The organism is Nocardia thraciensis, assembly GCF_054782435.1.
The window spans coordinates 173015-288357 of record NZ_BAAGSM010000039.1 but is presented as its reverse complement, the minus strand read 5'-3'; the positions used below and the strand labels follow the sequence as shown (position 1 = coordinate 288357).

Here is a 115343-nt window from a genome sequence, read left to right as displayed (position 1 = left end):
CCGGCTGCACGATTTCGAGCGCACCATGGCGGTGAACTACTTCGGCGCGGTCCGGATGACGCTGGCGCTGCTGCCGCAGATGCGCGAGCGCAAGTTCGGCCACATCGTCAACATCTCCAGCGCGGGCGTGCAGGTCGCCACCCCCCGCTTCGCCGCCTACCTGGCCTCCAAGGCCGCGCTGGACAAGTTCGCCGAGGTGACCGCGGCCGAAATGCTCGCCGACAACGTCACTTTCACCACCATCCACATGCCGCTGGTGCGCACGCCGATGATCGCGCCGAGCGGTAAACAGGGCCCGTCGGAGTCGCCCGAGTGGGCCGCGGCAACCGTCGTGCGGGCGCTCACCGAGCGGCCCAAGCGCATCGATGTGCCGATCGGCACGCTCGCCGAATACGGCACCCTGTTCACCCCGCGCCTGAAGGACCGCATCCTGCATCGCTACTACCGCGCGCTGCCGGATTCCGCCGCCGCCAAGGGCGAGGCTCCGCAGGAAGACGCCGCCGACTCGGAAACCCTTGTCCCCCAACATGAACCCCGCCGCAATCCCACGGCCGCGGGCCGGGTGACCCGCACCGCCCTGCGCCGGGCCGCCCGCCTGGTCCCCGGCACCTATTGGTGAGCGAGGCCGCGCTGGGTAGGCCACCGCGACAGACGGAACCACGGCAGCGGCGACATGGGCGCCGAGAGCGGTTCGCCGTGCGGCACGAATGGCAACTCACGCGACTCTGCGGCTCGAGTTACGAGTGGCGCTGCGGCGTGTTGCAAACAGTGTGTTGAGCAGCACATTCCGGGTGCCGCGACGCAGCGGGGTCGCCCCTCATGTCGCGTCAGGGTTGAAGGCTTGTCGCATGACGAACGGGCGGATCGGCGACGACCGCGGTGGCGGGTTTGGGTGCGGCGCCGCAGCTGGCCTGGCGGGGAGCGTGGGCGACGGTGTGGGCCGTCACCTGCCAGCGACGGCCGTCGCGGTGGGCGACCAGGGCGGCTCCGGCGAAGGTGGCCGGGTCGCCGATCGACGCATCGCTCGCCTCGGCCGACACCACGGTGAGGTCGTCCGCCGCGGCCGGGACCCGTTCGCGCACCGCGATTTCCGCGACCTGCTCGACCGGCGAATAGCAGCTGCGCCCGCGGAACCCGTCCAGCGATACCGCGTTCCGGTCGGCGGCGGCCACCGCCGCGACGGCGCCGTCGCCGTCCACCCGGCCGTAGGTCAGCCCGGTGGGCAGCAGGACCACCGCGGGAGCGAACCGGTGGCCGCCGGTGTGCGAGCACTCCCAGACCCGATCCGGATGGGCCGCGGCCAGCCGGGCCGCGATCGGGCGGCCGAGCCGCGCGCAGCACAGGTCTCGCTTGCCGTGCGCGCACACCAGCACCGGATCGTCCACCGGCACACCGATTCCCGGCGCCGGGCCGTTCAGCAGATGCAGGTCCAGATCCAGCAGCTGCTTCAGATCGGTGATCTCGAGCCGTTCGCACCAGGATCCCCGCGGCCGGGTACTGGCGATGAGAACCGTTCGCGTGCCGGTGGATTCGTATCGTCCCGGCCGCCGGATCAGGGTCGGCCGCACCCGGGCGGCCTTGGCGTGGGCGGCCAGTCCGGCGGTGACCTCGGCGCCCAGCACCTCGTCGCCGATCACGTCGCGCCCCCACGCCCCGGGGTGTTCCACGCACAACCACGCGGTGACGTGAGTCGCGCTGCCCGGCAGCGGGATATCGGCCGCTGCCGCAGCCGAACACGACAGGCCCTCGAACGCCGTCATCAGAACCGTTGCCCCGCAGCCAACTTGCCGATGATCTGCTCCAGCCGCCGCGCCCGCGTCTCCGGCCGCACGGCATTGCCGAGGTGATAGCCGATGGCGGCCCGGGACTGGGTGTCGAGGGTTTCGAAGAAGGCGGCGGCCTCCGGGTCGGCCGCCAGCGCGTCGACGAAATCCTGTGGCAGCCTGCGCCCGTAGGCGTTGGCCCAGCGACCGTCGAGCTTGGCCCGCTCGATCTCCGCGTGACCGGCCGGATGCATCAGGCCCTGTGCGATCAGCTCCTCGACCAGGCCGATATTGCGCTGCGACCACGGGCTGCGGCGGCGACGCGGGGTGAAGCCCACCATCCAGTAGTCGTCGTCGAGCGAACGGGCCTGACCATCGATCCAGCCGAAACACAGTGCCTGGCGCAGCGCGCCCGCATGGTCGAGCGAAACCACCCCCGAGCCCCGTTTCGCGAACTTCAGCCAGACGCCGTCGACGGCGGCGTGGTTGGCCTCCAGCCATTCGCGAAACGACTGCTCATCGGGGAAGAACAGCGTCGGACGATCCAGAGTGGACATCGTTTTACTGTAGAAGCACCGGGCGTGTCAGTGGCCGAGGAACGGTAGCGTCGCCTCGGCGAACTGGCGATAGCGGTCGCGGTGGATGCTGTGGCCGCAGTCGAAGGCACAGACCGTGCAGCCGGGGACCGCGGCGCGGAACATCTCCAGCTTCTCCGGGTCGACCATGCCGCCCGGGCCGCCGCGCAACATCAAGGTGGGCGCCGTGATCTCCGGCAGCCGATCCCACCACTCCGGATTCGGCTTGCGGAACTGCTCCAGCGCGAGCCGGGTCATCGACCGGTCGAATGCCAGCACGGCCTGCGGGCGCCGGATCAGGCTGCTGGTGGCATGCCACAGCTCGGGCAGGGTCGGCAGGCGGCGGGTGAGGGTGACCTGCTCGTCACCGGAGCGCAGCGGCAGCGGCTGCTCCTCGATCACCAAGCGCCGCACCAGCTCCGGGCGCTCGATCGCCACGCACGACACCGCGTACCCGCCGAGGGAATGGCCGACCATGTCCACGGCGGTCAGCTCGAGCCGATCGCACAGACGCAACACGTCCGCGCCGAACTCGTCGAACCGGTAGGAGGCGGTGTGCGCGCTGCGGCCGTGGCCGCGCAGATCCGGGATGATCACCCGCCGCCCCAGCCGCACCAGGCGGCGGGCGAACCGGTCCCAGGTGTGCCCGTCCCCGCCCATACCGTGCACCAGCAGGACGGGGACATCGGACAGCGGGTGCGTGGCGGCCGACGAGCCGGAGTCGCGATAGGCGATCGACACGCCGTCCAGCGGCACCCGGGTAACGATCGACTCCACGATCTGCCAGCGTACGGGTTCCGCGTGCACGCCGCCGCGGGTTGTGCGCGGCACCATAGGTGAGCTGGGGCTGTGCCCCTCAGCCCGCGGAGACGAGGGCGGCGATATCCTCGATGCGCACGATCTCCCCGCGCGCTCCCCAGTTGCCCTCCGGAACCTCGTTGATGTGCACCCACGCGGTGGCGGCCTCGGTGAATCGGGCCGGATCCGCGTCGGCGTCCGCGAGCACCCGGGTGACTCGCCGCACGATGTCGCGGCGCTTGTCGTCGTTCATCGAACCGGCCGGAACTCCCACCCGCACCACGTATTTCGGCTTCTCCCCCGCGGGCAGCTGCCGCCCGCCCACGAACCAGGCGTCGATCTCGTTGACCACCAGCCACGAGATCGACCTGGCCGCCTCGGTGTCCGGCGCGCCCTCCGCGAGCATCACCTCCGACACCAATCGGCTCCCGATCTGCTCGCGGCGCTCCTGGTCGAGCGAGCCCTTGGGAACGAACAACTCCACGAACGGCATTTGTCAGTCCTTTCATTGAACTCTTTCGTCGACAACGGTACGCCCAGCGAGTTCAATGAATCAACCCTCTAGACTGAGGGCATGCAACGGACCAGCTTCGCGGAGATGCACTGCTCGATCGGGCAGTCCCTGGAACGCGTCGGGGAGTGGTGGACGCCGCTGCTCGTGCGGGACATCTACCTCGGCCTGCACCGGTTCGACGACATCGCCGAGAACTTGGGCATCTCGCGCAACCTGCTCGCCCGGCGGTTCGAGACGCTGATCGCCGACGGCATCGTGGAACGCCGGGCGTATCAGGAGCGGCCGCCGCGGCACGAGTACCACCTCACCGAGGCCGGTCTCGAGCTCGTACCGGTGCTGATGGCGCTGATGGCCTGGGGCGACAAGTGGGCGACCCCGCCGGGCGGGCCGCCCGTGCGGCTGGTGCACCGGGAGTGCGGGGCGGAGTTCACACCGCAGGTCTGCTGTTCGGAGTGCGGGAAACCGGCGACGGCGACGAATACGACCGCCCTGGCCGGGCCGGGCGCCGCCTACGGGCCCGGCACCCGGGTCCTGGCCCGCCGCAGTGGCCTGGGCCCCGCGAACAGCGAGTCCTGAACCGGCAGAAAGGTATGCACAGGGGCCCCGAGTTCCGGCCACCGAGCCTTGGGCGTCCGTAGGAGGCGTTCGTTCACGCAGGCAGTCGAAAATATTTGGCCGAGGGCCGGCGCGGCGCGCGATACTGCCGCCCATGCCGACCTTCGCGGATTTCGACCGACGCAACTATCGCACCGTCGACGTCGCCACGGGCTACGACGGATGGGCGCCCACCTACGAGCAGACCGTCATGGACGAGATGGACCTCGCGCTGCTGAACCGGCTGCGACGACCAGACTGGGGCCGGGTGCGCCGCGCCGCCGATCTGGGGTGCGGCACCGGGCGCACCGGCGCGTGGCTGCGCGAGCAGGGCGTGGCGCACATCGACGGCGTCGACCTGAGCGAGGGCATGCTGGCGCGTGCCCGCGAGCGCGGAGCGCACGCCACGCTCACCCAGGGCGATGTGCGGGAAACCGGATTAGCCAGCGGCGCATACGATCTGGTGATCTCTTCTTTGATCGACGAACACCTGCCGGACCTGGTGCCGTTCTATGCCGAGGCGCGGCGGCTGGCCGCGCCCGGCGGCACCTTCGTCCTGGTCAGCTACCACCCGCAGTTCATGATGGCGACCGGCATGCCGACCCACTACACGCCCGAATCCGGTGAGCCGCTGGCGATCAGCACCCACCTGCACCTGTTCAGCGAGCACGTGACCGCCGCGGTGGCGGCGGGCTGGCAGCTCGCCGAATCCGCCGAGGCCTTGATCGACGACGCCTGGCTCGCCGCGAAGCCCAAGTGGGAACACCTGCGCGGCTACCCCTTCACCATGGCCTGGGTCTGGACCCTCCCCCGGTAGCCCCATGGTTACTCGTAGAGGCCCTCGACGTGCCAGGTCTGGTTGTGGCCGAGTAGGAGCAGGACATTGACGTCGGCGTCCAGGAGGACCTGGGCGCGGACCCTGCGGTCGCCGCCGGTCCACCAGCGCTCGTCGAGCAGCCAGGGGCCCGCCCAGCCGGTGACATCCCAGTGTTTGCCGCCCCAGCGCAGCCTGTCCGGATCGGCGGTGAACAGACCGCGGTCGGTGATCCAGACCGGGGTGCCGTCGGCGGTCTCCAGCATCACCTCGGGGTGGTTGACCAGCACGACGGCGGGCGCGGGCGCGGGCAGTCGCCCGGGCCAGGGCAGCGCCGGATCGGCGACGGGGACCTGCTCGTCGCCGAGCGCGATCAGGGTGACGCGCTCGACCGGGCCGCGCCCGCCGCTGAGCACCCCGATCCGCACCGCCTCCCCGCCCAGCAGCCCCTGCACCCGCACCAGGGCCCGCCGGGCCCGCTCCTCCCCCTCACCGACCCCGCCCCACAGCCCGAGTTGCAGGGCGCCCGCCCCCGCCACCTCCACCGGTTCCAATCGCAGCAGCGTGATGGGCGCCGTGGGGGCCGCGCCGCGGTGTGTGAGCCAGCCGTCGAGCTGCCAGCGCACCCGGTCCGCCGTACCCTCCGGCGTGAGCGGTTCGGCGCAGCGCCAGATTCTCGAAAGTCGTTCACCGGCAGCGGTTTCCGCTGTCACCGACAGGCGCGTGCAGGACACCGAGGCGGCGGACAGTCGCGCGTGCAGCCGGGTGGCCAGCAGACGGCCCGCGAAGGCGGCCGCGTCGACGCGGTCGATCGGCGGATCGCAGCGGTACTCCACCGTCAGGTCCGGGTCGGGCGGGCGCGCGGACGGCAACCGCTCGGGTTCGGCCCGGGCGCAGCGGTGTGCGCGAATCGCGTCGGCGCCGAAGCGGGAGGCGACCTCGACGGGGGTCAGCGCGGCGAAGTCGCCGATCCGACGTAATCCCAAGCGGTGCAGCAGATCCACCAGATCGGCACGCTCCGGCGCCGCCAGGCTGGGCTCGACGGCGAGTTCACCCACCGGCAGCGGCGCCAGGAACCGTGCACCGGATCCGGGCGGCACGAGGGCGGCCCGGCGGGCGGCGAGCACCGCCGTCGACAGTTCGTCGGCGATGCCGATCCGACACTCCACCCCGACCGCGGCGACCGCGTCGACGAGCCGCTCGGCCGCCGCCTCCTCGGACCCGAAGAACCGGGCGGCGCCGCGCGCGGCCAGCACCAGCAGCCCGGGCCGCAGCACCTCCACACCGGGCACCGTCGCGTCCACGGCCGCCACCACCGGTTCGAACAGCCTGCCATCGCGGTCCGGATCCGACTGCGCCACAAACAGGCCCGGGCATCGCGCCTGTGCCTCCCGCCGCCCGAGCCCGCGCTGCACGCCCGCGGCCCGCGCCACGGCCGAACACGCCACCACCCGATTGGCATGCACCACCACCACCGGCCGCGTGGGCGGGACATCGGCCATCGCGGCCGCCGCGGCGGCGGGCCAGTCCGGGCACCACAGCGCCAGCACCCGCGAGTCCCGCGCCTTCAACCGCATCGGGCGGCGCCGTTCACGAGGCGGCCTCGCGCACGGTCTCCAGCCGCCGCGGCCGACTCTCCTGCGCCGCAATCCATTCGACGCGGCCGTCCCGGGAACTCAGCTCGAGACGACCCGTGCGGGGCGGGGCCGAGCGCCCGCGCACGCGGACGTCCAGGCGCAGGGTGCGCAGGCGGCCACAGCCGCGACCCAGGCCGTCGTACCCCGCGATGCGGGTGTCGATGCGCAGCGTGGACCCGCTCCAGGCGCCACCGGTCACCACGAGCGTGGATCCCTTGCTGCGGGCGCGCGCGGCGAGCACGCTAGTGCGACCGGGCGGCACCGACAGACCACCCAGGCCCAGAACCACCAGATCCAGACCATCGAGCAACACCGCGGCGATCTCTACCGGATCCGGCCCGGGATCGGGCACCACGGCCAGCCTCCCCAGCTGAGCGCCCATCTCGGCCGCGGCGAGCAGGCCGAGCCGGGGCAGGCCGACCACCGCGGCGTGCCCGCCACCGCCGGTCACCGCGGCCAGCAAACCGGTCAGCAGCGAACCCGAGCCCGCATACTCGACCACCGAACCCTTCGCCAGACCACCCTCCGGAAGCAGCTCCACCAGCGGCGACGGCACCGGCAGCGACTCCCGGCGCAGTGACGGCCGCGGCACCGCGCCCGCACCGCGCGCCGGAACGGCCGCCATCCGCCGACGCAGATCCGCCAGCCGCTCGGACCTCGCTTCTCCAGCCGCATCCATCCTCGACCACCTATCTCCCACCGAGTGGACTCCACCGTCCGGCCGCGGCACCCGCACGAGCGACCCCACCGGCCGATGCGATACCGAAACCCGCCGCCTCAGCACCGATACAGCTATCGATACGACTCGAATATACGTTCGACGCACCTTCAGTAGAACCCCGGCCCCCTGCCACGTCAAGCGGCGCTCGCGCGAATCCCGGAGTTCCGAAGCAGGCCAGTCAGGACGGTTTTCCGCTATCCTCGCGCCGTGACCGAACGCGCCCGTCCTTTCGTCGGCCCCGACTATCTGGTCGCCGGCCGCTACCGCCTGCAATCGAAGCTGGGCGGCGGCGGCATGGGCGCCGTGTGGTTGGCACACGACCGGCTGCTCGACCGCGATGTCGCCATCAAACAGGTGCTCTCCACGGCCGGACTCAGCGAGGAGGAGGCCGCCGCGGTTCGCAACCGGATCGTCCACGAGGGCCGGGTCGCCGCGAAGCTGTCGCACGAGCACGCCGTCGCCGTCTACGACGTGGTGCTCGAGGCGGGCGAGCCGTGGCTGGTGATGGAATACCTACCCTCGCGCAGCGTCGCCAAGGCCCTCGCGCTGGCCGACACCCTGTCGCCGATCGAGGTGGCGCAGATCGGCGCACAGGTCGCCGACGCGCTGGCCGCCGCGCACAGCGCCGGAATCACCCACCGCGATATCAAGCCGGGCAATATTCTCGTCGCCGACCGCGGCGCCGAGGTGGGCAAGGTGAAGCTCAGCGACTTCGGCATCTCGAGCGGCACCGGAGACCCGCACGACGAGCTGGACGACGCGATCACCGGGACCCCGGCCTACCTGCCGCCGGAGGTTGCGCGCGGCGCGCGGCCGACCGAGGCCAGCGATGTATTCTCCCTCGGCGCAACGCTGTACACCGCGATCGAGGGCCAGCCGCCGTACGGCTTCGCCGACGACAGCGACGTGATCGTCGAGCGCGCCGCGATGGCGCAGATCATCCCGCCCAGCCGCAGCGGCACGCTCACCGCGGCGCTGCTGCACATGATGGAGCCCGCACCACAGCGCCGCCCGACCATGGCCGAGGCACGCGACGAAATCCTCACCGCCGCTTTCGGTCCCGGCACCGGGCCCTACATTCTCGGTGCCCCCGTCCGCACCGAGGACGGCACCATCCCGGCGTGGGCGGCCCGCAACTCGGCCGCGGGACTGCGCAGCCCGCACTCCACCCCGCTGCCGCGCCCGCCCCGCGCCACCGTGCCGAGTGCCCCTGCGCCGCAACAGAAGCTGGGGCTCAACGTCTCCGATCTGGGCCCGAACGCGGCCCCGCTGGCCATCGCGGTGGGCCTGTTGATCGGCCTGCTGATCCTGATCGTGATCCTCGTAGCCGCGCTGTAGTCAGTCGATCCGGCGGCGGTGGGCCCAGCGGGTCAAGGCGTTTCGGTTGGACTGCTGGGTCTTGCGGAGCACGTTGGAGGCGTGGGTTTCCACGGTTTTCACGGAGATGAACAGGGTTTCAGCGATTTCGCGGTAGGTATAGCCGCGGGCCAGCAGGCGCAGCACCTCGAGTTCGCGCGGGGTCAGCGAGTCCAGTTCGGGGTCGAGCGGCGGCTCGGGGGCGGGCGAACGGCCGGTGAACGAATCGAGCACGAAGCCCGCGAGACGGGGGCTGAACACCGCGTCGCCGCCCGCGACGCGGCGGATGCCGTCGGCCAGTTCGGATCCGGAGATGGTCTTGGTGACGTATCCGCGGGCACCGGCGCGGATCACGGCGATCACGTCCTCGGCGGCGTCGGACACGCTCAGCGCCAGGCACACCGGGCCCTGGTCCTCGATGCCCTGCAGCACCGCCACCCCGCCGCCGTCGGGCATGTGCACGTCCAGCAGCACCACGTCCGGTCCGGCCGTCTTGATTGCGGCGATGGCCTCGGACACGGTGCCCGCCTCTCCGACCACGTCCATATCGGATTCGCGGCTCAATTCCGCCCGCACGCCGGACCGGAACACGGCGTGGTCGTCGACCAGAAAGACCCGGATACTCACTGCTCTCCTCACCTCGGGCACCACCGACGGGCGACACCGCCCATCCATCGGTACCACACCGTAGACCGGTCCGCCGCGAACCAGGTCATACGATGCCTCGAGTGCATATTCGAGTGGTTTCCTACGATCCCGACTGGCCGCGGCAGGCCCGCGCCGCGATCACCGAACTGAATACGGCGCTGCCCGGCCTCTTCCGCGAGATCGAGCACATGGGCAGCACCTCGGTTCCCGATCTTCCCGCCAAGCCGATCATCGATCTGATGGCCTCGGTGAGCGATCTCGACGCCGTCGTCTCCCGCGAGCACACGCTGGCCGCCCTCGGCTACCTCCGCGAGGACAACGGCATGAGCAACCGCCTGTTCTATCCGCGCACCGGCGCTTCCGGACAGCGCACCCACCACCTGCACGTGGTGCGCGCCGAGGTCTGGAACGACCAGAACGAACGCATTCTGCGCGACTTCCTGCGCACCCATCCCGGCGCGGCCGCTGATTACGCCGCGCTGAAACAGAAACTCGCCGCCGAACTCTCCGACCCGTTCGAATACACCCGCCACAAGACCGACCTGATCCAGCAACTCGTCGACACGGCCCGCACGGACCTCGGCCTCCCCCTCGTCCCCGTCTGGGAGGAGTGAGCCCGAGCGGCCTATCCGCCCGGGTGTGCGCTCTGGCGTGGTCGTTCCGGGGCGACCGGGTCCCGGACCACCGAATCGTCCGCAGCCACCGCCTCCTTGACGCTGCCCTGACCCTCGGAATCGTTGCGGGGCAAGATGATCCGGACCTCGGTGCCGCGGCCGGCGGTGGACAGAATCTCCACGCTGCCGCCGCGACGCTCGATGCGGGCGCGGATGGATTTGGCCAGGCCCTGGCGGTCGGCGGGGACATCCGCGGGGTCGAAGCCGGAGCCGCGGTCGCGGACGAAGACGCTCACCTGATGGGGCTCCACCTCGGCGAACAGGTCGATGGTCGGAACGCCGGCGTGCTTGGCGGCGTTCACCAGCGCCTCCCGGGTGGCGCCGAGCAGGGCCGTGAAATGCTCTCGGGGCAGGCCGAATCCGGTCTCGCCCGGATCCATCGACACATCGCCGACGGTCACCGGCGGCACCTTCACCCCGTACTGGTCCTCCACCTCGCCCGCGATGGTGCGCAGCGCGGCGGCCAGGCTGGACTGCGCCGGAACGGTATCCTCGAACAGCCATTTGCGCAGCTCGCGCTCCTGGCCGCGGGCCAGCCGCAGCACCTCCTGCGGGTCGCCCGCCTGCCGCTGGATCAGGGCCAGCGTCTGCAGCACCGAATCGTGCAGGTGTGAGGCGATCTCCTCACGCTCCTCGTTGCGGATGCGCGCGGCGCGCTCGGCGTTCAGCGCGCGCACCATGCGCAGCCACAGCGGCACCGTCAGCAGCCCGACGCCGATCAGCGTCACCGCGACCGCGATGAGCGCGGAGCCCAGGGAGCTAAGGTTGATCCGGCCCAGCACCACCACGCCGAGCCCGACCACGATCAGCGTGGCTCCGGCCAGGATGCGCGTCCAGGTGAGCACGCTCGGCCGCGCGGGCAGGCCGAGCATCGATCGCGGACCCTCCGCGTCGAACTCCCGCCACACCAGCGCCGCGCCGACCGCGACCACGATGATCGGCCCCACCACCCGGGCGGCGGTGCCGCTGAACACCCACGACATCGAGACCGCCAGCGCCAGCCCGAGCAGGATCAGGCCGACCGCCTGCCGCCGCTCCGAGACCGACGGCGGCGGGGCGTCACCGCCCGACGACGTGAAGATCCACAGCATCGCGTAGGCCGCGATGCCCGCGCCCATGAGCGCGGACAGCAGGACGAACGCCAGCCGCACCTTGAAGACGTCGACCCCGAGATGGTCGGCGATACCACCGGCGACCCCGCCGACGACCCGCCCGCCGGAGCGCCGCTGCAGCCGCGGATAGGGCGGCGCCGGGCGAATTCCGCGCGCATCGAACGCGGGCGTGGACGGGTACATGTCTTCGATACTGGCACGGGGCACCGGCGGCGACCATCGGGAAACACCCCCATTCACGGCTCAGGGGCGGCGCACCGACCGGCCGCGCCGGAGTTCAGGACGCTTTTCAGGGTGAACCCGGATGCGGTCCGGGCGCGCCGGTCGCCACCATGGAACCCATGACCAGAGCGAGCGGCTGGGCCGGCGGGACCGGCCGGACGGGTTTCAGCGAACAACTCCATCATCTGTGGCGAACCCGCCCCGTGCGGCTGCCGCGGCAGGGTCCGATCGCCGGCGTGGCCGCCGGTTTCGGGCATCGCTACAACGTGGACCCGGTGCTGGTGCGGGTCGCATTCGTGGTGTCGTCGCTCTTCGGCGGCGCGGGCATCGTGCTGTATCTGGCCGCATGGCTGCTGCTGCCCGCGGCCGGGGACCAGGTCTCGGCCACCGAGGGCCTGTTCGGCAAGGGCCACGGCTCGCAGTCGCCGACCAAGACGGTGGTGCTGATCGTGGCGCTGGCGATCGCCGTCACCACCATGGGCCCGGTCGGCGTCGGCCTCGGCGGCTCCGGTCTGATCAGCTTCGCGCTCATGCTGGCAGGCTGGTGGCTGCTGTATCTACGCCAGACCGAGCCGCCCGCCGAAGGCTCCGACCCGCTGCTCGCCGACGGCGGCATCGCCTCGACCGGCTACCCGGGCACCATGTTCCCCGGCGGATCCCCCTGGGCCGGTCCCATGTACGGCCCCTACACCACCCTCCCCGACCACTACGAGCCGGACCCGAGAAAAGACGCTGCCGCGCCGGGTATGAGCGGCAGTACAACCACACCGGGTATGAGCGGCAGTACCGTCGCGCCGGGTGTCCCGGGTGATACAGCCACCGATGTGATTCCACGCGACGGCGATACTGCGGTGCTGCGAACCGACACGCCCACCGACACCATGAATACCGGTGCCACCCAAGAGAACCCAACGGACGACACCGCCCCGCGCGACAGAGACACCGCCGTACTGCGAACCGACACACCCACCAACACCATGAATACCGGTGCCACCCAAGAGAACCCAACGGACGACACCGCCCCGCGCGACAGAGACACCGCCGTACTGCGGGCGGATGCGGCTACCGAAACGGTGGGCTCCGGTGCGGCCCGGGGGAACTCGGGGGGCGATACCGTTGCGGGTTCGCGGGACTCCGCTGACGGGTTCGCGGCTCCGACCGGCAATGGCGAAGCGGCGCAATCGGGCGGGGGGCGAACCGTCGAATACCCGCGGCCCGCGGCCGATCCGTTCCGACCCGGTCCTACCCCGCCCGGCTGGGATCCGCTCGGCGTGGCCCCGATGGCCTGGGATCTGCCCGATCCGACCCCGCACCGCCCCGTCGCCGTGCAGGCGCCGCCGCCGAAACGTCCCCGCTCGCGGCTCACGCCGGTGGTGATCGGCATGGCCCTGCTGGCCGCGGCCGCCGCCGGCGCCGTGGCCGCCGCGGGCGTGGACTGGATGACCCCGGGCCGCATCGGCGCGGTGGCACTGGCGGTGGTGGGCCTCGGCCTGCTCGTCGGGGCCTTCCTGCGCCGCGGCTACGGCCTCATGGTGGTGCTGGCTCCGCTCGCCGGGTTCGTGATCCTGGCATCGATGGTCGGCCCGGTCGAATTCGACCGCGGCGCAATGGGAGACCACGTCTGGACCCCGACCACGGTGGCCGCCCTGGAGCCGGACTATCGGGTGAACATGGGCTCGGGAACCCTGGACCTGCGCACACTCGCGCTGACCGAGAACAGGACCGTGAACGTGTCCGTGCGCATGGGCGACTTCCGAGTGCTGATACCGGACTCCATGCGGCTGCAGGCGAATTGCACGTCCAATCTGGGCGATGTGCAGTGCCCCGAGGGACTCACCGGACCCGCCGACGGCCCGGTGCTCACCCTCGATGTCGATGTCAACGCCGGAGATGCGGAGGTGAAACGTGGCTGACAATTCGGAAACCCGTCGAGGACCGTCCTTCTCGCTACTACTGGCGGGGCTGCTGGCGCTGCTCGTGAGCGTGTGGGCCTTTATCGGCCCGTCCTCGTGGCCCGCGCACAGCATCATCCCGATCGGCTGGATCGTGGTGGCCGCCGCGATCGTGGTGGGCATCGCCCTGGTGGTCTCGCCACGCAACAGGAAACACTGAATTCGCCACCAGCAGTAGGGGCTTGGATCCGAGTGGATCCAAGCCCCTACTGCCGCAACCGGAGTCAGCGCATCCGGGTGAAGCTGCGATAGTGATCGCCGGTATACCAGGCCGATCCGTCACTTCCGGTGACAATCCGCTCCGCATCGCGAGATTGCCCCGGCTGCTTGGGATTGACGTCCCACTCCTTGTAACCGATCGGTGCGCCGCCACCGTCCGCGGCGGGCAGCTGTCCCTCGCGATTGCTCCAGGTGCCGCCGCCCTTGGTGCCGGGAGCGTTGGCCGCATCGGGCCACTCCCCCGCGTCGATGAGCTGCAACGTCCGCCACGCCCGATCCGGAACGGAGTCGGCGACCAGCCGAATCTCGGCCGCGCCCACCACCGTCGACGCCTCGGCCGCTCCGGGCGCGCTCTCGACGCCCGGCGTCGACATCACGGCCAGAGCCGCCAGCACCGCCATGCCGAGCGCGGCCAGCCCCGCAAACGGCCTGGTCCACAGCCCTTTCGAGCGATCGGATTCCTTCGCCATCGGCTACCTCCCCATCACGTGCCGAGCCGTACGGCCCGGCGACTCACCCGAGCACCGAGCGCCACAGTGACACGAAACCCTGAACCGCCGCGACACGACACCCCACGGCAGCCTTGCAACCGAATGAAATCTGTTGCCCGGCCCCTACTCCCACTCGATGGTGCCCGGCGGCTTGCTGGTCACATCCAGCACGACCCGGTTGATCTCCGCCACCTCGTTGGTGATCCGCGTCGAGATCCGCTCCAGCACCTCGTACGGCAATCGGGTCCAGTCGGCGGTCATGGCGTCCTCGCTGGTCACCGGACGCAGCACGATCGGATGCCCGTAGGTGCGTCCGTCACCCTGCACACCGACGCTGCGCACATCGGCCAGCAGCACCACCGGGCACTGCCAGATCTGCTTGTCCAGCCCGGCCGCGGTCAGCTCCTCCCGGGCGATGGCGTCGGCCTGGCGCAGCGTGTCGAGTCGGTCGCGGGTGACCTCGCCGACGATGCGGATGGCCAGGCCGGGACCCGGGAACGGCTGGCGCGCAACGATTTCCTCCGGCAGCCCGAGTTCGCGGCCGACGGCGCGTACCTCGTCCTTGAACAGCAGCCGCAGCGGCTCGACGAGTTCGAACTCCAGATCCTCGGGCAGGCCGCCGACATTGTGGTGGCTCTTGATGTTCGCGGTGCCGGTGCCGCCGCCGGACTCCACCACATCGGGGTACAGCGTGCCCTGCACCAGGTATTCGACGGCGGGAGCGGACCCGGTCCCGGCCTCGGCCGAGGTCTCCTCGACGATCCGCGCCACCGCGTCCTCGAAGGAACGGATGAACTCTCGACCGATGATCTTCCGCTTGTCCTCCGGATCGGTGACGCCCTTCAGCTCACCGAGGAATTTGTCCACGGCGTCGACGGTCATCAGCTTCGCTCCGGTCGCGGCGACGAAATCGCGCTGCACCTGCTCGCGCTCCCCTGCCCGCAGCAGCCCGTGGTCGACGAACACGCAGGTCAGCCGGTCACCGATGGCACGCTGCACCAGCGCGCCCGCGACCGCCGAATCCACACCGCCCGACAGCGCGCAGATGGCATGCCCGTCGCCGATCTGCTCGCGCACCCGCGTCACCAGCAGGTCGACGATATTGGCCGAGGTCCACGAGCCGGGAATGCCCGCGATCTCGTGCAGGAACCGGCTCAGCACCTGCTGGCCGTGCGGGGAATGCAACACCTCCGGGTGGTACTGCACGCCCGCCAGCCGCCGGGCGCGATCCTCGAACGCCGCCACGGGGGCGCCCGCGGTGGTCCCGGTGACCTCGAAGCCCTGCGGCGCGTCGGTGACCGCGTCGCCGTGGCTCATCCACACCGGCTGGATGGTGGGCAGACCGCCGTGCAGCACGCCGCCGTCGATGTTCAGCTCGGTGCGCCCGTATTCACGGGTGCCGGTGTGCGCGACGGTGCCGCCGAGCGCCTGCGCCATCGCCTGGAAGCCGTAGCAGATGCCGAATACGGGCACGTTCAGATCGAACAGCCGCGCATCCAGCTGCGGCGCCCCCTCGGCGTACACGCTGGACGGGCCGCCGGACAGGATGACCGCCAGCGGCTCGCGCGCGGCGATCTCCTCGACGGTCATGGTGTGCGGAACCACCTCGGAGTAGACGCTGGATTCGCGCACGCGCCGCGCGATCAGCTGCGCGTACTGCGCCCCGAAGTCGACGACGAGGACTGGTCGCTGGGTTTCTGCCACGCGCACAGTTTAGTGAGCGGGTCGCCGCCGCCTGTGCCCGGGCGAACCGGCCGCCGCGGGCCCACGCTTCCCAGCACCGGAAAGCCCCGCTCCCACATCGTGGGGGTACCGCTGGTACCGCGTGTCCGGAAATCAGCCGCCCCATGAATCCCGCTGCGCCACAACGTCGCTGCCCGGCGAATCGACAGCACCTCGACTTCGCACGAAGATCACCGAGCGCGCCGGATCGGCGACCGCAACCCGCCCGTGCGCCGGGTCCGATCCAGCTATCCTCGTGCTCGTGCCATTCGCCCGTGCGATCGATGCCGAGATCCATTACGAGGACAGTGGCGGCGACGGCCCGGTGGTACTCCTCGGGCACGAATTCTTCATGGACCGAACGATGTTCGCGTCGCAGGTTGCCGCGCTGGCCCCGGAGTTCCGCATCGTCGCGTGGGATGCGCGCGGGCACGGCCACACCCGCGACAAGGGGCTACCGTTCACCTACTGGACCGCCGCCCGCGACGCCCTCACCGTGCTGGACCAGCTGGGCATCGAGCGGGCCGTCGTCGGCGGCACCTCGCAGGGCGGCTTCAGCGCCATGCGGACCGCCCTGCTGGCCCCCGAACGGGTGGCGGCGCTGATCCTCATCTCCACCGAGGCGCACGGTCCGACACCGCAGGAACTGGAGACCTCCCGCCGATTCCTGGACCGGTGGCACGAGCCCGGCGTCCGGCGGGCCCTGGCCGACCATCTCGCGCAGTGGCTGATCGGCGACGACCCCTGGTACCGCGCGGTGTGGACCAAGCGCTGGCTGGCACGCGACCCGCAAGCCACCGAACTGGCCGCGGGCTGCCTGCTCGGCCGCGATTCGATCCTGGAGCGACTACCCGAGATCACCTGCCCCGCACTGGTGATCCACCCCATGCGCGCCGGCGTCCCCCGCGCCCACGCCGCGGACCTGGCCCGCGGCCTGGCGAAGTCGCGCTACCTGGAGATCGAGGGCGCCCGCCAAGCAGTGAACATGACGCATTCGGTCCAGGTGAACACCGCCATCCGCGGCTTCCTCCGCGACACGGTTGCAACCCGCACCGCTTGAGGCGCTCTAGCGCACGGTCAGGCCGACCCGCTGGAACTCCTTGAGTTCGCAGTAGCCCGCCTTGGCCATCGAGCGGCGCAGGCCGCCAACGAGATTCACCGAGCCCCACGGGTCGCTGGACGGACCGTAGAGCACCTGCTGCAGCGTGGGCCGCTCGTCCTCGTCGGCGAACTTCAGCAGCGCGCCGCGCGGCACCGACGGGTGCGCGGCCGCCGACGGCCAGTACCAGCCGCGGCCGGGCGCCTCCTGCGCCAGCGCCAGCGGCACGCCCAGCATGGCCGCGTCGGCACCGCAGGCGATGGCCTTGGCCAGCTGCCCGGACGACACGATGTCGCCGTCCGCGATGACATGCACATAGCGGCCGCCGGTCTCGTCGAGGTAGTCGCGGCGGGCGGCGGCGGCGTCGGCGATCGCGGTCGCCAGCGGCACACCGATGCCGAGCACCTCACCCGTGGTGGTGGCGCCCGGGGTGGAACCGTAGCCGACGATCACACCGGCGGCGCCGGTGCGCATCAGGTGCAGCGCGGTGCGATGATCGCTGACCCCGCCCGCCACCACGGGCACGTCGAGTTCGGCGATGAAGGTCTTGAGATTCAGCGGCTCGCCGTCGGGAGCGACGGTCCCGGAGGCGGCAGCCTGCGTAACCACGGAGGGCCCCGCGGACGACGCGTTGACACTGCCGCCCACGTGCTCGGCGGAGATGATGGTGCCGTGCACGACCAGCAGGTCGATCCCGGCCTGCACCAGCGCGGGGGTGAGCACGCGGGCATTCTGCGGGCTCACCCGCACCGCGACCGTCACGCCCGCGGCCCGCACCTGCGCCACCGCGGCGGCCAGCAGGTCCGGCTGCATCGGTGCGGCGTGCAGCTGCTGCAGCAGCGCCACCGCCGCCTCGGTGCCCTCCTTCTCCGACACCTCGAGCAGCTGATCGATCCGCGCGGCCACATCCGCGTGCCGCGCCCACAGGCCCTCGCCGTTGATCACGCCGAGCCCGCCCAGGCGCCCGAGCTCGATGGCGAATTCCGGGGACACCAGCGCATCGGTGGGATGCGCCACCAGCGGGATGTCGAATCGGTAGGCGTCCAGCTGCCAGGCCAGCGACACCTGCTTCGACGAGCGGGTGCGCCGCGACGGAACGATGTCGACATCGTCCAGTTCGTAGGTACGCCGGGCGGTCCGGCCCATGCCGATCTCGACCATGTCGCGCACTGGTTGTTCTCCTTCATATGTGTGGTGCCATGCCCCGGGCACGGCACAGCACGGTGCCCTGACCAGTATTCCCCCGGGCGGACGGTCCCATACTCCCAGCTCCCGTAACAAGCCACAGCTTCGGGGGGAGAGGGGCTGGATTTTTGGCCTCCGCTTCGCTCCGGCGGGTTTTCGGCGCCCGGTGTCTCGAGTTTCGAGGGCCGCTGCTTGCTCCTTCGTCGCATGCGCAGCGGCCCTCGAAACTCGAGACGCGCCGAAAACCTCCCAGGTGTTGTTGCTTGGCTCTCGCTTCGCGGCCGGGTTGGGAGGGTGGCGGGTCAGCAAGATACAGAGACGCGCTGCCCGGGGTTGCTCCCGCTCGGCTCGCTCCTGCGTCGCATTGCCCGGGAGCGTATGTGGGGACCTCGGGACGAGGGCGGCAGGGGTCAGCCTTTGCCGCGGCCCGTGTAGTTCGGGGCCTCGACGGTCATGGTGATGTCGTGGGGGTGGCTTTCCTTCAGGCCCGCCGCGGTGATCTGGACGAACTGGGCGCGCTGCAGGTCGGCGATGGACTGGGCGCCGGTGTAGCCCATGGCGGCGCGGAGGCCGCCGACGAGTTGGTGGATCACCTGGTTGACGGGGCCGCGGAAGGGGACGCGGCCCTCGATGCCCTCGGGGACCAGTTTGTCCTCGGCCAGCACGTCGTCCTGGAAGTAGCGGTCCTTGGAGTAGGACTTGGCCTGGCCGCGGCCCTGCATGGCGCCCAGCGAACCCATGCCGCGGTAGCTCTTGAACTGCTTGCCGCCCACCAGGATCAGCTCGCCGGGGGACTCCGCGGTACCGGCCAGCAGCGAGCCCAGCATGACGGTCGACGCGCCCGCCGCGATGGCCTTGGCGACATCACCGGAGAACTGGATGCCGCCGTCGGCGATCACCGGCACACCCGCCGGATTGCAGAAGGCGACGGCCTCGAGGATCGCGGTGATCTGCGGCGCGCCCACCCCGGCGACCACGCGGGTGGTGCAGATGGAGCCGGGCCCGACGCCCACCTTGACCGCGTCGACACCGGCATCCACCAGTGCGGCCGCGCCCTCGCGGGTGGCGACATTGCCGCCGACCACCTGGATGCTGTCGCCGACCTCGTTCTTCAGCTTGGAGACCATCTGCAGCACCTGCACCTGGTGGCCGTGCGCGGTGTCGACGACCAGCACGTCCACCCCGGCATCGCGCAGGGTCATCGCGCGCGACCAGGAATCCTCGCCGACGCCGACCGCCGCACCGACGAGCAGCCGACCGTCGCGGTCCTTGGTGGCGTTGGGGTACTGGTCGGTCTTGACGAAGTCCTTGACGGTGATGAGCCCGCGCAGCCGGCCGTTGCCGTCCACGATCGGCAGCTTCTCCACCTTGTGCCGACGCAGCAGGCCCAGCGCGGCCTCGGCGGTCACGCCCTCCTGCGCGGTGATCAGCGGCGCCTTGGTCATCACCTCTTCGACCCGGCGGTCCTGGTCGACCTCGAAACGCATGTCGCGGTTGGTGATGATGCCCACCAGCTCGCCCGTCTCGTCCACCACCGGCAGGCCGGAGATGCGGTAGCGCGCGCACATGGCGTCGACCTCGGCGAGCGTATCGCTGGGGCGGCAGGTCACCGGATTGGTCACCATGCCCGCCTCGGACCGCTTGACCGTCTCCACCGCCGCCGCCTGGTCGACGGCGGCGAGATTGCGATGCAGCACACCCATGCCGCCGGAGCGGGCCATCGCGATCGCCATGCGGGCCTCGGTGACGGTATCCATCGCCGAACTCACCAGCGGGGTACGCAAGGTGATCTCACGGGTCAACCGGCTGGAGGTCTCCACCGAACTGGGGATCAGATCCGAAGCGGCCGGCAGCAACAGCACGTCGTCGAACGTGAGGCCGAGCATGGCGATCTTGTTCGGATCGTCACCACCCGTATGTGAGCGGACGGCGCGTTCGCCCATCACGGGACTACTCATCGGATCGACCCCTCCTGGACCTCGAAAGCAACGAACCGGGGAACCACCCGGACCGCGAACATCTGGCGGAATGGCGGAGCCGAAGATCGATACCCGGCACCTGTTCCGTCCATGGTATCGACCGCGCAAATCGAACGGCCACGCGACTCGGCGCAGTTGTCTCCGCCACACCGTTCGAATGCGACACGCCGACAACCTCGAGCAACTGCGATACATGACGCGATAGCGGTCGACGCACCACCGTGGGTTGCGAAAAACCGAGTCATACAGGCAACGTAGGCCGGAGACATCCGCGGTGGCGGCATCGGACACGGCCAAAACTTCATCCCAGCGCTGGCGCAGGCACCCCTGTTCTGCGTACCGTGGGATTGTGCGTGACCATCTACCACCTGGCCTGCCGCCGGATCCGTTCGCCGGAGACCCCTCCGACCCGTCGGCCGCGCTCGATGCCATCGAGCCGGGGGAGCCGCTGGATCCTCACGAGCGGCTAGCGGTCGAAGAGGATCTCGCCGACCTCGCGGTCTACGAGGCGCTACTGGCGCACCGCGGCATCCGCGGGCTCGTGGTCAGCTGTGAGGACTGTCGGCAGGATCATTACCACGATTGGGATATGTTGCGCGCCAACCTGCTTCAACTGCTGGTCGACGGCACGGTGCGCCCGCACGAGCCCGCGTACGACCCGACCCCGGAAGCCTACGTCACGTGGGACTACTGCCGCGGGTATGCGGACGCGTCGATGAACGAGGCGCTGCACGGCGACGGGTTCGAGGGCTTCGAGGCCTGATCCCGGCATGCGGGCGACAGCCCGATCCCGCGTGCAGAAAGAACAAACCGACCGCCGGTCGGCGATCGGTTGATGTGTTGTGCGTTCACGCCCGCACGGCCGAAGTACCCGAATCCGCTACCGGATACCGCCGGGCACCGAACCTCCCGGCACGATGCCGATACTCGGCGACCCGATGCTGGGCGATCCGGCCGATGGCTGCGTCGGGCGGAAGGTGGGTTGATCCGGCAGGGTGTGCTGCGTCGGAATCTCCGGGATCGACACCCCCGTCGAGCCGATGGTGCTCGGCCCGGCGGGGGGTTCGTTGGTCGGCGGGTCCTGCGTCTGCGGCAGGGTGGTCGGCCGTCCGGTGGTCGGCAGCGAGGGCGTCGTGGGCAGGGTGGTGCCCGGCTTGGTGCCGCCCGGCCCGCCCGGTTCCGTCTCGCGTGGGTCGACGGGAGCCATGCGCGGATCCACGGTCGTGCTGGGCTTGGTCGCGCCGCTGGTCGGCCACCCGGTGGTGGGGACCTCCGTGGTCGGGGTCGGCCGTCCGGTCGACTTCGGCGGAGTGGGCGGCGTCAGAGACGCGGCGATATCCGGGGCAACCGTATTCAGCTGCGCCCACAGCTCGTTCCAGCGCCGATCCAGCTCGTTCTTGCGCTGGTCGTCGCTCACCTGGGTGGCGGTGTTGCTCGCGCTCGCCAGCAGCGCCTTCGCCTGTTCCGGGCGGCCCTGCTCCATGAGGGTCGCCGCCTTGGTCATATCGTCCTCGGCACGCTGGGCGATGGTGGTCTGCGCCTGCTGGCTGAACACCACCTCCTTGACCCGCCACAGCGGATCGCCGGGCTGCGCGCTGTAGGAGAACGCCGTCATACCGCCCATGATCAGGGCGAGTGCGGCGGCCGCACCCATGATGGGACGGATCAGCCGCAAATGGCTTCGCCGATTGACGTTAACCCTCGCCTGCCGCGCACCGATCTCTTGATTGACCGACGCGACAACAGCATCCAGGTCCGGCCCGGCCGGCAACGGTTCGTCGACGATCTCCGCCCGCCAGTTCGCGAGCAAGGTCGCGAGCTGATATTCCTCGGCGCTGTCCGTCGTTACTGCCCCGTCACCGGCGATGGCGTCGATCAGAGCATCGTCGCGGCGTACCGCGGCGATGTCGACCGGCCCCGTATCACCGGATGCCTCGGCGTAGGGATCGCTGCTGTGCGATCCAAGCCGCGCCTTCCAGTCGCCCCGACCGCGCTCGCCATCCCTAGCCATACATTTCACCTGCCCTCGCCACTTGTGACTTCAGTTTCGCGAGCGCCCGGTGCTGGGCTACCCGTATAGCTCCCGCCGTACTGCCCACGGCGACAGCAGTTTCTTCTGCTGACAGACCCATGACCAAACGCAGGATCAGGATCTCTCGATGCTTCTCCGGAAGCGTCGCCAGCAAACTGTTCATCTGCCGGGTCGTTTCGGAATCGAGAGCGCGCTGCTCCGGCCCCTGATCGGTGGATATGACATCTGGTACTTCGGCCATCGCATCCGCCTTGTTACGGGCGGCATTACGATGGGCGTCGGCGACCTTGTGCGAAGCGATTCCGTACACGAAAGCCATGAACGGCCGACCCTGATCCTGATAACGAGGCAGGGCCGTCATCACAGCCAGACAGACCTCCTGCGCAACGTCGTCCGCGGAGAGCTGCCCACGCTCCGCGGATCCGATCCGCGCACGGCAGTAGCGAACTACCAACGGGCGGATGATCTCCAGTACCTGGGCTAAAGCCGAACGATCGCCCTGCCCTGCGGCAGCGACGGCGGCGTCCAACTCCTCGCCCGTGTTCGTCATCGTCAGAGATATTCCTGGCGTTACAAGTGGCACGGTCGGTTCGTGACCAGTGCTTCCGCCGGTCGGCGGAACGCGTCCAACAATAGCGGCTTCCCTTTGTGGGCCGGGCAACACGGGGATCAGCGGTTGCCCGCAAGCCCCGCAACTACCGCAGCAGACCGCCCCGACCAGCAAGGTCCTTCGCGCACGCCCTCGCCTCGGCCGCCGCTCGCTCGGCCTCGGGCCCCGCGGCGACCCCCGAACGAAGCATCGCGCAGGCCCACCGCAGCGGCAGCAACTCGTACTCGCGGCACTGCGCGGACACCGTCGCGGCCAGTTCGCGCGATCGGTCGAGATCTCCGGCGGCCGCGGCCGCCGCGGCGACCAGTAGACGGGACTTGACCCGGTGTCGGACCGAGGGGCCGTCCTCGGCGATCGCCAGCGCGGTCTCGGCGTGCCGCAGCGCCGGCTCGGCGATCACGTCCGATCCCGGAGCGGCGAGCGCGGTCTCGGCCGCCACCCAGTGCCAGCGCAGCAGCGGGCGCTGCCCCTCGGAACGGGCGGGCAGATATGCCCGGCAACGTCCCAGCAGCCGAGCGGCTAGATTCGGCCGGGCGGTCCCCAGCGCATCGGCGGCCAGCCCGGTCAACCCGTCGCAAATGGCCTCCGCACGCATCGGATCGGCCGCCGCGTGCGGGTCCGGCAGCAGCAGTGCCACCGCCCGGCCGTCCGCGACGGCGGCCCGCGCATGCCACCCGAGCTGGCGCAGCAGCGAGGCCTCGGTGCTCACGGCCAGCGCGCGCAGTACCGGATCGCGACCGCCGCGGTGGGTGCGCCGCAGTTCGGCGCGGGCGGCGGCATAGCGGCCCTGGCCACCCAGGACGAGTGCGCGCAACCAGGATTCGGGGGCGGTGGCGGCGGCGGGCAATTCGGCAGCGGCGATCCCGGGGCGGGCGCCGAAGGCGGCCTCGGCGAACACTGTCGCGCGCACGGACGGCCATCGTGCGGACACCGCGGAAAACTGTTCCACCGGCGCACCCTATCCGGCCGCGTACCGCCCCGATCGCGCCGCCGCAACGAACCGCGAGCAACCGTTCAGCATGAAGAAAGCCACGCAAGTGTTTCCATCTCGTAAAACCGGGGCCGCTATCGCCCAGCACGTATGTCCGGAATTCGTATGCTTTTCGGATAATTAACCTGGACGCCTCGGCACAGCCATCCGGGTTCGTGAACATTCATCGAAACCGTGTTACCCGTCACATACCACAGACTCGACCCGCAATGAGCGGGACACCCTCATTCATCGATAAGATGTCTATGACCAGCTCGTTTATGAGATATCACAGCTTTCACCGGGACACCGTCAACTCAGCCAACCGATCAGTATCGCTATCGGTGCGCCGGATGTAAATAGCAGGAAGGTTAAATCTGAGATCCGCCGGTATTGAAATCGGCGGCGGACAAACTATTGACTGGATTTCGCCGCGCGTCCTAACGTACGTCATCGCCGTCGTCGGCGCCGTGCGAAATCGCGGCGACCACGAACTGCGATCGCCGGGCCTCCGGCGACACGGTCCGAGCCCGATCTCGGCGAGGTCTCATCCGGCCCGCCGCGCCCGGGTCCGGACAGTCCGCTGCTGACAAGCACCGCTCGACAACGCCGACGAGCTCGCACCACTAGGAGTTCACCATGCCCATGCCCACTCACCTCCCCGGTCCGAACGCCGACATCTGGGATTGGCAGATGCGCGGTTCGTGCCGTGGCGTGGACTCCGCCGTCTTCTTTCACCCCGATGGTGAACGCGGCCGCGCCCGCGCGCAGCGCGAACTGCGCGCCAAGGAGATCTGCCGCACCTGCCCGGTCCTCATGCAGTGCCGCAGCCACGCGCTGAAGGTCAGCGAGCCGTACGGGATCTGGGGCGGGATGTCGGAGACCGAGCGCGAGATGCACGCGCGGCGCAACCGCCGCCGCGTCGCCGTCTGAACCGGCCCGACCGGCGTCGACGGGCGCACTCCGAAATTCCTCCCATCCGGATCGCGCGGTGCGCCGAATGCCTAGCAAACACCCGGCCACTGAGCTACCGGCCGGTGAACACCGACACAGGCGCGCAGGCCCGTCCGGTCACCGCCGATCAGCCTGCCGCGAGATGGCCAGAAGCCTTGCCACCTGCGGTCCCGGTGTACACGGTCCGGTCCGATGGAGGCGTTCTGTTCGGGCACAGCGTTTCGCAGATTTCTCGGCGTGTCACGGCGTGTCTCGCCAAGACTTCCCCGGCGTGTCGAGGAATGTCCGAAACCCGCTGAGCCGCAGCCGGTTTGCCGACACCCCACCCGAGAGGAGGTCATAGCGGCACGCTACGGTAGTGGCCGATGACACAGAATGGAGCGTTGTGACAACGCGGCCGCCGGCCGCAGAGGGCGACTCGTTCCAACAGGCAGTCGGGGACGGGGACGAGCGGGTGGAGACACCCCGCACAGACTCTGCGGTGACGGCACGCGTAGCCGAAAGTATCGAACTAGCCGCGCTTCTCGTGCGCTGTGGGCGATCGGATCAGCAGGCATTCGCCGAGCTGTACGACCGAACGTGCGCCCGGGTCTTCGGGCTGGTGCTGCGCGTTCTACACGACCCCGGCTACGCGGAGGAGACGACCCAGGAGGTCTACCTCCAAATCTGGCGCACCGCGGCCAACTTCGACGCCGCCAAGGGTTCGGCGGTCACCTGGCTGATGACGCTCGCCCACCGCCGGGCGGTCGACCGCGTCCGTGCCGAGCAGGCGCACGCCCAGCGCGAGGTCGCTTATGGCGCAAGCGCTCTCGGTAACGAATTCGACGAGGTCACCGAAGAAGTAGGACGAAGACTCGAACAGCAAGCGGTACTGGAGGGTCTGGCCACGCTGACGCAGACGCAGCGGGAAGCCATCTCGCTCGCCTACTTCGGCGGCCGCACCTATGCGGAAGTGGCTGAGTATCTCGGCATAGGGTTACCGACCGTCAAGTCTCGTATCCGCGATGGGTTGACAAGACTGAAGAAGAGTTTGGGAGTGACGTGAGATGAACGAAAGCCAGATCGATCTCGCGCATGCGGTCGCGCTCGGATCGATCGGCGACGAGGACCAGCGCGCGGTGCAACAGCTACTCGACTCGGGTGACGATCGGCTGCGCGCGGACTTCAACAGGGAAGTGCAGCTAACCAGAGAAGCTCTCACCGTGTTCTCCTCGGCGTCGGCCGAACCGCCGCCCGCCTCACTCCGTGATCGACTGCTGGCCGCCATCGCCGAGGACCAGGCTCCCGCGGCGGCCGCCCGCCACCCCCATCGAGTCACCCGCAACCACGACGGGACCGACTCCACCGCCCACCTCTGAACCTGCTCCGAAATACGAACGGGCCGTTCACATCCGAGATGTGAACGGCCCGCTTTTTGTTCGTGCGCTCAGTGCGAGTGGCCGTGGTGGTCGTGCTCGTCCTCCTCGGCGGGCTTGTCGACCACGGCGCTCTCGGTGGTGAGCACCATGCGCGCGACCGAGGCGGCGTTCAGCACCGCCGAACGGGTCACCTTGACCGGATCCACGACACCGTCGGTCACCAGGTCGCCGTAGGTGAGGGTGGCGGCGTTGAAGCCGTCCTTGCCCTCGGAGACCTTGCTGACCACGACGGCGCCGTCGACGCCGGCGTTGCTGGCGATCCAGTACAGCGGCGCCTGCAGCGCCTTGCGCACCACCTCGACGCCGATGGCCTGGTCGCCCGACAGCGAGTCGCGCAGCTCGACCAGCTTGGCCGCCGCCTGCACCAGCGCGGAGCCACCGCCGGGCACGATGCCCTCCTCGATGGCCGCCTTGGCCGCGTTCACCGCATCCTCGACGCGGTACTTGCGCTCCTTCAGCGCGGTCTCCGTGGCCGCGCCGACGCGGATCACCGCGACGCCGCCGGACAGCTTCGCCAGCCGCTCCTCCAGCTTCTCGCGATCCCAGTCGGAATCGGTAGCCTCGATCTCGGCCCGCAGCTGGGCGACGCGCGCATCGATGGCGTCCTGGGTGCCCGCACCGTCGACGATCGTGGTGTCGTCCTTGGAGACGACCACGCGCCGCGCCTTGCCCAGCAGGTCCAGCCCGGCCTCGCGCAGGTTGATGCCCAGATCCGGGTTGATCACGGTGCCACCGGTGACGGTGGCCAGATCGTCCAGGAAGGCCTTGCGGCGGTCGCCGAAGAACGGCGCCTTGACCGCGACGACCTTGAGCGTCTTGCGGATCGCGTTGACGACCAGGGTGGACAGCGCCTCGCCCTCGACGTCCTCGGCGATGATCACGACCGGCTTACCCGATTCGGCGATCTTCTCCAGCAGCGGCAGCAGGTCCGGCAGCGAGGAGATCTTCTCCCGGTGCAGCAGGATGAGGGCATCCTCGTACACCGCCTCCTGCTTGTCGTGGTCGGTGACGAAGTAGCCCGACAGGTAACCCTTGTCGAACTGCACGCCCTCGGTGACCACGAGGTCGGTGCTCACCAGGGAGGATTCCTCCACCGTGACCACGCCGTCCTTGCCGACGGTGGTCAGCGCCTTGCCAACCATCTCGCCGATCTCCTCGTCGCGCGAGGACACGGTGGCGACCTGTGCGATCGCCGACTCGCTGGAGACCGGCTCGGCGGCCGCCAGCAGGGCCTCGGAGACCGCGTCGGCGGCCTTGCTGATGCCCGCGCCCAGTGCGATCGGGTTGGCGCCCGCGGCGATATTCTTCAGGCCGCCCTTGACCAGTGCCTGGGCCAGCACGGTGGCGGTGGTCGTGCCGTCGCCCGCGACGTCGTTGGTCTTGGTGGCGACGCTCTTGACCAGCTGCGCGCCCAGGTTCTCGAAGGGGTCCTCGAGGTCGATGTCGCGGGCGATGGTCACGCCGTCGTTGGTCACCGTCGGACCACCGAAAGCCTTGGCCAGCACCACGTGCCGACCGCGCGGGCCCAGCGTGACCTTCACGGCGTCGGCAAGCTTGTCGACGCCGCGTTCCATCGCCCGGCGAGCCTTCTCGTCGAACTCGATCTGCTTTGCCATAAGTCCTTTTCCTTGGATTCCAGGCGGAAAACGACATTGCCCCGGCCCCGCTCAGGGGAACCGGGGCTCTGTCGTCTACAACTCGTTCCCGGCCTGCGCCGGGGGCGCGGTCACTTGTCGACGACCGCCAGCAGGTCGCGCGCCGAGAGGATCAGGTACTCCTCGCCGTTGTACTTGATCTCGGTGCCGCCGTACTTCGAGTAGATGACGACGTCGCCTTCCTTGACGTCCAGCGGAATGCGCTTCTCGCCCTCGTCATCCCACCGGCCGGGGCCGACGGCGACGACGGTGCCCTCCTGGGGCTTTTCCTTCGCCGTGTCGGGGATGACCAGGCCGGAGGCGGTCGTCGTCTCGGCCTCGTTGGCCTGGACGAGGATCTTGTCCTCGAGCGGCTTGATGTTCACGCTCGCCACGTTGAGCCCTCCACTTTCAGGGGATTCGTCGCGTCCGGGGCGGTTCCCCGGACTCACGGTTTCGGTCATGGTGTCGACCCTGTGCATAGCCCCGTCGTCGCGGGTGCCGGGACCCCTGCTCAGCAGTCGTAGCTGGCACCTGAGCAACATCCGCGGTGCCACCTAGCACTCTATACACGTGAGTGCCAGCGCTCAAGGCTGGGTAGTGCCGAACCCTGTTGTCGACGCGACGTTTGCAACACGCCCAAAGGCGTGGCAATTCATCTTCGAAATCTGTAACGTTCGGATAACGGATTGTGACAGTATGGACGACGGCTCCGTGATGTCGTCCTGCCCGACCCACACCGTGCCGGTAGCGCTCTGTCACGTGATCCGCCGAGCTCGACACAACCGCTTCACCCCACCCGCGCGAAGACCATCGCGCACGCCTGAGACGAGAGCAAGACCGCAAGTGATCGTAGGCCGGCCCGACACCCGAACGGATGAGGGCCCGGCCGGATGCACTGCTCGGGTCGGACGCCATCCATGCCGACGCCCGTGCTGTCCGTTCGAGATGGTCGGCGACACCGTGACCATCCGCTCGAAGGGAGGTGAACATGCGAACATCCCTCGGCATCTCCGCCGGGAACGAAGTGGTGTGCTCGGCGCTGGTCGCCACCGCTCCGAACGGCGCTCAAAGCTTCGACTATCGGGTCGTGTCGGCGGACGCCGCACATTCCGATCTCGGTGATCTGGTGGCGTCATCGATAGAACTGATGACGACCCAGATGCCCACCCGCGACGTCGTGCACCCCGTCGGCGCGCACACCGCCGGGCTCCCGGCCCCGCACCCCGAGACCGCCGCCGGGCCGCCGGGGGCGATCGCGGTCGCCTACCGCGATCGGGAACAGGCCGTCGCGATCCGATCGGCGATCGGCCGCCAGCGCCGCGACGTCCAGCTCATCCCCGAAAGCACCGCCGCCCTCACGTATCTGCGCCACACCGGCCTGCTCGACCGGTACGAGACGGTCTCGATCGTCGACCTGGGCGCCTCGGGCATGACCGTCACCGTGGCGGACCTGGCCGACGACACCACGCTGCGCTCCGAGCGCACCACCGCCCTCAGCGGCACCGCCGTCGACGAACTCATCTACCACCACCTGCTGGACTGCCATTTCGCCCGCCGCGGCACCCGCCCCAATCGCGGCATGCTGATCAACCGCAGCCGGGCGGCCAAGGAACATCTGTCCATCGCCCCGGCCGTCACCATCGACCATGTCGCGGGCCAGCCGCTGAAGCTGACCCGCGCCGACTTCGAGGAGCTGATCGCGGACCTGGTGCGCGAGGCCGCGGTGTTCGCCGCCGCGGTGTTCGCCCGCGCACCGAAGCTGCCCGAGGCGGTCGCCGTGATCGGCGGCGGCGCGAACATCCCCACCGTCGTCGCCGGTCTGGACGAACTACTCGACATTCCGGTGCTCACCGTGCCCGAGCCCGAGGCCGCGACGGCGAAAGGCGCCGCGCTGGTCGCGGATTCGGCACAGCCGTCCGCCTTCCCGGTGATCAGCCTGGGCTCCGACGCCTCCACCGGCACCTTCACCAAACTGATCGGCACGCTGGCCGGTGCGGTCGTGGTGGTGGGCCTGGTGGTCGGCTACGGCATCAAGGAACTGGTCCCGGCCGACGGGCACGACGTCAGCCCCGTGGGCACCAGCGATACCGCGCAGCTCACCACCCCGGCGACGCCGACTCCCACGCCGAGCGGCTCCACCACCACCGCCGGACAGACCCAGCCGGGCCAGACTCAGCCGGGGCGACAGCCCGCCGGTAGCTCCGCCCCGTCCTCGCCCTCGGAATCCGGCCAGCTGCCGACCAGCACCGCCAACCAGACCACCGCCACCACAACGGCGCCGCCGCTGCGCCCGGACCCGAACCTGCCGCAGATTCCGCTCCCCGACCTGCCGCGCCTGTTCGGCCCCCTGATGGGCACCACCACGCCCGAAACCACCGCCCCCCGCAATGCGTCTCCCACCCCCAGCCCTTCCCCCAACCGCCCCGTACTGCCGAAGGCGAACTCGGGTTCCGCGGGCATGGCGCCCGTACAACCAGCCGACTGACCACCTCTCCACCCGCAGTCCGGTGAGGTGGGTTAGCGGAGTTGGCTGGTGGAGACCGGGAGGGCCGGGTCGGTGGCTACGGTCAGGGTGGAGGGCTTGGCGCCGCCGGCGATCACGTGGGCGCCGAGAGCCGCGATCATGACGCCGTTGTCGGTGCACAGCCGGGGCTTGGGCACGCGCAGCGTGAGACCGGCCGCGGCGCAGCGGTCCTCGGCCATCGAGCGGATGCGGGAATTCGCGGTGGCGCCGCCGCCGAGCACCAGCGTGTCCACGCCGACGTCCTGGGCGGCGCGCACGGCCTTGCTGGTGAGCACGTCGGCGACGGACTCCTGGAACGATGCCGCGATATCCGGGATCGGCAGCTCGGTACCCGCGCGCTGGGCGGCCTCGACATAGCGGGCGACCGCGGTCTTCAGGCCCGAGAACGAAAAGTCGTAGCGCGCGTCACGCGGACCGGTCATACCGCGGGGGAACAGGATGGCGGTCGGATCACCGTGCGCCGCCGCGGCATCCAGCGCCGGGCCGCCCGGGAAGCCCAGGCCCAGCAGGCGCGCCACCTTGTCGAAGGCCTCCCCCGCCGCGTCGTCGACCGTGCTGCCCAGTTCCACGATCGGTTCGGCCAGATCCGTGACATGCAGCAGATGCGTGTGGCCGCCGGACACCAGCAGCGCCACGCACGGTGGCATCGGGCCGTGTTCGAGGGTGTCCACGGCGACATGGCCACCGAGGTGGTTCAGCGCGTAGAACGGGATATCCCAGGCCGCCGCATAGGCTTTCGCCGCCGCCACCCCCACCAGCAGCGCCCCGGCCAGGCCGGGGCCGATGGTCACGGCGAGCGCGTCGGGACGGGTCACACCGGCGGTCGACAGCGCCCGCCGCATCGCGGGCACCACCGCCTCCAGGTGCGCGCGCGAGGCGATCTCCGGGACCACGCCGCCGAAGCGGGCGTGCTGATCGACGCTGGAGGCGACCTCATCGGCGAGCAGCTCGCAGCGGCCCTTGCCCTCCGGGCCGTCGGGATGCCACCGGACGATGCCGATTCCGGTTTCGTCACACGAACTTTCGATGCCCATGACGATCATGACAGGACCTCTGAACTGTGCGAGGCGCCCGGGTGCGGATATCCGGTCACCGCCGGACGGCGCATGGTGAACGCGTCGGCCCCGCTGGGCTGGTAGTAGCTCTTCCGCAGGCCGATGATGTGGAAGCCGTGCTTCTCGTAGAGCGCGATCGCGGGCGCGTTGTCCGTCCGCACCTCGAGAAATACCGGACCGCCGCGCTTTCCGGCCTCGGCCAGCAGCGCGCGCAGCAGCAGCGTCCCGATGCCACCGCGGTGCAGGGTCGGATCGACTCCGATGGTGTGGATCTCGGCCTCGGGGTGGGTGGCGGGGCCCAGCAGCGCGATCCCGGCGTAGCCGACCATGCGCCCGGATTCCTCGCGGGCCACCAGATACCGGTTGTGCGCACCCGCGAGTTCGGACTCGAACGCCACCTCCGGCCACGGGTCGTCCTCGGGGAACAGCAGTTTCTCCAGTTCGGCACAGCGGGCGATATCGGCCGGTCCCATCGGTTCGATCTCGATGGCCGGCAATTCGGGCGTGCTCACGACACCGCCTGATAGCTGCGTTCGACGGCGTCGGGGCGCCGCAGATAGAGCGGAACCAGCGGTTCGGCCGTCGCGCCGGACAGCACCTCGGCGGCCGCACAGCGCACCAGCCCGGCTGGAGACGGCGTCTCGACCGGCAGCACCGGAAGATCGAAGAAGTCGACGTGCGAGGCGGATCCGGCGATCACGGTGGATTCGCGCGCGTCCAGATCGGCGGGCTTGCACACGCCCGGACCGGCCACCCGGCCGACCACCCGCGCCCCGGACCCGACGGCGGCGGGCCCGGCGAACTCCGCGTCCGGCACGGCGCGATAGCGGGCCCAGTACACCTCGCGGCGGCGGGCATCGGTGACGACCAGCAGTTCGGATTCGGCGGCCGTGGCGATCGTCTGCCCGCTGCCGCCGGTGATCTCGTGCCAGGCGTCGGCGGCGATCGCGTCCAGGCTGCAGACGCCGTACACCGGCAACCCCAGGGCGTCGCCGAAGGCCGCGGCGGTGGCCATCCCGACCCGCAGCCCGGTGAACGGCCCGGGACCCACCCCGGCGACCACCGCGTCGAGATCGGCCCTGGAACGTCCCGCGGCGTCGAGGCATTCGAGGATCTGCGGAGTCAGCACCTCGTTGTGGGCGCGCGCGTCCACGGTGACCCGGGCGGCGAGGGTGTGGATCCGCGGCGCCGTCTCCCGATCGGGCCGCTGCCGATCGTGCCCGGAGGCGGCCTGCTCCAGCTCCACCAGCCCGGCTGTAACGGCGGGCGTCGCGGTGTCGACGGTAAGGACAAGCATGATTGGGTCAACGATACCGGTTGGTCACCTTCCGGACGGCACCCATACCACCGTCTCAGGACGAGCCGATCCACTCCCAGCTGGCGGTGCGGGTCTCGGATTCAGGTTCGCGGCGCAGCAGTACGCGCAGGTGGCGGTCGGCGAGATGTTCGACGACACCGAGGCCCCATTCGACCACCACCACCGCATCGTCGAGGTCGGTGTCGAGATCCAGAGCGTCCAGCTCGTCGAGGTCGCCGCCGAGCCGGTAGGCGTCGACATGCACCATCCCCACCGCGCCCGGACGGGATCCGGCACGATGCTGGCGGGCGATGATGAAAGTCGGTGAGCTGACCCGGCCTTCGACGCCGAGCCCGGCCGCGATGCCGCGGGTGAGCGCGGTCTTACCGGCGCCCAGTGGACCGTCGAGCACCACCAGATCGCCGGGACGCAGCTCCGCGGCCAGCTCGCGGCCGAGCGCCTCGGTGTCCTCGACCGTCGGCAGCGTGCGCTGCTCACCCATGCGTCACCGCCGTCCCGGAGGCCTGGCTCGGCCGGATCGCGTGCCGGTCACCCACGGGCGGCCTCCCGGCCGTTGCGTTTCCCGGCTCCGAGCAGGCCGCCGCGCAACATCAGCCGGTCCAGGGCGGCGTTCACCAGCTCCGGATATTGCAGATGCACCATGTGCGCGGCATCGGTGACGCGGACCAGATCCGCGTCGGGCAGTTGCCGCGCCAGCGCCCGCGAGTTGCGGAACGGGATCACCCGGTCGTGCGCGCCGCCCACCACCAGCGCGGGCAGCGGGGCGAGCGTCGGCAGCGCGGCCGATTCGTCGTGCAGCTCCAGGGCTTTCAGGAATTTCACGATCGTCTCGATCGGGGTCTGGTCGATCATCGAGGTGGTGGCGCGCGACAGCGTGGGGCTCACGTCGCCGTGGAACGAGCTCACGTGCAGGATCGGGGCGATCACGTGGCGCGCGGTGACCCGCCCGGCCTGCACCAGCGCGGGCGAGGCATGCACCGCGACCCGGAAGCCGTCGATCGCGGGATGGCGCAGCAGCTGCGTGACACCGGCGGCGGTGACCTCGGCGGCCGCGGTCGACAGCAGCGCCACGGCCCGCACCCGCTCGGCGAACAGCCGCGGGAACTGCGCGGCCGCGGCCAGAATCGCCATGCCGCCCATGGAATGTCCGACCAGCAGCATCGGTCCGCTCGGTACGCGCCGGGTGATCACCGCCGCCAGGTCGCGGCCCAACTGCGGCACGGTGCAGCTGTCGGTAGTGGGCGTGCCGGAGCGGCCGTGCCCACGCAGGTCGAAGAACACCATGCGAACCCTTGGGCCCCACAGTTTTTCGAGATCGCGACGCTGAAAGTGGAACGACTCCATGCTGTTGCAGAAACCGTGCACGTAAACCACCGTGGCGGGGGCGTCTTCGGGACCGCACTCGCGCACGGCCAACTCCACGCCGTCGTCGGCGGCCACCGTAGCGGCCCGGTCCCGGTCCAACAGCGTGAAGTCCTCGTCCTGCAGTTCGTCCCGCCGGGCGGGCCAGCGCACCGAGGCGCCGACCCGGCGCAGCGCGTGCACCCCGGCCAGGGCGCCGATCGCTCCGCCGGTCGCGATGCCGCCGCGCCACGCGGTCAACCGAAACCGGTGCGGCCGTTCGGATTTCATCAGGCACCCCCTCGCTGTGCGATATCGCCCAGATAGCGTCGCACGACCCGGCCGCGAGGGGAACAAACGATCTCGTAATGGATGGTGCCCAGCAGGTCTGCCCACCGCTGCGGATGCAACGCGCCCGGGCCGAACAGCACCGCGCTGTCGCCCTCACACACACCGGCCGCGTTGTCGCCGAGATCCACCACCAGCTGATCCATGCACACCCGGCCGACATTGGGGTACAGCGCGTCGCCGATGCCCACCGCGATGCGTCCGCCCAGCGGCCGGAACACGCCGTCGGCGTACCCGGCGGGGATCAGCGCGACCGTGGTGGCGTGCGGGGCGATCCATTCGTGGCCGTAGGAGACACCCTCGCCCGCGGCGACATGTTTCACCAGCGCCACCCGCGCGCGGAAGGTCATGGCCGGGCGCAGGCCGAAATCGGAGATCTCCGGAATCGGGGACAGCCCGTAGGCGGCGATGCCGGGGCGCACCATGTCGAATGCCAGGTCCGGGCGGGTCAGCGTCGCCGCCGAATTGGCCAGGTGCACCAGTTCGGGCTGCATGCCGTGGTCCTTGGCGGCGGCGATGGCCTCCAGGAAGCGGTCACGCTGGACGTCGATGGCCGGATGCTGCGGTTCGTCGGCGCGGGCGAGATGGGAGAAGATCGCCCGCAGGCGCATCACCCGTTCCTCGACCAGGCCCCGCAGCAGCGTGAGGACCTGCGGGTATTCGGTGTCGGAGACGCCGTTGCGGTTGAGGCCGGTATCGACCTTGAGCGAGACGGTCGCGGTGCTGCCCGTCGCGCGGGCGGCCCGTTCGACGGCGCGGAGGTGCGCCACCGACGACACCCCGATCTCGATGTCGGCGGCGATGGCCGCGGCATAATCGGCGTCGGAGGTGTTGAGCCAGCTCAGGATCGGAGCGGTGATCCCGCCGGAGCGCAGGTGCAGCGCCTCGGCGATCGTGGTGACGCCGAGTTCGGCGGCCCCCGCCGCCAGCGCCGCCTGCCCCACCCGCACCGCGCCGTGGTTGTACCCGTCGGCCTTGACGACCACCATCACCGCGGCGTCCCCGGCATGCCCGGCCAGCACCCGCACGTTGTGCGCGATCGCGTCCAGATCTACGACGGTCTCCACCTGCGGGTCGGCACTACTCACGATCCCGATCCTGCCACTCCCGCGAATCGGCGCGGCAGCGGCTACCCGCCCGGAAATCGACCCTCGCTCGGAGTGCGCTCCAGGTCGTCAGCGTGGTCGCGCGGGCGTCCGCACAGATCATCGAGCAGAGGGAACGACCGCGCGCGATCTCGCCACCCTCGACGATCTCGTGGCGAAGTATCCTTCCTGCCGGTGCGGCTCGACGTCACCGACCGGGCGGGCGATTTCGCCGCCGTCGAACAGGCCGCACGGTAGTTCGGGCGGCTCGACATCGTCGTCGACAACGCCGGGTACGGGCAGTTCGGGAGTGCCCGGGATATCCGCTCGGTGTCTCGTCAGGACGGACCGGCGAGGGCGCGGAGGGTTTGGATGGCGGGGCGGATGTGGTGGAGGACGGGGCTGGCGGAGACCGGGGCTCCGGCGGTGGCGTGGGCGTGGGCGGCGAGGTTGGCGGCGAGGGCGTGCACGCGGGACGCGGCGGCGGCCGCCCAGGACGGGTCGCGGCCCGCGGCGAGCAGGGCGCCGAGGATGCCGGACAGCACGTCGCCCGAGCCCGCGGTCGCGGCCCAGGAGCCGCCCGCCTCATTGACCAGCACCGCCCGACCCGGACCGGCGACCAGCGTGGCCCGGCCCTTCAGCAGCACGGTGACCTGCCAGTCCTCGGCCAGCGCGCGCACGGCGGCGACGCGGTCCGGGCCTGGTTCGCGGCCGGTGAGACGGGCGAACTCGCCCGCGTGCGGAGTGAGCACCGTGGGCGCGCGGCGGCCGGTGACCAGCGCGGGCTCCGCCGCCAGCAGGGTCAGCCCGTCGGCGTCCACCACCACGGGCAGGTCGGTGGCGAGGATCTCCGAAAGCCGTTCGCGGGCAGCGCCTCCGGTACCGGCGCCCGGACCGAACACCCAGGCCTGCACCCGGCCGGTCTCCGAAACACTCTGGGCCGCAATGACCTCGGGAAAATGCGCGAGGACGTCCGCGAATCCGGTACCGGCGTATCGGACCATGCCGGAGGTCGCGGCCACCGCTCCCCCGGTACAGAGCACGGCCGCACCGGGGTAAGCCGCACTGCCAGCGCAGATTCCGGTGACACCCTGGGTGTACTTGTCGTCCGAGGGACCCGGCACCGGCCAGTCGGCGCCGATCGAGACCGGTTCCAGTGCGGCCAGATTCGGCTCCGGAAGCTCCAAACCGATAGGCACCAGCTCGATTCGGCCGCACCGGGGCGCGGCCAGCGCGTGCACCGGCTTGTACGCGCCGAAAGACACCGTGACATCGGCGTGAACCGCCGGGCCGTCGACGGCGCCCGTATTCGGGTCGACTCCGCTGGGCAGATCCGCCGAGATAATCGGAACGTCCACGGACGCGACCAGTTCGGCCGCGGCGGGACGCAGCGCGCCGCGACCCGAGATCCCCACGATGCCGTCGATCACCAGATCCGGCGACCCCAGGTCGTCGCGGAAACGGCCGCCCGTACGCCGCAGGACCGCAAGGCCTTCCGCGTGCGCCCGCTCGGGTGACAACAGCACCGCCGACACCGCGACCCCTCGCCGCCGCAGCATCGATCCGGCCCACAGCGCATCGCCGCCGTTGTCGCCGGACCCGACCAGTAGGGTGACCGACCGACCGGCGATCCCCCCGGTCCGCTCGCGCAGCTCCGCGGCGACGACATCGGCGAGCCCGCGGGCGGCCCGTCGCATCGGCACACCGTCGGCGACCCGCTCGAACAGCTCGGCCTCCGCCGACCGGACCTCGTCGACCGTGAAGTAACCGCGCGCCGCCGGTGGGGTCATCTCCGCCTCCTGCCCGCCGCCGCGGTCGTGCGCGGGGCTCGGTACCTTCGCGAACCGCAACGACAGCAGGGTACGCCGGGCAGTGGAAGCAACGCTCGGAACAGTGCGTCTCTACCGGCAGCGCACAGGTGTGTCGGGGGCACCGGCCGGAGCCGAACCTCGTGGTGCGCTACAGCGTGGTATCACCATCGCGTTCGCCACGGGAGGTACCGATGCCCGTACGTAGCCGTCAGTCCGCGCACGGCCGGAACGAACGCGGACGTGCGCCTACTACGCTTGCTCGCATGTCGACTGGTTCATCGGGCATTTCGCCCGCGCGCATCCTGTTCACGGCGGCCGCGGCGGGAGTCCTGATGGTCGCCGGATGCGGATCGGACGACGAGAGCACGCAGCCGTCGACGCCCGCGACCACCTCCGCGCCCGTGACCACCGGCGCCCCGCAGCCCACGACGTCCACGGTCAGCGTCGACAATATGAAGTTCTCACCGTCCGCGCTCACCATTCGCGCCGGGGACACGGTGACGTGGAAGTTCTCCGATTCGGCGCCGCACGGCGTACAGGGCATCGGCGACGCCGCCCTCGGCATCAACAGCCCGATCCTCACCGAGGGCGAGTGGAGCCACACCTTCACCTCCCCCGGCACCTACCGCTACCTGTGCCCCCTCCACCCCGAAATGCGCGGCACCATCACCGTCCAATAGCCCACCTTCCCGCACCCCGCGCCTGCTCCCGCACCCCCTCCAGCAGCTGCAAGGCGTGCGGGAACCTGCACGGGGTGCGCGAACGGCGCTCCCCTGCGCACCGAGGCCGGCCGTGCTCAGTTCAGGGCGTTCCGAAGGCGGTCGCCCAATTGGGCGATGGTCTTGGCGTCCCCCGGGGTGCCTGGTTGCCAGGGCAACACGAGTCGGTCCTTGGTCTTGTCGACATAACGCGGCACGACGTGAAGATGGAGTGGAATACCGTTTGCCACGCGTCGGCGCCGCAGCAATTGAGCAAGTTCACCCCGTCGGCACCGAATTCCTCGACAGCGATCTCGGCGATCCGCTGGGCGGTCAGTGTGACGGCGGCCAAGTCCTCGGCTGAGATATCGAGAAGATCTCTGCTGTGCCGCTTGGGAACCACCAGCAGGTGACCATCCGAAGCCGGATGGATATCCATGAACGCGTAGGTCGTGTCGTCTTCGGCCACCTTCACGCCGGGGACGTCGCCCGCCACGATGCCGCAGAACAGACACTGATCGCTCATGGTCATCGAGGCTAACGGCAGCACCGATGAGCGGCCACCGAATTGACCATCGTTGCGGCACATGGCAGTTCGGGGCGAGCCTGCCAACTCGGCCGGAGTTGACACGCCCACCACGTCGGGTTCAGGCCGGGCGGTATTCGCGGGTGCGGGCGTCGGTGGCGGGGGCGGTGTTGAGGGCTTGGACCGCGGCGACCAGCGGCGCCAACTCGGGGTCGGCGGCGGCTTGGCCCAGCGCTCCCGCCAGGGCCTCGTCGTAGGCGGGGCGGGCCTGATCCAGTAGCTCGAGGCCCGACGGGGTGACATCGGTGTAGATGCCACGACGGTCGTCGGGGCACAGGTAGCGCCGCAGCAGGCCGCGGTCCTCGAGGCGGGTGACCAGGCGGGTGGCCGCGCTCTGACTCAGCGCCACCGAGTCGGCGACCTGATTCATCCGCAGGTGCCCGTTTGGCCCGTCGTGCTGACGGCTCAGCACCACCAGCACCGAATATTCGCGGACGCTCAGATCGTGCGCCTGCAGCGCGCGTTCGAGATGCGCCGCGATCCGGTCGTGCAAGACCGACAGCGCGCACCAGCCGTCGGCCAGACCGGTCAGTGCGGGATCCGCTGTCATAAGTTCCTCCTGGGTACGCGGGGCGATGCCACCAGGATACTCACCTTGCGCAATAGCCAGCGCTTGCAATTAGTCAGCGTGTGCAATTATTGTGTACGCTCGTAATGCTCGTACGCAAGACTCCGTGGAGGCTGCTTCCATGCCGCTCGCACTGCTCGCCCTGACGCTCGGGGCATTTGCCATCGGTACCACCGAATTCATCGTGGTCGGCCTGCTCCCGGGCATCGCCGACAGCTATTCCGTATCCATCCCGACCGCGGGCTGGCTGGTCACCGGGTACGCCTTCGGCGTGCTGGCCGGTGCGCCGCTCATGACCGGGCTCGGCACCCGGGTCTCCCGCAAGCGCATGCTGCTGATCAGCCTGCTGCTGCTCATCGGCGGCAATCTACTGTCCGCGATGGCACCGACCTTCGGCCTGATGCTGACCGGCCGGATCGTCGCCTCGCTGGCGCACGGCGCGTTCTTCGGCATCGGGGCGGTCGTGGCCGGGACCCTGGTGCGGCCGGACCGCCGGGCGGGCGCGATCGCGCTCATGTTCACCGGGCTGACCGTCGCCACCGTGGTGGGCGTGCCGCTGAGCACCCTGCTCGGCGAACAGGTCAGCTGGCGGCTGGCGTTCACACTGGTGGTGGTGGTCGGCGCGCTCGCCTTCGCGGGTGTCCTCGCGCTGGTACCCGATCAGCCCGCGCCCCGCGACGCCCGGTTGCGCAACGAACTGGCGGTGCTCACCAATCCCCAGGTGCTGCTCGCCATGGCGATGACCGTGCTCGGCTTCGGCGGCGTGTTCGCGGCGATCACCTATCTCGCGCCGATGATGATCGAGGTCACCGGGTTCGCGGAGAGTTCCGTCACGTGGATCATGGCCCTGTTCGGGCTGGGGTTCCTCATCGGCAATCTGGTCGGCGGGCGCTACGCCGACCGGCACCTGATGCCGATGCTGTACACCACGCTCGGTGCGCTGGCGGTCGTGCTGGGGCTGTTCACCCTCACGGCACACGACAAGGTCGCCGCCGCGATCACCGTCGTGCTGATCGGCGCGCTCGGCTTCGCCACCGTGCCGCCGCTGCAGAAGCGTGTGCTCGACCACGCCGCCAGCGCCCCCACCCTGGCGTCCGCGCTCAATATCGGCGCGTTCAACCTCGGCAATGCGCTGGCGGCATGGCTCGGCGGCATGGTCATCGCCGCGGGGTTCGGCTACACCGCGCCCAACTGGGTTGGGGTGGTGCTGTCCGGCAGCGCGCTCGGGTTGGCGGTACTGTCGGGCGCCCTGGAACGGCGCCCGAATGCCCGTGCCGACGCGCCCGCCGAATCCCTTGCCCCAGTGGGAAGTTAGCCCGGCACCGAGGTGGCCCGAACGTGGCGACCGTCGCGCCCGAGCACCCCCGGTCCGTGGCGAGACGCTGTGAAATCCGTGTCCGCTCGGGCCGGTATCGAATCAGTAGGCCGAGAAGACGTTGGCGATCGACCCGTACCGATTGGCCGCGTAGTTGCAGGCGGCGGCGATATTGGCGACCGGATCGAAGATATCCCACGACGTGCCCTCGACGTGGAACGCGGCGAAGGTGGGGTCGATGACCTGCATCAGGCCCTTGGACGGGATGCCCGCGGCGGCGTTCGAGTCGTACAGGTTGATGGCGGCCGGATTGCCGCCCGACTCCCGCATGATGTTGCGGTGAATGCTCTCGTAGTCGCCGGGGATGCCGTGCTGGCCCATGACGTGGAGCGCGTTGCGGATCCAGCCGTCCAGGTCGTTCGCGAAGATCGGCGGGAGGAGCTGCGGCAGCGGCTGCGGGAGCGGCTGGACGGCCTGCTGCAGCTGTTCCTGCTGCGGCTGCGGCAGCGTGCGCTGCCACGCATCGGCCTGCTGCTGGACCTGCCGCGCAGGGCCCTGGAGCTCAGGCGGCACTCCGGAGATCGGGGTTTCGGCGTGCGCCTGCAGTGGCGCGGCCACGACAGCGGCAAGGACGGCGAACGGCAACAGTTTTCGTGAATGCATAACGATGTGGCTCCGACAGCGCGCGAGTACCGCGGCGCCTGCCCGCACGGGCCGACGTCGTCGTTGCGCTGTTCTGTTGTTGGGGGATATGGAGATTCAGTTGTCCGCGCACAGGACGCGGTGCACCGCGCGCCGATCGCGACCGGCGACAGAGGCGGAGCCGTAGCGGCGGGCAGTCGCAGGAGCGTTCATCACCGCACGCAACAAACAGACTTGCGGTCTGTTTTCTGGCACATCACAGACTGATTGCGACAGGTTAATAGAACCTTAACTAGAGATGAACTGTGGGTTCTATTGTCCTGAGAGAAATTCTCGGAGCAGCCGATATCGAGGCGCGAGTCACAGCGCATGAGGCAGTCCCCGGTGATCATCCGGGCGCACTGTGTATTTGCCGATCCCGGCGGGTTACGCCGGGATCACGCAGTGCAGGCCCACGTCGCCGAGCGGAATTCCGGGATCACCGCGCACTGTCCTTCGTCATTCCGGCGCGCTTTCGGCCGGAATCAGCCCCCTATTCGACCGTGACCGACTTGGCCAGGTTCCGCGGCTTGTCGATGTCGTATCCGCGCGCCTGCGCCACCTCGGCGGCGAAGACCTGCAGCGGGACCGTCGACAGCAATGGCTGGAAAAGGGTTGGGGCGGCTGGAATTTCGATGAGATGATCGGCGAAGGGGCGCACCGTGTCGTCGCCCTCCTCGGCGATCACGATGGTGCGGGCGCCGCGGGCCTGGATCTCGCGAATATTGCTGAGCAGCTTGGAATGCAGCACCGCGCGGCCCTTCGGCGACGGCATCACCACGATCACCGGCAGGCCCTCCTCGATCAGCGCGATCGGGCCGTGCTTGAGCTCGCCCGCGGCGAAGCCCTCGGCGTGCATGTACGCCAACTCCTTGAGCTTCAGCGCGCCCTCGAGCGCCACCGGATAGCCCACGTGCCGACCGAGGAACAGCACCGTCGGCACGTTCGAGAACTGCCGAGCGATCGAGCGCACCTGCGGCGCCGTCTCCAACACCTGCTCGACGAGCTTGGGCATCGCCTCCAGCTCACCGAACTCGCGTGCCACCTCGTCCGGGTACTTGGTGCCGCGCGCCTGGGCAAGGGCAAGGCCCACAAGGTAATTCGCGGTGATCTGCGCCAGGAACGCCTTGGTGGAGGCGACGCCGATCTCCGGGCCGGTGCGGGTGTAGAGCACGGCATCGGACTCGCGGGGAATCTGCGCGCCGTTGGTGTTGCAGATGGCCAGCACGCGGGCCTTCTGCTCCTTGGCATGCCGCACGGCCTCCAGGGTGTCGGCCGTCTCGCCGGACTGCGAGATCGCCACCACCAGCGTGGAGCGGTCCAAAACCGGGTCGCGATAACGGAATTCGCTGGCCAGCTCCACCTCGACCGGCAGCCGAGTCCAGTGCTCGATCGCGTACTTGGCCAGCAGGCCCGCGTGATACGAACTGCCGCAGGCGACCACGAACACCTTGTCGAACTCGCGCAACTCCTGCTCGGCCAGGCGCTGCTCGTCGAGCATGATGCGGCCGTTCGCGTAGTGCCCGATCAGGGTTTCGGCGACGCCCGCGGGCTGCTCCTCGATCTCCTTGAGCATGAAGTAGTCGTGGCCGCCCTTTTCGGCCGCGGCCAGATCCCAGTCGATGGTGAACGGGCGAGTCGGCACGTCGGCATTGCCGTCGAAGTCGGTGACCGCGTAGCTGCCGGAGGTGATCACCACAGCCTGGTTCTGGCCGAGTTCGACGGCCTCGCGGGTGTGCTCGATGAACGCGGTGACATCGGAGGCGATGAACATCTCGCCCTTGCCGACGCCCACCACGAGCGGGGTCGACCGGCGCGCGGCGACGATCGTGCCCGGATGGTCGGCGTGGGTGAAGACCAGCGTGAACGCACCCTCCAACCGGCGCAGCACGACCAGCGCGCTGGCGACGAAATCGCCCGCGGTGGGGCCGGAGGCGTAGGCGCGCGAGACCAGGTGCACCGCGACCTCGGTATCGGTGTCGCTGCGCAGCTCGACCCCGGCGTCCTCGAGTTCGTGGCGCAGCGGGGCGAAGTTCTCGATGATGCCGTTGTGCACCACCGCGACCTTCCCGGCGGCATCACGATGCGGATGCGCGTTGCGGTCGGTGGGGGCGCCGTGGGTGGCCCAGCGGGTGTGGCCCATGCCGGTGGTCCCGGCGAACCGGGCGACTCCCGCCTCGTCCAGTTCGGCCTCCAGATTGGCCAGTCGACCGGCCTTGCGCTCCACCGCGATGGTGCCCGCGCCGTCGAGGATCGCCACTCCCGCGGAGTCGTACCCCCTGTACTCCATGCGGCGCAGCGCGTCCACGACGACGCCGAGCGCGTCCCGGTACCCGACGTAGCCAACGATTCCGCACATGGTGTTCCAGCCTACTTGGGCCCGACGACGCGAGCGACGGGACCGTCGGCGGCGGGCGAAACGCCGCAATCGGCTCGTCATCGGTTAAGTTCGACCACGTGTCGGCGTCTGTGAAATCGCTCCTGAGCACCCTCAGCACCCCGGGTCCGCACCGGGTCATGCGCGGCAACCTCGGCATCGCGGGGCAGCCGGGGGTGGTGTTCACCCCCGAGAAGGGCCTCAACCTGCCCGCGGTCGTCTTCGGCCACGGCTGGCTGTCCGGTGTCGGCAATTATCGAAAACTCCTGGAGCACCTGGCCTCGTGGGGTTTCGTCGCGGCCGGTCCGGATACCGAGCGCGGTCCCGTTCCGTCCCATCTGAACCTCGCGTCCGACCTGCTCACCACGCTCGATATCTGCGTCGGCGTGCGGCTGGGCATCGGCGCCATCAGCGTGCACCCCGACAAGCTCGCGCTGGCCGGGCACGGCATGGGCGCCGGCGCCGCGGTCATCGCCGCCGCCCAGCGCGAGGTCGCCGCCGTCGCGGCGCTGTTCCCCGCGCCGACTGCCCCCGATACCGAATCTCTCGCCCCCGATATCGAGGCGCCCGCCCTGATCCTGGCCGGTGACGACATCGATGCCGTCAGCTCCAACGCCATTCCGCTCGCCGCGGCCTGGGGCGGTCCGATGGTGCTGCGCTCGGTCGAGAAAGCCACGCACAACGGCATCGTCGAGGGGCGGCGGGCGTTGGCGGCGCTCGGTGCGGCCAAGTACGAGTCCAAGACGGACCGGACCGTGCGCGGGCTCCTGGTGGGGTACCTGAGCTATCAGTTGCTGGGAGACAAGACCTATAAGGCCTTTGCCGACCCCGAGGCCGCGATCCCGCACACGCGCGCGGTGGATCCGGAGGCCGTCGGCGACGAGGAGCCGGAGAAGCCGTCGAAACTGCCACTGCTGCAGGCGGTTCAGATGCTGCGGAAGTAGGGCGTCACCCGGGGGTATGACACATCCCACACTACTTGCGCATTCGAATTCCGTGCGAGGCAACACCACTCGTCCAGGGGCCTCTGGTTGCCGCTGAGCTGCGACCATGCCGGAATTTCAGATTCGTTGGAACCGATCGCCTCGCTTCCGCGTCGGATTCACTGAAGGACCCTTCTAGGAACGAGGTGAGCACGGTGACGGGGGTGCAGTTCGACCCGGACGCGATGCGGGCTACGCAGCCGAAGTTCGCGGCATTGGCGGACACCGTGAAGACCGCGTTGGCGGATCTGCGGCAGGTGATCGATGCCGAGGGGGAATGCTGGGGCGGCGATGAGACCGGGCAGGCCTTCGCGAAGAACTACACCCCCGGCGTGACGGAGGGGACCGCGAACATCGAGAAGTTCGCGGGGGCGGTCACCTCGTTCGGCGACAAGGTGGTCTCGGCTGCGAATTCCCTGCAGCAGGGCGAGCAGTCGAGCACGAGCTCGGTGAATCAGGTACAGGCCTGATGGGGATCGAGATACCGGACAGTCTGCAGTGGGTTGCCAAATGGGTGCTCGGCGCGGGGGATTGGCCGGACGGCGACGAGACGGCCATGCGGCGAGTCGCCGACGCGTGGTCGACCGCGGCGACCACGCTCGGGGGGCTGGACGACGACGCCGGGCAGGTCATCGGCCAGGTCCTGGCCGCCATCGACACCGGGCAGACGCACGATGCGATCGGTCAGGCGTGGCAGCAGCTCGCGGGTAAAGAGGGGGCGCTGCAGGGGCTCGTCGAATACTGCGAGAAACAAGCCGAGCTACTCGACGACGGCGCCAACGATATCGAGCACACCAAGCTGACGATCATCGCGACGATGGTCATCACGGCCGCTCAGATGGCCTGGGCGGTGACGGGCGTGGGTGCCGTCGTCAGCGCGGCGGCTCGGACGGCGGCGCAGGTCACCATCCGAATGGCGATCCGTGCGTTGATCCAGAGGATGTTGTCGCGCGCCGGTGCCAAGGCGATCGCCCGCGCGGCGTTGCTCGAGGCGGGGAAGGGCGCGCTGGAAGAGGGCGGCGTCGATCTCGGTGCCCGGCTGATCCAGGTGGCCAAGGGCGACCGCTCGACGGACAAGTTCGGGCTCGGCGAGTCGATTCAGGCCACGGTCGGCGGCGCCGTCGGCGGCGCGGTGGGCGGCGGGCTCGGTAAGAGCGGCATCGGCGAGGTGGCCGACGATACCGCGGGCAGTGCCGTCGGCCGCTTCGCCGGGAAGGCGGTGACCGAGGCCGGCACCGAACTGGCCTCCGATGTCGCCGGGCAGGCGGCCGCCTCCGGTTACGGCGCCGCATTCCTCGGTCAGGAGTTCAAGCTCGACCTCGGCGCCGAGAGCCTCGCCAACGCGGGTGTCGGGGGTGTGCACAGCGCCGCGACGAGTGGTGGGGGGCACTCCGATTCCGGCGGATCATCGGATCCGAGCGGCGACGCCGAGACCGGCGCGGGCGGCAACCCATCGGGCTCGCAGTCGGGCGGCTCCGAGTCCGGTTCCGGCGCACCTTCCCCGACGCAACCGTCGGGAAGCACGGGCACCCAACCCTCGAGCTCCACAGGCGGCAGCAGCCCAAACGACACCGGCACCGGCAGCCAACCCTCGAACTCCACGGGCAACGGCGCGGGCGACACCGGAACCGGCCAACCCTCGGGCTCTACCGGCGGCAGCAGCCCAAACGACACCGGCACCGGCAGCCAACCCCCGAACTCCACGGGCAACGGCGCGGGCGACACCGGAACCGGCCAACCCTCGGGCTCCACCGGCGGCAGCGGTGCGACCGACACCGGAGCCGGCAGCCCACAGTCAGGTGGCAGCGCGCACGGCGGCGGACCCGACAGCAGCACGCAATCGTCCGGCTCCACCGACAGCGGCGGCGCGGCCAGCCATTCGTCGGGCTCGACCGACAGCACCGCCACCCAATCCCCAAGTGGCGCAAGCGGTACCACCCCGAACAGCGGCTTCGACACCAACACCGGCGCTCAGCCCTCGAGTTCCCCCGGCAGCGCCGCAGGCAGCGGATTCGACAGCAGCACAAACACCGGCTCCCCGTCGCCCGGCACCGGCCCGGCATCCGCCGAAAGTTCCAGCCCGGGCGTCCCCTCGCAAGGCACTACGCCGCCCCGCACCGACATCCCCGGCGCGGACCTGCCACAGGGCACGACTCCATCCGGCACATCGAGCACCGGCACCTCCAGCCTCGACCTACCTCCGGCCCAGTCGCCCGAAACCACCCCGGGCTCCGACCTTCCATCCCAGGGCGCCACCACTCCCCGCACACCCGACACCAGCACCTCCAGCCTGGATCTCCCTCCAACCCAAACAACCGGAACCAACCCAGGCGCAGACCAACCCTCCCACGGCGCCACCACTCCCCGCACACCCGACACCAGCACCTCCAGCCTGGATCTCCCTCCGAATCAGACCACCGGCGCCAGCCCGCACGCAGGCACCACCCAGGGGCTGGACCTGCCTCCGCACGACACAGCTCCGGCGCCATCCCGCCCCGACCAGACCGCCTCTGGGCCGAGCCTCGACCTGCCCGCCCAAAACTCCGGCCCGGCAACACAATCCACCGGCCCCGGCCCGGACCTGCCGCCACACGACCCCACTCCACAGCCGAGCCAACCCACCGGGGGCTCGAGCCTCGATCTACCCCCACACGACACCCCTGCGTCCAATCAGCCGAACCCGCCTGGCGGCCAACAGGATTCGATACCGGCCGCCACAACCTCCACCGGCCAGAACACGGGGCCTACCGCCACGCACGCCAGCTCGACCGCCACCGACACCCCCACGACATCGTCCGGCTCACCGGCGATGAGCGGCGTAGCCTCCCCAGCCGGTGACACAGGGCAACGGTCCAACGCGCCCACCCACACCCCGTCGACGGAGGCGCCGAGCGCGGGCGCCCCGGTCCAACCACGCACCGACACGGGAACGCCGCCGTCCCGCCCGGACGCTGGACAGCGCGCCGAAACCCCTTCTGCACCAACTCGTTCCACCCCGGAGACCCCTACCTCTCCGAACCGGCCCGACACCGGCCAACCACGCCCCGAACCCACCCGCGCCGACTCCACGCCCGAGACCGGCCGGGCTCCGCGCCCCGGCAACACCACACCCTCGTCTGCGCGGCGGCTCCCCCAGCGCCCCGGATTCGATCCCGCCGCGCACAGATACGTGGCCCGCCACGACGACGGCCGCCTCATCGGTTACGACCCGTTCTTCTCCGGCGAATTCAACCCACACATCGGCCGCTACCAGCCCACACCCGCCGAGATAGACGCCGCCCGCGCCCACCCGCCGGGAGAGAGTCCCGACGACGTCGAGGTCCGCCGACATCTCGAAGCTCAGCGCGCCGACACCACGAATCCGAATCAGGACGAGCAGGAACGCTCCGCGTCAGCTCCTACCGACGCGAGCAACCCCGCACCCGCGACGCCAGTCGACCCGAGCGCGCCGACCGACTCACCGTCGCGCCCGCAGGATCCGACGGATCCGAGCCGATCGGACTCCCCACCGCGCTGGGCGCACCACGACCCCAACCACCACATCAACGCCGCACGCCTGCCCGAATGGTGGCCACGCGCCAATGCTGGCCGGTCGTCCGCGGAAAACCGGCCGACCCCACCGAATCCCGCGCCCCATCGCCCGGAGCCACAGCCGACGGACAACCCGCAACCGCGTCCGGCCCCGGGTGAGAACCTGACTCGCGCACCGCAATCCCAACCACCGACGCGACCGGTACCACCGAACCGACCAACCACCGCGGCCTCACCCGCCAATCCGGCGACGCCACCGACACATCGAAACCCGACACCCCCGGCGACTTCGCCCACACACCACAACCCCACACCACCCACGACAACGCCGCCGCGCAACAACCCCACGCCGCACCACGTGACGCGTGGTCATTCTGCGGGCAGTTCATCCCGTCCTGTCGGGATGACGCCAGGGCACGGTGCGACCCCGGCTTCACCGGCACAGCATCAAGGCCCGGCGCCCGAGGGGCGCATCGGGCCCGATGGGTACCGCCGATTCGACACCGACAGCGCGGGCGAACGGTACGGGGAGAACCGACTCGGAAACGTATATCGATCGCTACCGCGGGAGCTTGCCCAGGCGATCCGCCTGTACACCAGGCAATCGATGCCGAACGGGTTCCTGCGTAACGCGGACCCGGCAGGCAGCGCGGGGCGGTACTTCAACCACCTGCTGAACGAGCGGCATGGGGTGGGCGCGTTGGCGGCCCTCAACGGCGGTCGAATGCCCTCCTCGGTGCGGGAGTTGGCGAACCTCTGGAACCATCCGGGTGCCACGGACGTCCAGCGTGCCTGGATACGACACGTATTGAGCAGCCCCAACCCCGGCGTCCGGCTCAACAACCTGTGGAGCAACGCCCAGCAGTACAACTTCCTCCACGGGTATTTCGGCGAACCCCCCACGGCCGATGCCTTCAATCGCCGCGTCGCCGCGATCGACGCCGCCCTCGCTCACCCGCTGCCCGAGCCGATACAAGCGATCCGCGGGCTCCACGACCTGTCCTTCCTGCGCGCGCCCGACGGTCAACCGCTCGGTTCGCGGGACCCCCGGATCCTGCAGGGCACCAGCCAGCTCGATCGGGGATACATGTCGACCACGCTGGGTGCGAATCCCACGGTCGTCGACGGCAACCCGTTCGAGCACCGGATGAACCTCAGACTCCCGCCCGGCACCCATGGGCTGTGGATGGGAACCAACAGCGAGTATCCGGACCAGCGTGAGCTGATCCTGCCGCGCGGCACCGAATTCCGGATCACCGGCGTCCGGCACGTCGGATACGCCGCCAACGGCACACCGATGTTCGAGATCGATGCGGAAGTGGTGCCGCACGGTACTCCTCCCGGACCGTCAGGACAGCCCCCGACACCCGGGGCGGACACCACCGTTCCGCCGGGCGGCCCCGGATCGAATACCCCGGGCGCGAATCCACCTTCGCCCGCTCCACGGAGCAACACGGCGGGGTCGCCGCCTCCCGCGAACGGTGCAGATGCGGCCACGCCGAACCAACCGTCCCGTGCCGCGGACCCACAACCGGCACCACGCGACGATGTGGCGGCGCGTGGCGAATCGGGTCGACCCGACCAGGACGACCCTGGTCGACGAGACGGTTCCGACACCTCGACACAGCCCGAAACACGCCGTCCCTCAGCACATTCCGCATCGACCCCACCCTCGACTCAACCTGACTCGTCACGGTCGGCGGCACCGTCGGAAACCGCCCACCCCACCGGCGACACCGAAACGAGCCGACCGGACTCACCTCGGACAGCACCGCCCGCCCAGGCGAATCCGAGTCGACAGTCGGGGCCGGAAATTGTCTCGGAAACAACGCATTCCGACACGGGTCAGCCAACGCCAACGACTACCGCAGGTGTGCCGTCGGAGGCTGCGCCGCGAACCCGGCCCACCGAAGAAACACCGAACGTGGAGCCGCCTCGGAACCGGGCCGACCAACCCGCCCGCCCGGAGTCCCAGGGCATGCCTGCGCAGCCCAGGAACACAACCGATTCCGAGAGCCCTCGCCCGGAAGCGGCCCGTTACCCCGGGCCCACTCCGGAGCAGCGGGAAGCTATCCGGCGCTACACGGACCCGGACGCCAGGGTCTACGAAGATCTCAACAGACGCCTGCGCGACGGCACCGAACTGACTCCGGACCAGCGTCGGACCGCAGACGATATCTCCGAAGGACTGCGCAATCTGCCGCCTCATGAAGGCACGGTCTGGCGCGGACTTGAGCTGAGTGCGGCAGAGATCGCCCGTTACGTACCTGGCGAAACGGTGACCGAGGCCGCGTTCACCAGTACCACCCGCGATCGCCGTATGAGGTTCGGAAGAAGCGTCGAGTTCGTCATCCACTCCTCGACCGGTCGCGATATCTCCAGCTTTTCGGCGGCACCCCGCAACGAGAGCGAAGTACTCTTCGGCCGGAACACCACATTCCAGGTGCGTGGCGTCGTACGCGATCCGAATATGGGGCTGACCGGCGGCACAAGGATCTACCTCTACGAAACACCGGCCAGCACAGCAAATCCCGACACGGACTCCACAGCACAGGACGCGAGCGAGGCGGCGGCGGCGTACGAGCCGAGCGGGACGACCGAGCAGCAAGTGCTACACGGAAACGACCGCACCGCGATCGGAAACGACCCGCAGGCCCAGCGCGTGTTCCAGAACCTTCGCAACGAAGGCCACCACGACGTGATCGTCCACGGAAACCGCTTCGGCCGACCGGTCCCCGGGAACGAACACGAGATCGATCCGCAACAGATCGTGGACGCGATCCGCAGCAACCCGAACTACGTCGAGGGCACCCCCGTCCGCCTCATCGCCTGCCATTCAGGCAACGACATCGGTTGGGCCCAGCGCGTCGCAGACGAACTCGGAGTACCCGTCACCGCCCCCACCGACGCGGTCGGCGTCCGGCAGCGCCCCGATTCCCCCGCAATGGTCCACGACGGCGGCCAATGGTCCACCTTCCACCCCACCACGGCAGACGGCGCCACCCCCGACCCAACCCGCCACACCCCACCCCCCACATCCGACCAGGACGGCCCCCACAAGACCACCGAGGGCCAGCGCGAGGGCTGGGACATCATGGACAGCGAATCCGAGCCCGAGCCCAGGCGTCAACTCACCGACTCGGATCTACCGGATGACTTGCCACCAGACAAACGCGCGGCGATTCTGCGCATCTATGCCGAAGCTGAGCAGAATAATGTAGAAATACGCTCCGGCGAGGAGGCCGAGCGCTACCTCGATTGGGTGGCGGCCCGATCCGATGACGAATCCGACTCGTTCCTTGCTGTTACAATGGGCGACCTGATCATGGTTCGCGAATCGGTTCAATTCGACACCAGAACCTTGGGTGAAGAGTTGATACATGCAGGACAGCAGATGTCCGGTAGATCCGATATTTTCGAATGTGAGATAGAGGCCAGGGAAACACTGCTGGCAGAGCCCGAGAAATACGCCCTGACCAGCGAAGAGGTCTCTGAGATCGAGCATGAGCTTCGAACAATGAGAGAACGAGGATACTACTGAACCAATGGAGCGCAACCATGGCTAGAGCGACTGTAACCGACACGTTCGCATTCCAAAATGGTGACACGGCCGTATTCCTGAATATGGAATCAGGAAAATTCTCGAGTGGTGATTCAATCTCGGTCAGACGTGGAAACGAAATAGTCGGCCAGTCGATAATATATCCGAAAGACGGGTCGACCCAACGTGCCACCGATGCCGGAAGTCAACCCCACGCCCTGATCAAGCGGATCTCATGTATCGCCGGAGACCTGGTCGAGAGCGTTTCGACATGACACCCATAATCCAGACACCGGAGATAGAGCATTGGAAAGAGCTGTGTCGACACTGAGGCCCGTGGGGATCTACCGGGAGATGTATCGCAAGGGGCGGGAGGATCTTCCGTTGCTTGCCGACTCCTATACGAAGCGTGTTATCGATGATCGGTGGCGGGTCGCGGAGTACATGCGGGCGGGGACGCCGGTTTTCGATGTGCTCGAGGATGTGGTCGACCTTGTCGACGGGCGGGAGTGGGTTCGTGGCGGGCCGTCGCTGATCTCCGACGGGGAATGGATCTGGCGGATCGATTCCGCCTACTACCTGGAGAACTACTCCCTGGACATCCCGCAGGAGTTCCTGGAGCGTGTGCGCCGACACGACTACCGGCCTCCGGGGGATGTCGACGTCTCGGACCCGTCGTTCGACGACGCCGTCGCGGCGTACTTTTGACCTTGAACCTCGACAGACCGGAGTACTCACGATGACCGAGCAGCCGTTCGGGGCGGCGCCCGTCGACCCCGAGGAGCAGCGCAAGATCGACGAGAAGATCGCTGCCACCATGGGGATCACGGTGGAGCAGCTCCACGCGATCGATCGTCAGGTTGCCGAGGATGTGCGAGCTCGTGACGCCGTGCCGCAAGAGGAGCGAACCGTCGACCGCAACCCGAAATTCAACAAGGGATTCGGCCCGAACACCCCGGACAACACCATCCAGCCGGGCGAGATCGCCGAGTACTACAACTCGACCGAGGGCGACCGGAACTCCGGCGGACAAGCCCGCGGATAGCACCGGAAAGCCCGAGAGGAACGTACGACATGTCCGACCCATCATGGCCCGGCGGCACCCAGGGCCCGTTCATGCCTCCGTCGGCCCCCGACGGCCCGGCGCCGATTCCGCCACGCGCGACCTACGACGGGTGGACTCGGCAGCCGGTGTTCTACTTTCCTGTCGTGCTGCGCGGGGAGTTGGTGGGTTTTCTCTGGGCATCGGTGACTCACAACTCCGCCAGTTTCGTTCGTAAGCTCCGGATGGACGAGGCCGATCCGTTGTCCGACCCGTCACTGTGGGCCACCGATGTGTGGGCCGACCGGCTGGCTGCCGCATATGCGCAGGGTGTTGCCGCGCAGGATGCCGTCCGCGCATGGGTGGGCGCTCCGGAAGATCCTCAGGGCGGCGGCATTCCGGCAGATGCCATGGAGCATCGCGCCGAAAGCCTTGCCGCGCTTTATGAGTTCGCGAATCCGGGTGGCCCGCCGCCGCCCGATCCGCTTGTCCAGGACGGGATGTACCCGGACGGCACCCCGGTGGACCGGTCACAGGGCTGGGGCCCGGTGGTGAGCGCGCCGGTGGTGCGGTACCCCACCGACACCGGCGCGGGTGTCCGCTTCGTGCCCGTCTCCAAGAATGGCGAGGTCATCGGCTATCTCTGGGCCTCGCTCGCCGACGACGCCGCCGACTATCTGCCCCGCGCCGGGAATCGCGTCGGCGAAATCGCCGCCGGGACATGGCAACTCAGGCTCAGCCACGCACAGCGCGACGGATTGACCCCCACACAGGCGCTGCGGCTGTGCGAGCAGCAGCCCGACGACCACCTCGCGGGCGTGATCGGCCCCCACGCGCCGGAGAGCGAACTCACCGATCTCGGCCAGCTGAAAGACCTTGCCCAGCAGTAACTTCCGGCCAGTCGACCGGGCTCACTCCAGCCAGCTCTTGCGGCGGTAGTAGGCGTCGTCCTCGTCTTCGTCGTCGACGGGGACGAAGGTCTGGTTGGCCTTGCGGGCCGCGGCGGCGCGAGCGATCGCCTCGCGCTGTTCGCGCGCCTCGGCCTCCTGACGCTCCCGCTCCTCTGCCTCGGCCCGAGCCTCCTCCTCGGCCGCGGCCTCCTGCGCCCACCGTTGCTGAAGTTGGCGCGACGTCTCGGCGGTCCGGCGATTGACCTCCTCGATCTCGTCCAAGAGCAGTCCCGTGCGGCGACGGCTCTCCGCGGCGATGCGCTCGATCTCGGCTACGTAGTCCATGGGCCGTTCACCTCGTCATTTCAGTGCTCACAGCGGACCGGCCTCGGCCAGTTCGGCACCGCTGCCGAACGGATCCTCGGGCGGTGCCTGGGGCGGCGGAGGGGTAACCGCATCGGGCGACTGCCGACCGCCGCTATCGTCGCGACGTCCGGGCGGTGGCCCCGGAGGGATATCGCCTGACGGGCCTTGCCGCTGATCGCCATCGGGCGCCTCCGCGGGGGTGTTCGGTCTCGGGTCGGCCGATTCCGAACCGCCCGGGTCGGGCGCACCTTCCGCGTTCGACTCCGCACCGCCGTCGCCGGGCTCGCCCGCACCGGGTTTCGGGGCGTCGTCGACATCCTCGCCCGCACCGGGCTTCGCGCCCACCTCGCCGTGTTCGCCCTCGCCGGGCTTCCCTTCCCCGGTCTCGATGACCGGGTTGCCGTGCTCATCGAACTCGAGGCTGAAACTCTTCTCGTCGCCGCCTTCCGACATCATCAGCTTCAACTCGCCGTCGGCGCCCATCTCGAACTTCAGGTGTTTACCGGCGATATCGAATTCGGCCGCCTTGCCGCCATCCGCACCGCCCGTGGGGTTCAACGCCCCTTGGACGGCCTGCGTGATGCTGTCGACCCCCTGTTGGATCGTCGGTCCCAGCGCGGAAATCCCCTGTTGGATGGTCTGCGCGGCGGTACTCGCCAGCGGGCTGAGAGTGCTCGCCAGCGAAGCCAGGCCGGTCAGCCCGGTGTCCGTCGTGCTCGCCGCCGTGGTCTGGGTCGGCGTCTCGGTTGTCGTGGTGCTCGGGCCCGGAGGGCCGGGCGGCCCCGGGGGACCGGGCGGGCCGGGCTGTGAGGTGTCTTTTTGCGCCTCGGGCTTCATGTACGGATCGTCGTTGACCTTCTGCAGCGCTTCGTCTGCTTTTTTGAAGAAGTTCTCGACGTCGAAATGGCAGGCGTCACAGACTCTGTTGAATATATCGACCTTGGCCTTGACGTCCTCGTAGAACGGGCCCCGGACCCATTCCCAACATTTCTTGGCCATATCACTGTCCGACACCCCGGGAAAGATCTTCCGCAGGTGATCGATTCTTTGATCACCGTCGAACGGATTCTTACCGGATCCCGAAATGGTGCGCGCCTTGGCGACCTGAACAATATCGTAGACCTCGCTCGGGTTCTTGCCGTCGACGAGCCCCTTCGACGAGTCCCAGATATCCCTGACCACGATCGCCTTACCCGCAATCGCGGTCTTGATCCCGGGAATGGCCGACTCGATCGTGGCGAGCGCGGCCTTGGAGGTGGTCCGGTCCTCGTTCGCACGAGTGACGAGGTCTCGCATCATATCCGTGGCCGCCGTCGCGGCGGCGCCCTGCCAGATGGATGGAAGGGCCTGGACCTGGCCGTTCTGCAACTCCCACTCGGTGTCCGCCGTCGACAGCGCGCGCTCGAGACCGTCCGCGACATTGCTCAGCGCGGTGAGATCCATACCGCGTTGCATATCGTACTTGGCGCATATATCGAGATAGGAGGGGCCGGTTGTTTTCACGGCATCCAAACAGAGTTCGAGATAACGATGGAAGTACTGCAGCCCGGGGGTGCCATGGTCCAAGAGCGCCTTGACGTCACCGGAGTTCGCGAGGTCATCGACTGCGCTCATGAGAGGCCATTCCTATCGACTACTTCTTCGAATTTCATGATCCGCTGCTATTACTTCGCAGTGCCCGTGCTCGCTACCTTTTGAGCATTCGCGGCATCGGTCGCGCCGATAATGACGACGCTCTGCCCCATCGCGTCGGCGAGCGCATCGGACGCTTCCTGCCATTGCAGTAACCAGGATTCGATCCGAACCAGACCCTCGTTGATCTTCTTGCCGTGGTTGCCGTACTGCATTCCCGCTTGAGCAGCGCCGAAGGTATGGGCCTGAATCCCCTTGGCCTGATTTCCTATCGCGCCCGCGGACTGCTTCAGCTTCCCGGCCAGGGCCGACAGTGCCCCCGAATCCACGACAACGCTTCCCGATGCCTGCCGTGCCGACTCCGTCACGATCGTCTCCCCTCCTCGTGTGCGCCGGGTCGCCCGGCCCGGCCGAAATCCGTCCCGCCATACTCCCTTGGACGCGCCGGAACCAGATCAGGTTCCCTGATCGGACGAAACCGTGTACCGGAAACTACTCGGTGCGCAGCGAAGACAGCAACTGGACGCCGCCCCTTACTTACCCAGTTCCCCCTGGTCCGTGCGGATCCACTCGCTCGTCCCGTCGGGATGCTGGTGGAACTCCCAGGCCGAGTACGCGCCGTCCTTGTCGAGAATGCTGACGTGGTCGGCGGTGCCGTCGTGGTCCATATCGGTCCACAGGTCGGTGCCGCCGGGGCCCGCTACCGATTCGGTGTCGGGGATGCCGTCGGCGTCGATGTCCTGGGTGGGGTGGTGGAGTTCGACGGCGCCGAGGCCGCCTAGGTCGGAGTGCGCATCGACGTCCGGCAGGTTCAGACCCGGCAGATCGTCCGATGTCATCATGTGCGTCTCCTCGAGGGACGTGCGGCGAATGTCGCTCCATCCTGACATCCGCCGGGCCCCTCGCGCACCCTCCTGTGGATAACCGCGGCGAGGCGGATCGCGTCCTCGCCGTTGCCTGTGGATAACTACGCGGAGTCAGCGCTTCGGGACAACCAGCCACAGGATCAGGTAGACGATGAACTGCGGCCCGGGGAGCAGGCACGACAGCACGAACAGCAGGCGCACGACGGCGGCGTTCCAGCCGAAGTACTCGGCGATGCCGCCGCAGACACCGGCGATCCACTTGTTGTTGCGCGAGCGGGTGAAGCGGCGGGCGGGGGCGGTCATGGTGTTCTCCTTCTCTCGTTCGCTACCCCTTCACTGTGCGTCGTCCCGGGCGGCGCGGCATCGGGCTGGGGACCGATCGGCACCCTGATTTCTCCGGGGCCGAACTCAGGGTCCGACCCGGAGCACGGCAGACTTGGTGCGATGAGCGCCACCCTGCACGCCCGCGGCCTCTCCGCCGGGCACGGCGAGCGCACGCTGTTCACCGACCTCGACCTGGTCCTCGCCCCCGGCGACGTGATCGGCCTGGTCGGCGTGAACGGCGCGGGCAAGTCGACGCTGCTGCGAATGCTGGCCGATCGCCGCGCACCGACCGGAGAGATCACGTTCAGCCCGCCCGACGCGACCGTCGGATACCTCGCCCAGGAGCCCGAGCGCATTCCCGGCGAGACCGTGCTGCGGTTCCTGGCTCGGCGCACGGGAGTGGCTGCGGCACAGGAGATCATGGATTCCGCCGCGGAACGTCTCGCAGAGACGGCGGCGACCGCCGACGAATACACCCCCGCCCTGGAGCGCTGGCTGGCGCTCGGCGGCGCCGACTTGGACTCGCGGGCCGCCGAGGTAGCGGCCGACCTGGATCTGCTCGACAGCCTCCCGATGGGCCTGCAGACCCCGATGACGGCGCTGTCCGGCGGGCAGGCCGCTCGGGCGGGTCTGGCGTCGGTGCTGTTGTCGCGCTTCGACATTCTGCTACTCGACGAGCCCACCAACGATCTGGATCTGGACGGCCTGGCCCGGCTGGAGCGGTTCGTCACCGGGGTGCGGGCGCCGCTGATGGTGGTCAGCCACGACCGGGAGTTCCTGGCGCGCACCGTGAATCGCATCGTCGAACTGGATCTGGCGCAGCAGCAGGTGGGCGTCTACGACGGCGGCTACGAGGCCTTCCTGACCGAACGTGAGACCGCCCGCCGCCACGCCCGGGAGGCATACGAGGAATACGCCGACACCAAGGCGGCCCTGGAGGCCCGCGCGCTCACGCAGCGCAACTGGATGGAGCACGGCGTACGCACCGCCCGTCGGCAGGCGCGCGATCCGCGAAAGCTGGACTCGGACAAGATCGGCCGCAAGATGCGCGTCGAATCCACCGAGAAGCAGGCGTCCAAGGTACGCCAGACCCAGCGCCGCATCGAACGTCTGGACGCGGTGGAGGAGCCGCGCAAGGAATGGGAGCTGCGGATGTCGATCGCCGCGGCGCCGCGCAGCGGGTCGGTGGTCGCCACCGTGTCCGACGCCACCGTCACCCGCGGCGAGTTCACGCTGGGACCGGTGACCGCTCAGGTGGATTGGGGCGATCGGATCGTCCTGACCGGCGCCAACGGATCCGGCAAATCGACGCTGCTGGCGCTGTTGCTGGGAAAGACGCAGCCCGACAGCGGATTTGCCTCGCTGGGCTCCGGTGTGGCCATCGGCGAGGTGGATCAGGCGCGCGGGCTGTTCCGCGGAAGTGCCACGCTCGCCGACACTTTCAGCGCCGAGGTGCCCGACTGGAACCAGGCCGAGATGCGCACGCTGCTGGCCAAGTTCGGCCTGCGTGGCTCACATGTGTTGCGCGCCAACGATACCCTTTCCCCCGGTGAGCGCACCCGCGCGGCGCTCGCGCTGCTGCAGGCGCGCGGGGTGAATCTGCTCGTCCTCGACGAACCCACCAACCACCTCGATCTGCCCGCCATCGAGCAGCTCGAGCAGGCCGTCGAATCCTTCACGGGCACACTGCTGCTGGTCACCCACGACCGCCGCATGCTCGAGAGTGTGCGCGCGACCAGGCGCTGGCGGATGGACCGCGGCGTCCTCACCGAGGACCGGTGATGGACGCGATGACCGCGATGAACAGCTGGAACTGCGTGACACCACCAATCAGTTCCGCGGCGAACTCGACTCAGCGACCCGGCTGGCGATGTACGCGCTCATCGCCGGAGAGATCGGCGGTTTCCTTGTGCCCTTCACCGGTTTCGTGCACGCTCAGTTCTGACGGACCGTCCATCGGCTTGCGCCACACCAGGAAATAACGCCAGTAGACCAGCCGCCGCACCCGCGCCCCGGGCAGCAGCGCCGCGGCCGCGGCCCGGGCCTCGCGGGTGGTCAGCGCAGGATCCAGCACGACCGGCATCGCCCGATCGTCGTCGGCGGCGAACCAGCCGCCCGGCCCCAGCGTGCGCAGCACGAAGAACAGGCCCGCGAGAATCCGCTGACCGAGCATGGCCACGAGCTCGAAGGGCCACTCGCGCAGATCCTTTCGCGGCGGCACGACCGCCGCCAGCACGCCGCCGGGCCGTAGCGCGCGAGCCAGGACGGGCAGCGTCTCCTCCAGCGGCACGTGGTGCAGCGCGGTGACCGAGACGATCGCGTCGTACCCGTCGTCCGGCAGCTCCCAGTCCCGCACGTCGCCGAGGATGCAGCTCACATTTCCCGGCACCGACCGCAGCGCCCGGTCGATCATGTCCGGCGACCGATCGATCGCGTCCACGTGCTCGGCATGGCGAGCCAGTTCCGCGGCGAACGCCCCGGCGCCGCAGCCGACATCGAGCACCCGTCGGCACTGCTTCGGCAGCTGGCGAAGGAGCAGCCGGTGATAGAACTCGTTATGGCTCCAGGCGAGTGCGCTCATCGGCGCCCACCCTACCGTCGACTCGCTCATCCCCCGTGGATCGCGGTGATCAGCGTGCGATTGGAAATGGTGCGGGTGGTGACGATCTGGGTGAACGACTTCGGTGGCTCGTCGGGCAACTGCTGGGTCAGCCTGACCTCCCACTGCCCCTCCCCGCCCGAGCGGGTGATGTGCACGCAATAGCGCGTGCCGACCGGAACCTGGTTGATGCCGCGCTGAATCTGTTCGGCCGCGGGCACATCGGCGGTATCGGCCACCACGGCGCGGGCCGCGAAACCGGAGCGCTGCACGTAGTAAGCGCGCTCGAAGGCCAGGATGGCGTCGGGACCGTTGCCGGTGCCGCCCGGATCGGTGCCGGAGACGATATCGGCGCTGCGGCGCTGCTCGCATCCGTCGGTCGCGAAGGTCGCCGGTTGGGTGGTGCTCGCCGGTGGCGCCGTGGTGCGAGCCGGTACCCCTTGCACCGGTATGGGTTTCGCGGTGGCGGCCGGGGTGCGGTCGCGCGTGGTGTGGATGACGGTCAGCACGATCGAGACGATCACGACGCCCAGGCCGAGCATGATCAGGGCCGCGACCAGCTTGTCGGCGCGGCGGTTGTCCGGCCGACGGCGCCGCGGATGCCGCAGCCGCACACCGGGATTGCCGCCCGACCGGTCGATCAGCTCGGGAATCAGGCCGGACTTGTCGCGCTCGGCGGTGTCGCCCTCGTCGATGCCCGGCCCGACCCGGTCCGGCGGGATCGGTTCGACGGGCGGTTCCCGTTGCGGCGCGACGGCCGGATCCAGCCACTGCTCCCAATCACCCGAGTGGTAGGACGGTCCGTCCGGCGGCGGCAGGGCGTCGACATCGATCTCGGGCGGGCGACGGCGCCGGGCACCGCGACGGCCCGGGCGCCGACGCTTCTGCTTGCGCGCGGGCATGCGCACCATCGGCAGGCCCAGGTCGAACGGATTGCCCTGATCCTGGTCCGGCTCCCCCGAATCAGATCGTGTCATCGCCGAAATCGCCGATGACGGCCGCCGGGACCGTCTCCTCGACGCGCGCGGGCACCGTTACACCCAACTGGCCCTCGCCTCGCGGCTTGTGTTCCTGATCGTTCGACGACGACGGCGGCGGCATCGCCAGCCCACCGGCCGCACCGGGCGGAACATGGTTGGGCGCCTGGGGTTTCGGCGCGGGTGCCGGGTCGGCCGGGGCCGGGGTCTCGGGCAGGATGGAGGACGGGGGCGGTGCGGCGGGGGCCGGTTTGGCATCCGCCTTCTCCGCCCCGCCGGGCGCGTTCGCGGCCGGGGGAATGACGACCCCCGGCGCGGTACCCGACGACGTCGACTGCCCCGACTGGCCGGTGCCGCCGCCGAAGTCGAACAGCTTGCTCGACCCGCTGCCGCCGCTCGTGGCGCCGTCGCTCGCGCCGGGATTGATCGCCTCGGTGATCGCCTTGTCGGCCGAGGCCGCCACCGTATCGATGGTGTGCGTGCCCACCTCGGCGATCTTGTCGATCAGGTGCGTGCCGATATCGACGCCCGCGGTGATCGCCGTCGTGCCGACCTCCACGCCCGCGGAGATGAGCTGCTGCTGCAACTGCATCTGGGCGACCAGCGCCGGATCCATCGGCTGCCCGGGGGCCTGACCGGGCACCGTCGAGACCTGCCCCGGCGCCGTCGACCAGGACTGGCCCTGCGTTCCGCCCCAGCCCTGACCGACCCCGGACGGCGTGGTGACGGTGAGCGGCTCCATGCGGTCCAGCCGCCGGGTGTGGTCGTCCATTTCGCCCCGCGCGGTATTGACCGTGCCGAGCGCATCCCGCAGCGCCCGGCTGGCCCGTGCGATCACCGCGTCGGTGTCCGGCGACGAGGAGGCGTTGTCCAGGATGATCCGCGCATCGCGACGGAAGTCCTCGATGATCTTGTCCACCTTGGTGGCCGCGCGTGAGCTGGTGGACTGCGCGTCGGCGAGGACCGCCAGGTAGGCCGGGCCGCGGTCGGAGATGTCACCGATCTCGGTCTGCGTGGTGCGCAGCGAGGGCACGGCGGCATCGGAACCCTTGCCGGTCCAGGTGGATTCGATGGCGTGCAGACCGTCGCGGTGCGGGGCCTCGGTCTCCGCCGCGCGGGCCGACGCCGACGACAGGGCGGCGGAAATCGCCTCGTCGGGCACGCCGACACCGTTGCCGAGGGAGGCGCGCAGCGCCAGCAGCGGCTCCACCAGCCGCGTCACGATCGGCGGATCGCCCGTGGGATCGGACGCCGCGGCCGGGGTGGTCGGCTCGGTCGGCCGATTCTTCAGGCGCCTCATGGTAGGGACTCCCCTGCCTGCTTCATGGCCGCGACGGTATCGGTCTCGTTGCTCGCCACCGAGGCGTCGAACCCGCGCAGTACCTGCCCGTAGGCCGAGACCAGCTGGCCCGCCGTGGACAGCGCCTGCGCGTGTTCGGTCACCGCCGCGGTGAACCGCGCCGCGAAATCGGCGCCGAGCAAGCCCAGGTCGGCCGCCAGCCGCTCCGGGTTCACCGCGCCTTCAGCAACGGCCGCGGCCGAGGCCAGCTGTTGCGAGACGGTATCCGCGATGGTGGTGTAGGCGGCCATTGCCGCCGGATCGAGCTTCAGCGTGTTCACTGTTCCCCCTCACGGAAACCCAAGCCTTCGCTGTCGCATCATGATTCGGGTCCACCATACGTCGTGGTCTCGAACCTTGCGTCCCGATCCCACGGATGGTCACCGGACGCCCAGTCGAGACTAGCGCTTCTTACCAGCTCATGCATTGTTTCGGGCTCCGCCCCCGGGAACGGGCCCGTCCGGGGTTCACAACGGCCCTGGTACGTGCGTACCGCAAGGGCCACGGCATTCGACGCCGCTATCGCGCAACGCCGCTCGCCACCGGACTCAGACGGCGGCGACCCGCTTGGCGAGGTCGTCGGCGAGTTGGTGGGCGCGGTCGGGGTCGGTGGCCTCGACCATGACGCGGACCAGCTGCTCGGTCCCGCTGGGACGCAGCAGGACTCGGCCGGACTCGCCCAGGACGCGCTCGGCCTCGGTGACCGCGTCCCGGATCTCGGGGGCCACCGCGACGGCGGACTTGTCCGAGACCGGCACATTGATCAGCACCTGCGGCACGGTCTGCACCACGCTCGCGAGATCGGCCAGGCTGCGGCCGGTCTGGACCATGCGCGCCATCAGCTTCAGACCGGTCAGCACCCCGTCGCCGGTGGTGCCGAACTTCGGGAACACCACGTGCCCGGACTGCTCGCCGCCGAGCGTGTAGCCGCCGCGGCGCAGCTCCTCCAGCACGTACCGGTCGCCGACGGCGGTGGTGCGCATCGTGATTCCCGCCGCGCGCAGCGCCAGGTGCAGGCCCAGGTTGCTCATCACGGTCGCGACGAGGGTGTCGTGGGCGAGTTCGCCCGCCTCGTGCATCCCCAGCGCGAGGATCGCCATGATCGCGTCACCGTCGACCACGGCGCCCGCGGCGTCCACCGCCAGACAGCGGTCGGCGTCGCCGTCGTGCGCCAGCCCCAGATCGGCGCCGTGCTCGCGCACCGCGTGCTGCACCTGGTCCAAATGGGTGGAGCCGCACCGCTCGTTGATATTGAGGCCGTTGGGTTCGGCGTTGATCGCGACGACTCGAGCCCCCGCCTCCCGATACGCGGCCGGGCCCACGTCCGAGGCCGCGCCGTGGGCGCAATCCACCACGACGGTCAGGCCGTTCAGGTCGCGCCCCGTCGCCTCCACCAGATGTTCGACGTAGCGTTCGTGCGTGCCCGCCAGGCTGTAGTGGTCGTCGACGTGGCCGTCGAGGCCGGACGCGCTCAGCACCCGCCCGATGGCGGCGCCGGTCGGCCGCGCGAAGGTCCGCTCCCGCACCAGTTCCTCGATGCGGTCCTCGACCGCGTCGTCGAGCTTGTGCCCGCCCGCCGCGAAGATCTTGATTCCGTTGTCCGGCATCGGGTTGTGCGAGGCGGAGATCATCACGCCCAGGCACGCGTCGTAGGCCGCCGTCAGATAGGCGACCGCCGGGGTCGGCAGCACGCCGACCGAGAGCACGTCCACCCCGGCGGCGGTCAGTCCGGCCGTCACCGCCGCCTCGAGCATCTCTCCGCTGGCGCGGGGATCGCGGCCCACGACCGCCAGCGCGCGCTTCTTGCCGCGGCCGAGCACCTGCGCCGCGGCGGCCGAAACATGCAGTGCCAGTTCCGGACCCAGTGAGTCGTTGGCAAGCCCCCGAACTCCGTCGGTGCCGAACAAACGTCCCATTCCCTCGCTCCTGAGCAATGTGTGGATGCGGCTCGGATCCGCGACGCAAGGATCCTATTGCGCCCGCGGCAATCTCCATCGTCACGCAGGCTGCCCGACTGCGTGCGAGATTGCTCGGCGTGCTGCTGTCGATACAGCACGAGAGCAGGCGCCCGGACAGGGGCGCCTGCTCTCGTGTACAGCTGCAAGATCAGCGCTTGGAGTACTGCGGAGCCTTGCGGGCCTTCTTGAGGCCGTACTTCTTGCGCTCGGTGGCGCGAGGGTCACGGGTCAGGAACCCGGCCCGCTTCAGGGCGGGGCGGTCGTCGGGGGTGACCTCGATCAGCGCGCGGGCGATCGCCAGCCGCAGGGCGCCGGCCTGACCGGACGGGCCGCCGCCGACCAGGCGGGCGTGCACGTCGAAGGTCTCGGTGCGCTCCACGGTGACCAGCGGGGACTTCACCAGCTGCTGGTGCACCTTGTTCGGGAAGTAGTCCTCGATGGTGCGGCCGTTCAGCACGAAGTTGCCGGAGCCGGGCACCAGGCGCACGCGGACCACGGCCTCCTTGCGGCGGCCGACGGTCTGCACCGGGCGGTCGATCAGGGCCGGGGCGGCGGGAGCCTCGAAGGTCTCCTCGTAGCCGGCGCCGTCCTCGACGATCTCGGCGGGAGCTTCCTCGACGTAGGACTCGTTGAATTCCTCAGGAGCGGTCACTGGGCCACCTGCTTGATCTCGAACGGAACGGGCTGCTGGGCCGCGTGCGGATGCGACGGGCCAGCGTAGACCTTCAGCTTGCGGGCGACCTGGTTGCCCAGCTTGTTCTTCGGGATCATGCCCTTGATGGCACGCTCCACGACACGCTCGGGGCGGGTCTCCATCACCTGACGGACAGACCGGGTCTTCAGACCGCCCGGGAAGCCGGAGTGGGTGTGGATGAACTTGCGGTCGGCCTTGTTGCCGGCGATCGCGATCTTGTCGGCGTTGATGATGATGACGAAATCGCCACCATCGACGTTCGGCGCGTAGGTCGGCTTGTTCTTGCCACGCAGCAGATTCGCTGCCTGCACGGCAAGGCGGCCGAGCACTACGTCAGTGGCGTCGATGACGTACCACTTACGGGTCACGTCACCCGCCTTCGGGCTGTACGTAGGCACAGTGCTTCCCTGTCTGTCGTCGGTGTTCTACCAGCCAGGCGAGCGGTCGAGTGATCCCGGCGGCCAGCGGAGACCCGGGACCCGTGGGACGACACGGTGTTACCCGCGACGTACCGCACGCCAACGGCCAAGACTACACGCATGTGTGTGTATTCAAGAAATCGGGACAGCGATGACGACTGGCGCACTCCTCGCAGGCCAGAGGCCTGCTGGTCGATGCCGAGTCGGTGACGACACGCTCCTCAACGACAGTCAGCACGCTTCCACCCTCATCCCCGGCATACAGCACGCTGCCCACCGTCATTCCCGGCATACAGCACGCTGCCCACCGTCATTCCCGGCATACAGCACGCTCCCCGCCCTCATTCCCGGCACGCAGCACGCTCCCCGCCCTCATTCCCGGCACGCAGCACGCTCCCCGCCCTCATTCCCGGCACGCTTTTGGCCGGGATCAGATGTGCATCGGCGGACCGTGGTCGATGACGCCGCGTGGGGTGGGGACCGAGTACTGCAGGTTGTCGATGCCCAACTGGGGGCATTCGGCCCCGTCGGCGGTCGCTCCGATGCCACGGGACCCCGGTCCGGCGACCGTCGGTGTGAGGGCGCAGCGCGGTGACGAATACGGGACGCCCGCGACCTGCTCGATCGCGGGCCAGGCGCCGAAGTCCGTCGTCGCCGACGCCCGGACCGAGTGCACGTCGAAGTCGGCAACTGCGTCGGCCGTTTGTGCGACGCCCGCGCCGGGAACGGCCGTGTGGGAGGCGCTCATGTCCGCATCGGGCGTCGCGAAGCCGATGTCACGTGTGCCGGCCGTGGCCGACCCCATGCCATCGGGCGCCGCCCGGCCTTCGGCGGAGCTGACGACCTCGCCGACCGGGTGCGCCACATGGTTCGCGGCGCCGTCCGGATGCAGCGCCATCGCGGCCAGGGCGACAGCGCCCACGATCGTCGGCGCCCCGAACAGGTTGTCCTTCACCTTGTGCCACAGCCTGCCCTGCTGGTCGTGGTCGTGGTGGTCGGGCTCGGGGGCCGCATGCGATCCCCGCCGCGAAGGATCACCGGGCTGGTTCTCGTTCGCGCGCCGCCCCAGTACGGTCGTCAGCTCGTCGGACGCGGTGCGCGGCGGCCCGCCGGTCTCGGCGGCAGTGTCCGGCAGCCCATCCGGTCCGCGGGTGACCCGCGTGGTCGGCTCCTCGTCAACCTCGCGCGCCGCGTGCCGCCCCACCCGGGGAGGCGAATCCGAATACCGTCGCACCGCATATGGCTGCTGCGGCGTCGGCTCCGGCTGGCGGCGCGTCGGCTGCGCTCCGAAAGTGCCGTGCTGTGGATCGACCGGGCGCCCGCCCGCGTGCCGCACCGTATCGCCCGCGACCGCCTGCGGTGTCCGCAGGCTGTGCCGCCCGCCCTCGGCGTCTCGCGTCGTCATCGTGGGCGAACCGGGCGAGGAGGTCATCCGACGACCCGACCCCGGATGTTCGCTGCTCATTTCCTGTCCCCCGGCGGAAGTGCCGGGCGCCGAGCTCGTCTGACGAGCCGGGCCCGGCCCGGAATTCCCCGGCTCGGCCCCACGTCCCCCACCGGGCCTGCCGGGCGCCGGAGGACCGGAACCGGGCGTATGCCCCTCCCGGCCGACCGCGCGTCCCGGCTCCTCGGCGGCGCCGTGCGCCCCACCCGAACCGGGTGGCTGTCGCTGTGTGGAATAGGACGGAACCTCGCCCGGCGCGGGATGGGGCGGGCGACCCCCGGGTCTGGGGGGCTCCGGGTCCGGATAGGGCTGTTCCTCGGCGTACTCGCTGTCGGTGACCAGCAGGTGTGCGGCGCCGAGGGCGAGCGCGTGCATCGGATGGTCCGCCACGCGTAGTCGGTGGCCGAGGTGGTTCTGGAAAGCCAGCCGCAGCGCATCGTTGAAGCACACGTTGCCGGTGAGCAGCACGGTGGAGGTGTCGGCGCTGATCGAGCGGGCCGCGGCCATCACCTCGATCACCACGTTGTCGGCGGAGTGGGCATCGCGAATGGCGTCGGGCGAAATCGGCACGCCGACCGATTCGGTGGGCTGCTCGTCGTCCCCGTGCACGGCGACCACCAGGCATACCCGGCCGTCGGAGTACACGCCGGTGGCGCCCGAACCGGCGAAACCCGGCTGTGGCGGACGGACCAGGCCGAGCGCGCGCACGTATCCGGACAGCGCCACCGACTCGGGTAGCGGTTCGGTTGCCACATCCAGCAGCTCGACGAGTCGGCAGTATTCGTCGATCTTCTCGTCCGGCCAGTCGTCGGGGAACGGCAGCGCGACGACCTCGGGCTTGCCGCGCAGGTACTTGCCCGTCGCGGCGAGCGGGTTGTACATGCGGGCCCGGAACACCAGATCCACCGGCCAGGTCGCCCCCGCGATCCGGATCTGCCGGTGACCCAGCACGTCGCGCACGTCGGAGATGGCAATGCCCAGGTCGGGCCGCTGCCGCTCGCCGCCCGCCGTGTGCAGACGACCGGACGCGTCCGCCAGCAGATACGCCGGCGGCGTGTATGTGCCTTCCACCTTGACCGGGCGGATCGGTGTGCCACCGCCGCCTGCGGCCACGGACACCACATCCCAGCCGAGATGTATTGCCCCAACTCGAGCCGTCACACGCATAAGTGTGCCTGCTGTGCCGACGACACGCGCGGGGCAGGTCCGAATCTCCACTCTGAACTGCGGTTTTGTGAGGTCATGCGGTCGTCTTCTTCAAACGCAGCCGCCACCAGGTCAGGGTCGACAGGACCGTCGTGATCACCAGCAGCATGGCGATATCCAACAGCCAGAAGCCCGGCTTGTGCTGCCACAGAGCGTCGGGCTGGGCGTTGGCGAACAGATAGCGCAGGTCCACCGTCGCGGCGCCGGAGGCGAAGCCCCAGCGCGACGGGAAGAGATAGGACAGCTGCTCCAGCACGATGCGGTCGGTCACCGGGATCATGCCGCCCGCCATCACCAGCTGGCACATGATCATCACGACCAGCAGCGGCATCACCTGCTCGTTGGACTTAGCGATCGTGGACAGCAGCAGGCCGATCACGACGCAGGCCACCGCCGTGAACGCCAGATCGAAGTACAGCTCGACGCTGCCCGACGGGATCAGCGCCCCCTTGCCCGGCGGATTCTTGCCCGCCAGCACGATCGCCACCAGCACCGCGGACTGCAGCAGCGCCGCGATGCCGAAGATGGCGACCTTCGCCAGCAGGTACGCCGAGGGCAGCAGGCCCACCGCTCGCTCGCGGAAGAAGATCGGGCGCTCGCCGACCAGATCGCGGACGGTCAGCGTCGACCCCATGAAGCAGGCGCCGAGGATGAGCACCACCAGCAGCTGCTGCGTCTCCCCGCCGCCGTCGAGGATGAAGGTGCCGTCGGGCAGCGGCACCGGGACGCCGGGCGCGAAGCCGTTCTCTCCCGGCACCACCAACGACAGTATGCCGAGCACGAACGGCAGGACCACCAGGAACGCCAGATAGCCGCGGTCGGCGAGGATCAGCCGCACCTGTCTTCTCGACAGGGTCGAGAACTGTTTCCAGCCACCGGATTTCGGTGGCTGCCCCACCACCCCGCGCGGCGCGACCGGCGGCGGAGGCGGCGCCACGGCGGCCTGGCGGGACCGATAGTTGGCGAAGGCGCCGTCCGGATCGGCCGCCACCCGGGCGAAGATATCGGCCCAGTCACTGGTGCCGAGGAAGTCGCCGACGGTGGCGGGATGGCCGCAGAAGGCGGTCTTGCCGCCGGGCGCCAGCAGCAGCACCTGGTCGCACATGTCCAGGCAGGCCACCGAGTGCGTGACGACGATGACCGTGCGCCCCGCGTCGGCCAGCTCGCGCAGCATGGTCATCACCTGCCGGTCCAGCGCCGGGTCCAGGCCCGAGGTGGGCTCGTCGAGCAGCAGCAGCGCCGGGCCGGTGAGCAGTTCCAGGGCCACCGAGGCGCGCTTGCGCTGACCGCCGGACAGCCGGTCGACGCGGGTGTCGGCGTGCTCGGTGAGCGAGAGTTCCTTCAGCACACCGTCGATCACCTGCTGGCGGTCGGCCTTGCTGGAGTCGGGCGGCAGCCGCAGCTCCGCGGCGAAGCCGAGCGCCTGGCGGACGGTGAGCTGGCGGTGCAGCACGTCGTCCTGCGGGACCATGCCGATCCGGCTGCGCATCGCCTCGTACTCGGCGTGCAGGTTGCGGCCCTCGAAGGTGACCACGCCCGCGGACGGATGCGTCGTTCCCGCAACGAGTTTCGACAGCGTCGACTTGCCCGCGCCGGAGGGGCCGATGAGCGCGGTCAGGGTGCCGCGACCGGCCTGCATGTTCACATCGATCAGCAGCTGCTTGTTGCCCTCGACGACGAAACCCACGCCGTGCACGTGCAATCCCTGCTCGGCGACGGGCTTGCGGCGGTGCTTCAGCGTGCCTTGCTGCACGACGAAGTCGACGTTGCCGATGGTGACGATGTCACGCTCGCGCAGCACCACCCGCTGCTCGCGGCGGCCGTTGACGAAGGTGCCGTTGGCCGAGCCCAGATCCTCGAGCACCAGGCCCTCGCCGCCCTTGGCCAGCCGGGCGTGCCGACGCGAGGCCAGCGGATCGTTGACGACGATCTGGTTGTCGCTGGTGCGGCCGATGGTCAGGCCGCCCGGTGGGATCCGGTCGGCGCGGGCGACGGGCGCGGTGGAGGCGCGGGCGCGCATCGGCGGCAGCGCGGAGCTGTCTGCCTTGGTGGTCATGTTGACGTTCGGCGCGGCCGGAACCGATTGCTGAGGTTGCGGATTGGGTCGGTGCGGCGGCGCCCCGGCCCGCCCCTGGGAAGGACCGGACGAATGATGCGGCGGGCCGCCGGGGCGCTGCGGCGGAGAGTTCGGGCGTTGCGGCGGAGTCTGCGGCCGCTGTGCCGGTGGCTGCCCCCGCGACGGCGCGGGCCGCTGCGGCGGCGGTGCCGGGCGCGCGAAATCGGGAACCAGATGCAGCAGCGGACCGCTGACCGCATCCCCCAGCCGGACCAGCGTCGGCCGTTCGATCGGCACCGGCCCCGTCAGCCGCTGCGCGTCCACGAACACGCCGTTGGTACTTCCGTTGTCGCTGAGTAACCAGCTATTACCCTGCCAAACGAGTGTCGCGTGCACACGGGAAACCAGCGGACTGTCGACGAACAGCGTCACCTCCGGCGCACGGCCCATGGTGATCTGTTGATGGGTGTCGAAGACACGATCGGTTCCCTCATGGCGCACGGTGATCTTCTGCGCCCCCGGTGATGACATGTGCCGGATACTATTCGATGGCCCGGACATCGGTGGGGCTCGAAGCTGCCCTCTATTACCCTGTACCGGCGACCGAGACCGATATGTGACCGGCCCCGGGGAGGGAGTGGATGTGGCGAGACGCCGGGTGATCACGGCGCTGGCCGTCTGGGCACTGGTGACCACGCTGCTCACCGGTTGCGCCATGACCACCGACGGCCGGGCGGTGTCGATCTACGACGACCCGTTCAAGGTGGCCGGACTTCCCACCACCGACGGGCCGAGCGGTCCGCGCCAGGGCGTCCCCGACACGCCGATGAGCGCTGTCGGCGGCGACAACGGCGAGATCGACAAGCTGGCGCTGAACGCCCTCGACGATATCCAAAACTATTGGCAGGGCGAGTACCACAACGAGTTCGAGGGCCAGTTCGCCCCGGTCACCAAGTTCCACTCCTGGAGCGCCAAGGCGCCGAAGACCCAGGAGGGCGAGTTCTGCAAGGAGACCACTTACCGCCTGGTGAACGCCGCCTACTGCCGTCTGGACAACTCGGTCGGCTGGGACCGCGGCGTGCTGCTGCCGATGATGCAGGACAGTTTCGGGAAGATGGCGGTGGTGATGGTGCTGGCCCATGAGTACGGGCACGCCATCCAGACCATGGCGCGCATGGTCGGCCCCAAGGATCCGGTCCTGGTCAAGGAGCAGCAGGCCGATTGTTTCGCGGGGGCGTTCATGCGGCACGTGGCCGAGGACAAGGCGCCGCACTTCACGATCAACACCTCCGAGGGCCTCAACAACGTGCTGGCCGCGACGGTGGCGATCCGCGACGCCAACCCGGAGGATCCGGAGGCCGTACACGGCTCGGCGTTCGAGCGCGTCACCGCCGTGCAGATCGGCTTCACCGACGGGCCCAAGGGCTGCAAGTCGATCGATATGAAGGACGTCAACCAGCGCCGGAAGAATCTGCCGCAGTCCTACAGCCAGTACGACGACAATCAGGGCGAACTGCGGATCACCAAGGAAAACCTCACCGAGCTGAGCAAGGCGATGTCGTCGATCATGCCGGTGCCGCACGCCCCGGCCTACGACTATCACGGCGCCCAGCTGAACTGCCGCAACGGCGCCGACACCGTGCCCGTCACCTACTGCCCCGCGACCAACACCATCGGCACCGACGTGCCCGCCCTCGCCGAGCGCGGCGTCGCGAACACCGAAGAGCAGGACGGCTTTCCGACCCGCGTCGGCGGCGACTACAACGCCTACGTGGTGTTCGTGTCGCGCTATGCGCTCGCGGTGCAGAACAACGCCCGCCAGGCCCTCACCGGCGCCAAGACCGGTCTGCGGGCCGCCTGTCTGTCCGGGGTGATCACCGCGCGGCTCGCCGACGAGAACCGTTCCCCCACCCAGGGCGATATCGCCCTGTCCCCCGGCGATCTCGACAAGGCGGTATCGGGCCTGCTCACCGATGGCCTGGCCGCCAGCGACGTCGAGGGCAACACGGTTCCCAGCGGCTTCTCCCGCGTGGACGCCTTCCGGGCGGGCGTCCTCGGCAACCAGCAAACCTGCGAATCCCGCTACTCCTGATCCCCGCATCTCTCTCGGCGCGACAAGTGGGCGAGCGTGTAGGAGTTGATCCCAGGACTCCGTGGGAGGCACGACCGTGAGCGAGCCGGCGACGGATGTACCCGAGCAATCGATTCCCGTGCGGCGGCGTGGGCCCGTGCTGTGGCTGCCGGTCGCAGCTGGTCTGCCTCGTCGTGGGCGCGCTGGTGCTGCCGGGGGCGCTGATCTACCCGACTGCGCTGGTCGATCCTCGGGCCGGGCGGCACGCATCGAAGCGCTCTCCACCGCGCACGGTTGACCAGGCCCGCACCGCGGGGCATTGTTGGGCGATGAGTGGCGAGGAGACGCGCCGGGGCGTGACGCTGACCAATCTCGACAAGCCGTTGTTCGACGGCGCGGACGCCACCAAGCGCGACCTCGTCGACTACCTCGAGTTCGTCGGCGACCGCATGGTGCGCGGGCTGCGCGACCGGCCGCTCTCGGTGGTGCGCATCCGGCCCGGGCAGGAGCCGTTCATGCAGAAGAATCTGCCCAAGTACACCCCGGAGTGGGTGGCGCGGGTGACCATGTGGGCCGAGAGTTCGCGGCGCGAGGTGACCTACGCCCTCTGCGACGACGTCCGCACACTGCTGTGGTTCGGCAATCAGCGTGCGATCGAATACCACCCCCTGCTGCTGCTCGCCGACCACACCGCCGGACCCACCCACCTCGTGCTCGACCTCGATCCCCCGTCCGGCCAACACTTCCGGCAGGCCGTGGCGGCCGCCCGCCTGATCCGGGAGGCCCTGGGCAACGACGGCTTGGCGGGCGCGGTGAAGACCAGCGGCGCCAAGGGCCTGCACGTCTTCGTACCGATCGAACCGGGTATCGCGATCGAGGACGCCGCGGCCGCCACGCGCGCCGTCGCCGCCCGCGCCGAGCGGATCGACCCGGGCCTGGCCACCACCGCGTTCATCCGAGAGGACCGCGGCGGCAAGGTCTTCCTCGATTCCACGCGATCCGGCGGAGCCACCGTGGTCGCGGCCTACAGCCCGCGCGTCCGCCCTGGGACGCCGGTGTCGTTCCCGCTGTCGTGGGCCGAACTCGACGACGTCGTTCCCGGGGATTTCACGATCCGCACGGCGGCAGCGCAACTCACCGATCGCGACCCGTGGCGCCACGAGATGCCCGCGCCGCAGGCGCTTCCGGCCGACCTGGTCGAGGAGGGTCACACCATTCCTGTCGCGCGCGTGCAGGCCATGCACGAGGGCAAGCGCCGCGCCCGCGCGCGACGTGCCGCCGAGGATGCCTGACCCCCAACTAATCCGATGACCAGTATGTATTCGGGCTTATTAAAAACCTTGCATCACGGTTTGGGTGACTATTTACTGGGTAATTGCCATATCGTGCGCGAGCATCGCCCGCCAGAACTGGCGGAGCGCAACCACGAGGAGCGCGGCATGTTCGATATTGCCAACCGTCGGGCCAGGCTCGATGAGGATACGCAACGCATCACACCACTGCCGGTCGACGGCGAATCCGACAGCGCACAACGCGTCGGGGAATTCCGCACGGAACCGGCAATTCACTCATCGGAGACGGCTGAAAAGCTGTTGACTTAGCTACGTCTCACCGATGTCGGGTCAAATGACCTTCGCAGAAGTATGTTTATAACGCGGAATTCCGGCCGTTCCACGACGGCCGGTGGTTCGCGGTTGCCAGCACATGAATAGTTCCCTACTACCGGAGGGCAGTGCGGTGAATGCTGAGAAGGCCCGAAGCCTGCAGCACCGACCGTGAAAGAATCAGCACAGCCGTCGCCTGCAGCAGAGGCGGATCTCTGGCTGGCGCAATATCGCGATTGTGGCTGTGAACCACTGGGATTGACGCCGGACAAAGCTCGATTCGTGCGCACGGTGCACGCCGGCCATGGTCCCGGATGCCACCAATACCTGGCCGCTGCGGCCTTTTTGAGCACAGTGGTCGAAGCAGCGAACGATTCGGTCACAACTCCACACCATCGAGGAGGCAGTACCATGAGCAGTACCCCGTCCGGCACGGATTCGATCCTTCATCAGCTCCGCGGATCCGGCTCGCCGCTGCACATCGTGATGGTCGCACCCCCCTACTTCGAGGTACCACCCGCCGGTTACGGCGGTGTCGAAGCTGTGGTCGCCCAACTCGCCGATGCGCTCGTCGACTGCGGACACCGGGTCACGCTGCTGGGTGCGGGCCGTTCCGGGACCAAGGCCAATTTCGTGCGAGTGTGGGACGACATTCTCGCGGACCGGCTCGGCGATCCGTTCCCCGAGGTCCTGAATGCACTCAAGGTGCGCCGCATCATCACCGAGATCGCACAGCACGACCGAATAGACATCGTGCACGACCACACCTTCGCGGGACCGCTGAATGCTCCGATGTACAAGGAACTCGGCATACCGTCGGTGGTGACCGTGCACGGCCCGGTCGACGGTGATGCGGGGGAATACTACCGAGCGCTGGGCGATACGGCCCACCTGGTCGCCATCAGCGACCGGCAGCGTTCGCTGGCGACCGAGCTGAATTGGCTTGGGCGCGTGTACAATTCGATTCGGCCGAGCGAGTTCCCATTCCAGGCCGAAAAGCAGAATTTCGCACTCTTCTTGGGCCGCTACGCATCCTACAAGGGGCCAGACCTGGCACTGGAAGCGGCGCATGCCGCGGATATTCCACTGGTCCTCGCGGCCAAAATGAATGAGCCACCAGAAAAGGCCTATTTCGAACGGTCGGTACGTCCTTTGCTGTCCGATCGCGACGTCGTATTCGGCGAGGCGGATGCGGTTGCCAAGAAGCTGCTGCTTTCCCAGGCGCGCTGCTTGCTGTTCCCGATTCGCTGGGAAGAACCGTTCGGCATCGTGATGATCGAGGCCATGGTCTGCGGCACCCCGGTGGTGGCGCTGCGCGGCGGCGCGGTCGCCGAGGTCATCGAGGACGGTGTCACCGGCATCATCTGCGACGACCCCGCCGAGCTCCCGGCCGCGATCGCCAAGGCCGGGGACATCGATCCGGTCGCATGCCGTCGCCGCGTCATGGACCGCTTCTCGACCGAGCACCTGGGCGCCGGTTACGAGGCTGTCTACTACGCCGCCCTCGACTCGGCGGAACTGCCGCGGATTCCCGCCGCCCCCGCCGGTCGGCGGCGCGGCCGCACCCTCTCGGTAGCCAGTAACGGCTGAAACCGAAGGTAATTCGGCGCCAACCGATTACCGCTGTTCGACGCGCCCGAGCCGGTTGCCCGGCTCGGGCGCGCTCAGTGCTCCAGCCCGCCGAGGCGTCCTTCCAGCACCAGCAGCAGGTCGCCGAGTATCGCCGCCAGTTCCGCGCGTGCACCGGCCGGAAGGCCCGACAGCAAGTTGTGCTCATAGGAAAGCTGTTGCGGCAGTACGCGATCCACCAGTCCTCGGCCCGCATCGGTGAGGCCGAGATGCGCGACGCGGCGATCACGGGCGTCGATGCGACGCGACACCAGGTCGCGATCCTCCAGTCCCCGAACGCGTTTGGTGACCGCGGCGGGCGAGGCGAAGGTCTCGCGGGCGAGGCGGCCCGGAGTCAGCTCGGCGCCGACCCGGCGCAGCGCGCACAGGATGTCGAATTCGGGCCGGGTCAGGTCGGCCTGCCCCAGCGGCGCATCCGTCACCTGCTGCAGCAGCGCCGCGCACCGGTTGATGCGCCCGATGACAGCCACCGGTTCGGTGTCGAGGCCGGGATGCACGCTCGCCCACTGCCGCAGCACCCCCGCCACCGCATCCTCCGACGGTCTACGCGTATCACCCCCCGGCACAATCACACCGCCGCGGCCCTGCTCCTCAGCTACCGACATGCGACCGCCATCCCTGCCGACAAGGCATCAACCATCGGTTTCCCACGGCCACCGTACCAACGCCCAGCGATATGGCGAGACACCGATCCACCGCTCCCGACACCACCCGCCGACCCACACCATCGGCCCTCATCGGACGGCCACCGGGCGGAGCGACAGCTCGGCGAGCAGTCGATGGCCCGTGCGCTCGGTCGCGACGACCCGCTCCTGGGGCACCGGGGCGCTCCACCACTCGCCCGACGCGGTGTCGGCGGCCTCGCGCAACTCGATGAGCGCCGCTGCCAGTCGTGCCCGCGCCTCGGCCCGATCGTTCGGAGTATGGACCATGGCGGCGTGGACCGTGCGCAGCGCGGCATCGACCCGACCGGTGACCCGCCGGTTCGGGATCGCGAAGCAGACCAGCATGCCGACCGCGGCGCCCACGCAGGTGTCGAGCCATCGGTCGGCGACCAGCTCCCGGGCCGGGTGCCGGAGGGCGAACTCGGTCATCACCAGCGCCATCGGCGTGACGAACACCGTGGCCAAGGCGTAGTTGCGGGAGATGGTCGCCTCCACCACCAGCTGGCACGCGAGCGCAACCACGACGAGGACCACCGCGCTGCGCAGCAGCGGCACGAGCGCGGTGAACAGCAGCACGCCGCCGAGATTGCCCAGCACACGCTGCACCGCGCGCTGCCACGTCAGCGCCGTATTCGCGACATACACGGCCGCCGCCGTCACCACGGCCCAGTACGGCCGGTCCACGCCCAGCGCCATCGACGTCCACCCCGCCGCGGCACTGCCGACCGCGACCCGCGCCCCGATCGGGAACAGCGGCGAAGAAGGTGCGAAAGCCTTTGCCACCCGGCGTAATCCACGTTCCCGACGATCGGCGGCCCGCTCCACCGCCAGTCCGAGCACCTCCGCATCCTCCGCCGCGACCCGATCCACCACCGGCACCGGAAGCCCACCCCGCAACGCACGAGCCCACGCCTGCAACACCTCGCCCGGACTCGAGTGCGACGCCCCAGCCCGCGAGCCGGTACCACGTCCAGGAACATCCGTGCGGAGCCGCCCCTCGTCATCCCGGCGTGCGGCCAGGTTCCGGCCGAAAACACGCCGGAACGACAGAGGGAATACCGATGCACCCTTCCCGGACGTACCACCGCCCGCCCCGGCTCGGCCGGATCGCGGCGGTGGCACAGCACCCGAAGCCTCGAGCGCGGCAGCACGGTCCGGGCGTGGCGACGTAGGCCGCGAACTGTGGGGTGCGGCGGCTCGGTCCGATGGTGATGCGGAGGTGCTGGGACTTTCGGGAGGATGGGAGTGAGCGGCTGCGGCCAGTGATTCGGCTCGGACCACCAGGTGTGCGAGGGCCTCGAGTTCCGCTGCGCGTGGCGGGGTGTGCGCGGGCGCCAGGCGCAGCGCTTGCCAGGCCGCTTGTACGGCCGCGGCGGTTTCGTGGCACAGGCGGGTGGTCGCCGCGTCGTCGGCCGCGAGCAGGCGGGCCGTCGACTCGAGGGCGCGGGCCACGGCTCGGCGCTCCGGCCCGTGCGGGCGAAACAGGCTGGGCGCCAGGCACACCAGCCACGCCAGCACTCCCCCCGCCAGGACCAGCGTCAGGTGCCAGGGCAGGTCGGTCAGGCGGGTCGGCAGGAATGCGGCGGTGGCGGTGACGAAGGTGAGGATGACATTCCCGGGCGGACCGATCCGCGTCGCATCGCATACGACCTTGAACACCCCGGCGAGCAGCGCGATGACCGCCACCCGGACGGCCGCCGATTCGGTCAGCGCCGCCGTGGCCAGCGCGACCCCGGTACCGGCGACCATTCCGGCCACCACCCACGCCAGGGCGCGCGCCCGCGCCGCGTACGGCAGCCCGTGCGCGTACAGCGCGCACAGCCCGCCCGCGCAGGTGTAGAACGCCAGCTCCAGATGACCGACGGCGAGCAGCGCCACCTCCGGCACACCGATCGCGATCAGCGCGCTGAGCGCCGACCAGCGCCACGTGTCGGCCACCGGCCGCAGCCGGAAGATGCCCCGCAGCGGCATCGTCCGGCGCGCGCGACGGTACCCGCGCAGGGCAGGGCCGTATCGCTGAGCAGGGGATGACACAGCAAAAGCTTAACATATGTTTTACTTAGAAAACTTCTCGAAAGCGGGCGCACCAGCGACTCCACCCCAAACGGACGCACCGACATCTGTGCCGAATCACAAGAATTGCACAGGGAAACCCTCAGGCGTTATTTTTTATTCAACTATCAGGCGATTGATATTGCGGGCAATTTCGCTGATTTTCATCCCGGGTTTCGGCCCGCGAGCTACTTACGTAATACCGATTGCCGGTACGCCCGCGGGCTCATACCGCGCCAGCGCGTGAAGGCGTGGGTGAAGTTCGCGGTTTCGGCGTAGCCGAGTCGGCGCGCCACATCCTCCACCGTCGCCGATGTGCGCAACAGTTCGGCCGCCTTGATCTCGCGCACATTGTTGAGCAGGCCGCGGAAGGTGACACCCTCATCGGCCAGCCGGCGGCGCAGCGTGCGCACGGTGACGTGCAACTCCACGGCAACCTCGGCCATCGACGGCATCCGATCCGGATCGCTCAGCAGCCGCTCCCGCACCTTCGCCGTCAAACGCCAACCCGCTCCGAGCAATTGCCGGAAGGCCTCCCGGCACTGCCGTTCGAGCGCCGATGCGGTACGCGGATCCGCTTGCGGCATAGGATGATCCAGGAACGACCGCGGCAGGACCACTAGGTTCCTGGGCTGTTCGAAGGCGATCGGATGCCGATCGAACGGGGTGATGGCCGACAGCTCCTCACCGCGCTCGGCGGAGATCTGCATCTCGACGCCGAGGACCGGGATCTCCACATCGAGCAACTCTCCGGCCATGAAGATGTACGCCACCTCGCGCTCGACGAAGAACGCGCGCACATCCTCGGGAATCGCGTCGCCGTCGACCACGATCGCCACCTCGTCGCCGCGGTCTTCCAGGGCGTAGCGCGCGGCGACGGAGACCAGGTCCTGGTAGCGGATGGTGATCCCGAGGACATCCCCGGCCGTGGCGCTGACCAGGGCGGCCAGGCCCACCATGCCGCCGTTGCCGATGGTGGCGTGCCGGGCGGTCTGCGCTCCCAGACCGGGAAGGTCACCGAGATGGCCGAGCAGATTTCGCGCCACAGCGAATTCCTGGTCCGGCCAGATTTGCGCATTCTCGTCGGCGAGCTCGCCGGAGGTTATTCCGCTGCCCTCCAATAACAATGTTTCATCCAGCCCGTGTGCCTGTCCGACACTGACCATCATCCGCACGCTGACGCTGCTGTGGGGTAGCACGCCGCGCGGACCACCAAAGGAAACCACTGTCCGAAATTACCAACATTCCGTCCCGTCGGCACATTCTTTCGGACAGAAACGCCCAATACTCTCGATCAGACCGGCGTCGGCGCACCCCACACGACGCCCTCCGGTGTTCCAGGATCGAAGAAGAGGCCTCCGACGTGGACATGTTCAGTACCTGCTGGATCGAACCCCTCCAGCTCACCCCGCAAAAAGCCCACGCCATCATGCAGATGCACCTGTCCTGCCGGACCGAGGAGTGCCCGAGACGGCGGGCCGCGGTCCGGACCTTGGTCGAGGCCGGACACCTGGTTCCCGACTCCTCCCGCGTCCGGTGAGCCCGTGCGCCCGGCCCACCCTGCTCAGCCGAGCGGGCGCCAGCCCCACGACATCTCGGCGACCAGCGGTGCGTCCGGTGAGACCACCCGCGGCGCGGTGTTCAGCCCGTTCGGCGGGCCCGACTGCGGCTCGACGCACACCGTGTCGGTGGGGAGGTCGTACACCACCACCCACCGCAGCGGGCTGCGTACGGTCAGTTCGAGACTTCCCGGCCAGGTGAGTGCGACCAGCACACCGTCGGGCATCCCGAAGCAGTCGTCCCACGGGCCCGGCAGCGGGGTGATGCGGTTGCCGTCGGGCAGGTAGTCCGGGCCGCGCTTCTCCTGCCACGCCGGGGCGAAGTCGATCTCGACCGCGGTGCCCTCGAGTCCGAGGCGCCGTTCGAACCACGGATGCCAACCGACCTGCGCGGGAAAGGATTCCGACGCCGATTCGACGCTCATGCGGAACGTGGCCGATTCGCCGGTCAGCGCGAACGACTGAATGACCCGCCCGGCGAACGGCCAGGGCTCCCGAAGCTCCTGGGCGAGAACAACTTCGGCCTCCGTGCGCCGCACCACCTCCCACGGGTGGTCGCGCACCGTGCCGTGGATGGCGTGCGGTTCGGCATTGCGGGGCAACTGGTAGGCGCGCCCCTCCCAGCGCAGGACGCCGTCGCGCATGCGCCCGCACCAGGGCGCCATCGGAAAGCTGCCGAAGCGTGCGCCGGTGCGCAACACCTCGAGATCACCGATCCGGAAGCGCGCGATACGACCGGTGGCCGCATCGACCACCATCCGGGCCGCGCCCGCAACCAGTTCCACGCCCTCGTCAGCCACCCTCGACACCTCACCTCGCGTCACCCGCCCAGCATGTCACACCCAACCAGCGCTTTCCCGCACCCCTGGTGCACTCTCGCACCCGCTCCAGCACGTGTGGGGGGTGCGTGGTCGTGCGCGGAGTGCGTGAATTTCAGCTACCGGCCCAAGCGGTGGTCCAGGCGCGGGCGATGCGGGTGGCGCGGGCGGAGGGCATGCGATCGGGTTCGGTGAGGATCGCGATGGTGACGCCGTCCAGGAGGCCGAGGAGTTCGGCGGCGGCGTCGGCGGCATCGTCGGCGCGCGACGGGTTGACCGCGGCGAGAGTGCGGGCGAGCAGGCCCTCGATAGCGCTCCACTGCCCGCGGTGCAGGGCGGCGATCTCCGGATCGTGCGCGGCGCGGGCGACCAGCGCGAGCCAGACGCGCGCGAGGACGTCGTCGGGGCCCGGAGCGATGAGCAGGTCGACCAAGCGGGCCAGGCGCTCCCGGGGCGGCAGGCCGACGGCGTTCGAGGCCGCGAAACGGCGGGCCGCCTCGTCGCGGACGTGCTCCCAGACCCGTTGCAGTAGATCGTTTTTCGTCGAGAAGTAGTACTGCACCGTGCCGATCGAGACCCGGGCGCGCGCGGCCAGGGTGCGGATGCTGACACCCTCGATACCGTCCTCGGCGATCACCTCGGCCAGCCGGTCGAGCAGTTCGCGGCGCCGGTCGATCGTCTCGGCGGTCGGCACCGCTTTCCTGGCGCCCATCAGGCCGACTCCTCTCGCGCCGATTGCGCACCTGATCGTAGTGCCAGCTGCCGCTCACGACCCCGCCGCACCATGGTCGCCGGGACGCGCACCGACGGCGCTCTGCCCCACCGATGCCTCGGCGCCGGCGGTTGGTTCCCTATTCCCCCGCGGCGCGGCGGATTTCGCCACCGGCGGCGCGGTTACGGGTGGCGCGGGCGGCGGCCGCGTCGAAGGGCTCCAGATGATCGAACGCGGCGTCCTCGTCATCGATGTCCAGCACCACGGCGCGGCGGCGCAGGACGCGGGCGGCATCGCGGTCGAGCGCCTCGTCCTCGTGGCGCGCCGGGCCGGGCTCGGCGTCCTCGGGACGCCGGCGGCCCCGCGACAGGCGCGCGGCGCGGCGACGGCGGATCTCCTCCTCCATATGCACCTGGCGGCGCAGGTAGATCAGGTACGCGGCGAGCGCCCCGACCGACAGCGCACACCCCCACCACAGCATCGGCGCCACGGCGAAGGCGAACGCGCCGAACATGAGCGCGCTCAGCGCCAGACCGAGGGCGGCGCGCTGCCGGAACCGGTAGCGGGCGCGGCGGGCGATCGCGTCGGACTCCGGGTCGTAGCCGCCGCGGCCGCGGCGGGTCGGCACGAAATCCTCGTCGGCGGAATCGGATTCGTCGATCTCGGGCAACAGCGCCGGGTCGGTGGCCGAGCGGGCCGGAGGGATGCGGGCCATCGCCGGGGAAGGTTGCTCGGCGTCGTACTCGGCGTCGTCGTGCACGTCGTCGGTTGCCGCGCCGTCGATCTCGGCATCGCTGATCTCGTCGTCGAAGTCGGCGTCCACCTCGGCGTCATCGATCTCGGCGTCGAGGATTTCACTGTCGGTATCGGCCGCTACCGGCTCGTCCGGATCGCGGTCGCGGGCGGTCTCGTCGTCGCGCTCGGTGACGGACTCATCGGCCGATGTCGTCATCCGATCCTCCGCATCATCGCCGTGGGAAAGCTTTCTGTGCACGCGGGTCGGCACCCAATCCGGGTCGGACTCGTGCCCGGCCGCCGGTCCCTTCTTCATGCGCCGCCTGGTGCCGCCGCGGTGCAGCACCCGGGTGGCCAGCGCGGCATCGGTCGTGCGCCGGATGCGCGGATGCCGGTCGGCGAGCATCGGGAACAGCACGAAGACCCAGAGCACGACCAGGCCGACCCACAAGATCGAATTCGGCATCGCGCTCGCACCTCCGTCCCCGCCTGGCTGATATCCCTTCGACGGTTTTCACCTCATCACCGGCGCAGCGTCCCGCCGCCGCGCCGGTCGCACCGCCGCCTCGTCGGGTCACTTCGCAGGCTCCCTTCCGGTAGCGCAGGACGCACCACCGACGTCCGTAGGCTAGTGCCGCGCCCCAGGAATATCCCGCAGGCGCGCCGCCCACACCCGTCACACGAGTAACATTCAGGACAACGTCGCTCGGCCCGCGCGGACCAGGCGTTCGACCACAGTGCCGGAGATTTCCTCGGTGGTCATCGCTACCAGCAGGTGGTCGCGCCAGGAGCCGTCCACGTCCAGGTAGCGGCGGAGCAGGCCCTCCTCGCGAAAGCCGACGTTGCGGAGCACGGCCTGGCTGGCCAGGTTCTCGGGGCGCACGGTCGCCTCCACTCGGTGCAGCCCGACCGGGCCGAAACAGTGGTCCAGGCCCATTGCCAGGGCGGCGGTGGCCACGCCCTGCCCGCCGACGTCCTTGGCGACCCAGTAGCCGATCCAGGCCGAGCGCAGGGCGCCGCGCACGATGTTGCCGACCGTCAGCTGGCCGGAGAACGACCCGTCGACCTCGATCACCAGCGGAATCATCGCCCCGCGGCGGGCTTCCGCCTTCAGGCTCGACCACAGCGAGGGCCAGTTGGACGGATGGTTGCGGGCCTCCCACGAACCGCGGCCGGTCGGCTCCCACGGCTCCAGGTGGTCGCGGTCGCGGACCCGGATCCGCGCCCACGCGGCGGCATCACGCAGGCGGATAGGCCGCAACGTGACCTGACCCGCGACCACCCGCACGGGACCCAGATGGGCGGGCCAGCCCGGGTGCTGAGCGGCCCGGAACACGTTCATGTCCACATCTCACCCGCGCTGGGCGAGAAAGGCGACCGGAACCTCGTCACCGGTGCGCACCTCGGTGACATCCGGTTCCAGCACGATCAGGCTGTTCGCCTCCGCCAGCGTGGACAGCAGATGCGACGAGCCGTTGCCGCCCAGCGGCTGCACGAGATACTCACCGGTCCGCTCATCGCGCATCAGTTGCGCCCGCAAATAACCGCGCCGACCGGGCATCGACACGATCGGCATGATGGTGCGCGCCCGCACCACCCGCCGCATCGGATGGCGCCGGCCCAGCGCGATCCGGATCAGCGGCCGCACCATCACCTCGAAGACCACCAGTGCGCCAACGGGATTCGACGGCAGCAGGAAGGTCGGCACCTCGTCGCGGCCCAGCCGCCCGAAACCCTGCACCGAACCCGGATGCATGGCGACCCGGGCGATCTCCAGTTCCCCCAGGCCCGCCAGCGACTCCCGAATCTGCTCGGAGGCCCAGCCGCCGACCGCACCGGCGATCACGACCACCTCGGAGCGCACCAGTTGCCCCTCCACCACATCGCGCAGCCGCCGGGGGTCGGCGCTGACGATGCCCACGCGGTTCACATCGGCCCCGGCGTCGCGGGCCGCGGCGGCCAGCGCGTAGGAGTTCACGTCGTAGACCTGGCCGGGGCCGGGCGTGCGATCGATGTCGACCAGTTCCCCGCCGATCGAGATCACCGACAGCCGCGGCCGCGGATGCACCAGCACCTTGTCGCGGCCCACCGCGGCCAGCAACCCCACCTGCGCGGCGCCGATGATGGTGCCCGCCCGGACCGCGATATCGCCCGGCTGCACATCGTCGCCGATGCGGCGCACGTAATCCCCCGAGCGCACGGGCTCGTACACCTTGATCCGGGCCCGCCCGCCGTCGGTGAAGTCCAGCGGCAGCACCGCGTCGGCCAGCGTCGGCAGCGGCGCGCCGGTGTCGACCCGCACGGTCTGGCGCGGTTGCAGGCGGATCGGCTGCCGCGACCCCGCGGCCACCTCGCCGACGACCGGCAGCGTCAGATCGATCGGATCGCCGCCCTCGTCGCGGATGTCGGCGCCGGCGCCCTGCACATCCACGCTGCGCACCGCGTATCCGTCGATCGCCGCCTGGTCGAACCCGGGTAACGGCCGCTCGGTGACGACATCCTCAGCACACAACAGACCCTGGGCCTCGGAGATCGCGACCCGGACGGGCCGCGGGGCGACGGCCGCCGCGGTCACCTTGATCTGCTGGTCCTCAACCGAGCGCATGCAGCCCTTCCCTCATATGTCCGGCGTCCCTCGACCCCGCACGACGAGAATCCGGGCTGCCCCGTCACTCGGACGAGGTCAGCTGCGGATTCCAGTCGGGAGCGAGCCGACGCTCCAGCCACTCACGCAGCGCGGGGCCGTATTCGTCTCGCTCCAAAGCGAAATCGACCGCAGCACGAAGATAACCGCCCGGGTTGCCCAGGTCGTGGCGCGACCCACGGTGCACCACAACATGAACCGGGTGGCCCTCGTCGATCAGCAGCGAGATCGCGTCGGTGAGTTGCAGCTCACCGCCCGCGCCGGGCTCGATCCGGCGCAGCACGTCGAAGATCGCGCGATCGAGCAGATAGCGTCCGGCCGCCGCATAGGTCGACGGCGCGTCGGCCAGCTCGGGCTTCTCCACCATGCCCTTGACGCGCAACACATTCGGATTCGCCGCATCGGGCACCGTGGCCACGTCGAAGACGCCGTAGGCGCTCACCTGGTCCTTGGGCACATCGATGGCGCACAGCACCGAACCGCCGCGCTTGCGCCGCACCCGGGCCATCACCTCGAGCACGCCGCTGGGCAGGACCAGGTCGTCGGGCAGCAGCACGGCGAGCGCGTCCTCGTCCGCGTCGAGTACCTGCTCGGCCTGGGCCACCGCGTGGCCGAGCCCCAGCGGCTCCTCCTGTACCACCGACGTCACGTCCAGCAAGCCCGGCGCCTTGCGCACCTTCTCCAGCAGGTGGAACTTGCCCCGCTCCTCGAGGGTGCTCTCCAACATCAGGTCCTCGACGAAATGCGCGACCACTCCGTCCTTGCCGGGCGAGGTCACGATCACCAGACGACCGGCGCCGGAATCGGCGGCCTCGGCCGCGACCAGCTCGATGCCGGGCGTGTCCACCACCGGCAGCAATTCCTTCGGCACCGTCTTGGTCGCGGGCAGAAATCGCGTCCCGAGTCCGGCCGCGGGCACCACCGCCGTGCGGAAACAGGCCTGCGAGGGCTGCAAACCACCGTCACTCATAAGCGCACACCCTATCCATGCAGTCGTCGGCCGATGCGGCCCCGCAGCGGCCTCGCGTCCCCGAGAGCCTAAGGGGCAATTCGGTGGGGAGCGCGTCGAACCTGGTGCGCGGGATCCGCTGTCGTACCACGCCAGCCGGTGGACCGGCCGCGGTGGCCGCACGTGGGCCACGCCGGGCTCCCGCACATCGAGCAACCCTCCGCGCGCCCCTAGGCGTTCGAAGTTGGTTGGGTTAATACCCGCCGACCTGCGACGAAAACATATTTCGGCGCGAGCTGGGCACATCGTCACGTTTGCCCGGCCGAGCGGTCAGGCCGGTTGCGCGACGGTTGGCGCCCGGGCCGGGTCGGGGCAACCGCGGATCCCGCCCGGGCGCGAGTCCATGGCCGAGCTTCCGGGCCCCGGTTCGGCGAACCGGCCGAAACCGCGACGTTCGGCCTCGTGGCGGCGCCCGGAACGCGCTGCTTAAGGTGACCGATGTGCAGGAACCCGGCTCGTGGGACAAACAGGCGTGGCGTGCGGAACTGCTGGCGCGCCGCGCGGCGGTGGAACCGGCTGTGCGCGAGGTCGAGTCGGCCGCGCTGACCGCAGCCGTCGCGCACCTGGGCGCGCGGTGGCCCGGAACCGAGTGGATCGCCGCCTACGTGCCGATTCGCGGCGAACCCGGGTCGACGGCGATGCTCGACGCGCTGCGTGCCACCGGATCTCGCGTCCTGCTGCCGGTGACCGGGCCGCCGGGCCCCCTGGACTGGGCCGAATACAGCGGCGCGGACTCGCTGCGGCCCGCCCGCTTCGGGCTGCTGGAGCCCACCGGCGTCCGAATGTCGCCCGCCGCAATCGAATCGGCCGCGGTGATTCTGGTCCCGGCACTCGCCGTGGACCGCCGCGGTGTCCGGCTGGGCCGCGGCGCGGGCTACTACGACCGCACCCTGCCCGCGGCCGACCCCGCCGCCGCGCTGATCGCGGTCGTGCGGGACGATGAGCTGGTACAACGACTGCCCGAGGAATCGCACGATCGGCGCATGGGCTGGGCGCTGACCCCCGGCGGCGGACTGCGCCGATTGGGTGGCCGGTCGGACGGGAATTAATGTCGAATTGGCTATGTTGGCACTGTCGGCTGTAGAGTGCTAAGCGGCAGAGACTGTGGAGGTTCGCAAGTGCCTACTTACTCGTATCAGTGCACGCAGTGCGGCGATAAGTTCGACATCGTTCAGTCGTTCTCCGACGACGCCCTGACCACCTGCGAGAAGTGCAGCGGTAAGTTGCGCAAGCTCTTCAACTCGGTCGGCATCGTGTTCAAGGGCAGCGGCTTCTATCGCACCGACAGCCGCAACGGCTCATCGACGGCGAGCGAGCCCGCCAAGGCCAAGGAGTCCTCCTCGTCGAGTTCGGAATCGTCGAGCGGCTCCTCCGCCGCCGCGACCTCCAGCAGCTCCAGCTCCGCCAAGACCGATTCGGCCGCCTGATCCGGCGCCCTCCGGCGGGCGAGTTGTCCACAGCCGCATCGTTATCCACAGCCGCATCGTTATCCACAGCCCGGCGATGACCAGCTGATTTCCGGTAGGCACGACCGCGGGCGGCCGTAGCGTGCCGGTCATGAAGCGATCGCGCCCCGATCCCCACCTCGGCCGCGGACCGCGCTGGGACCTGGCGATTCGGTACCGGCCGGCCTGGGCCGACGCCACCGCGGCGCGCCGCCTGCTCGCCGCGGTACTCGCCGTGCTGGCCGGTGCTCTGTACCTGCGCGGCAACCCCCGGACCGAACAGGTGGAGGTGGTCGTCGCCGCGCGCGATCTGGCCCCCGGCCGGATCCTGGACAGCGCCGATCTACGCCGCGCGCCACGCCCCGCCGGAACCCTGCCCGAAGGCGCCGCCCGCGACCTCACGCCGCTGCTCGGCGCGACCGCGACGGGTGCCGTGCGCGCCGGGGAGATACTCACGGACCTGCGCGTGATCGGGCCGCGCCTGGCCGCCGCGGCCGCCGGGACGCCCGAGGCGCGCATCGTGCCGATTCGCCTGGCGGACAATGCCGTTGCCGACATCTTGCGCGCTGGCGACCGGGTCGACGTGGTGGCGGCCGAGGAGTCCGCCGCGGGCGGCAGCCACGGCGCCGGTCCGCCCCGCACGCTCGCCGTCGACGCCGCGGTGGTCCTGATCGCGGGCACGGGTAAGACGCGCGGACCCGAAGACCGCATCGTGCTGGTCGCGCTGGACGCCACCCGGGCGGCCGCGGTCGCCGCCGCCTCGCTGCACACCGCGCTGACCGTGGTCTTCCACTAGGTTCATCAAGATCGCCGAACATTTGCTTCGGAACTCCGATAGCATCCGAGTTACCCGAACCGAAACCAGTCATCCACCGCGTCCAACGCCGCTACCAGCCCTTATTCTCGATCCGCAGGGGCGCGGTGATGAGACAGGAGCCGCAATGCTGAAGGGTTTCAAGGAATTCCTGCTGCGCGGGAATGTGATCGACTTGGCGGTCGCGGTCGTGATGGGCACCGCCTTCGTCGCGATCGTCACGGCATTCACCAACGGGATCATCAACCCGTTGCTGGCCATCTTCGGCGACAGCGGCGAGGAACTGGGCTGGGGCGTCCAGTTGGTGGCCGACAAACCCGCAACCTTCATCGCGATCGGTCCGATCGTCACCGCGGCGCTCAACTTCCTGATCATCGCGGCGATCCTCTACTTCGTGCTCGTGATGCCCGCCGCCAGGTTCAAGAAGCGCTGGGGCGCCGCCTCCAAGGACGAGGCCAACGAACTCGAGCTGCTGCGCGAAATCCGCGATCTGCTCGCCGAGAACAGCCGGAGCGCGGGTGGCAGGCACGAGTCCCGAACAGAACAGCGTCTGAACGAGAGCGACTTCTGATCGCGAACGAGTTCGGCCACGAACGAACGGTGGGCCCGGCGCCCAGGGCACCGAGCCCACCCACGAGATGACGTCTCCGTCGTTCCGGCATGCGCCGGACCGGGATCAGCCGAGGCTGAAGGGCTGGCCCCACACCGTCACCCAGCTGATGACGTTGTCGGTCTCGACCTCCACGTTGACGAACGAGCGCGCCTGCGCGTAGCCGCCACAGCCGCTCAGGCCGATGGTGGAGTCGGCCCAGGACACCGAACCGCTGCTGCCCTTGAACTTGTTGCGCTTCTTGTGCGACTCGTTGCCGAAGTCGTCCGCCTGCTCGAGATCGAGGATGTAGAACGACTGCGCCTGGCCGGGTCCGAGGGTCAGGTCACCGCCGCCGCTGCCCTTGATCGACGGAGTGACATTGCCTTCGCTGTCCCACTCGGCGCCGGCCTCGGGTCCGCCGTTGACGCCGCCGCCGTCGATGTTGACCTGGCAGCCCACGACATAGCCGGGGAAGATCGAGCCACCGGTGGCGGTGGTGTCACCGGAGATGTCCACGTGCGCGGTTCCGGAGACCCACGCGTTGCGGTGCACCGGGGTCGAGCCCATCGACGGGTTGATGTTCGCCGACTCGCCGTCGACATAGACGTGCACCACGGTGCCGTCGGACAGGGTCTTGGTCAGGTCGGCGCCCGGCAGCGGCACGAACGTGTCGGCATTGGCGGCGCCGGTGGAGAACAGGCCCAGGGCGGCGGTGGCGACAGCGCCGATACCGGCCGCGCGAACCACGGACTTTCGGATGTTCATAATTTGGTCCCTCGAGGGTGAATCGCTTTACGCGGGAATGGAATTGGCGGAATCGAAACGTCAGCCGATGGAGAACGGCTGCCCGTAGAGGGTGGTCTTCGAGTAGTGGTTACCGACGACCTCGACCACGGTGTACGACCGCGCCTGGGCATAACCCGCGCAGTTCTGGATCTGAATCTCCGCATCCTGATACTCGACCGAGTAGCGGCCGGGCTTGGTGATGTCCTTGTAGTCGATCTGGACGAACTTGACCTCGCCGGGGCCCAACTCCAGGCCGATGGAACCGCCGATGCTGGCATCGGTCATGCTGATCCCGCCGGAGATTCCGGCCGAGATGGCGTCGGAGCCGATGTTGACCTGGCAGCCCACGATGTAGCCGCTGTTGACCTGGGACGTGCCGTGCGTGGACGAGTTGTTCGTCCCCGGCGAATTGAGCGGCCCGTTGTTCGGACCGACGGTGGACTCGGGAGCGTTCGGGACGTCGGCGATCGCGTTGCCCGACACCCAGACGGTGCGCCCGGCGCCGTTGGCCGCCAACGACGGTGAGATGGTTGCGTGCTCTCCGGTGCGGGTGATCACAACGCCGTTCGGACCCGCCTTCTGGCCGTCCGGCAACGGCACGAAGGTGTCGGCGTTGGCAGCACCGGTGGAGAACAGGCCGATGGCCACGGCTGCGGCCGCGCCGATGCCCGCGAAACGGGCACCACGCCGCAGACCGATGGTGCGGTTCTCGCTCATACTTCCCCTCATCAGGTTTTCTAACGTCAGCCTCGACCATCGAGGCTGAAAAGCGGTCCTTTCAGGCCCAGCTCAGTTTGTCGCTGGTTTGTTGCCGCCATGTAACCGACGACGAACTTCCGGCAACGACAACCAACGGTCGGGACCGGGCTATGTCCCGCTGAGGTCGGCGCCGGCACGCCTTCCTCAAGCCGTTGGGAACCGCAGGTGGAGCAGCCCAAAGTTGGACATTAAACGCACCGGCGAGGGCGTGACAACGTAAGACCCTGTAAAGGAGGTGTGATCTGGATCACATCAACTGGGCATACCCATCACGATTTACGCATAAATGCTGTGAGTGCTCGGATTCGAGCGGATTACGCGGACGTGGCGCATCTGAGCCGTCGTAATAGCTCCGTAATACGCGGAGTCAGCCGTGATGAGGGGGCACCTGCGAGCGCAACCACTCGTCCGACGCCTCCGGTCGCTCGCCATCGGGACCGCGCTCGTCACTGGTTGTTTGCGGGAGGGTGTCGCCGAAGATGCGCGCCAGCCTGGCGGCCTCCGCCGAGGAACGCGAACGGCCCCGGGCCGGGCCGTCGGAACGGCGCGGGCTCGGGGCCGGATGCTCCTCGCGCGGTGTGTCGGTCACTCTTCCAATCCGGACAGTTCGTTGATGACCCGGGAGACCAGCGGCCCCAGGGTGGCCATGCCGTCGCGCACCGCGGCGCGGGTGCCGGGCAGATTGACCACCAGCGTGCTTCCGGACACCCCGGCCAGGCCCCGCGACAGCCCCGCGTCGAGGGAACCCGCGGCTAGCCCCGACGAGCGCAGCGCCTCGCAGATGCCCGGCAGCTCGCGGTCGAGCACCTCGGAGGTGGCCTCCGGGGTGACGTCGCGCGGGGACATGCCGGTGCCGCCTACGGAGATGACCAGATCGACGCCGCCGATGACCGCGGTGTTGAGCGCGTTGCGAATCTCGACCTCGTCCATGGCCACCGAGACCGTGGCATCGACCAGGAATCCGGCCTCGGCGAGCAGCTCGGTCACCAACGGCCCCAACGAATCCACCCCGCCGTGCGCGGTTCGGTCGTCGACGACCACGACAAGGGCACGGCCGGCGACAGCGGCATCGATTTCCATGCTGCTCACCGTAGCGTCCACCGCCGACATCGGCGCAGTGTCCCCTGGTCCGGAACGGCGGTCGGCCAGGACCGAGAGCGGGCGTGGGCGGTCGATCATCGGGGACCACCGTCCGCGGGCGCGGCGGCCAGCGCCACCTCGACGGTCTTCGGGTTCTGCCCCTTGTCATCGGTATAGGTGACCTTCACCTTGTCGCCGGGCTGATGCGACCGAACGGCGGCCACCAGCGCGTTACCGGAGTCGATGACCTGATCGTCGACCCTGGTCACCACCGACCCGGGCGGAATGCCCGCCTTCGCGGCCGGGCCGTCCGGCGTCACCTCGAGCACCCGGGCGCCGTTGATGTCGTCCGCCGGGCGCACCGACATGCCGATCTGGGCGTAGGTGGCGTGACCGGTCTTGATCAGCTGGTCGGCGACCCGGCGGGCCTGGTCGACCGGGATGGCGAAGCCGAGCCCGATCGAACCGCTCTGCTGACCCGTGAGTTCGGAGGACCCGAGCGTGGCGATCGCGGTGTTGATGCCGATGAGATTGCCGTTCATGTCGACCAGCGCGCCGCCGGAGTTGCCGGGATTGATCGGCGCATCGGTCTGGACCGCGGAGATCACCGAGCGGGTCGTCCCGCCGCCCTCCTCCCCACTGGTGGACACCGGCCGGTTCAGGGCCGAGACGATTCCGGTCGTTACGGTCCCGGCCAGGCCGAGCGGCGAGCCGACGGCCACTACCGACTGGCCGACCTGCAGATTCTGCGAGGCGCCCAGCTCGATCGGGGCGAGGCCCGACTTATCGGCCTTGATGACGGCCAGATCCGAGACCGGGTCGAGGCCGACGACGGAGGCGGAGGCCACGCTGCCATCGCTGAACTGCACCTGGATCTTCGCGTTCGGACCGGCGCCGCTGGCGACGTGGTTGTTGGTGAGGATCATCCCGTCGGAGGTCAGCACCACCCCGGAACCCTCGCCCTCGGCCCGCGCACCCGCGACGCGGATCATCACGACGCTGGGCACCACCCGCTGCGCCACCGCGGGCACTGTCCCGGCGGGAGCGTTGACGGCGGGCTGCCCGGCCTTGGGCGGTGGGGCGTTCAACGCATTGGTGGCCACCGAGTTGTTGTCGTCGGATCCGGTCACGAGCGCACCGACCGCGCCACCGATGCCGCCGCTGACCAGTGCCAGTACCACCGCTCCGGCCACCAGACCGGTGCGGCCCCGCCGCGGAGCGGGTCCGGCGGGCGGATAGGGCGGGATGGGCGCGGTGTGGTGGGCACCCGGATCGGCCGGGTACTGCGCGGTCACGGGTTCGGTCGGCTGTCCGCCGGGCGGACCGTACGGCGACTGCGGCGTGGGGGCGCCCTGCTCGGCGGGATTCGGCTGCGCCGCACCGGACTGCGGCTGGTCCGTCTGCGACATGCCCGGCTGCGGCTGGTTCGACTGCGCGGCCCACGGCGGGTTCGACTGTGGCGCAGCGGAATAGGGCTGGTTCGGCTGTGGTTCGTTGGGCACGGCTTTCGGGAACTCCTCGGTCGGCTGACGACCCGGTGCTTCGGGGTGCGAGCCCGGTCCGACCGGCGTCTCGGCCGACTCGTCCCGCCTGTCCTTCGAATCCTCGGTCATTTCTCTCGTTTCTCCTCGAGTCTGTCGCCCAGCTTGGTGACAAGGACTGAGAGCGGACTGAGACCGCGCTTTCAGTTCTCCGTGAGAGCCGGTGCGGCGCCCTCACCCGGCAATACGATGCGGATCAGGGCGCCGCCACGATCGGATGTGTCGATTGTGATGGTTCCACCGTGCTTAGTCACGACTTGCTTGACGATGGCGAGTCCCAGCCCGGATCCGGGCATCGAGCGGGAGGCGGTGGTCCGGTAGAAGCGCTCGAACACCAGCTCCCGCTCGTTGGGAGGAATTCCGGGGCCCGCGTCGTCGACGGTGAATTCCAGCAGGCCCGGGCCGGTTTCGCGCATATCGACGCGCACGCGCGCGCCCGCCGGGCTCCACTTCGCCGCATTGTCGAGCACGTTGAGGATCGCGCGCTCCAGCCCGGCCTCGTGCCCATAGACGAACCATGGGCGCAGTTCGGCGGCGAATTCGATGCCGGTGCGCCGGCGGCGCGCGCGCTCCAGGGCGCGCTCGGCCACCTCGCCCAGATCGACTCGCTCGTACACGGTTTCGGGGGCGTCCTCGCGGGCGAGATCCACCAGGTCGCCGACCAGCGTGGACAGCTCCTGGATCTGGGCCATGACATCGGCGCGCAGCTCCGCCATGTCCTGTTCGGGGATCGGCGGGGCGCCAGGGCGTTGCGAGGCGATCAGCAGTTCCATATTGGTGCGCAGCGACGTGAGCGGCGTGCGCAGCTCGTGACCGGCGTCGGCCACCAGCCTGCGCTGCCGCTCGCGGGATTCCGCGAGGGCGCGCAGCATGGTGTTGAAACTGTCGGTGAGCCGGGCGAGTTCGTCGTCACCGGCGACCGGTATCGGCGTCAGATCGTCGGTGCGGGCCACGCGCTCGGTCGCGGCCGTGAGCCGGGCGATCGGGCGCAATCCGGTGCGCCCCACCGTCGTTCCGGCGGCCGCGGCCAGCACGACACCGCAGCCACCGATGACGAACAGCAGCAGGGCCAGCCGGTCGAGAATTTCCTTGGTCGGCTGCAGCGACCGCGAAATTACCAGCGTGGCACCGGATTTCGTTCGTTTGGCGAGCACTCGCTGATTGTTCGCCGTGCGCAGCGAGGAATTCGACTTTCCCGCCGCCACCGCGGTTTCCGCCGCCCCGATCGGCGGATTCATCGGCTGCGGGGGAACATAGGCGTCGTCGAGACCCGGATATATGAGGGCGATCCCGATGTCGTTGGAATACACCGCGCTGAATCCGATGAGCGCCTGGAACCCCGTCTGATCGATACCGGTGTTGATCATCACGTCGGCGCGGTCGCGCAGCTGATTGTCCACGTCGGCATACAGCGCGCGGGCCACCATGGCGTAGGCCGCGATCGAGGTCACCGCGACGGCCACCGCCACCACCGAGGCCGCCAGCAGCGTTACCCGCCAGCGCAGCGAGACCGATCGGGTCAGCGGCATGGGCGGGCGCATCTCGTGCGCCTGGACCCGCGGCCGCAGGCCGGCGACCACCGGCTGACGCGGAACTGTCCTTCCCACAATTACGGCACTCCTACGGCGGCGTCTCGCGCAGCACGTAGCCGACGCCGCGCACGGTGTGAATCAGCCGGGGCTCGCCCTCGGCCTCGGTCTTGCGGCGGAGGTAGCCGATGTACACCTCGAGCGCGTTGCCGGAGGTCGGAAAGTCGTAGCCCCACACCTCCTCGAGGATGCGGCTGCGGGTCAGCACGCGGCGCGGATTGGCCATCAGCATTTCCAGCAGCGAGAACTCGGTGCGGGTGAGGCTGATGGCTCGTTCGGCGCGCGAGACCTCGCGGGTCACCGGGTCCAGCGACAGGTCGGCGAACGTCATCGTCTCCGAGGAGTCGGCGCCCGGATCGGCGGTGGTGCGGCGCAGCAGCGCGCGCAGCCGGGCCAGCAGTTCCTCCAGCGCGAACGGCTTGGGCAGGTAGTCGTCGGCCCCGGCGTCGAGGCCCGCGACCCGCTCGGATACCGAATCCCGCGCGGTCAGAACGAGAATCGGGAGATCGTCGCCGGTGCTGCGCAGCCGGCGACACACCTCGAGCCCGTCCAGCCGCGGCATCATCACGTCGAGCACCAGGGCGTCGGGCCGCTGGGCTCCCACCTTGTCGAGGGCGTCGATCCCGTCGACGGCCAAGTCGACGGTGTAACCGTTGAAGGTGAGCGATCGGCGCAGCGATTCCCGCACCGCGCGATCGTCATCGACAACCAGAATGCGCATGACTCTCAGTCTGACTGCAACGACTGAGAGTCGACTGAGAAGCAAACATCCGACACGCCGGGCCATCCTGGGGCGATGACCAGTCGCTTTGACGACGGGGCACCGGTCGGCCATCCGATGCCTTGCGAAACATGTTGTGTGCAGCAAGAATCGCCGTTCACGGGAGTCGATCTCCGAATTGCCGTCCCCGACTCCACACGGTATGTTGCCTGCCGTAAAAGAAGACCTCCAGTTGGTTCTGCGCGGGTTCCGCCCCACGAAGACCGCTACATCCTGGCAACGAATTCCAGCCTCGAGTCGGAGCTTTCCGGGCTGCGGCGGGGATTGTGGTCGGTACCCGTTCGAGTGGACCGGAGGGCCATAAGCAAGCGGAGGCGACACAAGCGGGATGGGCAATGCACCGCGGCCGTGGCAGAGGAGTCTGTCCAACCTGTCCGTGACGAGCAAGGTCGGCATCGTCCTGCTGTTGCCCGTCATCCTCGCCTCGGCATTCGGCGTGTTGCGCATCAAGGATGAGCTGTCCACGATCTCGCAGTTGAATACGGCCAGTGAGCAGGCACGGATCATCCGGCCGATGCTGAACTACAGCACGGCCGCCAACCAGCTCGCGGTCACCGCGGCGGCCAGCGGAGGCCCCGGGGACCGCAGCTCGCAAACGGCACTGGACCAGGACGCCGCCCAGTTCGACCAGGCCCTGGCCGATCTGCAGGCGGCGCTGCAGGTTTCGCAGCTCGACAAGCGCGTGACCACCGCGATCACCAACGCCCTGGCCGCCGGGCGCACCCTGCGCGACAGCCGCAACGGCACCGCGCCGTTCCAGATCGGGCGGCAGGCCGACGAGGTCTCCACCCATATCGACACCGCGATCACCGCGCTGCCTACCCCCAAGGAAACCGCCATCGAGCGGTACTACGTGCAGATGGGCGTCATCGCCATCGCGCGGCAGATGTTCACCCAGGAACAGCTGTGGATCATCAGCGGGGATCTCGGCAACAATCCGGCACTCGTGGCCCAGGCGCTGCTGTCGGCCGGTGGCGAGTCGGCCACCATCCACCAGTATTCGGCCGTGTACCCCGAGACGGCCGAGAAGCCCGACGTGCTGCTCGCCGCGCTGCAGACCCGCGTCGACGCCCTCAGTCAGGGCACGGCCGAACCGATCAGTGTGCCCGGGGTCGCCGAATCGCTGCAGACCAGCGCGAACATTTACGCCGACTCCACCGATCGCCTGGTGGATCTGATCGACACCAGCCTGGCCGCGCGCCTGACCGACGCGCGCGGACAGGTGCTGCGCGATGTGGCGCTGGTGGTCGTCACGCTGCTCGCCGGGCTGGCGCTGGCCCTGGCGGTGGCCCGGTCGTTGGTGATCCCGGTGCGGCGGCTGCGGCGCGACGCGCTGCAGGTGGCCCACGAGGACCTGCCCGCCGAACTCGCGGTGGTGCGCGGCGGCGGCGCCACGCCGGAGATTGTCCCGGTGGACGTGCAGACCACCGAGGAGATCGGCCAGCTGGCCCGCGCCGTCGACGATATGCACCGCCAGGCCCTGCATCTCGCCGCCGACCAGGCGCGGCTGCGGCTGCAGATCAGCAGCATGTTCGAGACCCTGTCGCGGCGCAGCCAGTCGCTGGTCGAGCAGCAGCTGAATCTGATCGAGGACCTCGAGCGCGACGAGGACAACTCGGTGCGGCTGCAGAGCCTGTTCCGGCTCGACCACCTGGCCACCCGCATGCGCCGCAACGGCGACAATCTGCTGGTGCTGGCCGGTACCGCGCTGCGTCGCGGCCACCTGCCCCCGGTCCCGCTGTCGGACATGCTGTGGAGTGCGGTCTCGCAGGTGGAGGACTATCAGCGGGTCGAGATCGGCGCGGTGCCCGACCGCATCGTCGCCGGTGAGCCCGCGGTCGACATCGAGCATCTGCTGGCCGAGCTGATCGACAACTCGCTGCGCTATTCCCCGCCCACGACCCCGGTGGCGGTGTCGGTGACGCGCGCCGTGGACGGCGGCTACCTGATCGAGATCACCGACCGTGGCCTCGGCATGTCCGCGGACGATCTGCGCACCATCAACGAGCGGCTGGCGTCCGGTGGCGAGGTCACCATCGAAACCGCCCGCCGCATGGGTCTTTTCGTGGTCGGCCGGTTGGCCACCCGGCACACCATCACCGTCAGCCTGCGCCGCACGTCGGCCATGACGCACCAGTCCGGGATCACCGCCAGTGTGCACCTGCCGGGGCCGCTGGTCTCCCCCGCGCCGGACGCCGCCGGTGGGCCGCAGCCGATCACGGCGACCTTCGCCGCACCCGCGCCGCCGGAGACGACGGAATCGACCACGCCGCAGCGCTCCTCGAACGCCGGGCAGGCGGACTTCGGTTCGTTCGGGACGACCGGTTCGGGACTGCCCCAGCGGCGCCCGGCCGGGCCGGACGCCACGGGCGATGCCCCCGCCGATCCTTCCTTCGCGCTACCGCAGCGGGGCGCGCCCGATCGGCGTCCGGACGAAGACGCCGCCGCGCCTTGGCCGCCGCTGGCGTCGCCGGACGGCCCGACCCAGCATCTTCCGACGCTGAACATGGGCTCCGGAACCGACGAGCGCACCACCCCGGCCCGGTCCGAGGAGCACGACTACCTCGCCAACCGAGGGCCTTCGGAACCCGCGACCACCCCCGCTCGCGCCGGGGAACGCGACTACTTCGGCAACGAGGGCAACGCCCTCGGCAGCGAGCACGACTACCTCGCCGACCAGGATGTTCCGGCCCCGGCAGCCAAGTCCGCGGGGCCGGACGGCGCATGGGGAGACTCCGCGGAATCGGACGACGAGTGGGGAGATTCCGCGAGCCGGGCCGAGCAATGGAACGACCCGACGGACCGAGCTGAGAAATGGGACGACTCCGCAACCCCGGCTGAGCAATGGAACGACCCTGCAAAACCGGCTGGGCAGCGAAACGACCCCGCGACACCCGCCGAGCAGTGGGAAGACACCGGAACCCCGGCCGAACAGTGGAACGACCCCGCAACCCCCGCCGAACAGTGGGAAGACACCGGAACCCCCGCCGAACAGTGGAACGACCCCGCAAAACCGGCCGAACAGTGGAACGAGCCCGCAACCGCGGCCGAACAGTGGGACGATTCCGCGACTCCACCGAACGGCACCGCCGCATTGCCGAATCGGAACGCGGCGCTGCCCAGCCGGAATGCGGCATCGCCGAACCTTGCCGTCACGCGCGCGAATCAGGGTGCCGCACTGCCGAATCGGAACACCGCGTCACCCGAGGACTCCGACGCGGCGGCGGCCAAACCCGAACCCACGACGCCGATCTATCAGCGCATGGTGTCGGAGTGGCTGGTGGAGCCGTCGTCGAGCAGCCCGGCCGAGATGTGGAACTCCCCCGCCGACGAGGGCTGGGCCGCAGCCGCCGACGCCGTCCGGCCGCCGACCGATTCCCGCACCACCGGCGGGCTCCCGATCCGCCGCCCCGGAGCGCAGCTGGTGCCGGGCGGGCTGGCCCCGGCGACCGATGTCGGCGCCCCCGACCCGGAGGAGATCCGCAACAACTTGTCCAGGCATCTGAGTGGTGTCCGCAGCGGACGAGCCGATGCCCAGCACAACGACGACGGAGGCCCGAGATGACCGACACCGAGCAGACCACGGACGAGAACCTGAACTGGCTCGTCGACCGCTTCACCCGGGAGGTTCCCGGGGTCTCGCACGCGGTGCTCGTCTCGGCCGACGGCCTGCTCCAGGCCACCAGCCCGAACCTCCCGTCGGATCGGGCCGAGCAGCTGGCCGCCGTCACCGCGGGCCTGGCCAGCCTGTCCTCGGGTGCGGCGCAACTGTTCAACGGCGGCAAGGTGATGCAGTCGGTCGTCGATATGCAGCGCGGCTATCTGCTGGTGATGAGCGTCGGCAACGGCTCGCACTTAGCCGTGCTGGCCAACAAGCAGCACGACATCGGGCGCATCGGATACGAAATGGCACTGCTGGTCGACCGCGTCGGCGCGGTCGTACAAGCCACGGCGAGGGCGGTCTAGCGAACGCGATGTCCAACTTCCACGGGGCCGGGCCCGGCCGGCCCACCACTCGAGTCCGCCCCTACGCGCTGACCGCCGGGCGCACCCAGCCCGCGGTGGAGCTGCCGATGGAGGCGGTGATCGAGACGCTGCCCTACGCGAATCAGTTCGACTGGCCCGTCGGCGACGTTCGCACCGATATTCTGCGGCTGGGCGCCGCGCGGCTGTCGGTCGCCGAGATAGCGGCGCATCTGCAGCGGCCGCTCGGCATGGTTCGGGTGGTGATCGGCGACCTGGTGGTCGCTGGCACCGTGCGCGTGTACACCACCTTGAGCGATGATGCGAGCTTCGATGAGCGCCGATCCCTGATGGAAAGGACCCTGCGTGGACTCCGTGCCCTCTGATCCCGTGCCCGGTGCCGCACTCTCCGCCGCTGGGCTGGAGACTCCCACCGCATCCACCAAGATCGTGGTGGCGGGCGGGTTCGGCGCCGGAAAGACCACCTTCGTCGGCGCGGTCTCGGAGATCGTTCCGCTGCGCACGGAGGCCATGGTGACCGGCGTCTCCGACGGCATCGACGACCTGTCGGCCACCCCGGGCAAGGAAACCACCACGGTGGCCATGGATTTCGGGCGCATCATCCTGCCGGGAAATCTCACGCTGTATCTGTTCGGCACGCCCGGACAGCGCCGGTTCTGGTTCATGTGGGACGACCTGATCCGCGGCGCCATCGGGGCCGTGGTGCTGGTGGATACCCGCCGCCTCGAGGACAGCTTCGCCGTCGTCGACTTCTTCGAGGCCCGTTCGCTGCCGTTCCTGGTGGCGGTGAACCGGTTTCCGGACGCCCCACAGTTTCCGGTCGGCGAGTTGCGCGAGGCGTTGTCGATCCGCGAGGACGTGCCGGTCGTGGACATCGACGCCCGGGAGGCGAACGAGGTCCGGCGGTCGCTGGCCGCGGTGACCGAGTACGCGATCGCGCGCCTCACCGCCGCACAGCAACACCAGACCGTCGCACCGGGCTAGGCCGCCGGGGAAGGACCAACGATGATCTATTTCGCCATGGGCTACTGGGTGCTCGGCTTGGCCGCCGGTGTCGCGCTGACCGGGGGCGTGGTCGGCCTGGCGTGCGTGCGGCAGTCGACGCTGTCGGTCACCGCGCGCTTCCGGTTGGTGTGGCTCACCGCGGCGGCGGTATCCCTCGGCGGCGTCGGGACCTGGCTGGCGGTCTACGTCACCATGCTGGGCGTCGACGTGCCCACTGGCGATATGCACTACGACGTGGCGCAGATGGTGCTCGCGGCGTTCATCGCGGTGGCGGCGGTGCTGGCGGGCCTGCTCGTGCGCGGGCGCGTCCCGGACCCGAGGCGGCTGGCAGGGGGCGTCGCGGTGATGGGTCTGGGACTCGGTCTCATGCACTTTCTCGGCATGGGCGCCATCCGGGTGCAGGGCGCGGTCCAGGTGAATCCGTGGACCAGTGTCGGTGCGACCGTGATCGCCCTGGTGATCTCGTTCGGGGTGCTGTGGGCGACCGCGCGCTTCCGGCCGCTGCCCGTGCTGGTCGGCGTGGGGGTGCTGTTCGCGATCGCGGTCAACGCACTGCACTACGTCGGGCTGGCGGGCGTCGAGGTCCGGGTGGACCCGGCCGTGCTGCCGGCGTCGGGCGAGGTGCTGTTCACGCTGTTCGTCCCGGTGTTCGCCATCGGCACGCTGTCGCTCGCGATCCCGATCACCGCGATCCTGGTCGCCCCCGACCGCAGCCGCTCCCCCCGCCCGACCGTCCCAACTCCGGACGCCCCGCGCGAACGATCAGCCCAGCGGCGTGCCCCGTCTCCGGTTGGTTGATCCCGGCCAAAAGCATGCCGGGAAATGAGACGGATCAGCATGCCGGAATCGAAGTGGATGAGCATGCCGGAATCGAGGTGGATGAGCATGCCAGGAATCAAGACGGATCAGCATGCCAGGGAATGAGACCGATGAGCATGCCGGGAAACGGGTGGATGATCATGGCGGGAATCGAGACGGATGAGACAGGGGGGCTGAGCACGCTGGGAAGACGCTGAGCATTTCCGGGATCGGGACTGAATGTGCCTAGATGGCATGCGCGGGCGTGCACATTTGGAGGGCACGACGAACCGATGAGTTGGGCCGGACCGTTGTTCGGCGGTCCGGCCCTACTGCGTTGTGGACGGTGGTCAGCCCTGCGGCGCAGGCGCCGGGGTGTTGATTCGGTTGAAGTACTCGATGGCTACGGCGATGCCTGCCACGCCGCCGACGGTGATCATGCCTGCTGCGGCGCCGAGCGGGGCGGCCAGCGCGGCGCCGGTGAGGCAGCCGCCGATCGCACCCGGGATGATCAGGAACGGGGTGCCGACGAGTGCGCCCAGGGCGCAGCCCGCGCCGAGGCCGATGACGGTGCCGACCAGCGTGCCGATGCCGGTGGCCAGGGCGAATTCGGTGCCCGCGTTCGACATCGCATCGTCCATCTCCTCGCGGGAGGCGACGTCGTGCAGCATCGGGACCGAGTGGGCGGTGGCCGGGTCGACGCTCGGGGTCAACGTGATCTTGTTGGCGCCGTCAGCCTGGGCCGCGATCGGGTACTCCAGACCGTCCCTCAGGTAGCTCAGCGGAAAGCCAGCAACCACATTGCCCAGATTGTCGCGGACCTGTAGCTGATTGCCTTCGGTATCGATCGAACCGACGTCCGTCTGCAGCACCACCGACTTGTCGACCACGTTCGCGTTGTAGTGGATATCGGGATTGTCGACCGCCGCGGGCTGCGCGTAGGACGAACCGGCACTGATCCCAACAGCCGCAATGACCAGGGCGGATGTTGCGGCGAACTTCCTGAACTTCATACCCTCAAACACTTTCTGTCAGCAGTTGCGCCACCAACCTCCGGCGCGCGCAGGCTCGGAAAAATGAACCTGCCAGTAGGTTCACCTGAGATTATTACGGATTGGTAACATACTGTGCCGAAAGGTCGCCGGAGAAGTGCCGGACGTGTTAAGGGGCCGAAAATTCGGACACAAAACATGCTTCTGACGGGCTCAGCAAACTCTCAGCCTCTCTCCTGTGAGATGCGCTACAGCGATGCGCATCGAAGCCGCCCCGCGAGCAGTTCGCGCATGCGCCAGCGAGCGGCCTGCCACGCGAATTACACTGGTAGATATGCGTTTCGGCTTGGACTACGCCGCCGGAAGACCGGGCGGCCGAGCCATCCGGGCCGCCGGGTACGACTTCGTGGTGCGATATCTGTCGCCGGGCGGGCCAACCCTGCCGGGCAAGCTGCTCACCCCCGAGGAAGCCGACGACCTGCGCGCGCACGACGTGTCGATCGCGTCGAACTGGGAGACCACCGCCACCCGCATGCTCGACGGCTACGGCGCCGGAGTCACGGACGCGAACGCCGCGCTGGCGCAGGTGCTGCGCTGCGGCGGCCGCGCCGACCGGCCCATTTACTTCTCCGTCGATTTCGATGCCACGCCCGCCCAGCAGGTGCCGATCAATGCCTATCTCGACGGCGCGGCCACCGTGCTCGGCCGCGAGTGGGTGGGGGTCTACGGCGGGTACTGGCCGCTGAGCCGGGCCCTCGACGCCGGGGTCGCGCGCTGGGCCTGGCAGACCGATGCCTGGTCGGGCGGCAATGTCGAGACGCGGCGGCAACTGCACCAGACCCTCCGGCAGGTGGTCGTCGGCGGCGTGGTCTGCGACGTGAACGAGGCGGAGGCCGAGGATTTCGGCCAATGGGATCAGGAGGGACCGGACGTGACACCGGAACAGGACGCGATTCTGCGCGATATTCAGATCCAGCTGCGCGGACCCGGCCTGTCCGGCTGGCCGCAGTTGGGCAAGGACGCGCAGGGCCGCAATCGCACGCTGGTGGACGGGGTGTCCGGCGCGCTGGCGTTGATCGACGAATTGCGCACCGAAATAGGCGATTTGGAGGCGACGGTCGCGGAGCTGGAGCGGGAGGTGGAGCGACTGTCGGGCCGCCGCTGGCCCTGGCCCCTGTCGCTGCTGGAGGGTCCGGCCGAACTGGTCGGCGATCAGCTGGCGCGGCTGGAGGCGCTGCTGCCCGACCTGCCTCTGCCGGGCCGTGAGGACCCGCACCGGGCGGACGGCGATCCGCAACGCACCACCGGCACACGGCCTTCGAAGTGACGGCGCCGACGCGATACGGGGGAGTGTGCCCGATCGGGCTACGAAGTGGCGATGAGCGGGTTCTCCCGATCTTCTCGGGGGAACCCGCCCTCCTGGATGAGGGTACCGGCGGCACAGCACGAAATCATCACTTCGATGAGACTTTTTCGTTCCCCAAAAACCAACTAACAGTAGGTAGTTCGCCATTTAGCTATCGCTAGGCAATCGAACCGAGCCGCACCCGCGCAGCTAGTCACCATCTCACAGGTAACCACCGGAACGCCGCATCCGAACACATCGACCATATCGGACACGACACAACAAGACCGTATGGTCTGTTGCCGAAGCGGCCGATACCGCACGCAACGGGCACACTTCGAGTTATCGTCGGGTGGCACGAACACCACTCGCTCCCAAGGAGATTCCGATGGCAGTCACCGTGTCCCTCGACAAGGCCCTCGACAAGGCGTACGAGAACAAGACGCTGAAGGAGATCCTGTCCGCTCCCCCGTCGGCACTGGCCGGGCTGACCGAAAAGCACGACGCCCAGCTACTGGATGCCCTGGGCGTCAAGACCGTCGCCGACCTGGCGTCGAACAAGTACTTCCGGCTCGCGGCGGCCCTGGCCGACCTGGCCGACAAAGAGGGGTAACCCCTGCGAACGACACCGCGGCCACCGTGCGTCGCACGGTGGCCGCGGTGCGTCCGGGACCCGAGCGCTACAGCCGCTCGGGATCGATCAGTCCGCGCCGCACCGCGGTCACCAGCCGCCGCGGCACCTTGTGGACGACGCCCCCGACGCTGACCGGCACCAGGTCGGGTGGCGTCGCCTTCCAGTTCGCCCGCCGGCTGCGAGTGTTGGCCCGCGACATGCGTCGCTTCGGCACCGCCATGTCTAGTCCTCCCCTCGATCGGACCGGACCGCGGAATCCGCCTGGCCGCGTTGCCGTCTGCCGTATTTGCGTTCGAACTTCTCCACCCGTCCCTGGGTGTCCAGCACGCGATTGGCGCCGGTCCAGAACGGATGCGAATCGGAGGTGACGTCGACGGTGATCAGCGGATAGCTGTTGCCGTCGGTCCACTCCGCGGTCCGGGTGCCGGTGGCGGTGGACCGGGTGAGGAAGCGCTTGCCGGTGCTCACGTCCTCGAAGATCACCGGATGGTAATCGGGGTGGATCCCTGACTTCATGGTCCTACCTTTCCTTCGTGCGCCGCTCGCCGGTCGGCGAGGCGCTGTGTGCCGAGTCCGCTTCCGAGCCGTCCTCGCACGGATCGGAATGCCACGCGCCGAACGGGTCCTCCCACTGCGCGACCAGCTCCGGCGCGCCGTGCACCAGCAGCAGTTCGGCGTCGTCGACCAGGGCCCAGTGCAGTGCCCGACGGATCTCGTCCGGGTCGGCGTCACACACCAGGATCGACAGGGAGATATCGCGGTCGCCGAACTGCTCGTGCCAGCGCAGCGCCGCCAGCGCCCGCCGATCCGGATCGGCGGCGGCACGCTCCGCGGGGCTCATCGCCGCCAGCCAGCGCCCGGCGCCCCCGACGCGCAGCCCACCACCGGCCGACTCCAGCCACACCACCTCGTCCGGCTGCGTGGCCAGCCAGATCCGGCCGCGCGCGGTGACGACGCCGTCGAACAGCACGTCCAGCGCCTCGTGCAGGCGGGCCGGATGGAACGGCCGGTCGGTGGAGAATTCGACCAGCGCGACCCCGTGCTCGGTGTCCAGCGGCGGCTGCCCGCGCAGCAGCGGGGCGTGCGCGTCGAAGATCCGGCCGCGCCGGGAGTCCGCCGGAATCCGCTCGAGCAGAGCCTCGATTCCGTTGGCGTCCAAGGCATTCGGGTCACCCGCCCACGCCACAGGCGCCTGCGGAATCAGCCGGTCCAGCACCGCCTGCAGCCGCGCCGCATCCGCACCATCGAGTTCGCGCGCCGTGAAAACCACGGCGGCATCGGCGAATTCGACCTGCCCGACGGCGAGCTGCGCCACCGTCCGGTCGTCGTCGGCGTCGGCCAGACCGCGCTCGGCCAGTGTTTCCTCGCTCAGCGCCCCGGACAGCCAGGTCCGCGCGTCCAGGCAGGTGACCACGGCCTCGATGCGCACGTCCCGGCCCGCCGGACCGTCCACGCGCCCGATCACCCCGGCGACCGGAACCTGCTCGATCGCATGGCACACAGCCTCCGCCTCGAACGCCGGATCCAGGGCGATCACGATGCGCCGCACCGTAGCCCGCGCGGCCAGCTGAACCAGCAGCGGCAGCAGATCCGCACGCAGCGTGCAGGAGACACAACCATGCGCGAGCTCGTGCACGGTGGTGTTCTCCACGGGCATCGCACCCTCGTCCGGCATATGGGACACGGTGCGGCGCACCACGCCCTCACGCAGTTCACTCAGGTCGTGCCGGACCACCACGGTGCCCGGCGCCTCTCGCAGCATCCGCGCCAGATGGTCCACGCCGGTCGCGGCGAGTCCCTCGAACCCGGCCAGCATCACGACCGGCGTGCGGCCGTCGGGGTGAGACATCACCGGAACCCCTTTCGACAATGATTTTCATTTACCGACGGCCAACGGTACAGTGTCGATCGACTGTTGTCGAAAATGATTGTCATTGCGGTGTGAGCGGCCCGGAGCACCGCCGTCGAGAAAAGGAGGGCTCCTATGTCGGCTCACTGCCAGGTCACCGGACGCAAGCCGGGCTTCGGCAAGTCCGTCTCGCACTCGCATGTGCGGACCAACCGGCGCTGGGATCCGAACATCCAGCGCAAGACCTACTACCTGCCCAGCGAGGGCCGCCGGATCACGCTGACCGTCTCGGCCAAGGGCATCAAGACCATCGATCGCGACGGCATCGAGGCGGTCGTCGCCCGGCTGCGCGCGCGGGGAGAGAAGATCTGATGGCGCGCAACGAGATTCGACCCATCATCAAGCTGCGCTCGACGGCGGGCACCGGCTACACCTACGTCACGCGCAAGAACCGCCGCAACGATCCGGACCGGATGATCCTGCGCAAGTACGACCCGGTCGTGCGCAAGCACGTGGACTTCCGAGAGGAGCGCTGAGGTGGCCAAGAAATCCAAGATCGCGCGCAATGAGCAGCGCAAACTCGTCGTCGAACGGCATGCCGAGCGCCGAGCGGAACTCAAGGAACTCATCCGGAACCCGGCCACCCCGGACGCGCAGCGGGCGGCGGCGCAGTTCGCCCTGCAGCGGCTGCCGCGCGACGCCAGTCCGGTACGCTTGCGCAATCGGGACGCCACGGATGGACGCCCGCGTGGACATCTCCGGAAGTTCGGTCTCTCGCGCGTGCGCGTGCGCGAGATGGCCCACCGGGGGGAGCTGCCCGGTGTACGCAAATCGAGTTGGTAGACCACCCCGGATCTCGAGCCGAGAAAGGATGCTGACATGGCTGTGAAGCGAGCGCCATCGAAGAAGGTCCGCGCCGAGCAGGCGCGCCGCCCCAAGAAGAACCCCCTGATCGCCGCCGGCATCGAGACCGTCGACTACAAGGACGTGAACCTGCTGCGCACCTTCATCTCCGACCGCGGCAAGATCCGCAGCCGCCGCGTCACCGGCCTGACCCCGCAGCAGCAGCGACAGGTCGCCACCGCGGTGAAGAACGCCCGCGAGATGGCGCTGCTGCCGTTCACCAGCCGCTGATCCCGGCCAAAAGCACGCCGGGAAAGAAGAGAAGATCACCGGGAAATAAGAGAAGAACGCCGGGAAACAAGAGAAGGCCGCCGGGAAACAAGAGAAGAACGCCGGGAAACAAGAGAAATCCAGGAAATAAGGAGAAGACAGAGAATCCCGGTGCGTGCGCACCGGGATTCTCTGCACATCGGAGGTCGGTCGCTACGGGATGGTGAGTACCTGGCCGACGTCGATGGCGTCGGGGTTGTCTACGCCACTGGCGCCCGCGATCTCCAGGTAGCGGTTGCCGTCGCCGTAGAAGCGTTCGGCGATGGCCCACAGGGTGTCGCCCGGTTCGACGGTGTAGGTCTGGGGTTGCGGTGCGGCCGGGGGCGGCGCCTGGTCCTCGACGACCGCCGCCATCTCGACCTCGGGCTCCGGCGCCGGGATCGGGCTGTCGGTGACCGTGTCCGAGGCCCAGACCGCGCTGCCGTCCGTGCCGTACAGCACGAGGTTGCGGTCCGATTGCATGACCAGCCGGTCGACGTTCTTGCCGTTGGTGTCGGTGGCCCAGGCCGGGCCGCTGTCGGAGTAGAGCACGAAATTGCCGTCGTCCTGCAGGATGGCGCGCCGCACACCCCGCTCGTGCGTGTTGGTTGCCCAGACGACGCCGCCCGGTTCGGAAAGCACCAGGTTACCGTCGTTCTGAAGCGTCAGGGTGTACGCACCGCCCTGCAGGGATTGGCCGAGACCGAGTTCATCGCCCACGTTCAGGGAGTCGCCCACGGTGGTTCCTTTCGGAGAAGGGGATCACTTCGTCGGTAGCTCGATGGCGCCCGAACCGCGTTCGCTCATCGTTTGCGAACGATAGTTGGCGGACCCGATGACCGCAGCGTTTACGCGCAGTCGTTGCAGAAAGTTCACTGGCTTGTCGGGACCGTGACCGGTGCGGGCCGTCGGTCGCCGCCCGCTAGGGTGAACGATCATGGACTGGATCTCGCGTGGACGCCGCGCGGCCGCGGCCGGTGCGCTCTTGCCGACCCTGCTGATCGCGGCGTGCGGCGGCACGGACGACGGTGGGACACAAGCGAATACGAGCACCAGCACGACGTCGGGCCCGGACGCCCCGATCGAACTGGAGCAGCCGCAGCCCGGACGGATGTTCACCGCGAACCCCGCCCTCGTCGGCGCCCGGCCGATCCCGTTCGAGAGCTGGAATCGGGTTGCCCCCGACCGGATCGCGGTGAATTTCCAGGTCGGCTCGCCCGAGTGCTACGGCGTGGACGCGAGCACCACCGAGACCGACGACACGGTCACCGTCGAACTGCGGTCGGGAACCTTGCCGGGGGCGGTCGGGCGGATGTGCACGATGATCGCGGTGCTCGGCACGCTGGAGGTGCCGCTGCAGCGGCCGCTCGGTGATCGAAAGGTGCTCAGCGCCAAATAAATTCGGCGCAATCACAGATGCAAGAGCAATGGACGACGTTGATACGAGGGCGAATTGTGACGTCGGTCACCATAGGGGTGCGTGCCGCATGCACAGCTTCGCGATCGGTCGCGAGACCGCCGCGCCGGTGATACGTTCCCTGACACAAGCCACACGAGTACTGACACAGGCCACACGAGCCACCCGACTCGCGCCCGGCCCCGGCCGGGACAGCGAAACCCGGGTGCCGGGATGAGGAAGGCCCGGCGGCTGGATGAGACGAGGCCCTGCGCGGAACGGTATTTCGCGCAGGGCCTCGTCCTTGCCGTGACTCGGTTTCGGTAGTGACTCAGTGCGCGAAGTGGCGCGCCCCCGTCAGGTACATCGTCAGCCCGGCCTCCCGGCAGACATCGATGGTCAGTTGGTCGCGCACCGAACCACCCGGCTGCACAATGGCTTTCACACCCGCCGCGATCAACTGCTGCGGACCGTCCGGGAACGGAAAGTAAGCGTCCGACGCCGCGACGGACCCCGTCGCGCGATCGCCCGCGCGCAGCACCGCCAGATGCACCGCGTCGACCCGGTTGACCTGCCCCATGCCGACGCCGACCGAGGCTCCATCGTGCGCCAGCAGAATGGCGTTCGACTTCACCGCACGGCAGGCGCGCCAGGCGAATTCGAGATCGGCGAGGGTAGCCGCGTCGGCGGCGTCGCCCGCCGCGAGCGTCCAGTTGGCCGGGTCGTCGCCCTCGGCGTCGACGATGTCGGACTGCTGCAGCAGCGCACCGCCGCTGATCGGGCGCAGCTCCACACCCCCGCGGCGCGGTTGATCGGCGACCAGGATGCGCACATTCTTCTTGCGCTGCAACACTTCCACCGCACCGTCGGCATAGCCGGGCGCCACGATCACCTCGGTGAAGATCTCTGCCACCTGCTCGGCCATCTCCACGGTCACCTCGCGATTGGCCGCGATGACGCCGCCGAACGCGCTGACCGGATCGCAGGCGTGCGCCTTGCGGTGCGCCTCGGCGATATCGGCGCCGACCGCGATGCCGCAGGGATTGGCGTGCTTCACGATCGCCACGGTGGGCGCGGTGTGGTCCCACGCCGCCCGCCAGGCGGCGTCGGCATCGGTGTAGTTGTTGTACGACATCTCCTTGCCGTGCAACTGCTTTGCCTGCGCCAGACCGCCCGCACCGTCGGCCGCGTACAGCGCCGCGGACTGGTGCGGGTTCTCGCCGTAGCGCAGCACCGCTTCGCGGGTCCAGGTTCCGCCCACCCATTCCGGGAACTGCTGTCCGGCGGCGGGATCGGCGGTCAGCACGCTGGTCATCCAGCTCGCCACCGCGACGTCATAGCTCGCGGTGTGCTGGAATGCCTTGGCCGCCAGCGTGGTTCGCTCGGCGAGGGTGAACCCGCCGGACTTCACCGCGACCAGGGCGTCGTCGTAGTCGCCGGTATCGACGACCACGGCCACCGAGGGATGGTTCTTGGCGGCCGCGCGCACCATGGACGGTCCGCCGATGTCGATCTGCTCGACGCATTCGTCGGGGGTGGCGCCGCTCGCGACGGTCTCGGTGAACGGGTACAGGTTCACCACCACCAGGTCGAAGGCCTCCACACCCAGCTCGACCAGCTGGTCGGCGTGCTCGGGCTTGCGCAGGTCGGCCAGGATGCCCGCGTGCACCCGCGGGTGCAGCGTCTTCACCCGCCCGTCCAGGGTTTCCGGAAATCCGGTCAGGTCCTCCACCTTCGTCACCGGGACGCCGGCGTCGGCGATGCGCGCCGCGGTCGACCCGGTCGACACCAGCTCTACGCCCGCCGCGTGCAGTCCGGTGGCCAGCTCGACGAGACCGGCCTTGTCGTAGACACTGACCAGGGCCCTGCGGATCGGTTTGCGCTCAGTCACCGGAAAACTCGCTCATCTGGAATTACTGCCTTTCGTCCATCGGAGACAATGCCTCGGGTCGCGACGGCGGCCACCACATCGGCCAGCAACCGCCGCTCCACAACCTTGATCCGCTCGTGCAGGGTCGTTTCGTCGTCGCCGGGCAGCACCGGCACCGCCTCCTGAGCGAGGATCGGCCCGGTATCGATACCGGCGTCGACCAGGTGCACGGTGGAACCCGTCACTCGCACCCCGTAGGCGAGCGCGTCGCGCACCCCGTGCGCGCCCGGGAAGGAGGGCAGCAGCGCGGGGTGGGTGTTGATGATCCGGCCGCCGAAGCGCCCGAGGAACGCCGGACCGAGGATCCGCATGAAGCCCGCGGACACCACGAGATCGGGTTCGTGCGCCGCGACCGCGGCGGTCATCGCGGCATCCCAGGCCGCGCGATCGGGATGGTCGCCGGGCGCCACCCGGAAGTGCGGGACACCGGCGGCCTGTGCGTGTTCGGTTGCGGCGCAAGACCGGTCGACGCCGACGGCGACCACGCGCGCGGGATAGTCCGGCTCCCCGCTGGCCGCGAGCAGCGATTGCAGCAGCGACCCGGCGCCCGAGGCGAGCACGACGACGGTCGCGGGTGCGGTAGGCGGCACCTGCTGGGCGGACGGGGTCGTCAGCGCTCTACTCCCTGTGTGTCGGGGCCGGAGGAGTCGGCGGCTGTCGAAGAGCCGCCGACTAGAGCCTAACGGGCGCAGCCGGCGCAGCCGTCGTCAGCCCGCGCATGGCCGGAGCGAATGCGGAGGTACGCCTAACGACCGCCGGTTCCGCCGCTGTCGGGCAGATCCGCCTCTACTACTTCCGCGTCGACGATGTCGGCGGGTTCGTCCACATCGTCGGGTCTGGGCGCGGTGGCATCGGAGAGGGAGGGCTGCTCCTCGACCAGTTCGCCCTCGACCACGTCGCCGTCCACCGTGTCTTCCTCGGCGTAGTCGTCGTAGTCGTCGTAGTACCCGTCGGCGTACTCGTCGTCCGGGTAGCCGTCTGCCGCATCGGCGTACTCGTCCCGGTAGCCGTCTGCCGCGTCGGCGTATCCGTCCGGGTAGCCGTCTGCCGCATCGGCGTATCCGTCCCGGTAGCCGTCCGCCGCGTCGGCGTATCGGTCGTGCACGAACGGTCCCGCCGAAGGCAGCAACCAGCGGGCGCAGACCAGGCCCACCAGTCCGGGAACCGCGAGCCAGGCGACGACGAGCGCGGCGGTCGGCCACACCGCGGGCCCGATATAGCCGAATGAGCCGACCGTGCCGCCCGCCAGCGCCCCGAGTACGACCGTCGCCAGCGCCGACAGGCCCGCGGCAGTGAGGGTCGCCCAGGGTGCGCGGATCTCGTCGTAGGAGGTGCGCGCGCAGTCCATGCCGGTCCAGACGCCGATCGCGGCAGGGGCCAGCAGCAACACCGGCCACCAGCCCGCGGCGGGCCCGGCGGGCACCGCGGCGAGGATCGGCAGGCCCGGAACCGGCGCTCCCCCAACGGAGAACACGCTGAGCGCCCCGGTACCGATGTGCACGTCCGCGCCGACCAGCAGGCCCGCCGCATCGATCGCGATATTCGGCAGGTAGAGCACCGACAGCAGGGTCAGGCCGAACACCCCGGCCGCATTGCCCGCAGCGCCGTAGGTGTCGCCGATCCGCGACCAGTGCGCGAGCAGCGAGATCACGGTGACCGCGGCCGCGGCCGCCAGCAGCCGCAGCAGCGCGCGCAGCGCCGCCCGCGCGCCCGGCGCCACCCAGTCGGGCAGCCCGGCGAACAGCCGCTCCCGCAGCGGATTCGCTCGACTCGCGATGCCCGCCACCGCCGCCAGCAGATGCAGGCCGCCCACCCAGCCGAACGCGGCCAGCGTCGCCGGGGGCTGCAGCGCCACCACCGCCGAGGCGTCCTCGGCCACGGCCAGACAGACCGCGGTGATCACGAGGGGTCCGGCGACGGCGGCGCCCACGATCCAGCCCAGATCGGCCCGCGTGGCATCGAGTTCCACCGCTCGGGCGCAGTCGCGCGCCACGAACCACATCAGCACGCCGGTCGGCAGCAGCGGCAGCAGGCCCAGTGACGTCTTGCCGATCACCAGCGGAACCTGGTGCACGGCAAGCCATCCCGCGGCGATCGCACCGGAGGCTCCGGTCATCGAACTACCGGCCGCCAGCAGCGTCGCGAGCACCACCGCCACCACGATGACCACGGTGAAGCTCGAGGTCCGCGCGGCGAGGAACCCCAGCACCTTGGCCCGATCCGGACTGAGGGAGAGAAAGACGTTGTCCTCGGGGGGTGTGCGTCCGGACCCCGCGCGGCGCCCCTCCGGCCTGCCCGGCGGTACCCGGTCGCCATCCCACCGAGCCAGCGAAGATCTCATGCCACCACCTTGTCGATCATGGGCATCCGCCGGAGCGATCGGCGCGAGCCGATCGCGCGCGACCCGAAGGGTTCGATACGGCCGCGCGAACCGAACCTGTGCGGGCATCGTCGGCGGTGACGATCGTGCCCCCGGGCAGTGCCCGCCGCGCGATACACCGCGCGGACCGGCCGCTGCACACCGCACTCACAAGAACTCAGCGTGACACCGAAACGCACGTCGGCGAGCCAGGCGCGCCGTCAGGGGCGCCACCGGACTCGCCGACGTATGAAACGCGTTGTTACTTCTGGTCGTCCTCGGGGCGGAACGCCTTGGTGGCGTCCGCGGCCGGGTTGGCGGCCTGGCCCTCGCCGAACGGCTGGCCCTGCGAGCCCTGGGCGCTCTGGCCGGACTGGCCCGGCTGACCGAAGCTCAGCCCGCCGTACTGCTGCTGTCCCGCGGGCTGCGCGCCGAAGTGCTGGGTGGCGCTCTCGTCACCGGCGGGCTGCTGCGGGCGCTGCTGCGCGCCGTAGGCCGACTGCGCACCGTACTGCTGGCCCTGCTGACCGTACTGCTGTCCCGGCTGGCTCTGCTGGCCGGCTTGGCCGTACTGCTGCTGGCCGTACTGCGACTGGCCCGCCTGACCGCCCTGGCCCGGCTGACCGTACGACGGCTGCTGACCGTACTGGCCGTACGACGGCTGACCGGCCTGACCCGCCTGACCCGGCTGTCCATACGACGGCTGCTGACTGTACTGGCCGTAGGACTGCTGACCGGCCTGGCCGCTCTGCCCGTAGGAGGGCTGCTGGCCCTGGCCGTAGGAGGGCTGCTGAGCGTAACCGCCCTGACCGCCGAACCCGGCGGCCGCGGGCTTCGGCGCCGGGGCGGACATGATCTCCGCCTCGAACAGCACGGCGACCACGGCGGCCGCGGCCTGCACCAGCGCCAGGAACAACACCACCCAGGCGCCCCACGCGAGGCTGACCTCGTCGGGCAGGGTGAACGCCTGCACCAGCAGGCCCAGGAAACCGGCGGCGCTGGCCGCGGCGGCCGCACCGACGTAGTTCTGCTTGCGCAGCAGCGAAATGGCCGCGAGCAGCCCGCCCAGCAGCAGGAACACCAGCAGCGGCGAGATGCCGACCGCCTTGAAGAAGGTCTCCGACTGTTCCTCGGTGCGCACGCCCATGCCGAAGTCCTGGGCCTTCGTCTTGGCGAAGGCGGTGAAGCCGAGCAGGAAGTTGATGATGCCCAGCGCGGCGACACCCACGGTCAGGAAGAACGGCAGGCCCTTGGCGGCCCCGCCACTCGACTCCGGGGTGCCCGATCCTGCACCGGTACCGCTTGCCGACTGGCCGAAGTTGGGCGCGGCGGAGGGCGTCGGCGCGGGCGCGTTGTACCCGGAGCCCCCGGTCGGGTATGACATGTCGTCGTCTCCTATCGAGTCCTTCATGGTCTACACGGCTGGATGCCCTCACTGACGCTACTGCAATCGAGCGTCCTGGTCACGGGCACGGCGTCCGGACCCTGCACTATGACGAGGGTCGCCTTCCCCGGAACGGGAAGGCGACCCTCGTAGGCGACCGGTGGATCAGGCGGTGACGCTGGCCTTCTCCAGGATGGCGCGCGCCAGGGCGGCGGTTTCGGACGGCGTCTTGCCGACCTTGACGCCCGCGGCCTCCAGCGCCTCCTTCTTCGCCGCGGCGGTGCCCGACGAACCGGAGACGATGGCGCCGGCGTGGCCCATGGTCTTGCCCTCGGGGGCGGTGAAGCCCGCGACGTAACCGACGACCGGCTTGGTCACGTTCTCCTTGATGTAGGCCGCGGCCCGCTCCTCGGCGTCGCCGCCGATCTCGCCGATCATGACGATGAGCTTGGTCTCCGGGTCCTTCTCGAAGGCCTCGATGGCGTCGATGTGGGTGGTGCCGATGACCGGGTCACCGCCGATACCGATGGAGGTCGAGAAGCCGAAATCGCGCAGCTCGTACATCATCTGGTAGGTCAGGGTGCCGGACTTGGACACCAGGCCGACCGGGCCCTTGTCGGTGATGTTGGCCGGGGTGATGCCCACCAGCGCCTCGCCCGGGGTGATGATGCCGGGGCAGTTGGGGCCGATGATCCGGGTCTTGTTTCCCTTCTCGACGTTGTAGGCCCACGCGTAGGCGGTGTCCTGCACCGGGATGCCCTCGGTGATGACCACCAGCAGCGGGATCTCCGCGTCGATGGCCTCGATGATGGCGTCCTTGGCGAACTTCGGCGGCACGAACGCGATCGAGACGTCGGCGCCGGTCTCCTTGATGGCCTCCGCGACACCGCCGAACACCGGCAGCTCGACGGCGTTGCCGTCCTTGTCGGTGTGCGAGACCGTGGTGCCCGCCTTGCGGGCGTTGACGCCGCCGACGACCTGGGTGCCCGCCGCGAGCATCAGCGCGGTGTGCTTGGTCCCCTCGCCACCGGTGATGCCCTGGACGATGACCTTGGAGTCCTTGTTGAGGAAGATAGACATTTTCGTCCTTGTCCTTACTTGGCCGCTGCCAGCTCGGCGGCCTTGTCGGCGCCTTCGTCCATTGTCTGCGCCAGCGTCACCAGTGGGTGGTTGGCGTCGGCGAGAATCTTGCGGCCCTCTTCGACGCGGTTGCCGTCGAGACGGACGACCAGCGGCTTGTTGGCCTCGCCGCCCAGGATCTCCAGGGCCTTCACGATGCCGTTCGCCACGGCGTCACACGCGGTGATGCCGCCGAACACGTTCACGAACACGCTCTTGACCTGCGCGTCGTTCAGGATGACGTCCAGGCCGTTGGCCATCACCTCGGCCGACGCGCCGCCACCGATGTCCAGGAAGTTGGCGGGCTTGACGCCGTTGTGGTTCTCGCCCGCGTACGCGACGACGTCCAGGGTCGACATGACCAGACCCGCGCCGTTGCCGATGATGCCGACCTCGCCGTCGAGCTTGACGTAGTTGAGGTCGTTCTCCTTGGCCTTCAGCTCCAGCGGATCGGTGGCGTCGATATCCGCGAACGCCTCGTGGTCCGGGTGCCGGAAGTCGGCGTTCCCGTCCAGGGTGATCTTGCCGTCCAGCGCCAGGATCTCGTTGTCCGGCGTGCGGACCAGCGGGTTCACCTCGACCAGGGTGGCGTCCTCGCCGACGAAGACCTCCCACAGCTTCTGGATCGTGACCGCGGCGGCATCCAGGATGTCGGCGGGCAGGTGGCCCTGCTCGGCGATGGAGCGCGCGAACGCCAGGTCCACACCCTTGACCGCGTCGACCGGCACCTTGGCCAGGCGATCGGGCTTGGTGGCAGCCACCTCTTCGATCTCCATACCGCCCTCGACCGAGCACATGGCCAGGTAGGTGCGGTTGGAGCGGTCGAGCAGGAAGGAGATGTAGTACTCCGAGGCGATGTCCTTGGCCTCCGCGACCAGGATCTTCTTGGTGACGTGGCCCTTGATGTCCAGGCCCAGGATGTTGGAGGCGTGGGTGAAGGCGTCCTCCGGTGCGGCGGCGTACTTCACGCCGCCGGCCTTGCCGCGGCCACCGACCTTGACCTGCGATTTGATCATCACAGGCTTGCCGATCTCGGTCGCGATCGCACGGGCATCCTCGGCCGAGTCCGTGACCCGGCCTTCCGACGAAGGCACTCCGTGCTTTACGAAGAGCTCCTTCGCCTGATATTCGAAGAGATCCATGTACTCACCGTCTCGTCTGCGTTGTTGTACAACGTCTTTGTTGGCGGCCCGTCGTCGGAGGCGGGTCGGGTCGGACTCTAATCAGTCACGGGGACGGGA

General features: G+C 69.4%; 110 protein-coding genes and 1 pseudogene (1 of these 111 cut by a window edge). 42 read left to right on the top strand and 69 right to left on the bottom strand.

The annotated features are described in order from the left end of the window. Positions 1–619: the 3' portion of an SDR family NAD(P)-dependent oxidoreductase gene (locus tag ACYVLQ_RS26160; protein ID WP_460700164.1), read on the top strand. The gene continues 383 nt to the left of window position 1, outside the view; 619 of the gene's 1002 nt are visible here — the last part of the coding sequence; its start codon lies beyond the left edge, outside the window; the stop codon is at positions 617–619. Positions 620–827: 208 nt separating this feature from the next. Here ACYVLQ_RS26160 and ACYVLQ_RS26155 read toward each other — a convergent pair whose 3' ends face one another. The 4 genes from ACYVLQ_RS26155 to ACYVLQ_RS26140 form a co-directional block, all read right to left on the bottom strand. Next, on the bottom strand, positions 828–1760 hold the full coding sequence (locus ACYVLQ_RS26155; RefSeq protein WP_460700163.1) for a sucrase ferredoxin: 933 nt from the start codon (positions 1758–1760) through the stop codon (positions 828–830). Beyond that, complete coding sequence (locus ACYVLQ_RS26150) at positions 1760–2320, bottom strand: YdeI/OmpD-associated family protein (RefSeq protein WP_460700162.1); 561 nt, start codon at positions 2318–2320, stop codon at positions 1760–1762. Before ACYVLQ_RS26150 ends, ACYVLQ_RS26155 begins: the two co-directional genes overlap by 1 nt. A gap of 27 nt (positions 2321–2347) precedes the next feature. Continuing rightward, positions 2348–3106 carry an alpha/beta fold hydrolase gene (locus ACYVLQ_RS26145; protein WP_460700193.1) on the bottom strand — a complete coding sequence of 253 codons (759 nt, stop codon included), beginning with the start codon at positions 3104–3106 and terminating at the stop codon, positions 2348–2350. 88 nt (positions 3107–3194) lie between these two features. Then, a complete protein-coding gene (locus tag ACYVLQ_RS26140; RefSeq protein ID WP_460700161.1) occupies positions 3195–3629 on the bottom strand; it encodes a tautomerase family protein in 435 nt (144 codons plus the stop codon). A gap of 81 nt (positions 3630–3710) precedes the next feature. Between ACYVLQ_RS26140 and ACYVLQ_RS26135 the strand changes: the two genes are divergently transcribed. Both ACYVLQ_RS26135 and ACYVLQ_RS26130 read left to right on the top strand, forming a co-directional pair. Next, the gene (locus ACYVLQ_RS26135) at positions 3711–4226 is read left to right on the top strand and encodes a winged helix-turn-helix transcriptional regulator (RefSeq protein WP_460700160.1); all 516 of its coding nucleotides are present in this window, start codon (positions 3711–3713) and stop codon (positions 4224–4226) included. A gap of 133 nt (positions 4227–4359) precedes the next feature. Further along, entirely contained in the window at positions 4360–5061 is a 702-nt protein-coding gene (locus tag ACYVLQ_RS26130) for a class I SAM-dependent DNA methyltransferase (protein WP_460700159.1), read from the top strand. Positions 5062–5069: 8 nt separating this feature from the next. Here ACYVLQ_RS26130 and ACYVLQ_RS26125 read toward each other — a convergent pair whose 3' ends face one another. Further along, on the bottom strand, positions 5070–6635 hold the full coding sequence (locus ACYVLQ_RS26125) for a DNA polymerase Y family protein (protein WP_460700158.1): 1566 nt from the start codon (positions 6633–6635) through the stop codon (positions 5070–5072). 13 nt (positions 6636–6648) lie between these two features. Next, a complete protein-coding gene (locus ACYVLQ_RS26120; protein WP_460700157.1) occupies positions 6649–7374 on the bottom strand; it encodes a hypothetical protein in 726 nt (241 codons plus the stop codon). A 249-nt stretch (positions 7375–7623) separates the two neighbouring features. On the opposite strand from ACYVLQ_RS26120, the gene ACYVLQ_RS26115 reads away from it, so the two are divergent. Beyond that, positions 7624–8754: a serine/threonine-protein kinase gene (locus ACYVLQ_RS26115; protein ID WP_460700156.1), complete on the top strand. Its 1131-nt coding sequence runs from the start codon at positions 7624–7626 to the stop codon at positions 8752–8754. Here the strand turns inward: ACYVLQ_RS26115 and ACYVLQ_RS26110 are convergent, their stop codons facing one another. Next, positions 8755–9447 (bottom strand): response regulator, encoded by a 693-nt coding sequence (locus ACYVLQ_RS26110; RefSeq protein ID WP_460700155.1) that lies wholly within the window; start codon positions 9445–9447, stop codon positions 8755–8757. A 53-nt stretch (positions 9448–9500) separates the two neighbouring features. On the opposite strand from ACYVLQ_RS26110, the gene ACYVLQ_RS26105 reads away from it, so the two are divergent. After that, positions 9501–10034 (top strand): GrpB family protein, encoded by a 534-nt coding sequence (locus ACYVLQ_RS26105; RefSeq protein ID WP_460700154.1) that lies wholly within the window; start codon positions 9501–9503, stop codon positions 10032–10034. 11 nt (positions 10035–10045) lie between these two features. Here the strand turns inward: ACYVLQ_RS26105 and ACYVLQ_RS26100 are convergent, their stop codons facing one another. Then, complete coding sequence (locus tag ACYVLQ_RS26100; protein WP_460700153.1) at positions 10046–11389, bottom strand: ATP-binding protein; 1344 nt, start codon at positions 11387–11389, stop codon at positions 10046–10048. Positions 11390–11547: 158 nt separating this feature from the next. Here ACYVLQ_RS26100 and ACYVLQ_RS26095 point away from each other — a divergent pair, with 158 nt between their 5' ends. Then, a complete protein-coding gene (locus ACYVLQ_RS26095) occupies positions 11548–13341 on the top strand; it encodes a PspC domain-containing protein (protein WP_460700152.1) in 1794 nt (597 codons plus the stop codon). Beyond that, positions 13334–13540 (top strand): hypothetical protein, encoded by a 207-nt coding sequence (locus ACYVLQ_RS26090; RefSeq protein ID WP_460700151.1) that lies wholly within the window; start codon positions 13334–13336, stop codon positions 13538–13540. The genes ACYVLQ_RS26095 and ACYVLQ_RS26090 overlap by 8 nt, the downstream gene beginning before the upstream one ends. Before the next feature lie 64 nt (positions 13541–13604). On the opposite strand, the gene ACYVLQ_RS26085 is transcribed toward ACYVLQ_RS26090, so the two are convergent. After that, complete coding sequence (locus ACYVLQ_RS26085) at positions 13605–14069, bottom strand: guanyl-specific ribonuclease (RefSeq protein ID WP_460700150.1); 465 nt, start codon at positions 14067–14069, stop codon at positions 13605–13607. A gap of 144 nt (positions 14070–14213) precedes the next feature. Then, positions 14214–15800 carry a glutamine-hydrolyzing GMP synthase gene (guaA, locus tag ACYVLQ_RS26080; RefSeq protein WP_460700149.1) on the bottom strand — a complete coding sequence of 529 codons (1587 nt, stop codon included), beginning with the start codon at positions 15798–15800 and terminating at the stop codon, positions 14214–14216. A gap of 274 nt (positions 15801–16074) precedes the next feature. Between guaA and ACYVLQ_RS26075 the strand changes: the two genes are divergently transcribed. Next, positions 16075–16872 (top strand): alpha/beta fold hydrolase, encoded by a 798-nt coding sequence (locus tag ACYVLQ_RS26075; RefSeq protein ID WP_460700148.1) that lies wholly within the window; start codon positions 16075–16077, stop codon positions 16870–16872. Between the two features lie 6 nt (positions 16873–16878). On the opposite strand, the gene ACYVLQ_RS26070 is transcribed toward ACYVLQ_RS26075, so the two are convergent. Both ACYVLQ_RS26070 and guaB read right to left on the bottom strand, forming a co-directional pair. Then, positions 16879–18081 (bottom strand): IMP dehydrogenase, encoded by a 1203-nt coding sequence (locus ACYVLQ_RS26070; protein ID WP_460700147.1) that lies wholly within the window; start codon positions 18079–18081, stop codon positions 16879–16881. Between the two features lie 425 nt (positions 18082–18506). After that, positions 18507–20054 (bottom strand): IMP dehydrogenase, encoded by a 1548-nt coding sequence (guaB, locus tag ACYVLQ_RS26065; protein ID WP_460700146.1) that lies wholly within the window; start codon positions 20052–20054, stop codon positions 18507–18509. Positions 20055–20424: 370 nt separating this feature from the next. Here guaB and ACYVLQ_RS26060 point away from each other — a divergent pair, with 370 nt between their 5' ends. After that, the gene (locus tag ACYVLQ_RS26060) at positions 20425–20838 is read left to right on the top strand and encodes a DUF5319 domain-containing protein (RefSeq protein ID WP_068014746.1); all 414 of its coding nucleotides are present in this window, start codon (positions 20425–20427) and stop codon (positions 20836–20838) included. 117 nt (positions 20839–20955) lie between these two features. Here the strand turns inward: ACYVLQ_RS26060 and ACYVLQ_RS26055 are convergent, their stop codons facing one another. The 3 genes from ACYVLQ_RS26055 to ACYVLQ_RS26045 all read right to left on the bottom strand — a co-directional run bounded on the left by ACYVLQ_RS26055 (position 20956) and on the right by ACYVLQ_RS26045 (position 23666). After that, positions 20956–22086 carry an anti-sigma-D factor RsdA gene (locus ACYVLQ_RS26055; RefSeq protein WP_460700145.1) on the bottom strand — a complete coding sequence of 377 codons (1131 nt, stop codon included), beginning with the start codon at positions 22084–22086 and terminating at the stop codon, positions 20956–20958. After that, positions 22079–22657, bottom strand: a complete 579-nt coding sequence (locus tag ACYVLQ_RS26050) for a sigma-70 family RNA polymerase sigma factor (protein ID WP_460700144.1) — start codon at positions 22655–22657, stop codon at positions 22079–22081. Before ACYVLQ_RS26050 ends, ACYVLQ_RS26055 begins: the two co-directional genes overlap by 8 nt. A gap of 145 nt (positions 22658–22802) precedes the next feature. Next, positions 22803–23666, bottom strand: a complete 864-nt coding sequence (locus tag ACYVLQ_RS26045) for a hypothetical protein (RefSeq protein ID WP_460700143.1) — start codon at positions 23664–23666, stop codon at positions 22803–22805. Positions 23667–24326: 660 nt separating this feature from the next. On the opposite strand from ACYVLQ_RS26045, the gene ACYVLQ_RS26040 reads away from it, so the two are divergent. From ACYVLQ_RS26040 to ACYVLQ_RS26030, 3 genes are all read left to right on the top strand, one after another. Next, a complete protein-coding gene (locus ACYVLQ_RS26040; RefSeq protein WP_460700142.1) occupies positions 24327–24620 on the top strand; it encodes a WhiB family transcriptional regulator in 294 nt (97 codons plus the stop codon). 502 nt (positions 24621–25122) lie between these two features. Then, positions 25123–25686, top strand: a complete 564-nt coding sequence (locus ACYVLQ_RS26035; RefSeq protein ID WP_460700141.1) for a sigma-70 family RNA polymerase sigma factor — start codon at positions 25123–25125, stop codon at positions 25684–25686. Position 25687: 1 nt separating this feature from the next. Further along, complete coding sequence (locus ACYVLQ_RS26030) at positions 25688–25999, top strand: RskA family anti-sigma factor (RefSeq protein ID WP_460700140.1); 312 nt, start codon at positions 25688–25690, stop codon at positions 25997–25999. Positions 26000–26067: 68 nt separating this feature from the next. On the opposite strand, the gene groL is transcribed toward ACYVLQ_RS26030, so the two are convergent. Both groL and groES read right to left on the bottom strand, forming a co-directional pair. Beyond that, positions 26068–27675, bottom strand: coding sequence for a chaperonin GroEL (groL, locus tag ACYVLQ_RS26025; protein WP_460700139.1), 1608 nt, complete (start codon positions 27673–27675; stop codon positions 26068–26070). Positions 27676–27785: 110 nt separating this feature from the next. Beyond that, positions 27786–28088: a co-chaperone GroES gene (gene groES / locus ACYVLQ_RS26020; protein ID WP_068014759.1), complete on the bottom strand. Its 303-nt coding sequence runs from the start codon at positions 28086–28088 to the stop codon at positions 27786–27788. Positions 28089–28684: 596 nt separating this feature from the next. Between groES and ACYVLQ_RS26015 the strand changes: the two genes are divergently transcribed. Further along, positions 28685–30181, top strand: a complete 1497-nt coding sequence (locus tag ACYVLQ_RS26015; RefSeq protein ID WP_460700138.1) for an Hsp70 family protein — start codon at positions 28685–28687, stop codon at positions 30179–30181. Positions 30182–30213: 32 nt separating this feature from the next. Here the strand turns inward: ACYVLQ_RS26015 and tsaD are convergent, their stop codons facing one another. From tsaD to ACYVLQ_RS25980, 7 genes are all read right to left on the bottom strand, one after another. Then, positions 30214–31263: a tRNA (adenosine(37)-N6)-threonylcarbamoyltransferase complex transferase subunit TsaD gene (gene tsaD, locus ACYVLQ_RS26010; protein WP_460700137.1), complete on the bottom strand. Its 1050-nt coding sequence runs from the start codon at positions 31261–31263 to the stop codon at positions 30214–30216. After that, positions 31260–31748, bottom strand: a complete 489-nt coding sequence (rimI, locus tag ACYVLQ_RS26005) for a ribosomal protein S18-alanine N-acetyltransferase (RefSeq protein ID WP_460700192.1) — start codon at positions 31746–31748, stop codon at positions 31260–31262. The genes tsaD and rimI overlap by 4 nt, the downstream gene beginning before the upstream one ends. 35 nt (positions 31749–31783) lie before the next feature. Then, entirely contained in the window at positions 31784–32572 is a 789-nt protein-coding gene (gene tsaB, locus ACYVLQ_RS26000; protein WP_460700136.1) for a tRNA (adenosine(37)-N6)-threonylcarbamoyltransferase complex dimerization subunit type 1 TsaB, read from the bottom strand. A gap of 55 nt (positions 32573–32627) precedes the next feature. Further along, entirely contained in the window at positions 32628–33074 is a 447-nt protein-coding gene (gene tsaE / locus ACYVLQ_RS25995; RefSeq protein ID WP_460700135.1) for a tRNA (adenosine(37)-N6)-threonylcarbamoyltransferase complex ATPase subunit type 1 TsaE, read from the bottom strand. Between the two features lie 47 nt (positions 33075–33121). Beyond that, positions 33122–34225: an alpha/beta fold hydrolase gene (locus ACYVLQ_RS25990; RefSeq protein ID WP_460700134.1), complete on the bottom strand. Its 1104-nt coding sequence runs from the start codon at positions 34223–34225 to the stop codon at positions 33122–33124. Further along, positions 34225–35370, bottom strand: a complete 1146-nt coding sequence (gene alr / locus ACYVLQ_RS25985; RefSeq protein WP_460700133.1) for an alanine racemase — start codon at positions 35368–35370, stop codon at positions 34225–34227. Before alr ends, ACYVLQ_RS25990 begins: the two co-directional genes overlap by 1 nt. A 335-nt stretch (positions 35371–35705) precedes the next feature. Further along, entirely contained in the window at positions 35706–37157 is a 1452-nt protein-coding gene (locus ACYVLQ_RS25980; RefSeq protein WP_460700191.1) for an NAD(P)H-hydrate dehydratase, read from the bottom strand. A gap of 284 nt (positions 37158–37441) precedes the next feature. Between ACYVLQ_RS25980 and ACYVLQ_RS25975 the strand changes: the two genes are divergently transcribed. Next, entirely contained in the window at positions 37442–37858 is a 417-nt protein-coding gene (locus tag ACYVLQ_RS25975; RefSeq protein WP_460700132.1) for a cupredoxin domain-containing protein, read from the top strand. 116 nt (positions 37859–37974) lie between these two features. Here ACYVLQ_RS25975 and ACYVLQ_RS25970 read toward each other — a convergent pair. Then, a pseudogene (locus ACYVLQ_RS25970) lies at positions 37975–38402 on the bottom strand (HIT family protein). A gap of 121 nt (positions 38403–38523) precedes the next feature. After that, positions 38524–39012 (bottom strand): MarR family winged helix-turn-helix transcriptional regulator, encoded by a 489-nt coding sequence (locus ACYVLQ_RS25965; protein WP_460700131.1) that lies wholly within the window; start codon positions 39010–39012, stop codon positions 38524–38526. A gap of 139 nt (positions 39013–39151) precedes the next feature. On the opposite strand from ACYVLQ_RS25965, the gene ACYVLQ_RS25960 reads away from it, so the two are divergent. Continuing rightward, entirely contained in the window at positions 39152–40345 is a 1194-nt protein-coding gene (locus ACYVLQ_RS25960; RefSeq protein WP_460700130.1) for an MFS transporter, read from the top strand. A 102-nt stretch (positions 40346–40447) separates the two neighbouring features. On the opposite strand, the gene ACYVLQ_RS25955 is transcribed toward ACYVLQ_RS25960, so the two are convergent. Beyond that, on the bottom strand, positions 40448–41008 hold the full coding sequence (locus tag ACYVLQ_RS25955) for a transglycosylase SLT domain-containing protein (protein ID WP_460700129.1): 561 nt from the start codon (positions 41006–41008) through the stop codon (positions 40448–40450). A gap of 511 nt (positions 41009–41519) precedes the next feature. After that, positions 41520–43385, bottom strand: coding sequence for a glutamine--fructose-6-phosphate transaminase (isomerizing) (glmS, locus tag ACYVLQ_RS25950; protein WP_460700128.1), 1866 nt, complete (start codon positions 43383–43385; stop codon positions 41520–41522). 98 nt (positions 43386–43483) lie between these two features. Here glmS and ACYVLQ_RS25945 point away from each other — a divergent pair, with 98 nt between their 5' ends. From ACYVLQ_RS25945 to ACYVLQ_RS25920, 6 genes are all read left to right on the top strand, one after another. Continuing rightward, entirely contained in the window at positions 43484–44347 is an 864-nt protein-coding gene (locus ACYVLQ_RS25945) for a dienelactone hydrolase family protein (protein WP_460700127.1), read from the top strand. Between the two features lie 185 nt (positions 44348–44532). After that, entirely contained in the window at positions 44533–44856 is a 324-nt protein-coding gene (locus ACYVLQ_RS25940; protein WP_460700126.1) for a WXG100 family type VII secretion target, read from the top strand. Further along, positions 44856–51458 carry an ADP-ribosyltransferase gene (locus ACYVLQ_RS25935; protein WP_460700125.1) on the top strand — a complete coding sequence of 2201 codons (6603 nt, stop codon included), beginning with the start codon at positions 44856–44858 and terminating at the stop codon, positions 51456–51458. The genes ACYVLQ_RS25940 and ACYVLQ_RS25935 overlap by 1 nt, the downstream gene beginning before the upstream one ends. Before the next feature lie 318 nt (positions 51459–51776). After that, on the top strand, positions 51777–52166 hold the full coding sequence (locus ACYVLQ_RS25930) for a hypothetical protein (RefSeq protein ID WP_460700124.1): 390 nt from the start codon (positions 51777–51779) through the stop codon (positions 52164–52166). Between the two features lie 31 nt (positions 52167–52197). Continuing rightward, entirely contained in the window at positions 52198–52503 is a 306-nt protein-coding gene (locus tag ACYVLQ_RS25925; RefSeq protein ID WP_460700123.1) for a hypothetical protein, read from the top strand. 164 nt (positions 52504–52667) lie between these two features. Further along, entirely contained in the window at positions 52668–53390 is a 723-nt protein-coding gene (locus tag ACYVLQ_RS25920) for a hypothetical protein (protein WP_460700122.1), read from the top strand. 21 nt (positions 53391–53411) lie between these two features. Here ACYVLQ_RS25920 and ACYVLQ_RS25915 read toward each other — a convergent pair whose 3' ends face one another. The 5 genes from ACYVLQ_RS25915 to ACYVLQ_RS25895 all read right to left on the bottom strand — a co-directional run bounded on the left by ACYVLQ_RS25915 (position 53412) and on the right by ACYVLQ_RS25895 (position 56557). Continuing rightward, on the bottom strand, positions 53412–53735 hold the full coding sequence (locus ACYVLQ_RS25915) for a hypothetical protein (RefSeq protein ID WP_460700121.1): 324 nt from the start codon (positions 53733–53735) through the stop codon (positions 53412–53414). Positions 53736–53762: 27 nt separating this feature from the next. Continuing rightward, a complete protein-coding gene (locus ACYVLQ_RS25910; protein ID WP_460700120.1) occupies positions 53763–55370 on the bottom strand; it encodes a hypothetical protein in 1608 nt (535 codons plus the stop codon). 50 nt (positions 55371–55420) lie between these two features. Then, positions 55421–55756 (bottom strand): hypothetical protein, encoded by a 336-nt coding sequence (locus ACYVLQ_RS25905; RefSeq protein ID WP_460700119.1) that lies wholly within the window; start codon positions 55754–55756, stop codon positions 55421–55423. 165 nt (positions 55757–55921) lie between these two features. Continuing rightward, entirely contained in the window at positions 55922–56230 is a 309-nt protein-coding gene (locus ACYVLQ_RS25900; protein ID WP_460700118.1) for a DUF6802 family protein, read from the bottom strand. A gap of 135 nt (positions 56231–56365) precedes the next feature. After that, positions 56366–56557, bottom strand: a complete 192-nt coding sequence (locus tag ACYVLQ_RS25895; RefSeq protein ID WP_460700117.1) for a PspC domain-containing protein — start codon at positions 56555–56557, stop codon at positions 56366–56368. A 141-nt stretch (positions 56558–56698) separates the two neighbouring features. Here ACYVLQ_RS25895 and ACYVLQ_RS25890 point away from each other — a divergent pair, with 141 nt between their 5' ends. Continuing rightward, entirely contained in the window at positions 56699–58360 is a 1662-nt protein-coding gene (locus tag ACYVLQ_RS25890; protein WP_460700116.1) for an ABC-F family ATP-binding cassette domain-containing protein, read from the top strand. Positions 58361–58430: 70 nt separating this feature from the next. Here ACYVLQ_RS25890 and ACYVLQ_RS25885 read toward each other — a convergent pair whose 3' ends face one another. The 9 genes from ACYVLQ_RS25885 to ACYVLQ_RS25845 all read right to left on the bottom strand — a co-directional run bounded on the left by ACYVLQ_RS25885 (position 58431) and on the right by ACYVLQ_RS25845 (position 69801). Then, entirely contained in the window at positions 58431–59159 is a 729-nt protein-coding gene (locus tag ACYVLQ_RS25885) for a class I SAM-dependent methyltransferase (protein ID WP_460700115.1), read from the bottom strand. A 26-nt stretch (positions 59160–59185) separates the two neighbouring features. Further along, positions 59186–60154: a hypothetical protein gene (locus ACYVLQ_RS25880; RefSeq protein WP_460700114.1), complete on the bottom strand. Its 969-nt coding sequence runs from the start codon at positions 60152–60154 to the stop codon at positions 59186–59188. Beyond that, complete coding sequence (locus ACYVLQ_RS25875; RefSeq protein WP_460700113.1) at positions 60141–61454, bottom strand: hypothetical protein; 1314 nt, start codon at positions 61452–61454, stop codon at positions 60141–60143. The genes ACYVLQ_RS25880 and ACYVLQ_RS25875 overlap by 14 nt, the downstream gene beginning before the upstream one ends. Then, positions 61451–61774 (bottom strand): hypothetical protein, encoded by a 324-nt coding sequence (locus tag ACYVLQ_RS25870; RefSeq protein ID WP_460700112.1) that lies wholly within the window; start codon positions 61772–61774, stop codon positions 61451–61453. Before ACYVLQ_RS25870 ends, ACYVLQ_RS25875 begins: the two co-directional genes overlap by 4 nt. Positions 61775–62041: 267 nt before the next feature. Next, positions 62042–63409, bottom strand: a complete 1368-nt coding sequence (glmM, locus tag ACYVLQ_RS25865) for a phosphoglucosamine mutase (RefSeq protein ID WP_460700111.1) — start codon at positions 63407–63409, stop codon at positions 62042–62044. Positions 63410–63599: 190 nt separating this feature from the next. Beyond that, entirely contained in the window at positions 63600–64103 is a 504-nt protein-coding gene (gene rpsI, locus ACYVLQ_RS25860; protein ID WP_460700110.1) for a 30S ribosomal protein S9, read from the bottom strand. Continuing rightward, the gene (gene rplM / locus ACYVLQ_RS25855) at positions 64100–64543 is read right to left on the bottom strand and encodes a 50S ribosomal protein L13 (RefSeq protein WP_068014820.1); all 444 of its coding nucleotides are present in this window, start codon (positions 64541–64543) and stop codon (positions 64100–64102) included. Before rplM ends, rpsI begins: the two co-directional genes overlap by 4 nt. 451 nt (positions 64544–64994) lie before the next feature. Beyond that, positions 64995–67169 carry a hypothetical protein gene (locus tag ACYVLQ_RS25850; RefSeq protein WP_460700109.1) on the bottom strand — a complete coding sequence of 725 codons (2175 nt, stop codon included), beginning with the start codon at positions 67167–67169 and terminating at the stop codon, positions 64995–64997. A 79-nt stretch (positions 67170–67248) separates the two neighbouring features. Continuing rightward, positions 67249–69801, bottom strand: coding sequence for an FHA domain-containing protein (locus ACYVLQ_RS25845; protein WP_460700108.1), 2553 nt, complete (start codon positions 69799–69801; stop codon positions 67249–67251). 112 nt (positions 69802–69913) lie between these two features. On the opposite strand from ACYVLQ_RS25845, the gene ACYVLQ_RS25840 reads away from it, so the two are divergent. From ACYVLQ_RS25840 to ACYVLQ_RS25825, 4 genes are all read left to right on the top strand, one after another. Then, entirely contained in the window at positions 69914–71362 is a 1449-nt protein-coding gene (locus ACYVLQ_RS25840) for a neutral zinc metallopeptidase (protein ID WP_460700107.1), read from the top strand. 308 nt (positions 71363–71670) lie between these two features. Continuing rightward, positions 71671–72633, top strand: coding sequence for a non-homologous end-joining DNA ligase (ligD, locus tag ACYVLQ_RS25835; protein ID WP_460700106.1), 963 nt, complete (start codon positions 71671–71673; stop codon positions 72631–72633). A gap of 15 nt (positions 72634–72648) precedes the next feature. Continuing rightward, positions 72649–72942 (top strand): hypothetical protein, encoded by a 294-nt coding sequence (locus ACYVLQ_RS25830; protein ID WP_460700105.1) that lies wholly within the window; start codon positions 72649–72651, stop codon positions 72940–72942. Between the two features lie 414 nt (positions 72943–73356). Beyond that, positions 73357–74535: a glycosyltransferase family 4 protein gene (locus tag ACYVLQ_RS25825; protein ID WP_460700104.1), complete on the top strand. Its 1179-nt coding sequence runs from the start codon at positions 73357–73359 to the stop codon at positions 74533–74535. 74 nt (positions 74536–74609) lie between these two features. On the opposite strand, the gene ACYVLQ_RS25820 is transcribed toward ACYVLQ_RS25825, so the two are convergent. From ACYVLQ_RS25820 to ACYVLQ_RS25780, 9 genes are all read right to left on the bottom strand, one after another. Further along, positions 74610–75179: a MarR family winged helix-turn-helix transcriptional regulator gene (locus ACYVLQ_RS25820; RefSeq protein ID WP_460700103.1), complete on the bottom strand. Its 570-nt coding sequence runs from the start codon at positions 75177–75179 to the stop codon at positions 74610–74612. Positions 75180–75308: 129 nt separating this feature from the next. Beyond that, positions 75309–77273 carry an FUSC family protein gene (locus tag ACYVLQ_RS25815; protein WP_460700102.1) on the bottom strand — a complete coding sequence of 655 codons (1965 nt, stop codon included), beginning with the start codon at positions 77271–77273 and terminating at the stop codon, positions 75309–75311. Positions 77274–77479: 206 nt separating this feature from the next. Next, positions 77480–78517 (bottom strand): AraC family transcriptional regulator, encoded by a 1038-nt coding sequence (locus tag ACYVLQ_RS25810; RefSeq protein WP_460700101.1) that lies wholly within the window; start codon positions 78515–78517, stop codon positions 77480–77482. 338 nt (positions 78518–78855) lie between these two features. Further along, entirely contained in the window at positions 78856–79650 is a 795-nt protein-coding gene (locus ACYVLQ_RS25805; RefSeq protein ID WP_460700100.1) for an aldose epimerase family protein, read from the bottom strand. 133 nt (positions 79651–79783) lie between these two features. Beyond that, complete coding sequence (locus ACYVLQ_RS25800) at positions 79784–80380, bottom strand: TetR/AcrR family transcriptional regulator (RefSeq protein WP_460700099.1); 597 nt, start codon at positions 80378–80380, stop codon at positions 79784–79786. Between the two features lie 139 nt (positions 80381–80519). Then, positions 80520–81581, bottom strand: coding sequence for a divisome protein SepX/GlpR (sepX, locus tag ACYVLQ_RS25795; protein WP_460700098.1), 1062 nt, complete (start codon positions 81579–81581; stop codon positions 80520–80522). A 225-nt stretch (positions 81582–81806) separates the two neighbouring features. Then, positions 81807–82457, bottom strand: coding sequence for a GNAT family N-acetyltransferase (locus tag ACYVLQ_RS25790; protein ID WP_460700097.1), 651 nt, complete (start codon positions 82455–82457; stop codon positions 81807–81809). A 9-nt stretch (positions 82458–82466) separates the two neighbouring features. Beyond that, positions 82467–83720 (bottom strand): molybdotransferase-like divisome protein Glp, encoded by a 1254-nt coding sequence (gene glp, locus ACYVLQ_RS25785; protein WP_460700096.1) that lies wholly within the window; start codon positions 83718–83720, stop codon positions 82467–82469. Between the two features lie 64 nt (positions 83721–83784). Beyond that, entirely contained in the window at positions 83785–84729 is a 945-nt protein-coding gene (locus ACYVLQ_RS25780; RefSeq protein WP_460700095.1) for a UTP--glucose-1-phosphate uridylyltransferase, read from the bottom strand. Between the two features lie 479 nt (positions 84730–85208). Here ACYVLQ_RS25780 and ACYVLQ_RS25775 point away from each other — a divergent pair, with 479 nt between their 5' ends. The 4 genes from ACYVLQ_RS25775 (at position 85209) to mscL (ending at position 87598) form a co-directional block, all read left to right on the top strand. After that, positions 85209–85817 (top strand): 5-formyltetrahydrofolate cyclo-ligase, encoded by a 609-nt coding sequence (locus ACYVLQ_RS25775; protein WP_460700094.1) that lies wholly within the window; start codon positions 85209–85211, stop codon positions 85815–85817. A gap of 69 nt (positions 85818–85886) precedes the next feature. After that, positions 85887–86195, top strand: a complete 309-nt coding sequence (locus ACYVLQ_RS25770; RefSeq protein ID WP_460700093.1) for an FmdB family zinc ribbon protein — start codon at positions 85887–85889, stop codon at positions 86193–86195. A 130-nt stretch (positions 86196–86325) separates the two neighbouring features. Further along, positions 86326–87009: an SAF domain-containing protein gene (locus ACYVLQ_RS25765; RefSeq protein ID WP_460700092.1), complete on the top strand. Its 684-nt coding sequence runs from the start codon at positions 86326–86328 to the stop codon at positions 87007–87009. Positions 87010–87154: 145 nt separating this feature from the next. Next, on the top strand, positions 87155–87598 hold the full coding sequence (gene mscL / locus ACYVLQ_RS25760; RefSeq protein WP_460700091.1) for a large conductance mechanosensitive channel protein MscL: 444 nt from the start codon (positions 87155–87157) through the stop codon (positions 87596–87598). Between the two features lie 105 nt (positions 87599–87703). Here mscL and ACYVLQ_RS25755 read toward each other — a convergent pair whose 3' ends face one another. From ACYVLQ_RS25755 to ACYVLQ_RS25725, 7 genes are all read right to left on the bottom strand, one after another. Then, positions 87704–88384: an MspA family porin gene (locus ACYVLQ_RS25755; protein WP_460700090.1), complete on the bottom strand. Its 681-nt coding sequence runs from the start codon at positions 88382–88384 to the stop codon at positions 87704–87706. A gap of 60 nt (positions 88385–88444) precedes the next feature. Next, on the bottom strand, positions 88445–89122 hold the full coding sequence (locus tag ACYVLQ_RS25750; RefSeq protein WP_068014853.1) for an MspA family porin: 678 nt from the start codon (positions 89120–89122) through the stop codon (positions 88445–88447). Between the two features lie 409 nt (positions 89123–89531). After that, the gene (locus ACYVLQ_RS25745; protein ID WP_460700089.1) at positions 89532–89753 is read right to left on the bottom strand and encodes a hypothetical protein; all 222 of its coding nucleotides are present in this window, start codon (positions 89751–89753) and stop codon (positions 89532–89534) included. Next, the gene (locus tag ACYVLQ_RS25740; protein WP_460700088.1) at positions 89750–90244 is read right to left on the bottom strand and encodes a MogA/MoaB family molybdenum cofactor biosynthesis protein; all 495 of its coding nucleotides are present in this window, start codon (positions 90242–90244) and stop codon (positions 89750–89752) included. The genes ACYVLQ_RS25745 and ACYVLQ_RS25740 overlap by 4 nt, the downstream gene beginning before the upstream one ends. 95 nt (positions 90245–90339) lie before the next feature. Beyond that, positions 90340–91857 carry a S1C family serine protease gene (locus ACYVLQ_RS25735; protein ID WP_460700087.1) on the bottom strand — a complete coding sequence of 506 codons (1518 nt, stop codon included), beginning with the start codon at positions 91855–91857 and terminating at the stop codon, positions 90340–90342. Between the two features lie 71 nt (positions 91858–91928). Further along, positions 91929–93326 carry an ATP-binding protein gene (locus tag ACYVLQ_RS25730; RefSeq protein ID WP_460700190.1) on the bottom strand — a complete coding sequence of 466 codons (1398 nt, stop codon included), beginning with the start codon at positions 93324–93326 and terminating at the stop codon, positions 91929–91931. 79 nt (positions 93327–93405) lie between these two features. After that, positions 93406–94095 carry a response regulator transcription factor gene (locus tag ACYVLQ_RS25725; protein ID WP_460700086.1) on the bottom strand — a complete coding sequence of 230 codons (690 nt, stop codon included), beginning with the start codon at positions 94093–94095 and terminating at the stop codon, positions 93406–93408. Positions 94096–94531: 436 nt separating this feature from the next. Between ACYVLQ_RS25725 and ACYVLQ_RS25720 the strand changes: the two genes are divergently transcribed. From ACYVLQ_RS25720 to ACYVLQ_RS25700, 5 genes are read left to right on the top strand one after another with little or no spacing between them, the layout of a single operon-like run. Next, entirely contained in the window at positions 94532–97720 is a 3189-nt protein-coding gene (locus tag ACYVLQ_RS25720; RefSeq protein WP_460700085.1) for an ATP-binding protein, read from the top strand. Beyond that, the gene (locus ACYVLQ_RS25715; RefSeq protein WP_068014869.1) at positions 97717–98121 is read left to right on the top strand and encodes a roadblock/LC7 domain-containing protein; all 405 of its coding nucleotides are present in this window, start codon (positions 97717–97719) and stop codon (positions 98119–98121) included. Before ACYVLQ_RS25720 ends, ACYVLQ_RS25715 begins: the two co-directional genes overlap by 4 nt. A gap of 8 nt (positions 98122–98129) precedes the next feature. Further along, complete coding sequence (locus tag ACYVLQ_RS25710) at positions 98130–98504, top strand: DUF742 domain-containing protein (RefSeq protein WP_068014872.1); 375 nt, start codon at positions 98130–98132, stop codon at positions 98502–98504. Between the two features lie 34 nt (positions 98505–98538). Beyond that, positions 98539–99123, top strand: a complete 585-nt coding sequence (locus ACYVLQ_RS25705; RefSeq protein WP_460700189.1) for a GTP-binding protein — start codon at positions 98539–98541, stop codon at positions 99121–99123. A gap of 21 nt (positions 99124–99144) precedes the next feature. Then, on the top strand, positions 99145–99942 hold the full coding sequence (locus tag ACYVLQ_RS25700) for an MHYT domain-containing protein (RefSeq protein WP_460700084.1): 798 nt from the start codon (positions 99145–99147) through the stop codon (positions 99940–99942). A gap of 350 nt (positions 99943–100292) precedes the next feature. Here the strand turns inward: ACYVLQ_RS25700 and ACYVLQ_RS25695 are convergent, their stop codons facing one another. After that, on the bottom strand, positions 100293–100955 hold the full coding sequence (locus ACYVLQ_RS25695) for a hypothetical protein (RefSeq protein ID WP_460700083.1): 663 nt from the start codon (positions 100953–100955) through the stop codon (positions 100293–100295). A gap of 313 nt (positions 100956–101268) precedes the next feature. Here ACYVLQ_RS25695 and ACYVLQ_RS25690 point away from each other — a divergent pair, with 313 nt between their 5' ends. Continuing rightward, positions 101269–102261, top strand: a complete 993-nt coding sequence (locus ACYVLQ_RS25690) for a DUF1906 domain-containing protein (protein WP_460700082.1) — start codon at positions 101269–101271, stop codon at positions 102259–102261. 406 nt (positions 102262–102667) lie between these two features. Continuing rightward, entirely contained in the window at positions 102668–102892 is a 225-nt protein-coding gene (locus ACYVLQ_RS25685) for a hypothetical protein (RefSeq protein ID WP_068014882.1), read from the top strand. A gap of 67 nt (positions 102893–102959) precedes the next feature. On the opposite strand, the gene rpmF is transcribed toward ACYVLQ_RS25685, so the two are convergent. From rpmF to mrf, 3 genes are read right to left on the bottom strand one after another with little or no spacing between them, the layout of a single operon-like run. Continuing rightward, positions 102960–103133 carry a 50S ribosomal protein L32 gene (gene rpmF / locus ACYVLQ_RS25680; protein WP_460700081.1) on the bottom strand — a complete coding sequence of 58 codons (174 nt, stop codon included), beginning with the start codon at positions 103131–103133 and terminating at the stop codon, positions 102960–102962. A 2-nt stretch (positions 103134–103135) separates the two neighbouring features. Beyond that, entirely contained in the window at positions 103136–103429 is a 294-nt protein-coding gene (locus tag ACYVLQ_RS25675; RefSeq protein ID WP_280266477.1) for a type B 50S ribosomal protein L31, read from the bottom strand. 4 nt (positions 103430–103433) lie between these two features. Further along, the gene (mrf, locus tag ACYVLQ_RS25670; RefSeq protein ID WP_460700080.1) at positions 103434–104762 is read right to left on the bottom strand and encodes a ribosome hibernation factor-recruiting GTPase MRF; all 1329 of its coding nucleotides are present in this window, start codon (positions 104760–104762) and stop codon (positions 103434–103436) included. Positions 104763–104897: 135 nt separating this feature from the next. Here mrf and rpmB point away from each other — a divergent pair, with 135 nt between their 5' ends. The 4 genes from rpmB to rpsR are packed head-to-tail and all read left to right on the top strand — an operon-like array spanning position 104898 to position 105896. Beyond that, a complete protein-coding gene (gene rpmB / locus ACYVLQ_RS25665; protein WP_011211510.1) occupies positions 104898–105134 on the top strand; it encodes a 50S ribosomal protein L28 in 237 nt (78 codons plus the stop codon). Continuing rightward, positions 105134–105298 carry a 50S ribosomal protein L33 gene (gene rpmG, locus ACYVLQ_RS25660; protein WP_460700079.1) on the top strand — a complete coding sequence of 55 codons (165 nt, stop codon included), beginning with the start codon at positions 105134–105136 and terminating at the stop codon, positions 105296–105298. The genes rpmB and rpmG overlap by 1 nt, the downstream gene beginning before the upstream one ends. Position 105299: 1 nt before the next feature. Beyond that, a complete protein-coding gene (gene rpsN, locus ACYVLQ_RS25655) occupies positions 105300–105605 on the top strand; it encodes a 30S ribosomal protein S14 (RefSeq protein WP_460700078.1) in 306 nt (101 codons plus the stop codon). 36 nt (positions 105606–105641) lie between these two features. Then, entirely contained in the window at positions 105642–105896 is a 255-nt protein-coding gene (gene rpsR / locus ACYVLQ_RS25650; RefSeq protein ID WP_040792133.1) for a 30S ribosomal protein S18, read from the top strand. Between the two features lie 192 nt (positions 105897–106088). Here the strand turns inward: rpsR and ACYVLQ_RS25645 are convergent, their stop codons facing one another. Continuing rightward, positions 106089–106652 carry a LysM peptidoglycan-binding domain-containing protein gene (locus tag ACYVLQ_RS25645; protein ID WP_460700077.1) on the bottom strand — a complete coding sequence of 188 codons (564 nt, stop codon included), beginning with the start codon at positions 106650–106652 and terminating at the stop codon, positions 106089–106091. Positions 106653–106851: 199 nt separating this feature from the next. Here ACYVLQ_RS25645 and ACYVLQ_RS25640 point away from each other — a divergent pair, with 199 nt between their 5' ends. Further along, positions 106852–107313 (top strand): hypothetical protein, encoded by a 462-nt coding sequence (locus tag ACYVLQ_RS25640; RefSeq protein WP_460700076.1) that lies wholly within the window; start codon positions 106852–106854, stop codon positions 107311–107313. 328 nt (positions 107314–107641) lie between these two features. Here ACYVLQ_RS25640 and purH read toward each other — a convergent pair whose 3' ends face one another. The 6 genes from purH to sucC form a co-directional block, all read right to left on the bottom strand. After that, positions 107642–109201: a bifunctional phosphoribosylaminoimidazolecarboxamide formyltransferase/IMP cyclohydrolase gene (gene purH, locus ACYVLQ_RS25635; protein ID WP_460700075.1), complete on the bottom strand. Its 1560-nt coding sequence runs from the start codon at positions 109199–109201 to the stop codon at positions 107642–107644. Beyond that, positions 109198–109830 carry a phosphoribosylglycinamide formyltransferase gene (gene purN / locus ACYVLQ_RS25630; protein WP_460700074.1) on the bottom strand — a complete coding sequence of 211 codons (633 nt, stop codon included), beginning with the start codon at positions 109828–109830 and terminating at the stop codon, positions 109198–109200. Before purN ends, purH begins: the two co-directional genes overlap by 4 nt. 155 nt (positions 109831–109985) lie before the next feature. Then, positions 109986–111581 carry a cell division protein PerM gene (locus tag ACYVLQ_RS25625; protein WP_460700073.1) on the bottom strand — a complete coding sequence of 532 codons (1596 nt, stop codon included), beginning with the start codon at positions 111579–111581 and terminating at the stop codon, positions 109986–109988. Between the two features lie 280 nt (positions 111582–111861). Next, positions 111862–112983: a DUF5336 domain-containing protein gene (locus tag ACYVLQ_RS25620; protein WP_460700072.1), complete on the bottom strand. Its 1122-nt coding sequence runs from the start codon at positions 112981–112983 to the stop codon at positions 111862–111864. A 165-nt stretch (positions 112984–113148) separates the two neighbouring features. Next, positions 113149–114063: a succinate--CoA ligase subunit alpha gene (gene sucD / locus ACYVLQ_RS25615; RefSeq protein ID WP_460700071.1), complete on the bottom strand. Its 915-nt coding sequence runs from the start codon at positions 114061–114063 to the stop codon at positions 113149–113151. A 14-nt stretch (positions 114064–114077) separates the two neighbouring features. Continuing rightward, on the bottom strand, positions 114078–115244 hold the full coding sequence (gene sucC / locus ACYVLQ_RS25610; RefSeq protein ID WP_460700070.1) for an ADP-forming succinate--CoA ligase subunit beta: 1167 nt from the start codon (positions 115242–115244) through the stop codon (positions 114078–114080). Positions 115245–115343 lie beyond the last annotated feature (99 nt).

Bases quoted from the DNA above. Each gene is read 5' to 3' on its own strand.
- ACYVLQ_RS25955 (WP_460700129.1), bottom strand. From the start codon at position 41,008: ATGCATTCACGAAAACTGTTGCCGTTCGCCGTCCTTGCCGCTGTCGTG.
- glmM (WP_460700111.1), bottom strand. From the start codon at position 63,409: ATGGGACGTTTGTTCGGCACCGACGGAGTTCGGGGGCTTGCCAACGAC.
- ACYVLQ_RS25875 (WP_460700113.1), bottom strand. From the start codon at position 61,454: ATGAGGCGCCTGAAGAATCGGCCGACCGAGCCGACCACCCCGGCCGCG.
- ACYVLQ_RS25715 (WP_068014869.1), top strand. From the start codon at position 97,717: ATGACCGACACCGAGCAGACCACGGACGAGAACCTGAACTGGCTCGTC.
- ACYVLQ_RS25980 (WP_460700191.1), bottom strand. From the start codon at position 37,157: ATGACCCCACCGGCGGCGCGCGGTTACTTCACGGTCGACGAGGTCCGG.
- ACYVLQ_RS25990 (WP_460700134.1), bottom strand. From the start codon at position 34,225: ATGAAATCCGAACGGCCGCACCGGTTTCGGTTGACCGCGTGGCGCGGC.
- ACYVLQ_RS25820 (WP_460700103.1), bottom strand. From the start codon at position 75,179: ATGTCGGTAGCTGAGGAGCAGGGCCGCGGCGGTGTGATTGTGCCGGGG.
- ACYVLQ_RS25895 (WP_460700117.1), bottom strand. From the start codon at position 56,557: ATGACCGCCCCCGCCCGCCGCTTCACCCGCTCGCGCAACAACAAGTGG.
- ACYVLQ_RS26100 (WP_460700153.1), bottom strand. From the start codon at position 11,389: ATGTACCCGTCCACGCCCGCGTTCGATGCGCGCGGAATTCGCCCGGCG.
- ACYVLQ_RS25780 (WP_460700095.1), bottom strand. From the start codon at position 84,729: ATGAGTGACGGTGGTTTGCAGCCCTCGCAGGCCTGTTTCCGCACGGCG.
- ACYVLQ_RS25890 (WP_460700116.1), top strand. From the start codon at position 56,699: ATGAGCGCCACCCTGCACGCCCGCGGCCTCTCCGCCGGGCACGGCGAG.
- ACYVLQ_RS26055 (WP_460700145.1), bottom strand. From the start codon at position 22,086: ATGGCTAGGGATGGCGAGCGCGGTCGGGGCGACTGGAAGGCGCGGCTT.
- ACYVLQ_RS25750 (WP_068014853.1), bottom strand. From the start codon at position 89,122: ATGAGCGAGAACCGCACCATCGGTCTGCGGCGTGGTGCCCGTTTCGCG.
- ACYVLQ_RS25685 (WP_068014882.1), top strand. From the start codon at position 102,668: ATGGCAGTCACCGTGTCCCTCGACAAGGCCCTCGACAAGGCGTACGAG.
- ACYVLQ_RS26085 (WP_460700150.1), bottom strand. From the start codon at position 14,069: ATGGCGAAGGAATCCGATCGCTCGAAAGGGCTGTGGACCAGGCCGTTT.
- ACYVLQ_RS25725 (WP_460700086.1), bottom strand. From the start codon at position 94,095: ATGCGCATTCTGGTTGTCGATGACGATCGCGCGGTGCGGGAATCGCTG.
- ACYVLQ_RS25790 (WP_460700097.1), bottom strand. From the start codon at position 82,457: ATGAACGTGTTCCGGGCCGCTCAGCACCCGGGCTGGCCCGCCCATCTG.
- ACYVLQ_RS26015 (WP_460700138.1), top strand. From the start codon at position 28,685: ATGCGAACATCCCTCGGCATCTCCGCCGGGAACGAAGTGGTGTGCTCG.
- ACYVLQ_RS25730 (WP_460700190.1), bottom strand. From the start codon at position 93,326: ATGCGCCCGCCCATGCCGCTGACCCGATCGGTCTCGCTGCGCTGGCGG.
- rimI (WP_460700192.1), bottom strand. From the start codon at position 31,748: ATGGGACCGGCCGATATCGCCCGCTGTGCCGAACTGGAGAAACTGCTG.
- ACYVLQ_RS25845 (WP_460700108.1), bottom strand. From the start codon at position 69,801: ATGTCATCACCGGGGGCGCAGAAGATCACCGTGCGCCATGAGGGAACC.
- ACYVLQ_RS25910 (WP_460700120.1), bottom strand. From the start codon at position 55,370: ATGAGCGCAGTCGATGACCTCGCGAACTCCGGTGACGTCAAGGCGCTC.
- tsaB (WP_460700136.1), bottom strand. From the start codon at position 32,572: ATGCTTGTCCTTACCGTCGACACCGCGACGCCCGCCGTTACAGCCGGG.
- sucC (WP_460700070.1), bottom strand. From the start codon at position 115,244: ATGGATCTCTTCGAATATCAGGCGAAGGAGCTCTTCGTAAAGCACGGA.
- ACYVLQ_RS26120 (WP_460700157.1), bottom strand. From the start codon at position 7,374: ATGGATGCGGCTGGAGAAGCGAGGTCCGAGCGGCTGGCGGATCTGCGT.
- ACYVLQ_RS26125 (WP_460700158.1), bottom strand. From the start codon at position 6,635: ATGCGGTTGAAGGCGCGGGACTCGCGGGTGCTGGCGCTGTGGTGCCCG.
- rpmB (WP_011211510.1), top strand. From the start codon at position 104,898: ATGTCGGCTCACTGCCAGGTCACCGGACGCAAGCCGGGCTTCGGCAAG.
- sepX (WP_460700098.1), bottom strand. From the start codon at position 81,581: ATGCCGAATTCGATCTTGTGGGTCGGCCTGGTCGTGCTCTGGGTCTTC.
- glp (WP_460700096.1), bottom strand. From the start codon at position 83,720: ATGCGCTCGGTTGAGGACCAGCAGATCAAGGTGACCGCGGCGGCCGTC.
- ACYVLQ_RS25765 (WP_460700092.1), top strand. From the start codon at position 86,326: ATGAAGCGATCGCGCCCCGATCCCCACCTCGGCCGCGGACCGCGCTGG.
- ACYVLQ_RS26110 (WP_460700155.1), bottom strand. From the start codon at position 9,447: ATGGATGGGCGGTGTCGCCCGTCGGTGGTGCCCGAGGTGAGGAGAGCA.
- ACYVLQ_RS26150 (WP_460700162.1), bottom strand. From the start codon at position 2,320: ATGTCCACTCTGGATCGTCCGACGCTGTTCTTCCCCGATGAGCAGTCG.
- ACYVLQ_RS25935 (WP_460700125.1), top strand. From the start codon at position 44,856: ATGGGGATCGAGATACCGGACAGTCTGCAGTGGGTTGCCAAATGGGTG.
- ACYVLQ_RS25735 (WP_460700087.1), bottom strand. From the start codon at position 91,857: ATGACCGAGGATTCGAAGGACAGGCGGGACGAGTCGGCCGAGACGCCG.
- ACYVLQ_RS25690 (WP_460700082.1), top strand. From the start codon at position 101,269: ATGCGTTTCGGCTTGGACTACGCCGCCGGAAGACCGGGCGGCCGAGCC.
- ACYVLQ_RS25710 (WP_068014872.1), top strand. From the start codon at position 98,130: ATGTCCAACTTCCACGGGGCCGGGCCCGGCCGGCCCACCACTCGAGTC.
- ACYVLQ_RS25700 (WP_460700084.1), top strand. From the start codon at position 99,145: ATGATCTATTTCGCCATGGGCTACTGGGTGCTCGGCTTGGCCGCCGGT.
- ACYVLQ_RS25755 (WP_460700090.1), bottom strand. From the start codon at position 88,384: ATGAACATCCGAAAGTCCGTGGTTCGCGCGGCCGGTATCGGCGCTGTC.
- ACYVLQ_RS26135 (WP_460700160.1), top strand. From the start codon at position 3,711: ATGCAACGGACCAGCTTCGCGGAGATGCACTGCTCGATCGGGCAGTCC.
- tsaD (WP_460700137.1), bottom strand. From the start codon at position 31,263: ATGATCGTCATGGGCATCGAAAGTTCGTGTGACGAAACCGGAATCGGC.
- glmS (WP_460700128.1), bottom strand. From the start codon at position 43,385: ATGTGCGGAATCGTTGGCTACGTCGGGTACCGGGACGCGCTCGGCGTC.
- ACYVLQ_RS25825 (WP_460700104.1), top strand. From the start codon at position 73,357: ATGAGCAGTACCCCGTCCGGCACGGATTCGATCCTTCATCAGCTCCGC.
- rpmG (WP_460700079.1), top strand. From the start codon at position 105,134: ATGGCGCGCAACGAGATTCGACCCATCATCAAGCTGCGCTCGACGGCG.
- ACYVLQ_RS25800 (WP_460700099.1), bottom strand. From the start codon at position 80,380: ATGGGCGCCAGGAAAGCGGTGCCGACCGCCGAGACGATCGACCGGCGC.
- ACYVLQ_RS26050 (WP_460700144.1), bottom strand. From the start codon at position 22,657: ATGACGAACACGGGCGAGGAGTTGGACGCCGCCGTCGCTGCCGCAGGG.
- ACYVLQ_RS25900 (WP_460700118.1), bottom strand. From the start codon at position 56,230: ATGATGACATCGGACGATCTGCCGGGTCTGAACCTGCCGGACGTCGAT.
- ACYVLQ_RS26040 (WP_460700142.1), top strand. From the start codon at position 24,327: ATGCCCATGCCCACTCACCTCCCCGGTCCGAACGCCGACATCTGGGAT.
- ACYVLQ_RS26140 (WP_460700161.1), bottom strand. From the start codon at position 3,629: ATGCCGTTCGTGGAGTTGTTCGTTCCCAAGGGCTCGCTCGACCAGGAG.
- mscL (WP_460700091.1), top strand. From the start codon at position 87,155: ATGCTGAAGGGTTTCAAGGAATTCCTGCTGCGCGGGAATGTGATCGAC.
- ACYVLQ_RS25925 (WP_460700123.1), top strand. From the start codon at position 52,198: ATGACCGAGCAGCCGTTCGGGGCGGCGCCCGTCGACCCCGAGGAGCAG.
- groL (WP_460700139.1), bottom strand. From the start codon at position 27,675: ATGGCAAAGCAGATCGAGTTCGACGAGAAGGCTCGCCGGGCGATGGAA.
- ACYVLQ_RS25975 (WP_460700132.1), top strand. From the start codon at position 37,442: ATGTCGACTGGTTCATCGGGCATTTCGCCCGCGCGCATCCTGTTCACG.
- ACYVLQ_RS25675 (WP_280266477.1), bottom strand. From the start codon at position 103,429: ATGAAGTCAGGGATCCACCCCGATTACCATCCGGTGATCTTCGAGGAC.
- ACYVLQ_RS26030 (WP_460700140.1), top strand. From the start codon at position 25,688: ATGAACGAAAGCCAGATCGATCTCGCGCATGCGGTCGCGCTCGGATCG.
- ACYVLQ_RS25830 (WP_460700105.1), top strand. From the start codon at position 72,649: ATGACCAGTATGTATTCGGGCTTATTAAAAACCTTGCATCACGGTTTG.
- ACYVLQ_RS26095 (WP_460700152.1), top strand. From the start codon at position 11,548: ATGACCAGAGCGAGCGGCTGGGCCGGCGGGACCGGCCGGACGGGTTTC.
- ACYVLQ_RS25695 (WP_460700083.1), bottom strand. From the start codon at position 100,955: ATGAAGTTCAGGAAGTTCGCCGCAACATCCGCCCTGGTCATTGCGGCT.
- ACYVLQ_RS25965 (WP_460700131.1), bottom strand. From the start codon at position 39,012: ATGACAGCGGATCCCGCACTGACCGGTCTGGCCGACGGCTGGTGCGCG.
- rpsR (WP_040792133.1), top strand. From the start codon at position 105,642: ATGGCTGTGAAGCGAGCGCCATCGAAGAAGGTCCGCGCCGAGCAGGCG.
- mrf (WP_460700080.1), bottom strand. From the start codon at position 104,762: ATGTCTCACCCCGACGGCCGCACGCCGGTCGTGATGCTGGCCGGGTTC.
- rpmF (WP_460700081.1), bottom strand. From the start codon at position 103,133: ATGGCGGTGCCGAAGCGACGCATGTCGCGGGCCAACACTCGCAGCCGG.
- ACYVLQ_RS25885 (WP_460700115.1), bottom strand. From the start codon at position 59,159: ATGAGCGCACTCGCCTGGAGCCATAACGAGTTCTATCACCGGCTGCTC.
- ACYVLQ_RS25960 (WP_460700130.1), top strand. From the start codon at position 39,152: ATGCCGCTCGCACTGCTCGCCCTGACGCTCGGGGCATTTGCCATCGGT.
- guaB (WP_460700146.1), bottom strand. From the start codon at position 20,054: ATGAGTAGTCCCGTGATGGGCGAACGCGCCGTCCGCTCACATACGGGT.
- sucD (WP_460700071.1), bottom strand. From the start codon at position 114,063: ATGTCTATCTTCCTCAACAAGGACTCCAAGGTCATCGTCCAGGGCATC.
- ligD (WP_460700106.1), top strand. From the start codon at position 71,671: ATGAGTGGCGAGGAGACGCGCCGGGGCGTGACGCTGACCAATCTCGAC.
- ACYVLQ_RS25640 (WP_460700076.1), top strand. From the start codon at position 106,852: ATGGACTGGATCTCGCGTGGACGCCGCGCGGCCGCGGCCGGTGCGCTC.
- ACYVLQ_RS25740 (WP_460700088.1), bottom strand. From the start codon at position 90,244: ATGGAAATCGATGCCGCTGTCGCCGGCCGTGCCCTTGTCGTGGTCGTC.
- ACYVLQ_RS25880 (WP_460700114.1), bottom strand. From the start codon at position 60,154: ATGACACGATCTGATTCGGGGGAGCCGGACCAGGATCAGGGCAATCCG.
- ACYVLQ_RS26155 (WP_460700163.1), bottom strand. From the start codon at position 1,760: ATGACGGCGTTCGAGGGCCTGTCGTGTTCGGCTGCGGCAGCGGCCGAT.
- ACYVLQ_RS26130 (WP_460700159.1), top strand. From the start codon at position 4,360: ATGCCGACCTTCGCGGATTTCGACCGACGCAACTATCGCACCGTCGAC.
- ACYVLQ_RS25620 (WP_460700072.1), bottom strand. From the start codon at position 112,983: ATGTCATACCCGACCGGGGGCTCCGGGTACAACGCGCCCGCGCCGACG.
- ACYVLQ_RS25915 (WP_460700121.1), bottom strand. From the start codon at position 53,735: ATGGACTACGTAGCCGAGATCGAGCGCATCGCCGCGGAGAGCCGTCGC.
- tsaE (WP_460700135.1), bottom strand. From the start codon at position 33,074: ATGGGTGAGCAGCGCACGCTGCCGACGGTCGAGGACACCGAGGCGCTC.
- ACYVLQ_RS25625 (WP_460700073.1), bottom strand. From the start codon at position 111,581: ATGAGATCTTCGCTGGCTCGGTGGGATGGCGACCGGGTACCGCCGGGC.